We start from the raw sequence: 112,353 nt of genomic DNA, 5'->3' as shown, positions 1-112,353 counted from the left end.
AACTATCTGGAAAAGCACCTGCGCAGTGTGATCGCAGAGATCGAAAACAGATCTCCGGTCGAGTTGATCGCAATCGGTATCGGCCACGATGTGACCCGCTACTACAAACGTGCAGTGACAATCGTGGACGCCGAGGAACTGGCTGGTGCCATGACAGATCAGCTTGCTGATTTGTTTGACGAAAACAGCGGTCAGGATCCCGGCAAACATCGCGGACGCCGATGAAGTTAACACGACGCAATTTGCTAACAGGAGGAGCAGCGGTAGCAGCAACAACTGCAGTCGCTGCTTCTTTGCCTTTTAGCGAAAGCGAAGCGCAGCAGAGCGGCTTCCAGCCAATGAGCGTGCGTTCCAAACAGATTGACCACTTCAAATTCTCCAGCGCCCAATCAGAGCAATACGGCCCTCTCCTGTTTCTGGGTGGCCTTGAGCTGAGCAGCTCGAGCCGTCAGTTCGGCGGCTACTCAGGTCTGTTGACACTCAACAGCGGCACGAACATCATTGCGGTCTCCGATCGCGGCCGATGGCTGCGGGGCAAGCTCTCACAATCAAGCCGTGGAAAGCCTCTAAAGCTGCTGGAGACTGAAACAGCTCCACTACTGGGCAGCAATGGCAAAACACTCAAACGCACGTCCAAAGCCGACACAGAAGCTTTGAGCATAGGCGACACAACCAGCGGCCCGCGCATCTTCGTCAGTCACGAAGGAAAAGGCGGCATCATGACGTATCCGCTTCCTCTGGCAACAGGCGAAGAGCGTGCAAAACACCTCCTGATCCCCAAAGAGATCAGAGGTTTGGCAACGAACAAAAGTCTTGAATCCGTCGCAGTTGCACCGCCCGGCTCCCCTCTTTCTGGCGCAATCATAACAATTGCCGAACGCGGGCAGTCACTGGACCACAACAGACCAGCATGGATCATTGGCGGCCCCAAGGCAGGCAAGTTCTGGATTAAGAGGCAAGGCAACTTCGACATCACGGACGCTGCCTTCCTGCCCAATGGCGACCTTTTGATACTGGAGCGCTTGTTTAACCTCGCAGAAGGCCTTGGCATGCGCATCAGGCAGCTGGATGGCACAAACCTGAGACCAGACCACCTTCACACCGGAAAGACGCTCCTGACCGCTGACTTCAGCTATCAGATTGATAATATGGAAGCTCTGAGTGTGCACCAGAACGCATTTGGAGAAACCGTTCTCTCTCTCATGTCAGACAACAACCAGTCTTTCCTGCAACGCACCGTATTGTTGCGCTTTGTCCTGACAGATAACGATCCCTTCAGAGAGCCCTTTGTACGCGCTCCCAAAGAAGTAAAGCTCGTTCCCGCTCCCAAAGCAAAGCCCAAATAACCGAGCTTATTGCAGCAAACATTTCATTGGAAAGCAAAAAAGGCACCGAACCCAAGTCCGATGCCTTTCGAAAATTCTTATCAAGCAAACAGCTTATCCGCGCTGAGGAACAGGTACCGCGCCGATGACCCCCAAAGCGATGCGGTACGGCACAAGCATGCTCATCGCGACGATGATTTTAACACCGAAGTCACCCATTGCCCAGGAAACCCAACGAGGAACTTCCAAAGCAAACACGCCAAACAAAGGCGCAACCTCTACCGCAAACGCATCGTGATAACCCAAAAACGCGAACTGTGTTGCAAAAGCAAGGCTAAAGAACAGAGCGGTATCGAGCATGGTACCGAGCGTGGAAGAAACGACAGGCGCCTTCCACCAATGACCTTCACGAAGACGGTGGAACACAGTCACGTCAAGCAACTGGGCGATCAGGAATGCACTTCCTGAAGCAATTGCAATACGTGGTGTTGCCAGAACGATAGACAGAGCAACAGCAACAGCAAAACCAGCGTACACAACCTTGCGTGCAGCAGCAGGACCAAACTGTCGGTTAATCAAATCAGTTACAAGGAATGCCACCGGATAGGTGAATGCACCCCAAGTAAGCAGGTCTGCCAGATCAACAGCCCCGAGCATCCCCTGAACAGGAAATTGAACGAGGTAATTCGATGCCACGACCACTGCGGTCATTGCCATAATGGCAAAAGCCAATGGTCGGGCAGTATTCGACTTATTCACGCTCAATCCCTTTCAAGAAAGATGTGATTAAGCAGCTGCCTGGCGACGCTTGATTTCGGTGCGCAGCAGGCGTGCTTTTGGAGAAAGCTCAGCTTCTACTGCTTTCAACAAGAATGCATCCAGACCACCACGGTGCTCAACAGAGCGCAGTGCGTGTGCGGAGATACGCAGTTTGTAGGTTTCGCCGAGAGTATCGCTCAACAGGGAAACGTTGCAGAGGTTTGGCAAGAACCGACGACGGCTCCTGTTTTTTGCGTGAGACACGTTGTTGCCGGTCATCACGTCTTTACCGGTAAGTTCGCAGCGGCGTGCCATGAGGGTCACCCTTTATAATTTGTAGGCGCCCTCATTTCCGGGCGCATTCTGTTTAAACCGGCAGGTCGCGGACGCCATAGTCACGCGGAACCACCTCCGGCCTGTACGGAAAAGTTGGCTTGCTATAATTAGTACAGCAGAATTCGTCAAGGCTTTGCTGCCTATTTGCTTGTTCGAAGCCCATATTTCAATCAAAACTTCAACAAACTCACATCTCTTAACCACCGTGTTACCTTGTTTCAGTAGTTTCATATTTCAACGAGTTTGATTTTTTGTTCAGTTTCCTGAGTTCTCAGGCTGGCAGGCGCCAAGGTCTGCGGCTGCGGAGGTACAGTATCGTGCGAGTAACTTTTTCAAAGATTTGCAATTCCCTCGGCAAATCATGTGTAATGGCCATCGCAGCGCTCTCATTTGGCACACTATCCACAGCTGCACTGGGGAAAACAGAACGCCTCGGCGGCATCTACAATATTTCTTATGCGGGCTTCACCGTGGGAAAGGGATCGTTCTCTCTCATCCTGCGTGACAATGCTTATTCCGCAAAAGTCGGCATGGAACCTGCGGGCATTGGCACCCTCTTCTCCACAGGCAAGGGCGGCGCGCAGGCAACCGGGTGGATGAAGGGAACGAAAGTTCTGCCAAGCACCTACACCATGGCCTCTCGCGCCTCCAACCGCAACTTCTACGTCAGCCTCGGTCAGGGCTCCGGCCACGTCCGCACCACTCAGGTCACCCCGAAGTACAAGCCCTCCAAGACCCGCATCAAGGTGACAGGCGAACACAAACTCAACGCGATGGATCCGTTAAGTGCAGCAATTGTCAGCGCACCGTCCAGCGCCAAAGTTCTTGACCCGTCAGTCTGTGATCGCAAGCTGCCAATCTACGATGGCTGGGCACGCTTCAACATCAATATGAAGTTCAAGGAAGTACGCGAAGTGTCCAGCAACGGATACAATGGCCCGGTCATTGTTTGCTCGGCACGCTGGGAGCCAATTGCCGGGCACCGTCCTGAAAGAAGGGCTGTCCAGTATCTGGCCAAAAACGCGAAGATTGAAACCTGGCTGGCACCAATCGGTGACACGAACCTACTCATTCCATACAAGGTATCAATTCCCACAGCGACTGGCACACTTGTTCTGAAAGCCCAACAGCTCAACTTGCCGCAAACGTCAGCTTCACCCAAGAAAACGGCTTCTCGGTAGGATTTGCACTTCTAATCCCAAGTCTTCTTGTTTCAAGGGGGGCTGACGCCCACATTTGTGATGCAAAGCCTTGACAGATGCCCCAGCTGTCGCCAGTGTCGCGCCAAAATTATAGCGCGGTTCAACGCCTTTTTAATCGGCGGCTCAAGCCCGCTGATCGTTACGAGTGAATATCCAATATGCGCAGTTACCTCGAATTCGAAAAACCAGTTGCTGACCTTGAAGGAAAAGTACAGGAATTGAAGATCCTGGCTGAAGGTGGGGAAGCGGTTGATGTGGAAGACGAGATTGCCCGTCTTCAGGAAAAAGCCGATCAGGCACTCAGCGACGTCTATTCTCGCTTAACGCCGTGGCAAAAAACTCTGGTCGCCCGCCACCCTGACCGTCCACATGCACTAGACTACATCAATACTCTGGTTACAGATTTCACCCCACTTGCAGGTGATCGCAAATTCTCCGAGGATCACGCGATTATTGCAGGCTTTGGTCGTTTCCGTGGGCAGTCTGTTGCCATCCTGGGTCAGGAAAAAGGCAACGACACCGAAAGCCGCCTGAAGCACAACTTCGGCATGGCCCGTCCGGAAGGTTACCGCAAGGCCGTCCGCATCATGGAATTGGCAGACCGCTTCAACATTCCTGTTGTCTCCTTCGTAGACACTGCAGGTGCATATCCTGGCATCGGCGCTGAAGAGCGCGGTCAGGCAGAAGCAATCGCCCGTTCCACTGACATGTGCCTCGGCCTTGGCGTTCCAAACATCTCCATCATCATTGGTGAAGGCGGCTCCGGTGGTGCAATCGCCATTGCCACCACAAACCACGTGGCCATGCTGGAACACTCCATCTATTCTGTGATCTCTCCGGAAGCAGGCGCATCCATTCTGTGGCGCGACAGCACCCGCGCACAGGATGCGGCGACCAACATGAAGATTACGGCTGAAGATCTCTCCGGCTTCCGCGTCATTGATGAGATCATCAAAGAACCAATCGGCGGCGCACACCGTGCAAAAGAGATCGTGATTGACCGCGCTGGAACCAGCATTGAAAACGCTTTGGGCAAGTTTGCTGGCCAGTCTGCGGACGACCTCAAAAAGCAGCGCCGCGAGAAGTTCCTACGCATAGGTCGTGAACTTTCCTGATTCGACCTACGATTTGTTGTGGGTATCTACTAAACTTTTTATAAAAGGCATCAGATATACGTCTGGTGCCTTTTTTGTTTGAACCAATCAAACATGGGAGAAAGTGCACCTTGGGGAATATGCCTCAATCTCAAAATCTATGATCTGTGGTAAGATTCGGTCAACCTTAACCCAGATAGTCTAAGTGTAGAGTCGAGATTGGGGTTCGGGCAAACTAGCCCCAGCAGGGTAGGTCACACACATGATTAAAGTGTTTCAGGGAGAGACAGGCAAAAACGTAAAGCGCGCTGCCGCGCTCGCGCTGGCATTAACGCTAGCTGCTTGTCAGGGAACAGAGTTTGGCTCTGAGAAACACCAGAAACCCGTCAGCAAAAGCCTGACCAACCGGATGAAGGCCAAAGATATGGAGCTCAAGTCTCCAATCATGGTCCGCCTATTCAAGCAGGAGTCCGAATTGGAAGTCTGGAAGCAGACCCAATCCGGCGAATACGCACTGCTGGAAACCTATGATATCTGTAAATGGTCTGGCAAACTCGGTCCAAAGATCAAAGAGGGCGATCGACAGGCCCCTGAAGGCTTTTACGAAGTCACACCGGGCCTGATGAACCCGTTCTCCTCCTACTACCTGTCATTCAACCTCGGCTTCCCGAACAAGTTTGACCGTGCCCACGACCGTACTGGCTCAAACCTGATGGTTCACGGCGCGTGTTCTTCTGCCGGCTGCTACGCCATGACGGACAAACAGATTGCAGACATCTACGCCCTTGGCCGCGACAGCTTCCTCGGCGGCCAGAGAAAGTTCCAGGTCCAGGCCTTCCCGTTCCGCATGACTGCAAGAAACATGGCGATCAACGCAAACTCAGAACATTATGAATTCTGGCGCATGCTGAAGCGTGGCTACGACCACTTTGAAGTCACCAAACGTCCGCCATCCATTGAAGTTTGCGAAAAAGAATATGTCTTCAACGCAAAGGCAGACAAAAAAGGTGCCAAATTCAACGCACGCGGCGCTTGTCCGGCATATTCAGTGCCCAAGCACATCGCTGTCGCAGTGGCAAACAAACAAGCCAGAGATGAGCAGGAAACCGCTAAAATCCAGATCGCCATGGAAACCAGCAAACGCCGCAAGGAAAAGATCGCATCCTTCTTTGGCGGCACCTCCACAACTGAAGTTGCAAACGCAACGGCTGTAAACGTAGAGGCTGCGAAAACGCTTGCACTAGCAGCGGAAAAACCTGCTCCTGCCAAGAAAAAGGCATCAGAGACGGACCGCGCATTCGGCTACTTTACCTCTCTGTTCTCCAACAACCGCGTTGGCGATGAACCAAAGGTCGTCGCAGAGGTAACAGATCCGTATCCGGCAGCCCCTGCCCCACGCATCAAACCGCAATAAGCGCTTCAGAACTTCGCCTGACTTAGCAGATCGATTTACATGAGGATCGGCAAGTCAGGCTAGGCCCAGATTGCCATGCGCAGCCCGCGTTCATCGCGTCCATAATCTGAAGGGAATGGCTTCGCTTGCCCGTGGAACAACCGCTCCGCAATCACCGCATTCACAGCCGCGTCCATCAGATCATCCCGAGCAGCGCCCTTGGGCGGCTTCTGGTCCAGAAAGCTCTTCGCATAATCAAACTGCACAAGCAGGTCCCGCCGTGCATCTAGTCCTGGCGGATAGCTGGCCCCTTTAACTTTCTTCGGAACTGCAATGGGTTCCTGCCCGTTCAAACGCCAGAACGCGACCTCAGGGTGAACCTCAAACACCCGCTCTTCCAGCTCAGGTGTCATGAGCTGATCAATCTCACGAATTTTCGGGAAGATGTGAAACGCCTGCTTGGAGACTTTCTTCGCTGGCGTCGAATGGGCCAGCGCAGCAGAGCAAGCCTCGCGGTAATCCTCGCAATAAATCGCTGCACGAGCGGGAATGGAAAACACCGTAGATTGCCGCATACCCAGAAGTGGCCGCACTGCCTTCTCTGGCCCGCGACCTGCCTGACCAATGTGCTCAGGCAACCCAATAGGCATATCGACAGCAATCTTGCTGGGCACATGCTTAGAGTCCAACAGATCTGCAAAACGAGAGAAGATCTGTACTTCAGATGCCCGTTCTGAGCCGATCCAGCGGAAGACAGCAATCCAACCTGCCCGACAGCCATCAACACCAGCAACACAAACTGGTGTCGTTGTAGCTGTCTCATGCACGCTCGGGCGCCTCAACCACGCGGCGGGTATTCACAAGCGCCATAGGTTGGATCAGTGAATCCTGATGTTCCGCATAAAGCAGGTCGTCAGAGCCGACTTTGACAGAACGCGCCACCAGCTCAAACGTTGAAGCCGTTGCTTTTTTCAGCGCATCCTCATCACTCTGCCCGCTAAGGCAACGAGCCAGATACAACGCTGACAACAGATCACCAGTGCCATGTGGCGCGCCCTGAACCTCGGCGTGCTCAATAGCAAGACTGCCACGAGGACCAACTAGCAGATTGGAGATCGAATTACGCCGGATCGCAGGCGACGACGTCACAATCGTGCGCTCCACTCCAAGCGTACGAGCCGCCGCAACAGCTTCATTTTCCATATCCGTTCCAAAACCACTCAGCCACGCCAGCTCAAAACGGTTTGGCGTACTTACATCAGCAAGCGGCAGCAACTGGTCACGAATAGCTTCCGCAATCGGTTCGGCAACGTAAAGGCCGCCCTTGTCACCAATCACTGGGTCACAAAGATAAACAGCATCCTTATTGCGGGATTTTACGGCTTCAACGATCTTCACCACATCAGAGATCTGAGCCACATTCGCCATATAGCCAGACAGAACACCCTTCACATTGCTCAGGCCGTCACTGGCACAGATCTGCTCAACGATATGCTTGAAGGCTTCGTCATTGGCGGAGATGCGCTCACCACGGCCCTGCCCCGGATGCCATGGCAAAAGGATCGTGGGCAGCATCCAGACATTGAAGCCCATGCGTTCCAGCGCAAACACCATGCTGCGCATACCAACGCACCCACTGACGACTTGTGATGAAATCACCAGAACCGAAGGCTTTTCCTTCGGTGCATTATCTCTGATTTTGTGTTCAACTTTTTTGACAAAACGCTCCAGCGACATCTACGAAATCTCGTGTTCAGAAGAAACACCCGTACCATAGCGCTTCTCAATATAATCAAGAACCATTGCCTTAAATTCATCTGCAATGTTCGGCCCGCGCAGCGTAACAGTTTTCTCCCCATCAACAAACACAGGAGCAGCCGGCGTTTCGCCCGTACCCGGCAAAGAAATACCAATATCAGCGTGCTTGGACTCACCTGGCCCATTCACAATACAGCCCATAACCGCCACGTTGAGCTCTTCAACACCCGGATACTGTTCCCGCCACTTTGGCATACTCTCACGAATATGCTCTTGAATATCCTGTGCCAATTCCTGAAAGACCGTAGAGGTCGTACGTCCGCAACCCGGACATGCCGCCACAATCGGCACAAAACTACGGAAACCCATGGTCTGCAACAGCTCCTGAGAAACCTGAACCTCGCGGGTTCGATCTCCGCCCGGCTCTGGCGTCAGCGAGATACGAATTGTATCGCCGATGCCCTGCTGCAGCAAAATACCCATGGAAGCAGAAGAGGCCACAATACCCTTTGTGCCCATGCCAGCTTCAGTCAGACCGAGGTGAAGTGCATAATCACAACGCTGTGCAAGATCCGTGTAAACGGAAATCAGATCCTGAACCTGAGAGACTTTCGCAGACAGAATAATCTTGTCGCGGCCAAGGCCCAGCTCTTCAGCACGCTGCGCAGACAGCAAACCAGACTGGCAGATTGCTTCGCGCATCACTTCTTGAGCTGTCAGCGGCGAGCCTTCCTGCTGGTTTTTGTCCATTAAATGAGTCAGCAACTCCTGATCAAGTGAACCCCAGTTCACCCCAATGCGTACAGGCTTGTCGTACTTCATGGCCATTTCAATGATCTGGCCGAACTGCTTGTCTTTCTTGGTCTTGAAGCCAACATTGCCCGGATTGATCCGGTACTTATCAAGGGCTTCAGCGCAGGCAGGATGATCCGCCAGCAGCTTATGCCCGATGTAGTGAAAGTCACCCACCAACGGAACATTGACACCAATACGTGACAGACGCTCTTTGATGCGCGGAACAGCTGCAGCAGCCTCATCGCGATCAACAGTGATACGCACCAGCTCTGACCCGGCACGCGCCAGAGCAGAAACCTGCGCAACCGTAGAATCCACGTCAGCGGTATCAGTATTCGTCATGGACTGGACAACAACAGGCGCTTGACCGCCAACAACAACCCCACCAACATCTACAGCCACAGAACGACGGCGCGGAAACGGGGAAGAAATATAGGTTTGGTTCTTGTCTGTCATGATCATTCCACTGGGATAAATCTTTAGCCAAGCAAGTGCAGCATGCAGCCCGCCCTGTCAACTTTTTTGGAGCAAATTCAATTCAGTTTGATGTCATCCTTAGCACCATCATCCCCCCAAGATTTCACAGTAAACGTCTCTGCCGAATGATGCTAGGTCCACATCCTTGTCAGGAATCCAAGAAAGCCGGAGAGCTCCGCCGCGGCGCACCCATTTCTAACCTTCTATTAAGGACAAAAGACAGATTCGCAGTCACTTCTTACCTTTTTGCACTGCACGCTAAACAACTATGCTTTTTGCTAATGCAACCAGACTAAAAAGTGGCGCAAGCTCTTATCAGCTCATTTTCTATACACATGGTCAGGAGACTCGAAATGCTCGCAGGTAAAACCGCCGTAATCACTGGCTCCACATCAGGCATCGGCCTGGGCTACGCGCGCGCGTTGGCCGAGCAAGGTGCCAACATCATGATCAACGGGTTCGGCGATGCGGATGCCATTGAAAAAGAGCGCAAAGGAATCGAGACCGATTTTGGCGTAAAATGCATTTACTCTCCTGCCGACATGACCAAGCCCGACGAAATCCACGCCATGATCCATACTGCGGCAAACACCTTTGGCTCGGTCGATATTCTTGTCAACAACGCAGGTATTCAACACGTTGAAGCCATTGAGCACTTCCCGGTCGAAAAATGGGATGCCATCATCGCCATCAACCTGTCTTCCGCATTCCATACAATCCGCACCGCCGTGCCTTACATGCGCAAAGCAGGCTGGGGCCGCATTATCAACACCGCATCCGCGCACGCACTGGTCGCTTCTCCATTCAAGGCTGCCTACGTATCCGCAAAACACGGCATCGCAGGCCTGACCAAAACCGTGGCTCTGGAAACGGCTGAAAACAACATCACCGTGAACGCGATATGCCCAGGCTACGTCTGGACACCTCTCGTTGAAAAGCAAATCCCGGACACCATGAAAGCCCGTAATATGACCGAGGAGCAGGTGAAAAAGGACGTGCTTCTTGAAGCCCAGCCCACCAAAGAGTTTGTGACCATCGAGCAGGTTGCTGGCCTCGCCGTCTTCCTGTGCACCGATACTGCAGCCTCAATCACAGGCAGCTTGCTGCCAATGGATGGCGGCTGGACAGCTCAATAACCAATCCACGATTTCCCAGTAGTTCTAATCTGGCGACCCATGGAGGTCCATATGGCAACGCCCCGGAAGACTGCAAAGAAAGAACGAAAGAAAATCAATCTTGCCCTACAGGGAGGCGGAGCACATGGCGCCTTCACCTGGGGCGTTCTGGACTGGATGCTGGAGAACGAAGAATGGGAGATCGTCGGTATCTCAGGCACCAGCGCTGGCGCGATGAATGCCGTTGTTATGGCTGACGGCCTCGTTGAAGGCGGTCAGGAAGGCGCCCGCAAAGCGCTGGCCCGTTTCTGGAAATCAGTCAGCGCAGCTGGGGAGACCAGCCCCTTCCAACGTAATCCACTCGATGTATTCATGGGCAACTGGAGCCTTGATAACTCCCCCATGTACCTGGCATGGGATCTCGCCTCGCGCATTGTCTCGCCCTATCAGCTCAACCCAATGAACTATAACCCCTTGCGTGATCTGGTTGATCAGCAGATCGATTTCGAGCGCGTGCGCAGCTGTAAGCAAATGGATGTCTACGTTGCTGCTACCAATGTGCGCACAGGCAAAATCAAGGTCTTTTCAAACGAAGAACTCAGTCTGGATGCCATAATGGCTTCATCCTGCCTGCCACACATGTATCAAGCGGTCGAAATTGGCGACGAAGCGTATTGGGACGGCGGCTTTATGGGAAATCCACCCCTATTTCCGCTCTTCAGCAGCGGCGGTCACACCGATGTCCTGCTTATTCAGGTCAATCCAGTAGAAAGAAACGAGCTGCCTCATACTGCCCAGGAAATCTCGGAACGGCTGAACGAGATAACCTTCAACTCCACCCTACTTCGAGAACTCCGCGCGATCGACTTCGTCACCCGCCTCATTCAGGAAGGCCGGCTCGATTCTGACAGATACACACGCGTTTACATGCACCGGATCGAAGCAACAAAAGACCTTTCACCATTTGGAGCATCCTCAAAACTAAATCCACAATGGGAGTTTATTGAACTGCTCCACGACATCGGTAGGCAAGCGGCCAAGAAGTGGGCCACCGAAAACTACGAGAGTATCGGAAAACGCAGCACTCTCGACCTCGGCCACGAATTTAACTAAGCGTGAAGGCGAGGATTAACACTCTCAAACCGCATTGCAAATTGCGACGCAGCACAAGTAAGCAGCCTGTTAAGTTAACCCGCATTTCGCCAGGAGACGCTGCAGCCATACCAGATGTTGTGCTCTGATTTTTCGAGAAAACTGGCACACCTTTTGCTTTTAAATAAGCAGCTGATATCAAGGTAGTGCGTAATCAGCTTTCGAGGATATAGAGGGTTTTTGAGCGTTCTTTCAAAGCCCTCTTTTTCTTTGCGCTATGCATGCAGCTCGCAAGGCCCCCACTCAGAAAGAAATTCTGTTTTATCCCTAAAAATCTCTTCCGAAAAAATCAGCGTGCCAACCTTTTGGCAAGATTTTAGCGTTAGGAAAGACACGCTGATTGTTGAGTTATGCGTATTCAGCGCTACAGCGGAAGAGGCAGGCGTTTGCGACCCGACTTGCTTCTTCCGCTCACAAGCCTTCAAACACATCTCATAGCCCTTGATTTAGTTTGGCCCCCTGCACTCGCAAGGGTACCGGGCCTTATACGACCCGTATCACACCACGTTCAGATTTACACATAAGGCGTGTTCACTATTTAACAATTACAATCTTTGCGTTCGACGGTCCATTTGCCTGAATCAAACTGAACAATCTCTTGGCATTCTTCGGGTGCAGTCGCACACACCCATGGGAGGCAGGCGCTCCCAAACGCTTGATCGCATCCGTTCCATGAATGGCATAGCCCTTATAGAAAAATACGGAGTAAGGCATCGGTGCGCCGTTGTATTTCCTAGAGAAATACCGCTTATGCATCCGCGTCGGGCGAAAGCTCCCCACAGGCGTCCTGTAACCTTTTCGGGCAGTAGAAACGGACCACGAATGGCGTACCTTGCCGTTTACGAAAATGTGCATGGTCTGTTCTGAAAGATCAATCTTGGCCAACACCTTAGTGGAGTGCGCCTTGGCCGGAACCATGAGCAACAAGAAAATAAAAATAAGTCCTGATATAGTAATTACTGTACGCATACTGACCCCCTCACATAACGCAGTACGTCCTGTGAACTATCACGGGCCTTACCTTTAGTCTGTCACCTAGTTATTCTAAGGACATTATTAACAATCACATAGAGGTGATACTTAAAGAATCAGGTAACACATCTCTCAATACGAGCTCAGGAAACACAAATTATTTACAAAAACACGCACAGAACTTCACTTCAAACGTTGCTTTACATATCTCTTTCTTATTGAAAACGCGTAGCTCTCTCAGACATCAAAAAAAAGCCCGGAAACCAACCCGGGCTTTGTTCACCAAAATTGTCAGCAGATTTGGCTGCCCTAAAACATATCCCAAGAGAACCGATAGGTCGCACCAACACCGAAAGACCACATATTGTCGTTCTGTGTGACAGGGCTGTCTTCTGCATCACCAACCAATCGGTCATACCCACCTTGCAGATGCAAACCAATCGTGTCGGTGAGCCCATAACTCACCCGCGCGATCGCACCAACGCTCTTGAAGCCTGCTTGTGCCTTGAATGGCCCTGTTGGCGTACCGGCAGGAATACTGAAATACGTATTCATGTAAGAACTATCTGCTGCATCAACACGCGGCCCAAACACAAATACCAGACGATCGGTAACCTCGGTGATCACGTCAACCCCTGCTCGGCCGACGATTCCATGGTGTCCGTGAAAGCCATGACGAGCTTCAATAAATGCACGGAACCAATCCCGACGGAAACCGGCGCCGGCCCCAATCTCCCCCGCCCATGGCACGCGGCGCGTATCCGCAAGTGATCTCCCATCCGTGGGCTTACGCTCGCCTATAAAACCAAAAGACGGAAAGACGTAGAAACCTTGCGTCGCCCCCTCCTTTGTCTGCCCAATACCCGGAACATAGAAACGTGAGAAAGCGACCAACGGCAACGGGTAGATAATGTATCTAGACGCACCGTCGTATCTGGGATTTACGAATCCCGCCACGCCAAGATCAACAACGTACCTCTTACCCTGCTGATCTTCGGTCAGGTCAATAGGCGTAAAGGAGTCTTCTGCCAGTGCGTGACTGGAGACAGAGGCAAGCGCTAAGCCTGCAAGGATACGAAGAGAGGCGGTCATATAGGTGCAGCCCTAATCGGAATAAGCGAGTTGCTACCTATGATATACGTTTTCGCACCATTTGCAGACCTGTAGTTTCAAGAGTTTTCTACAAACTGTTGCCTATTGGCACCATAAAATTGAAGAAGCAATCGCCTTTGCATCCCAATTCACACGGCAAAACTCTTATTGATCCATCAGCGCCACGCGGAACCACAGCGTTTATGTCAATCTTTTCAGCAGACAGCGGCGAAAATCTTTAAGGCTCTACGGGCACGCTCTCAAGTCAGTTGAACACTGCCGCATCAAAACAATTGTATCTTTAATTAAGATTATTGGGAAAAATAATCCTCTTGGTTTAAGAGCCTATGACGATTATTCCTTGAAAATTCAGTGATAGTGGCTGTCTCTCTATCCAACACGAAACAAGAATACCGCCCCCAGCCCTCTGAAAGGTGCCTAACATATGTTCCTCAGCGTCTTTGAAATGTTCAAGATCGGAATAGGTCCATCATCTTCCCATACGATGGGACCGATGACCGCTGCCGCGCGTTTTCTGGATGAGTTGAGAGACGGCAGACGCATATGGCCCGGCGCAGGCGCCCCCAAGCGACTGCGCTGCACACTGCACGGCTCACTGGCGTGGACCGGCAAAGGGCACGCAACCGACAGAGCAGTGGTTCTTGGACTGGCAGGCTTCACCCCGGAAACACTGGATCCGGATGAAGCCGAGGCTCTGGAACAAAAGATCGCCAAAGAAAAGAAGCTCCACCTGCACGGCCTGCCAGAACTGGAATTTGATCCTGAGCGAGACATCATTTTCGACTTCGAGAAAAATCTACCCGGCCACGCCAATGGAATGGTGATCGAAGCCTACGATGCGCAAGACCGCCTTCACCTGCAGGAAACCTTCTACTCCATCGGTGGCGGCTTTGTTCTGACTGAAGAGGAACTCGAGCGCCAAAAGGCTGCGGAAGCTTCTGGCAAACAAGCTGCTGATGAAGCCAAAGCAATGCCCTACCCGTTTGCGACCGCAACTGAAATGCTGGAAATGGGTCAGAAGTCCGGCAAAACCATCGCCCAGATGAAGCGTGCCAACGAAATCACCTCCCTTGACCCACTAGAGCTGGACACAAGGATCTGGCAAATCTGGGAGGTCATGAACGCATGTATGGAGCGCGGCCTCAACACCGAGGGCGAACTGCCGGGTGGCCTCACTGTTAAGCGCCGCGCCGCTGCGATCAAGCGCCAGCTGGAAGACGAGCGCGGCAACAACATGAGTATGCCACACGTCGTCAACGACTGGCTTTCTGTATACGCCATGGCCGTGAATGAAGAAAACGCAGCTGGCGGCAAAGTTGTCACCGCGCCAACCAACGGCGCAGCTGGCGTTATTCCTGCTACCATCGAGTACTACCGCGAACATTGCCCCGGCAGCAACGACGAAGGCATCAAAACCTTCCTGCTCACCGCAGCAGCCGTTGGTGGCATCATCAAACACAACGCCTCTATTTCTGGCGCAGAAGTTGGCTGCCAGGGTGAAGTTGGCTCCGCCGCAGCCATGGCAGCAGCAGGCCTGTGTGCGGCCCTTGGCGGCACCAACGAGCAGATTGAAAACGCAGCCGAAATCGCACTAGAGCACCATCTTGGCATGACGTGTGATCCGGTTGGCGGACTTGTTCAGGTCCCATGCATTGAGCGCAATGGCCTCGGCGCCATCAAGGCCGTCTCAGCTGCCTCACTGGCACTGCGCGGCGATGGCTCCCACTATATGCCGCTGGACAACTGCGTCGAAGCAATGCGCCAGACTGGCGTTGAAATGAGCGACAAGTACAAAGAAACCAGCAAGGGTGGCTTGGCAGTCAACCTGCCAGAGTGCTGATTGATCAGGTTTCGGTGGCGGCAGTCTTCTGCCCCACCATCATCTGGCGTTTTCTGCCATACCCTTTGATGCGCTCAACCTCAAAGCCAGCTTCCTGCAAATTACGCCGCACCCACCCGGCAGCCGTATAAGTCGCGAAGGACCCGCTGGCCGCCGTTTTCTCTCCAACTGCCTGCATCAGTTCCTTGCCCCACAGCTCCGGGTTCCCCGCAGGGTTGAAGCCATCAAGGAACCAGGCATCCACAGGTTCTGAAAAAGTCGGCAACATCTCACGCGCATCGCCAATACCGACCAGCAGTCGCACACCATCAATGGTGATCGTGTTCCAACCCGGCTGAGGCTCCCAGGCGGCGACCAGCTTGTCAGTCAGCTCTTTCAGCTCTGGCCATTGGGAAAGAGCTTTCTCCATCTCCGATGCATCCATCGGATAAAGCTCAAACGAAACATAAGTCAGCTGGGTCCGCTGCGCCTCAGGTAAACTCAACAGCAACTCCAGCGTGGCAAGAAAATTGAGTCCGGTTCCAAACCCAAGCTCGGCAATCGTGAAAGACTGTATATTGACCCAGCGCTCAGGGAGACGATTTCCCAGCAGAAATACGTAACGCGTTTCGCCTAATCCACCCGCTTTGGAGTAATAAGTATCCCCAAACTGCGACGCATACGGCACATTCGCGTCATCCCATTCCAATTTTGGGCGCTCTGTCATATGTCTAAGCCAAATCTCTAACGTAAAAATCGGTTCGGGCTTATACCCCAACCTGGGAAATAAAAAAACATGACCTACGATATTGTTGTTGTTGGTGGGGGAATCTTCGGACTCAGCGTCGCCAAGGCCGCACTCGGAAAAGGCTTGAAAGTCGCTCTGCTGGAAAAAAATACGATTGCTTCAGGCGCAAGCGCTGGCCTCGTTGGCGCTTTGATGCCTCATGTTCCAAGCCAGTGGAACGAAAAAAAGCAATTCCAGCTGGACGCCCTGATGGAACTCTCCGATATCGTAGCTGAGCTGGAAGAAGCCACCGGCCTATCCGTTGGCTACAGCCGCGCAGGTCGTCTGATCCCGCTCTATACAGAACACAAACTTGAGCACTCCCTCGCCCGCGTTGAAGAAGCTAAACAACGCTGGCGAAGTGATGAAACAGGATTCACCTTCAATGTCGTAAAAGAAACACCATTTAGCGATTGGCTGACACCAGAAGCAGCGCCCCTCGGCATCATCTGGGATACCCTGGCCGCCCGCGCCAACCCACGCCTTGTCTCAGCTGGCCTCAAAGCCTTTCTGGAGCCGCACATCCCTATCATGGAACACACAGAGTTTCTCGGGTTCGATGAAACCACGGGCACAGTTTCCCTTGGCAACGGCGAAACGCTGAGTGCTGACCGCATTGTGTTGTCAGCAGGCTATGAAGGATTTGGGCCTCTCAGCGCAATCGCTGGCAAAACCATCGGCATGGGCGTTAAAGGACAATCCCTCCTGCTAGAGTACAAAACAGAAAAGCCGCTCCCGGTGATCTACGATGACGGTATTTATGTTGTCTCCCACGCCAACGGCACGGTCGCTATTGGCTCCACCTCAGAGCAGGAGTGGACCAGCAAAGAGCCCGTCGAAGACGATATCCAAAAGATGCTCGCCAAGGCAATCGCATTCTGCCCATCACTAAAAGGCGCGCCAATCACTGCCCGTTGGGCTGGAATACGCCCGAAATGCAAAAAGCGTGATCCATTGGTCGGCCTCGTACCGGGCAAGGATAAGACTTGGGTGGCAACCGGCGGCTTCAAAATCTCCTACGCCATCTCCCACCGCATCGCTGCTTGCCTGATGCAGGAAATGTTCCCGGAACAGGGAAAACCAATCCACCTCCCAGAAAGCTTCAAGCCCCCTCACCACTTTGGCTAAAGCCTGAAATTAGGACGCAAAAACAGCGCGATACTTCCGCTTGATAGCCCGCTGTTTCTATGAACTGGCCTTTTTTCAAGGCCTGACGGAGAAAATTAGCTCTAAATATAGAAAAATGAGGCATGCTGGATCTTGCAGCTGCCTCAGTTCAAAGTTACATGAGGAATAACTCGGTTTCCTCAGCTCTGTCCTAGAGGAAGCAATACAGTTAGTTCATCTCCGCAAACTTGGAGTTCAACCAGTCCATGCGCGCTATTCTTGATGTCGTTTTCATCATCTTAAATCTTTACACGTGGGTCATCATTGCAAACGTGATCTTCTCGTGGCTCTACGCGTTCAACGTGGTGAACTCGAGCAATCAGTTCATCGCCATGATCGGCCAGACGCTTTATAACCTGACCGAACCGCTGCTGCGCCCAATCCGCCGGTTCCTGCCACCAATGGGTGGACTGGATCTGTCACCGATTGTGTTGCTCCTCGGGATCTTCCTTCTTGAGCGTATCATTGGCCTCTACGTCTACCCCTACGTATTCTAGAGCATTCGCCAGAAAACGGGCTCTAAGTCGTGGCTAAACACGAATGCCCATGGAAGCTGCAGGCTGACGGAGTTCTCATTACCGTCCGCCTCACACTCAGATCCTCCAAAGATCAGGTTGAAAAGATTGGCGAGCAGTCGGATGGCCGGCCGCTCGTTTTGGCTCGCGTACGCGCAGCGCCAGAAAAAGGCGCAGCAGACAAAGCCATTGCAGCTCTCTTTGCAAAAGCACTCGCAGTCTTAAAATTATCAGTGGGAGTCATTCCAGGCTCTAGCGCCCGCATAAAAACACTGCGTGTTCTGTGTGAACCGCAGCAACTGGTAAAAAGGCTAGAAGATCCTCTCTCCTAGCCTCCATACTATTAATCTTCGAGCTTGCGTGCTTCTTCTTCCAGCATAATCGGAATTCCATTCCGAATTGGATAAGCCAGCTTCGCTGCGCGAGAAATCAACTCCTGGTTTTCGGCGTTGTACTCAAGCGTTGTCTTCGTCACCGGGCAAACCAACAGCTCAAGAAGACGTCGGTCCAGCTGTGGCGCTTCAAATTCGCTCATAGAGCCCTCATTCATCTTTTATCTTAACCTGCGTCACTGGAGAGTGCTGCCAGTACCACCATTGCCGCGTGCGAGCTCGACCTCAGCCAACGCAACAAGCGTATCCGCACGCACTTTCAGGTTCTCCGTTTCCAAGAGAGCCTGCTTCTCTTTTGGTCCATAAGGACTCATCATGCACAACGCATTGACCAATATCTCGGTAGATGCGGAATTGACGCTATCCCAATCCGCTTCCAGCTCATTCACGCTCAGATATGCCTTCAGCGTTGCAAGCAGCTGGTCCCGGTCAACCTCATCTTCGCCAAAGCCTGTCTTCAGATCACTGGCGAAACGGGTTGGGTCAACATGTCCACGACGGAACGGCGCGCGCTCTTCCAGCTCACCACGCAGTTCAAAGCGGGAAACACCAGAAAGCGTAATCAGATAGCGCCCGTCACCACTCTCCTGAAAACCGGTAATACGCCCCATACAGCCCACAGTGCAAAGCTTTGGCCGTCCGGCCAACTCTTCGTCAGTCGTATCAAACTGCGGCTGAATTACCCCAATCATGCGATCCGTGCGCAAGGCATTGTCAATCATCGCGGTATAGCGCGGCTCAAATACATTGAGAGGCATATGGGAGCGCGGGAGCAAGATAGCCCCCGGCAAAACAAACAACGGCACAACCTGCGGCAGGTCATCCAGACCTGCGTAGGTCGCATTTCCAACAGTCATCGAGGCCACTTAAGTGCTCTCCGCTCTTATTATCAGGCCAAGATTACGAGAATAGAATTGAGGAGAGTTTACGGCGACCGTAAACAGCACCTGAATCTTTGAAGCCCCAAGCTTCAAAAAACTGCAGCAATTGCTTGCGTGCACCATCTTCATTCCACTCGCGATCACGGCGAATAATCTCGATCAACTCATCAACAGCCCCGTTCTTGTCACCTTTGCCGCTAAGCGCCACTGCAAGATCAAAACGCGCCTGATGGTCGTCAGCGTTTGCGTCTACGCGCTGGCGCAATTCGGCAAGGTCATCAAGACCTTCTGCCTGCTCGGCAAGCTCTAGCGCCGCTTTCGCAGCAACAAAATGCTGAGAGTCGCGTTTGTCTTCAGGAACCATATCCAGCATTTGCTTTGCATGATCTTTCTCTGCAAGCGCCAGATAGCACATCGCAAGGCCACACAGCGCATGCACATTGCCAGCGTCGATAGAAAGCGCACCACCGTAAAGCTGCGCGGCTTCCGGATACCCTTCAGCATCCCGAAGCTCATCAGCTTTTTCCAGCATAACTTCCAGATCGCTTGGCCCAATCTGCACGCCGATACGGTCGAGAAACTTCTTAATCTCGCCTTCGGTCTGCGCACCCATGAACCCGTCAACAGGCTGGCCACCTTTAAACGCAAAAACAGCCGGGATCGACTGAACACCCATCTGACCCGCAACTTCCGGGTAGTCTTCGATGTTCATCTTCACCAGCTTAAGCGCGCCATTGGCTTCCTTAACGACTTTCTCAAGCGTCGGGGTAAGCTGCTTACACGGACCACACCACGGTGCCCAGAAGTCAACGAGAACAACCTGATTACGGGAGCCCTCAATAACATCCTGCACAAAAGTCTGAGTGGTTGTATCAACAATCAAGTCAGCAGCATTGGCTGCCGGTGCTGCGGATGGAGAAGCTGCGCCAGCCTGTGTGTTGGTCTGGTACCCGCCGCCATATCCACCGCCGCCTAGGGAGCCACCAAAGCTACCACCTACGGAATATCCGGATCCACTCATTATCTTGACCCTTTACCTGAATTGGGAGCTGCTTACGTCAGCGCTCCTCATATCAAAAATCTCTAACTGCTGCCTAAAATGGTCGTAGAAGAGACCAATTACAATTGGCGAACGCTCAGTTTTTATAGATCTTCAGTGACTTTCTGCGCTTCTTCAGAGACCGCAAGTACTCTTGCATCATGCCCGCACGCTTTGGCAAACGCCATCAGACCTTCCGCCGAAATCGCGGTGGAAGCGTTGTTCAGCAGCGGATGGAAGTTCAGAGTTTCCTGCTCCATCATATTTGCATCAAACACCACAGACACCCGCTGCACGTCCCGGTCATTAATCAGCGAGAACGGCGTAACCGATCCCGGAGTAACGCCCAGCACCTCTTCAAGCAGGTCTGCCTTACCAAAGGAAACACGACCGGACGCGCCAATAACCGCAGAAATCTTCTTCAAATCGATCGTCGCATCATGGAGCGCAACCACCAAAAAGAGGTTCCCCTTTTTATCCTTGAGAAACAGGTTCTTGGTGTGGCCTCCCGGAATACGATCATGCAGATCAGCAGACTCGGCAACCGTAAAAACCGGCTCGTGATCAACAGTAGAAACCGGAATGTTCAAGTCCTCGAAAAAGGACATCAGTTGCGGACGGCTTGCTGGCATGTAGAAGAACCTCCTCCAAGTCTCTGAAATAACCCAAGTGTTTGCCACATAAATGCTGCTCCGTTTTAAGCTACAAACAAAAAAAGGCAAGTAATCCCTGCAATCTGTCTGCCTCAGAGATATGCTAATCCGCAAATGGCGCCGACCTTCTCCAAGCTACAAAACATGATCTGCCCCCCAGAAAACTGAAAGTTTGCCGGCATCAGGATGTGACAGTCTCATGGACCTCAAAAATTTCCTGATCCCATTGAGATATATGACGGAACCGGTTTCTTAGCTCAAAGCCTCAACCAGCGTTTTCAGAGAAACGCACATACGTCATTTTACTCAAGTGCGATTATTTCCACAGCACTAAAACACCCCGTATTATCGTCATATCTATTTGATAGATATAAACTTTATCAACAACACCCTCAGTTTAAACGTCCACATACCGCTGGAAATCCCACAATGAATTTCAAATTCCTTGTTGCAATCACCCCGAGCTTTTGTCATATAGCTCCCACCTCACCGACGGGGCCGCCACAAACGGTCCTAGCGAAACAGAATGCGGGCGTAGCTCAGGGGTAGAGCATAACCTTGCCAAGGTTAGGGTCGTGAGTTCGAATCTCATCGCCCGCTCCAGTTTCTCTAAGAAGCTGAGTTTTCGCGAAGTTGGATTTTTTTGGATATGCGGGCGTAGCTCAGGGGTAGAGCATAACCTTGCCAAGGTTAGGGTCGGGCGTTCGAATCGCCTCGCCCGCTCCAAAAAAACAAAAGAACCGCCGCAAGGCGGTTTTTTGTTATCTGGACCTCGGTCTCAATCAAATCTCGCTTGAGTTATCCTCTTTCAGCCAAGGCGGAAACGGCGTGTTCTCGGCTGACATCATCCTCATAAACCGCGCCTTAAAGTAGTCAGTACGCCCGAACACTGGCAAAAACTTCTGCCTGAAGAGACGGATAGCTGTGCTATTTGAGGCGAAGAACCGCGTTCCGGAGTCGACAACTTTGATAACCTCTGCCGCAACAGGGCGACGATCCAGCATATATTGATGCGTATGCCCGGTAGAGACCTGCCAAGCCAACCAGGCCGCATCCTCAATTCCCAAATTCATGCCTCTCCCACCAAACGGTGAGTGCACATGAGCCGCATCTCCAACCAGAAAAACACGACCTTTTTGATAGAGGCTCGCCAGGCGGTGCGAGATCCGGAAGGTCGATTTCCAATGAACTTTGGTCACTTTCAGGATTGGCGGCAAAATTTCTAGCGGCTCAAGGTGGTCAGACACAATCCTCGCGCGCGTCGCTGAAATCGGTATGACACCGAAGATATACGGTGAGCGATCGAACATGGTCGGCCCATCCATAGAGATCGTCGGCTCCAACTCCACATCCGCAAGGCCCCAATCCTGAGGATAGGAACTGCCGGTAAAGCTCATCCCCATCTGGGTGCGGACAAGAGAATGCGCTCCATCTGCGCCGATCACCATAGACGGATGCAGGACCTCCTCGTCACCACTGCTCATCTGTATGGTAGCCGATACTGTATCATCTTGCTGATCGATCCGTATCAGTTCACATTCTCTCTCAACCTGCACGCCCTGCTCAGTCAGATGCCGCTCCAAAATAGTCTCGGTCTTATACTGCGGAAGGGACAGCATAAAATTGTAGGGGCCCCCAAGATCCGAGAGATCAACCTCCATCAACTCGTTATTTGGCCCACGAAAATGAACGTGGTTCAGCTTCCACGCTTTCTCCAGCAACTTCTCAGTCACGCCGGATGGTTTCAGGATCTGGAGAGTTCTCGGATTAATAGCAAGTGCCCGTGATTGAACGTGTGGGCGGTCGCTCTTATCAATGATGCGAGGGGCAAACCCACGTCGCTTCAGCTCTATTGCCGCAGTCAACCCGCTGGGGCCTGCACCAACAATCAGAATGGACCCTTTTTGCATTGCTATCCTACCGTGCAGAAAACTTATTCCTACAATCCTATAAAAAAGACACTGTCGGAGGATTGAACCAGTCACACGAACTTTAATGACTCTTGGAGCAGCTTGTTTGTCCTTCTTGACCTGACCCGGAAAGTGCCGTTTAGCTTCGCCTTAAAATTCTGACCGCACATGCTGCATGAAATTCTAAAGGATGGTGATCGATGACAACGCCCTGCCCATGTCAATCAGGAAAAGACTTCGAAGCCTGCTGTCAGCCTTTTCTGCAAGGTAAGGCCCTGCCTGAAACAGCAGAGCAGCTCATGCGCTCCCGCTACAGCGCCTACGCAACAAAGAACATCGAATACCTGAAAGACACCCTGTGGCCCCGCTACCAGAAAACCTTCAACCCAATTGAAGTCGCTGAATACGCAGCACAAACTCAGTGGGTCGGACTGGACATTCTCGCAACCGAAATGGGTCAGGCAGGAGACGCCAAAGGCAGCGTCCTCTTTTGTGCGAAATACCTTGCCCACGGCCAATTCGGAGAGCAGCGAGAACTCAGCCTCTTCAAAAAACGAAAGGGGCGTTGGTACTACGTCAAACCTCTTGAAGAAGGCGCCCGCCTCTAGAAAGGGGTCACCCTATTTCTGTCCAACGGAACTGTCTTAAGCGTATCAGAAAGAGCAGCCGGTCCCCGCTTAGTTTGGGCGGAAGCAGGGACCGGAAAAAGCTGCATGCATGAGAGGAGGCGTCCCTCTAGTACTGCCGGGCGGTAGCGCAGCTCTGCAATTTGCGATGTTTTCACCTTTAAGGCAGTCTTGGCAAAACTTCACTTTGTTCACTATATGTTCTAACATTGAATCCGTCAAATCGAACTCGAGTCAATCTACAAAAACCATTGGGATTTCGGTCCCAAATAATTCCGTCTTCACCACTCCATCTAAGCCTCTGTTTTAGCTCAGCAACTAGCTGCATCAGTAAACATGCCCCAGACATTCTGAAAATGTTAATTTTAATACTAGTAATAATATACCAGTAATAATTAGGGCATACCGCGTGCAAGAACTCCTCCTCAAATGGGCAGTCGTGCTTCTCCCCCGCCGCACTCAGGCGAAGCTGCTGCCGATTCTGGAAAAGATACTCAGCACCCTCTTCGGTCAAGGGGACGCAGGCGGAGCACAGCGCTCTGCGCTGATCGTCTTTGCACTACGTGTCGCAAGTGCCGCCCTCGCCTATATCATGCAGGTCTTTCTCGCACGCTGGATGGGAGCCACTGAATACGGTGTCTTCATCGTTGTCTGGACGGTCATCGTCATTCTGACCGTCTTCTCCGGCCTCGGCTTCTCTGTTTCACTGCTCCGTTTCATTCCGGAATATCTGGAGAAGAAGCAATACGAGCTCCTCAACGGCCTGCTCTTCAGCGCCCGCTTTCTTGTCTTACTCAGCTCCACCACCATCGCAGTGTTTGGCGTCTCCATCGCCTGGCTGTTCTCTGATTTTATCAGTAACGCTTACATCCTGCCGCTCTACCTAATCGCAGTCTGCCTGCCCATGCACACCTACACAGGCATGCTGGAGGGTGTCGCCCGCGCACAGGACTGGCAACTCAAGGCAATGATACCGGACTTCATTGGCCGACCGCTGCTGGTGCTCATATATATGCTGGTTGCTCTGGCGCTGGATTATCCCCCCACAGCAGTCACAGCCTGCATCGTAACCATCGCAGCCGTCTGGACCATCACGGTCCTCCAGACCATCATGATGGAAGTATCCCTGCGCAAAGTGCACCACCCTGCCCCGCGCAAGCTGCAAATAAAGTCATGGCTGCTGGTCTCTGTGCCTATGCTGGCGGTAGACGGCTTCTTTCAGCTCATCACCAGCTCGGACGTCATCCTGATCGGTCTCTGGCTTCCTCCGGATCAGGTCGGCATCTACTTCGCCGCCTCACGCACACTGGCACTAATGCATTTTGTTTATTACGCCGTACGCGCCGCCAGCGCACCGCGCATGGCCAGACTCTATCATTCCAACGATGAGGAAGGCCTCAAGGACTTCGTCCGCAACACCGCGCAAATGACTTTCTGGCCAACCTTACTCATGGCTGGATTCATCATGGCAGTCGGCCCATTCCTGCTCTCCTTGTTTGGTGAGAATTTCACGCAAGGCACACCAATCCTCTACATCCTCATCATAGGCGTGCTCGCCCGCGCATCTGTTGGGCCGGTTGATGCACTGCTAACGCTGTCAGGCCACCAGAACACCTGCGCAAAAATCTACGCCACCGTCTTTGTGGTGAACCTTATTCTCAACACCATCTTCATTCCAATACTCGGCCTTTATGGAGCTGCACTGGCAACCACACTGGTCATCATTTTCGAAGCATGCATTCTTTACCGCAGTGCCTCCAAACACCTTGGCCTGCACACATTCATTTTGCCATTGAAGAGACGGGAAACTGCAATCAATGAGGCAGGATAGCGCGACAATCAAACTGCTCACACCCGGCGAGGATGAGACCGTAGACCACCTATGGCAACAGCTGTCCCAGAACGCCATGGAGCCCAATCCGTTCTTCTCCAGCAGCTTCGTGAGCGCCTTCAACACACACAAAACAAACAGCTCAATCAAACTGATATTGGCACTGGACCCTTCCGGCACAAAAGCTCTCGCTGCCCTGCCCATCGTGAAGAAAAGGCGTGGCCTGCTCTTCAAGCTCCCCAGCGCAGTAGCTGGCGATTATGGACCCCTCGGAACGCTTTTACTCTCTGAAGAAGCGACACCCGAAGCACTGAACAAGCTGCTTGAGACCGCCTGTAATCTGAGCTGGGCCAAAATCCTGCTGCTCCCGTTCCATGGAACAGACGGCCCCGTTTACAAGCGCCTGCAAGACGCCCTGAAGACCAACGGTTGGCTGCAACGGGTGTCAGGTCAGGAGGATCGCGCTTTCCAGATGCCCGGCACAGAGGGACAGGCGAATTTCAAAGCTCTAAAGAAACGCTCCTCATGGAAAGGCGCCTTCAAAAATCAGCGGCGCCTAGAGAAACAAGGCACCCTCACATTCTCCATGCTGGAAAATCCAAGTGACATACAGACAGCGCTTGGAGACTTCCTGAGATTGGAGGCAGACGGGTGGAAAGGCGAACAAGGCACCGCACTTCTTTCCAGAGAACCTGACGCAGCCTTCACCAGAGAGATGGTCTCAAAACAAGCCCAAGCAGGAAATATCCGTATCGGACAATTACGACTAGACGGAAAGCTGATCGCAACCAACCTTCTGCTCCGCGAGAAAGGTCGCATATTTGGCTGGAAGACAACCTTCAACGAGAGCCTTGCCAAGTTCTCACCCGGCCAATTACTCATCTACTACACCACGCAAACACTCTTGGAAGACCCAGAATTTTCCGGTGCAGATTCCCTTTCATCCCCTGACAATCAGATGGCAAACAAAGCCTGGACAGCAAGGTTTGCATACACCACCCTGCTGATCGGAAAAGGTCCGATAGCACGTTTTGCAATGTGGGAGGCGGACGCCGGAGCACGCGCGAAGCAGACTCTAAAGGGAAACATCAAGAAGGTGCTAGGCCGCAAATAACACCTAACCTTCAACCAGATCAGCTTCTTCCTGCGCCCTGCTCCGTAAGATCCGGCGAATAACCTTTCCGCTGGTCGTCAGCGGCATCTCGGAGACAAACTCAATCTCCCGCGGATATTCATGAGCGGAAAGCCGCACGCGCACGTATTGGCGAATGTCCTCAACCAAAGCATCGCCCTGCTCAAACCCATCCTTCAGAACAATATACGCCTTCACAATCTCCGTGCGCACCGGATCAGGCTTGCCGACAACAGCAGCCAGCCCAACCGCGTCATGCTTGATCAGGCAATCTTCAATTTCGGTAGGTCCAATACGGTAACCAGCAGACGTGATCACATCATCATTGCGGCCCACAAAGTGGATGTAACCATCTGCATCAACCACCCCCTGATCCCCAGTCAGCATCCAATCACCAAGGAACTTGCCCTCATCTGCATCAGGTCGCTTCCAATACCCCAGGAACATAACCGGCGTACCGCGTCGAACCGCAATCTCCCCCTGCTCTTCCAGCTCACAAACCGAGCCATCCGGGCGAATAACAGCAACATCATGCCCCGGCACAGGTTTGCCAATTGCACCCGCACGCGAAACACCGACTCCCGCACCGGAGCCAAGCACCAAATTACATTCGGTCTGCCCGTACATCTCGTTGGGAGCAACGCCAAGTGCCTCTGAGCACCATGCAAACGCCTCACACCCCAACGCTTCCCCAGCAGAGCAAACAGAACGTAGCTGAAGCTTTTCCTTGTATGGGCGATGATCGACACTCCGCATCATCTTAAGCGCAGTCGGCGGAATAAACGCATTGCGAACGCCATGGCGCACCATCAAATCAAACGCACCTTCAGGATCAAACTTGTCGATCCGCGCAGTCAACACAGGCACACCAAACTTCAGTGATGGCAGCAACGCATTCAGGAGCCCGCCAGCCCACGCCCAATCAGCAGGGGTCCAAAACAAGTCTCCAGTCTGCGGCAGAAATTCATGCGCCATCTGAATACCCGGCAAATGCCCGAGCAACACCCGATGGGCAAGCAGCGCCCCTTTGGGCTGCCCTGTCGTGCCAGAAGTATAGATCATCAACGCCGGATCATCTGGGCCGGTGGCACAGCTATCAAAACTGTCAGAGCTGCGCTCAAGCAGGCTATGGAAGCCAATCGCTCCCTCTCTTGCCCCATCAACGCAGATGACATGCTCAAGAAACGGCAGATGCTCACGCAGCGCATGAAGCTTCTCAAGTCCGGCCTCGTTAGTGATCACCACCTTCGCGCCAGCATTCTCCAGCCGGTATTGCAAGGCTTCAGGCCCAAACAAAGCCGCCAGCGGCACAGCAATCGCCCCAAGCCGGTAAATCGCAAAATGAGAGATGGCAGTTTCGGGCGCTTGAGGCAGCAGCAACGCTACACGGTCGCGTGGAGCTACCCCTAAAGACTGCAACGCATTGGCAAGTTGGCAGGAGTGCGCTTTGAGCTGACCATAGCTCCACGCTTCAACATCACCACAATCCAGCACATGCAGCAAAGCCGTGCGCATTGGCTCAACGTCGGCCCAACGATCACACGCATCAGACGCGATATTGTAGCTCGCCGGAATCGTCCAGCGAAACTGAGCGCGCAAGTCCTCGTATGTCGTCACTGGTGGCAGCACACCAGACCTCCCCCTAACCCGGATTTGAAAATCAAGGAGAGTTTATCGCTGCACCACCCAATGAGATACTGGCCTTTGGTCGCCCCTTAATCCAAGGAGAGCTGAGATTTAGCGCGGCCCAGCAACCACAAGGCTCCAGAAAACCTTGTACTTCGATCCCGGCGCATAAGCCGTCGCAATCCCGATGCGGGTTCCCTCCGCATCCAACATCACCGCATTATGCTTTGGCGAGTCACGCCAGCCAGAAAAGGCCTCCGCCCATCTGCGATAACCCGCGCTTAGGTTATTGACCGCAGGCACATCACCCTGCCCTACCTCATTCATCAAAACAGAAAGCCGAAGGTTCCCTTTGCGCGCAGCATTCACATCCTCGGCACGGGCCATCCCGTCAGCCTGAGCCTGCGCAATCCGTGTCAGAGTAGGATCGATGGAAACCGGAGGGCGATCTTTTTGCGCGCGGTAGCTGGAAATCATTGAAGCCACAACGTTTCCGTCGATCTGCGCAGAGTGACTCTCCAGATTTTGGTAATAGCTTGGTGTTTCATCAGTGTTCACACACCCAACAAGCGCCAGTCCAACAGCAAGAACCAGGGCAATACCGCCACCGCGAAACTTCTTCATACAATACCACTTTTCAGCAAATCTAGAATCTCCGTGCCACCCTATCGGCAAATTCCGGCAAGCCAAGCCCAAACTCGCAGCAAACACACAAGTGAACGTGATACAATCAAAAAAGGCCGGTCTTACCCGGCCTTCCTAACGTCCTGACAAAGTATTCAGGATGCTTCTTTTAACACATCAGCTTTGGCTGGTTCACCGCTCGCATCTTTGTTAGCTGCGTCTTCAGTCTCACCATTCTCAAGCTCGTCAGGAGGCGTCAGCGCGCTGCCCATCTCTTCAGAGCTCAAGACGCCCATGAGCCTTCCGTCCTCACAAACGACGGGAACCGGATAATCCGCCTCCAATGTGGCTGGAAGAGCTTCTTCCAAAGTGTTTTCCAGCTCCACAACACTGCTATCATCAGCAAACGCGTAAAGCGAAGGCGTTTCACCCTGTTTCGCGACTTCCTCAGCCAGAGCTTCCTGAGTGACAACACCGCGGAACTCTTTATCCTCAACCACATAGCCGAAGTCTTCGTCATTACGACGCATGTCAGCCAGTGCTTTTTCCATATTGTCATGGGTAATACGCAATGCTGGTGGTTGCATCACAGTACCAACGGTGAGCACCCGAGCGCGGTTCACATCACGAACAAACGCCCGCACATAGTCGTCAGCTGGTTCAAGAAGGATCTCCGGTGGTGTACCCACCTGTGACAGAACACCATCTTTCAGGATGGCAATCTTGTCGCCAATACGCAAAGCTTCATCCAGATCGTGCGTGATGAACACAATGGTCTTGTGTAGCTTCTCATGCAGTTCAACCAACTGATCCTGCATTTGCGAGCGGATTAACGGATCAAGCGCAGAAAATGCTTCATCCATCAGAATGATGTCCGAATCCGTTGCCAGCGCACGCGCAAGTCCAACACGCTGCTGCATGCCACCGGAAAGCTGGCTTGGGTACTGGTCTTCAAAACCAGCAAGACCAACGGTCTCAATCCATTTGCGTGCTGTTGCTTCACGCTCAGCCCTTGCAATGCCCTGTACTTCAAGACCGTACGCAACATTCTTAAGAACGGTACGATGCGGCATCAGGCCGAAGCGTTGGAAAACCATGGACATACGATGGCGGCGGAAGTCTTCCAACTCCTTGTTGGAAAGCCCCATAACATCCATGCCATCAACTAAGATGTGTCCGTCGGTAGGATCAATCAAACGGTTGAAGTGGCGGATAAGTGTAGACTTACCAGAACCGGAAAGGCCCATGATCACGAAGATCTCGCCTTTCTCAATGCTAAGAGAAACATCGTTCAAACCAAGGGTATGGCCGGTTTCAGCGAGCAGCTGCTCCTTGCCCATACCATTCTTGACCTTTGCGAGCTCTTTTTTAGGCGCACTACCAAAAATCTTGGTTATGTTTTGTACTTCGATTAGTGCCATCTCAGCGCCTTACCCTGTTACCTTGCGATGCGCCTGCATCCGTTGTCCGGCTGATTGTGTGATACGGTCAAACACAACCGCGAGCGCAACAATCGCTAGGCCGCCAAGCAATCCTTGCCCAGCATCATTTCGCTGCAATCCCAGTAGAACGGTTTCCCCGACACCACGTGCACCAATCATGGACGCAATAACCACCATAGCCAAGGCCATCATCATGGTCTGGTTAATACCTTGCATGATGGATGGAAGCGCGAGCGGAATCTGAACACCCTTAAGGATTTGCCAGCGCGTCGCGCCAAAGGCACGGCTCGCCTCAACAACTTCCTCATCAACATACCGAATACCAAGGTCTGTCAGACGGATAAGCGGAGGAGCGGCATAGATAATTGTCGCCAGAATAGCCGGAACCTTACCCAGGCCAAACAGCATGGCTGCCGGAATAAGGTAAACAAAGCTCGGGATCGTTTGCATCAAGTCCAGTACTGGATTCAGCAAAGATCTGAACCGATTAGAACGCGCAGAGATAATACCGAGCGGAACACCGATCACCACAGAGATCAGCACTGCAACGAGCAAGATTGCCACGGTCTGCATCGCTTGTTCCCAAAGGCCAAGCGCACCAATGAACCACATTGCAGCGACCATCGCCACGCTAAGGCCCCAACGTCGACTCGCCGCAAAGGTGATCAACCCGACGCAGACCAAGATAACGACAGGGTCGGCACTGCGCAGAACTCGCTCTAGTCGTACAAGCAAAAACAGGATGGAGTTGGAAAAGGCTTCAAATCCATCGCCGTAATTCACGACGAGAAAGTCAACCAGCTCATTTGTGGAAGTTCGGATAGGTTTCCCAATATCGGGAAACACGTCGAAAGCCATGTGATCCTCTTATTCTTAGCAAGGATCACGGAAACAGGTCCCGTGATCGCTTCTTATTCGAAGATTTTCAAAAACAGTGAGATGCCTGTAAGATTACAGAGCAGATTTCACTCGTTCTGCCACATCAGCTGGAACCCAGTTTGTCCAGAGTTCCTCGTTGGTCTTCAGGAACTCAACCGCAGCATCATCGGTGGTTCCACCTGTGTCCTGCATGAAGGCAAGAGCCTTGGAAACATCGTTACTGGTGGTCTCATAAGCAGTCAGGAATTCAACCAGCTTAGGTGCTGTTTCGTGGAATTCTGTGTTGACGTAAACGTGTGTCGCAGAAAGCGGGTATGCCACGGCTCTGGTCACCTTAGACGGATCAGTCTCATCGGACAGCTCATCCCAGATTTCCTTGTTGTATGCAGGTTCTTCCAGCTGAACCAGATCGTCAATAACCTTACCCATTACCCAGGTTGGACCCCAGTAATAGAACAAGATTGGCTTCTTGCGGCGGAGGTTGGACTCAATCGCCGCAGCCAACGCAGCGCCGGTACCTGGACGGAAGTTTACGTAAGTTTCGTTCAGCTTGTAGGCGTTCAGCTTCTTGGAGTTGATAACCTCACAGCCCCAACCAGCGATACAATTATAGAAACGACCCTTGCCTGGCTCTTCTGGATCAGCAAACACGTCTTTGTATTTTGGCAGGTCAGCAACAGACTTCAGGCCTTTCGCTGGTGCGTCATCACCTTCTACCAGATACTTCGGCACAAACCAAGCCTGCGTCGCATCTGGGAAGTTTACGCCAAGGTCAACAAACTGCTTTCTCTCCTGACCTTCAGCAAGCGCTTCAGTCACGTTGTCAGGCCAGATTTCCATGGTCACATCGATATCACCGCGTGCCATACCGTTCAGGAGCGGAATAGTGGAGCCAGGAATAACATCTGTCTCACAGCCATACCCTTTTTCAGCAATGAACTGAGCAACCGAGTTGTGGAATGCGTTGGAATCCCAATCCAAACCAGCAAATACAATCGGGCGATCAATCTCACAAACAGGATCTGCTGCTTCTGCTGAGGACACAGCAAAAGGCAATGCAACCACGCACGCAGCGAGAGCAGACTTAAAATTCAACACATAGGCCTCCAAACAACCAAAACACAATTTGGGCCGGTCAGAGAGAAAAGCTGACAAGGACAGCTTGTCGTTCTGGCCGCGACACCAAGTCAAAAACTCATTAAACACAGGACACACTATGATCAGTGTATCAACTGCATAGCTAAAAATAGATATATTAAAGTGCCTGTCAACTTAGATATATCCTCAGGATGCCCTCAAAAAATAGATCCATCAGAATTTACTTTATAATTACATTAAATATGAAGTTATAACACTTGAAAATCGCCTTACTACGATCGGCAAAAACACAAATTAAGAGAAAAAAAATTTACCGAAGCAAAACAACTATTTTAGACTTTCTTCAGCACAAATTCACCCATCTAAATTCAAGTAATTTATAAGTAAAACTAAATATAAAAATAAACACCAATGGGACTGAACAATCGTACAGATGAAAACATTTAACGCAGAGAAAAGGATCTTACTATTCTTCTATATTGAATAGTCGTTCAATAAAAAATCAGAACGCAAAAACTATAAAAAAAAGGAAGTTGGCCGCAGAAACGTACCAACTTCCTTTACTAAACCTGATTAAGCCCGATTAGCTTTCAATGGCTTCCATAACATCCTCAAGGGAACGCAGACCGGTCTTCGGTGCACACACCAGAACCGACATATTTCCAGGTGCATGCTGGTTCTTCCACATCTTCATATGAGCCTGCGGAATCTGCTCCCATGAGAACACTTCACTCATGCAAGGGTCGATACGGCGATCGATCACAAACTTGTTCGCTTCACTGGCCTGCTTCAGGTGCGCAAAGTGAGACCCCTGAATGCGCTTCTGACGCATCCACACATAACGCGCATCAAAGGTGATGTTAAAGCCGGTCGTCCCCGCACAGAACACCACCATGCCACCACGCTTCACAACAAGGCTGGAAACCGGGAACGTTGACTCGCCAGGGTGTTCAAACACCATGTCCACGTCATTGCCCTTACCGGTAATGTTCCAGATCGCCTTACCGAACTTACGCGCTTCCTTGAGCCAATTGTCATACTCAGGTGAATTCACCGTCGGCAGCTGGCCCCAGCAATCAAAGTCTTTCCGGTTGATGACAGCCTTTGCGCCCAACGACATCACGTATTCGCGCTTGCTCTCATCGGAAATCACCCCGATTGCGTTCGCCCCTGCCGCGGCAATCAGCTGCACAGCGAACACGCCCAGTCCGCCGGAAGCACCCCAGACCAACACATTCTGGCCCGGCTTCAGCTCATGCGGCGCATGGCCAAACAACATGCGGAAAGCCGTTGCCAGCGTCAGCGTATAACAAGCGCTCTCTTCCCAAGTCAGATGCTTAGGACGGTGCATCAACTGCTGCGACTGCACACGTGCAAACTGCCCAAACGATCCATCCGGCGTCTCATAGCCCCAGATCCGCTGGGAGCTGGAGAACATTGGGTCACCGCCATTACATTCTTCGTCGTCACCATCGTCCTGATTACAGTGCACGACAACTTCATCGCCAACTTTCCAGCGGGTCACTTTGGAACCCACGGCCCAAACGATACCGGAAGCATCAGATCCAGCGATATGGTACGGCATTTTATGCACGTTCAACGGAGAAATCGGCTCACCAAGGGCCGCCCAGACGCCATTGTAGTTCACGCCTGCTGCCATCACCAGAACGAGCACTTCGTGGCTGTCCAACTCCCAAGTCGGCACCACTTCTTTGACCATCGCTGTGTCTGGGGAACCATGACGCTCTTGGCGAATGGTCCACGCCCACATGTTCTTCGGAACATGTCCCAGCGGTGGGATTTCACCAATCTCATAAAGGTCCTTGAACTCAGAGCCTCCCTCTGACCCAGCTTCGATAACCCGTGCAACGGAACTCATGATATTCTCCTCCAAGTTTGCGTTGCGCCCTTCCCTCATGAGAGTGAAAGCAAGATCACTGCTAACGCTTCCAATCCACTATTTGCTGCAACGCAAAACAATACAACCTGTCAATATCGGCCATCTCAGAATTATCATTACAAAAAACTCGCAAAATATATACAACTATTGCTTAACTTGTGAGGAATACTTCCCCTAATGTTGCATTGCACCAACTAGCAGAACCTATGCAAAGGTGTGGGCAGAATTGAGATCTTGCCCCATATAAAATGCAGGCAGGATCAGGGAGGCAAGAGAAGATGAGTACCGGTTCACCTAATGACGCAACAAAAGACCGTCCATGGATGTTCCGCACATACGCAGGACATTCAAACGCTGCAGACAGTAACCGGCTCTACCGCACGAACCTTGCAAAGGGTCAAACGGGCCTTTCTGTTGCATTCGACCTTCCAACACAGACAGGCTATGACCCCGACCATCCACTTTCGCGCGGTGAGGTCGGCAAGGTGGGTGTCCCCGTCTCCCATCTGGGTGATATGCGCACGCTCTTCAACGAGATTCCGCTGGAGCGCATGAACACCTCCATGACGATCAACGCCACAGCACCATGGCTGCTGGCGCTGTACGTGGCTGCCGCCGATGAACAGGGCGCCGCCCGCTCTCTTCTTTCAGGCACCACACAGAATGACCTGATCAAGGAGTACCTCTCCCGCGGAACCTATGTGTTCCCGCCAGCTCCATCCATGCGTCTCACAACTGATGTGATTTCATGGACTTACACGAATATGCCCAAATGGAACCCCATGAATGTGTGTTCCTACCATTTGCAGGAAGCCGGAGCGACGCCCGTACAGGAACTCTCCTTTGCGCTCGCAACGGCCATCGCAATTCTGGACAATGTACGTGCCTCTGGTGTCATCTCAGAAAGTGATTTTCCAAAACTCGTTGGCCGCATCTCATTCTTTGTGAATGCCGGCATGCGCTTCATCACCGAGATGTGCAAGATGCGCGCGTTCACAGAGCTCTGGGACGAAATCTGCCGTGAGCGCTACGGCGTTGAAGAAGAGCGTTACCGCCGCTTCCGTTATGGCGTACAGGTCAACTCATTGGGCCTGACAGAACAGCAGCCCGAAAACAACGTCTACCGTATTCTTGTCGAGATGCTAGCCGTCGTTCTGTCCAAAAACGCCCGCGCCCGCGCTGTACAGCTTCCTGCATGGAACGAAGCACTCGGCCTGCCGCGTCCGTTTGACCAGCAATGGTCCCTGCGCATGCAGCAGATCATGGCCTACGAGACCGACCTGCTGGAATACGCAGACATCTTCGACGGTTCAAAAGAAATTGAAGCGAAAGTTGAAGTCCTGAAAGAACAGGCAAGAGAAGAGCTGGCTCGCATCTCAGAAATGGGCGGCGCAGTTGCAGCCGTTGAATCCAGCTACATGAAGCAAAAGCTCGTTGAGTCCAATTCCAAACGTCTGGCAGGCATCGAATCTGGCGAACAGATCGTGGTTGGCGTCAACAAGTGGACCGAAACCGAGCCATCTCCGCTGGCTTCTGACGAAGACGGCGGCATTCTTACCGTGCCCGAGTATGTGGAAGAAGAAGCTATCCAACGCATTCAGGCATGGCGTGCCGAGCGTGATGACAACGCCGTTCAGGCCGCGCTTCAGGACCTGCGAGCAGCAGCTTCCTCCGACAACAACATCATGGAAGCATCCATCAAAGCAGCTCAAGCCGGCGCAACCACCGGAGAATGGGGCGCCGCCCTGCGAGAAGTCTTCGGCGAGTACCGCGCCCCAACTGGCGTGGGCAAAGCAGCGCCTGACGACAACGAAAACCTCGCCGACGTTCAGCAGAAAGTCGCAGACCTCTCAAAGAAGCTGGGCCGCCGCCTCAAATTCCTCGTCGGCAAACCGGGCCTGGACGGTCACTCCAACGGCGCTGAACAGATCGCCGTGCGCGCGCGTGATTGCGGCATGGAAGTTGTTTACGAAGGCATCCGCCTCACACCAGCACAGATCGTCAATGCGGCACTGGAAGAAGGCGTGCACGTCATCGGCCTGTCCATCTTGTCCGGCTCCCATCTGGCACTGGTTCAGGATGTAATTGAAAAGATGAAGGAAAACGGCCTGGAGGATATCCCGATCATCCTTGGCGGCATCATTCCGACAGAAGATGCGGATGAGCTGAAGAAGGCAGGTGTCGCAGCGGTTTACACGCCAAAGGACTTCCACCTAACAGACATCATGTCAGACATTGTCCGCATCGTGGACGAGCGGATCAATGAGACGGTTTGAGCCGAAAGGCACATATTTGAGCTGCAAGTGATCAAACAGGTTGGGCAAGCTGACCCGGTTTTTGCCCAACCAGGCGGATGCCATGCGCACCTCGGAATCGCTCCAGCATCGCCTCAATAAAAATCTCAGCCTTCCGCGTCATCGCTTCGCGGGAGGGGTAAACAAGATAGACCGGCTTCTCCTCACACTCATAGTCAGGAAGCAGGCGCTGCAGTTGACCAGTTTTCACGTAGTCGCGCATCATAAAGAGGGGCATCCGGGTAAAGCCGATGGAGTTCAGCAAGGCTTGCACCATCACCTGCGGATGCCCAGCGGCAAATTCAGAGTACACGCCGACCTCATGCTTTTTTCCATCGCGGAAAAGCTGAAGAGAATTCACCGGTTTCTCATTGCGGTATTGAATGTACTTGAGATCAGAAAGGTCTTCCGGAACCTGCGGAACGCCATGTTTTGAAACGTAGTCAGCGCTTGCCACCAAGCAGGTCTCAGAAATCGCCACTTTCCGCGTGATGCCTGAGGTATCACCTGTCACGCCAGTACGTATCGCCAGATCAATATCGTCTCGTACAACATCAATCAAATCGTCTTCCATCCTGATAGAGATCGACAGATCCGGATATTGCCTCCGAAGATCAAAGATAAGCGGAGTGATGATGTCACTGCCCATTGGCTGGGAAACTGAGACGACAAACGAACCGCTCTCCGCCGCCGCCTGCTCCTGAACTTCCTCAAACATCTGAGCACTCTGGCGAAGCATCTTCTGCGCATGGTCGTAAACAATCTTACCTGCGGCAGTCGGCTTAACGCCCTTGTTCGTGCGGAAGACAAGTTCACGCCCCACCTGCGCTTCCAACAGATGCAACTGCTGACTCATGGCTGGCTGGCTGATATGGCGTTGGCGCGCACCACCACTGAGCGACCCATGGTCGATGACGCGAACAAAACTCTCCAGCAAATTCAGAAGATCCATAACCACCCCATAAGCATTGCTTATAGCCAAGATAAGACTTGGGCCTCTGCACTTCCAGTAGGAAGCCAACAATATTGCTCCCATCGCTTGTAAACGAGGAGCCTACAATGACAATTTCACGCCGATCCTTTTTATCCGCAACTGCATCCATTGCAAGCGCTGGCGCACTTGCAGCGACCCTATCCTCTCTCGCCCTTGCAGCAGCGCCCAAATTTGGAACACAAGTTCCAGGCCTCTATCGCTTCTCGGTGGGGGACATAGAAGTAACGGCCATTCTGGACGGGCATTTAGGGCTAAACCCGTCATTGGTTGTAGGGTTTGACCAGCAAGTTGCACAAGAAACTCTAAGGCAGAACTTCCAAAGCCCCAACACAGAGGACATGTCTATCTCTGTAAACGGGTATCTCATCAACACCGGTAACAAACTAGTGGTCGTCGATACCGGCACCGCCGATCTAATGGGGCCAACGTTGGGCCGCTTCCATCAGAACCTGAAGGCGGCGGGCTATAACGCAGCAGATGTGGACGCCGTCGTTCTGACGCATCTGCATATCGACCATGTCGGAGGATTGGTCTCCAAAGCAGGAGAGAGGCTCTTTCCGAACGCAGAATTCATCGTCAACGAGGACGAATACAACTTCTGGCACAACGATGGCACACGCTCACGGTTCCCCAAAGAACTCCAGCATTTCGTTGATCTCGCCCAGACGGTCTCAAAGCCCTATGAAAACCGCAGGACACTCATCAGCAAAGACGGCGAATTCATCAAGGGGCTGGATGCAGTCGCGCTCCCCGGTCATACACCCGGACACATGGGTATCCGCATTCATTCCAACAATGAGGAGGTATTGATCTGGGGCGATACGATCAATTCCTCAGCCCTTCAGTTCGCTAACCCGGACTGGACGATTGTATACGACATCGATCAGGAAATGGCGCGCCAAACACGGCGTAATATTTTGGATCGCGTCTCAGCAGACAGAACACCAGTGATTGGCATCCACCATGACTTCCCCGGCCTCGGGCATGTGCGCAAGATTGGCGACGCCTACGCCTATCATGAAGCCAGTTGGCAACATACGCTTTAAAGAAATTGAGCTCACGAGGTACCTCGTGAGCTCTTTTGTTTCCTGCCGGAGCTCTGGGAGCTGTCGGCAAATTCGGCGTGCAATCAAATGCAGGCTGGTATCAGCGGCCTCGGTGACCACCGCCACCGCCGTGACCACCGCCACCGCCACGGGGACCACCGCCACCGCCGCCGCCACGAGGACCGCCACCACCGCGACCCATACTAGGCCTGCCGCCGCCGCCGCCGCCCACACTCGGCGGTCGACCGCCGCCGCCACGACCCACACTAGGCCGACCGCCGCCACCAAGACCGATGCTTGGGCGACCACCGCCGGGACGAGGGCCTGCACCAGGACCGCCGGGACCACCAGGGCGAGGTCCGATATTAGGGCGACCGCCACCGGGACGTCCAGGGCCAGCGCCAGGACCACCGGGACCACCAGGGCGAGGTCCGATATTAGGGCGACCGCCACCGGGACGTCCAGGGCCAGCGCCAGGACCGCCGGGACCACCAGGGCGAGGTCCGATATTAGGGCGACCGCCACCGGGACGTCCAGGGCCAGCGCCAGGACCGCCGGGACCACCAGGACCGGCACCTGGACCACCCGGACCAGGACCACCTGGACCACCAGGGCCTCCAGGACCAGGACCACCCGGACCACCTGGGCCATCGGGACCACCAGGACCGCCAGGACCGCCAGGGCCACCGGGACCGCCAGGGCCACCGGGACCGCCAGGACGACCGGGACGACCGCCACCAGGACGACCAGGACCAGGACGACCAGGATGGAAACCTGGACGACCGGGACGAGAACCGAAGCCAGGGCGACCGGGACGGTGACCATGGAAGAATTCAGGTCTTCGGAACCGGTGGAATCGCGGGAACGGATAGATCGGATAACTCCGGAAGATAAACGGAAGCCCAATCAGAGGCGCCACATAAGGGATTGGCTGGGAATAATATTGTCCTTCTCCAGCGTATGAAAGATAGCTGGCTGAGACCCACCCCGGAACACCGTCATACGTCAAATCACACCAAGACCCGCTTTGGGTACAGGATTCGATATAAACAGGAGCACCTGCAGGAACGACTGTGATGACTTGATAGCTTGTGCCAGGACCCGTCCTCATATTTACGTCGGTAGTCGCATAGGCCTCATAGTTATATTGTGCCAGAGCAGAAGTTGAATAAAGAAGCGCTGCTGGGATAAACAATCCTGCAACCATGCGACCGAATGTTTTTATGCCGGCTCTTTTCCGCCGCTTAGAAGTATTATCTGCCATAAGAAGGCCCTCCATGGGATGGTCTGCCAAATCTTGATGCAGCCGGTGGGCTGCCTACGGGCGGAAGACCGGTAATTGCAGGTGCTTGTTGTAATGGGCCTGTAGGGTCAGGGACTGGTGGAGGTAAAGATCCCGCGCGCGCGGATCCCGGAGGATAAGCCCCAGGCGGTGGATTGAATCGAGGCCTGTTTGCATCATGCGGCACCGGCAAATATGGCTGCGCTTGTCCCGGTCGCAAACTGTCTCCCGGCTCAACTGGACGATCCAAAGGCTTTATTGGAGGAATAATATTAGAGCGTTCATTAAACTGGACCTCTCGGAACCCCGGAAGATCACCAGATCCAGAACGCATTAAAAGACCATTTGCACTCGCGGTTTGGGCGACAACACCCGCCCCGAGACAACAGCCTATAAACACTGCGTATTTCATCTGACCCTAGTCCTAATTCATGTGCTGACCAAAACGTTTTAGGCAGCGCAAACAAGAAAAGGGTGACAGCAAGTACCTAACAACATTTCTCCGCAAAACGTCGGGTTTTACGAAGAATTTACCTCTTGCTCTGGGAATATAACGTGAACAAAGTCGTTGCTCATATCAGTTTTTATAGCCATCAACTCACCTGAGCTTTAGGTTTGAGGCGTGATTCTCCAAAGCAGGTAAAAACGCCCCAATGACGAACCGCCTCAAAATCGTAACGTGGAACATTAACTCCGTTCGCCTCCGTCTTCCGATCGTCGAGAAAATGTTACTTGACCATGCCCCAGACGTCTTGTGCCTGCAGGAAACCAAATGCCCCGATGGCAGCTTTCCGACTGCAGCAATCAACAAGCTGGGCTACCGCCACGTAGAGGTACACGGCCAAAAAGGCTACCACGGCGTTGCGCTTCTCTCCCGCGTGCCACTGGAGAATGTCGAGCGCAAAGAGTTCTGCCAGATGGGCGACACCCGCCATATCGCAGCCGATGTTGCCTTCAACGGTAGCAAGGTGCGCATCCATAATTTCTACGTCCCGGCAGGCGGCGATGTGCCGGACCCTAAAGTCAACGACAAGTTCGCCCACAAACTCCAGTTCCTCGACGAAATGGAAAGCTGGTTCAAAGGCTTCGACGATCAGTCAATCGTTGTTGGCGACCTGAACATCGCCCCTTACGAGAATGACGTTTGGTCTCATAAACAGCTTATCAAAGTCGTATCTCACACACCGCTGGAATGTCAGCGCCTTGAAGAAGTACGTGAGGCTGGCAACTACGTTGACACAATGCGCAAGCATATGCCTCTGGACCAGAAGATTTATACCTGGTGGAGCTACCGCGCCAAGGATTGGTCTGCCTCCGACAAAGGCCGCCGTCTCGACCATGTCTGGATGACACCGGAAACAGCACAGCATACCAAGGACGTTCACATTTTGCGTGATGCACGGGGCTGGGAAAAGCCATCTGACCACGCACCGGTCATGGCAATTCTGGAATCCTAACCTCTCAAAACAGGGCCTCAAACAGATCCAAAAAAGCGGGAGTCACCTCCCGCTTTTTTCGTCTCAGGGGATAAGCAGCACCTTACCCTTGGCTCTGCGACTGGAGATATCCTCCAGCCCCTTCGCAATCTCTTCCAGCGGATATTCCGCATGGATATACGGCTTCAACTTTTCGTTAGCGACCCATTTAAATAACTGCTCGCAGTCTTTGTGATGCTCTTCTGGCTCCCGCCTCACAGCCTCGCCCCAAAACACACCAAGAATGTCACAGCCTTTCAGCAAGGCAAGGTTCGCCGGAATCCGCTGAATAGTCCCCGAGGCAAAGCCAACAACCAGATACCGCCCGCGCCAACCAGTTGCCCGCAGCGCATCCTCTGAATAGTCGCCACCAATGACATCATAAACAACGTCGAGCCCTTTGCCGCCTGTCAGGTCTTTCAGCTTTTGCTTCAGCTCACCCTCTGAGTAATTCACCAGCTCATCCGCACCACACTCGCGCGCATGCACCAGCTTGTCTTCCGAAGACGCACAAGCAATCACACGGGCCCCCATCAGCTTTGCAACTTCAACGGCGGCCTGACCCGCTCCACCCGAAGCGCCCAATACAGCAACCGTCTCACCCGGCTGCAAATGCGCCCGGCTGCGCAAGCCATGCATCGCTGTACCGAAGGTAATGAACAAACCTGCTGCCTGCTTGAGCGAGACCGTCTCCGGAACGAGCACCAACTCATCTTCATGAGCTACATATAACTCCCTTGCGGCGCCCCACCTTGCATAGGCCGCTACCCGGTCCCCCACTTTAAAGCGCGAGACGCCCTCTCCAACGGCCTCGACAATACCGGCCATCTCGCCGGCAGGTGAAAAGGGTAGCTCTGGCTTGAACTGATACTTGCCCTGAATGATCAGGGTGTCGAAGTAATTAAGTGCTGCTGCCTTCACGCGGACCAACACTTCCCCGGTTCCCGCACTCGGATCTTCCAGCTCCCGAATAACCAGATCCTCCGGTCCCCCGAGTTTTTTGCAGATAACAGCTTTCATGAATTGCGGTCCTCTCTCTTCTCCCCCAAAATTACACAGGGCCTGCTGAAAGCTCAAAACCGCCATTGGTGTTAGTTTGCGATTAAAGCCCACATATGGCGCCGTCCCCTTGCGAGGACACTGCAGTTGGAGGTATGAAGCCCACAACTTCAACGATGAGAACAACTGGGCATGCGCGGTTATTTTTCTATTGGCTCTGAAGGCCTTTCCAAATCCATGAATGTTGGCACCCTGATGCGGACTGGCCATGCATTCGGAGCAAGTTACTTTTTTACAGTCGACGCGCACATTAAAGGTCTTGGTCATGCCATGAAGGCAGACACCTCCAAGAGCCCCGACCACCTGCCTTACTTTGCCTGGAATTCAGTTGACGACATGCAGTTTCCACGCGGTTGCAAACTAGTGGGTGTTGAGCTCACAGACGACGCAATCGAGTTACCAAGCTTCGGCCACCCACTTCAGGCCGCTTATATACTAGGCCCGGAACGCGGCTCCCTTTCCCAGCAGATGCAGGAGCGTTGCGACTACATCGTCAAAATCCCAACCAAATTTTGTTTGAATGTTGGTGTCGCTGCCGCCTTGGTTTTGTATGATCGCTACATGGCACACGGAAAGTACGCCGAACGCTCTTTGACTGCAGGCGCACCGAAGGACCCGCTCCTAGAGCATGTCCACGGCGCCCCAATTTTCCGCAGCGGTCGAGAAATTCCCGGATTTAAAGACAAGTCTTGAATGATTCGAAGCGGGAGTGCCAATTCAGGGCGAAAACCTCAAACGGCACCCCTCATTCCGGCTCATGGCAAATTCATTACCTAAATTTTTATGATAATTTACTCTTCCGCAAGTGAACCCACCACATGGCAAAATTGTAGTTCCCCCTGCCCACACACCGAGCATTTTAACTCAATCTGTGCACACTATGTGGAAAGATACCCATATTTTTTTATTAAAAATTTGCTGTATCCCTCTTGAAAAAAGCCTCAAAAAATCTGGCTCATTAAAGGCGATTACCTCTTATTTACTAGTGCGTTAAATACATTTCTCAATCATCTTGCACATCTACTGCCTCTTACCAATTAAAGCGAAAAACCACTTATGGCTTTGCGCTTGATATTATAGCTGTGCGTGCCACACTCCCGCCAGATTTTTAGTGCCAGCATTCATGGCGCGGTCCAAAGGCATAAAAAAAATTGCCTCCGTAAAAGCAGGGTATCAACCCTTTTGTAACCATCTTTAAAGTAACCCTAACATTAAGTTTTATGGGTTTTCGCACAGAATCTCAGATTTTGTCGTACGCAACGCGGTTTGGAGAAGATGCAAGCACGTATCCTGATAACTGCCTTAATGGCTCTTGGTATCTCGGGCGCGACTGCAAGTGCGCAGTCTCCTGCCCTCCTAAAAGAAAATGGTAAGTGGGCAACTTACACCTTTAACACCCAGAACGGTGGTAAGGTGTGTTACGCGATTTCCGCACCAGAACAGTCACTGCCGACTGATAGAAACCACGGCGAAGTTTTCTTCTTCGTGTCTACCCGTCCAAGTGAAGGCGTTACCGATGAGCCAAGCTTTATAGTGGGTTATCCATTTAAAGAAGGCTCCCTCGTAACGACCGATGTGGATGGTCAGCAGTTCACCATGTTCACCAAAGGTGACGGCGCATGGGTACAGAACGCTGCCGAAGAAAAGCGCTTGGTCGACGCCATGAAAGCAGGCAACAACATGTCTATTTCTGGCGAGTCCGCTCGTGGCACACAAACATCCTACAAGTTCTCTTTGAGCGGCATCACCGCTTCTGTAAGAGACGCAACCAGCGCCTGTCAGTAAGGCTTTGGCACATAAAATTGTTTGAATTTGCGAAGATCTCTTGCTGACGCCAGCTTGCCGTCATGCAATTTGAGATCTGGGATTTTCAAACTCGGCGATTTCGGCTATAAGCGTGCCGAATACGTAGGCGGTTGCTACTGGCGACCGCCTCTCGCATTTTGGGGCAGCGGGCAACAGGTCATCACGACCTGCCATTTTCACTGCTATATCGTATTGTCGGAGAGTGAGGCTCATTCTCCGAAGCTAAATACGCAATGAACATAAGCTTAAAGCCGAGCATCTAAAAACAACTGGTGAATGACCATGGCGGTATCGTTAGACATCGCGCACAAATCCGCTGATCCGGCGGCGACCAGCGCAGCAAAACCCTCTCCTGCAACTATTCCTGTGCAGGAAGAAAAACCGTCTCTGATCGGCTTGAACCGTGAAGAACTCGGCAATGCCCTTGCTGCAGTCGGTGTCCCTGAACGTCAGATCCGCATGCGCGTCAACCAGCTGTGGCACTGGCTCTACGTTCGCGGCATTTCTGACTTTGGCAAGATGAGCAACGTCTCCAAAGACCTGCGCGAAAAGCTGGGAGTCGTCTTCACAATTGCACGCCCGGAGATCGTAACAGAACAGGTTTCCGTAGATGGCACCCGCAAATGGCTGTTTCGCTTCCCGTCTCGCGGGGCTGGCAAGCCAGTTGAAGTGGAAACCGTCTACATTCCGGAAGAAGATCGCGGCACGCTCTGCATCTCCTCTCAGGTTGGCTGTACCCTCACCTGCACCTTCTGCCACACCGGCACGCAGAAAATGGTCCGCAACCTGACAGCCGAAGAGATCCTGGCGCAGCTCATGCTCGCAAAAGATCGTCTCAACGACTTCCCTGATGCAGACGCCCCCGAAGGCGGGCTGGACGCAACCACATCCAACCGTCGCCGCATCACCAACATCGTGATGATGGGCATGGGCGAGCCTCTTTACAACTTCGAAAACGTCAAAAAAGCACTGCTGATCGCCTCCGACGGTGATGGCCTGTCCCTTTCCAAGCGCCGCATCACCCTGTCAACGTCTGGTGTTACGCCAGAAATCGCACGCACAGGCGATGAAATCGGCTGTATGCTGGCCATCTCCCTGCACGCGGTCAACGACGAGTTGCGCAACGAGCTTGTGCCAATCAACAAGAAGTACAACCTGGAAACGCTGCTGCAGGCGTGCCGCGACTATCCGGGCCTGTCCAACGCAAAACGCATCACGTTCGAATACGTCATGCTCAAAGGCGTCAACGATAGTCTGGATGATGCAAAACAGCTCGTACAGCTGCTCAAAGGCATTCCGGCAAAGATCAACTTGCTGCCGTTCAACCCGTGGCCGGGCTCTCCCTATGAGTGCTCTGACTGGGAACAGATCGAAGAGTTCGCAGACGTTGTAAACCGCGCTGGCTACGCATCGCCGATCCGCACACCACGCGGCCGCGATATCTTCGCCGCCTGCGGTCAGCTGAAGTCAGCTTCCGAGCGCCTCCGCAAGTCAGAACGCGAAGCTCTGGAGAAAGCGCAAGCCCAGGGCAACGCCTAACCGATCTACAACAAGAATTAAGCAAGAAGGCCGGTGCTTTTGAGGAGTGCCGGCCTTTTTTATGCCGTTCATCTCCTGTGCAGAGAGTTAGGTTACCGTAACGTCAGCACAGACGTTGAACCGGACCTCGACACCATGATCAAAAAGACAACGCCCACCCAGAAAAAAGCAACCGTGATTGGAATGAAAGCCGGTGGATTTTATAATGAGAACTCCGCTCCACAAGGAGCTACGATTGCCTATGTTTATCCATGGCTGCATGAGGCAGTTGCGGGTCTGGATGTGCCGGTTTCAACCAGCGCCCTGCGCTTTGTCGATTTTGGATGTTCGGAAGGTGCAAATTCCATACAGATCATGAACCAGCTGGTCGGGGCGGCGCACAAGCACTCCAAAAGATCTGTCGAAGCCATCCATTGTGACCTGCCAAGCAACAATTACACCACTTTGCTGCATGTAATAGGTAACCGCGAGCAGTCTCCATATACAGATCCCTCTGTTTTTGGAGGCATTGTTGCTGGATCAATCTACAACCAACTTCTCCCAACCAACTCTGTGCATGTGGCGACATCTTTTAATACCGTCGGCTTCTTTTCAGAGCTTCCGATAGACCGTCTTCCCGGTTGCATTTTGCCAAACGGCCCCAGTGGCCAGGCAACACGCAGTACAATCGCGGCGCACGAAAAGAAGATCTTTGAGGAGCAAGCACAGCGAGATCTGAAAAACTTCCTTGAGGTTCGGGCAAATGAACTCGTGACAGGGGGCAAGCTCCTGCTTCAGCAATTTGCGCGGAATGACCAGGTCTCAACCGCAGACGGGACCATTGATGCTCTTGATAATGCCTTGAGAGACCATGTCGAGACACGCGAAGTTTCACAGGATGCCTACGAACGCTACATCCATCCAGTCTACCTACGTAATCTCGATGAACTTATGGAACCGGTAAAACCAGACAGTGGCGTCCTGTCCAATCTCTTTACCTTAGACAAAACAGAATGCTACGAAGTCCCCATTCCCTTCGTTGAGCAGTTCAAACAAGACTACGATGCTGCTGCCTACGCCAAGCAACTGGTCAACTTCTTCAGAGCCTTCTCCGAAACCGCTCTACAACATGCTCTGGTAGACACGCCGAACACCGCCTCTCTCCTTGACAGCATCTACACCCGCGCCGAAGACCTCATCCGCGAAGCACCTCACCTCTATCAGTTCCACTTCATCAGCGTCGCAATGCTGTTGACGAGAACGGAGAGAAACTAGGAAGGCTTTTCTTGTTCAGTTTCCAGAAATTACTGAGACAACGCAAACTCTCGCCTTAGTTGCGACTGAAGCTATGCGGCGTTTCCATATCGCATAGGTTTTAAGTATGTTTATTGCTCACCTGCCTGCTGGCTATCTGTTCGGAAAGGCCGCAACCAGATTATCTGGACTAAAAACCAAGCAACTCGTTGTATGGACATCAATCGGCGGTATCCTACCTGACGCGGACCTGCTCTACTTCTATCTTGTTGATAATCAAAGCACCCATCACAGGTACTACCCATCTCACTGGCCAATCACGTGGCTCATACTCCTTGTTATCTCGCTGCTTCTGTTCCGTCTCAGGCCCCGTATTGCTCTCGCGTTCGCTGGCCTCAGCATTGGTAGCTTGGTCCATATGGTCCTTGATAGCGTTGCTGCGCCTGTCCTCTGGCTTGCACCATTCTCAAACCTAAAAGTTGAACTGGTACAGATCCCAGCTATCTACGAGAATTACATCTGGAGCTTCGTGCTGCACTGGACATTTGCAATTGAGATTGCCATCTGCTCAATAGCTCTTGGTACATTCTTGGCAAACCATGCACGGACGCGCCAAAGGCAGACATAAAGGACTGAATAATGATCGACGGAACCAAGCTCTTCATCCAGTTGCTCAGAATTGCTCTTGGTTTCTCACTCGCGATCATTGCTGCGGGCCTGTTCTTGTCGTGGGGCTTTGTCAGAACTCTGAGCGTACAAAGCGGGCCGGAGACTGACATCATTCAGCTGATAGCAATCACGTGGAGCACCATCATCTCCGCAAGCATCATTGGCGCGCTCTCACTCATCCCAAGCGGTTTCGCAATCGGCTTTGCAGAGCTGATGAGATGGCGCGGCGTTGTCTACCATGTCTCCGCAGGTGGCATCATTGCGCTGGTTCTGTGGGGCGTCGGAGGAGCCCTTCCTGCCGACCTGTTCTACACATCAAACGAAGCAGGCAGCATCCTCACATATTCTGTTCCAGCAACGCCAACACCGCCCTCTGAAGGCCTGCGCCCCGGCTCAACAGTTGCAGCCTCAGCAGGGTTCATCGCCGGTTTCGTCTACTGGCTCATCGCCGGAAGTGCGTCGGGCGGCTGGTACATCGACAAACAACCACCCCGGACCCCAGCATCCTGAAGCCTATCACAAGCGCTCCACGTAAGATCAGAATCCAAAAGCCGAGGCGGAAACCTCGGCTTTTCCTTTTGTTATTCCCCGCGATCCTTCAGCAATCTCAGCGCGTTGGTCACTACAATCAGCGTCGCCCCAACATCTCCTAGGATCGCCGCCCAAAGGCTGGCAAAGCCAATCGCGGTCAGCACCACCAAAATACCCTTCACGATAAACGCAAATGCGATGTTCTGATGAATAATCTTGAGCGTCCGTTTTGAATGCTGAATAAGCCATGGCAACCGAGACAGATCATCCTTCATCAAGGCGATATCGGCAGTTTCAATGGCCGCATCTGACCCGATAGCACCCATAGCAACACCAAAGCTGGCCCGTGCCATTGCAGGTGCATCGTTCACCCCGTCACCAATCATCGCGACTGTCTCATACTCATGAGCCAGCTGCTCAACCGCCAGAACCTTGTCTTCCGGCAGCAGCTCAGCACGCACCTCATCAATGCCAACGGATGCCGCAACGCGCTCGGCAGTCGCCTTATTGTCACCGGTCAGCATAACCAGCCTCTCAACACCAGCGTTGTGCAACTGAGAGACCAACTCTTCAGCCGTATCACGAACCGTATCAGCCAGCGCAATCAGGCCGCAGACATGCGCATTCGTGCCAACCGCAACGACGGTCTTACCCTCTGCTTCCAGCTCACGCGCCTTGGCATCGGCTTCGCCAATATCGAAGTCTTTCTCGTTCAGGAACCGGCGAGAACCCAGCCAGTAACTCTTGCCATTGCGCAGACCAGAGAGACCACGCCCCGGCAGCAACTCAACGTTCTCAGCTGGTTGATACTCAACACTGTCTTCTTTTGCACGTGTCAGAATAGCTTCAGCCAGTGGGTGAGAACTACGCGCCTCCAAAGACGCTGCGCGCCTGAGAAGGTCTTCAACGCTGTGACCAGACAATGGATAGACGTCCGTTACAGTCGGCAAACCGTTCGTGATGGTCCCGGTCTTATCAAAGGCCAGCGCTTTCAAGCGAGCAGGCAGCTCAAGGAAAACACCACCCTTAATCAACACACCATTTCGCGCCGCAGAGGTCAAACCAGCTACGATGGAGACAGGCGTAGAAATCACCAGCGCACACGGGCACGCAATAACCAGCAGAACAAGCGCACGATAGAACCAGTCCATCCAAGCCGCACCAAACACCAGCGGAGGAACAACCGCCAACAAGATCGCCAGAACCATCACCGATGGCGTATAAACACGGGCAAACTTTTCAACCCACTGTTCAGCAGCCGCCCGCCGCGCCTGCGCTTCGCTCACCATGCGAATGATGCGGGCAAGCATGGTGTCGTCAGCCCCCTTGGTGGCCTCTACCTCAAAGCTGCCCTCGCCATTGATGGTGCCTGCATAAACACCATCGCCAGCCTCTTTCATCACAGGCATACTTTCACCTGTGATAGGCGCCTGATCGACACTGCCAACGCCTTTGAGCACGACGCCATCTAGTGGAATACGGTCACCGCCACGGACAATAAAGACCGCGCCCGGTTTTACACTGTTCACGGAAACTTCTTCATCACTGCCATCGGGTTTGAGCAAACGCACAACGGTTGGTGCAATGTCCATAAGCGCTGCAACAGCTTTGCGGGCGCGCCCAACACTCCAGCTTTCCAGGTAGAGCGAAAGAGAAAACAGGAAGGCAACCGTAGCACCCTCAAACCACTCACCAATTCCAATCGCACCAGCAACCGCAACCAGCATCAGCAGGTTCATGTCAGGCCGCAAGGTCTTCAGCGCATACCATCCCTTGGGCGCCACCAACCGCAGGCCAGCCACGATGGCAAGCATATACAAAACTTCAACCGGCCCTGATGGAACAGCCTGAAACACGCTGAACACATTTGTAGAATGCGTACTGGAAAAAAACAGAACCACCTGAAGCGTAAGCGCAGCTGCCCAGAACAAACCACTGGCAATCGTAAACGTGCCAAGACGACGATGCTGCTTGGCCCGTGCGTCTGCTGCTTCCTGCTCAATAAACAGGGCGGCTTTCATGCCTGTCGTGTTCACAGCCTTAACGATCAGATCATCAGCAACATCACGGGCAACAGGAGAAACAATCATCTTCCCGTTCAGCACGTCAAAGGCAAGATACTCAGGATCACCAACAACAGGGCCAACAACACGGCGCAGAATGCTCATCTCTTCAGCACAGCACAGGCCTTCAACACGGAACGAGCGGGCGCCCTTCCAGTTGGTCACATCCGGAATCGCCACTTCACTCTCGCTGGAACAGCCACACCCCGTGTGCGTATGAGAGTGTTCGTGTGCGTGTTCATGCGGTTTCGCAGAGCCACAGCAATCATCCCCAGATGTCTCAGGGCTTACTGAGCAGCAATCCCCTGTAGCCTTGCCAGTTTCCCCAGCCGTGTTGGAACAGCAGCTTTCGTTGGTAGACTCGTCTATCTCATCGCGAAAATCTTTTTGACCTCGCTCTTCCGCATTGGACATAATCCGCTCCATGCAATTTCTTCATTGCATGACAAGATAAGACCTCCAGTCGCTATAGCTTCAAGAGCTAAAATGCAATTCCTATGAATTTTCTTTGCGGAGGTACCGGCTGTTTTGACGAGAATGCGAGTATCTTATTTAGATATCAGCGTTTTTTGGATTTTCCCTCAACGCTGTCAAGCATCCGCTCCAGCATCGGAAACAGCTGTTCCTGCTCTGTTTCGGACAAATCTGCAAGCAAAACCCCATTCACGTGCTTGTACATGTCAGCCAGATGAGACAGTCCCTGCCCCTTCTCCGTAAGGTGGATCTTCACCGACCGCTTGTCATCCTCAACCGCTGCACGGCGAACCAGCTCCTTGTCCTCCAACCGGTCCAGTAAGCGTGAGAGCGCGGCAGTTTTCTTACCCGAATACTCCGAAAGCTCAGAAACGCTTAGCCCGTCGCGGCGCCACAACGCCGAAAGTACAACCCACTGCGCCAGAGAAATCTCATAGGGCCGCAAATAATCCTCTGCCAAACCGCAAGCAGCTTCAGACAGCATGGTGAGCAATCGGCCCATCGAGCGTGGGTATGGGAGTGTTGTCATCGCATTCCTGAATTATTAGAGTTCATTATATTATTGACATCTAATTTACATGTAAACTAAAATCATTTTATTCCGGTCATCAGAGGTCAATCCTATGTCATCGCCACACAAGTATAGCCGCCCGACAATTATCCTACATTGGCTCTTTGCCGTCACCATAATTGCCGTTTTCATTTTGGGAAAAGTCCTCGCAGGAACTGCAATCTCACCTGACAAACTCAATATCTTCATGGCTCATGCAGGTCTGGGAGGCCTCACAGGGCTCTTCCTGATTTATCGCATCGTCCTGCTATTCAAACATGCGCGGCCACAGCCGGACCCGGATTGGGGCGTTGTAATGATCAACCTCTCAAAACTGGTTCACCTGCTGCTTTACCTCGCACCATTGGCACTGGTGATCTCCGGCATGAGCATGTCTTTATTTGCAGGACTAATGGAACTTGCAATCGCAGGCAATTGGCAGGCGTGGCCAGAAAACATCACCATTGCGCCTGCAGCAATCCACGGGCTCGCCGCGCCTGTGCTGCTCGCCTCTGTTGCGCTGCATGTCATCGCAGCGCTCTATCATCAGTTTGTTCTGAAAGACAATCTGGTCGCCAGGATGAAAACCACCTGACAAGCAACAAGGCATCTACAGCTTGTAGATGCCTTCTTTTTCTGGGCAAGTCTCCAGCGCTTCTTCCGCTGTGCGCCCATCAAGCAACGGCGCATCCGGCCAAATCTCCGTGAGTGGGATCAGCACAAACGCTCGCTCCCCCATACGGGGATGCGGCACCTGAAGCCCCTCTTCAGCAACGCTCTCATGATCATAAATGAGAAGGTCGATATCAATCGTTCGGGGGCCCCAGCGCACATCGCGCACACGGCCAAGATGTTGCTCCACATCAAGACCCGCATTCAAAAGCGCACGCGGAGAAAGCACCGTCTCTACAGTAATGCAGCAGTTGCGATAATCATCCTGCGGCACAGGCCCCCATGGCGGAGTCCGGTAATCAGATGATTTCTGGAGAACGGTTATGCCCTCGACAGCATTCAAGGCCGCGACCGCATTGTCGATGTTTGCTTTGGTATCGCCAAGATTGGAGCCCAAACCAAGAGCTGCAACGATTTTTTCTTGTGTCATTATTGGCTGCTGCCTAGTTCTTTCATCGCCTGGAAGATCCGTACCGCATCCACGTGCGGCTTTACATCATGCACTCGCAGTATCTGCGCTCCACTTTGCAGAGCAAGCATGTGAATTGCAAGCGACCCAGCCATACGCTCTGATGCTTCATTATTCAATATATGTCCAACCATCCGCTTTCGAGAAGCGCCTGCAAGAATGGGGCGTCCATATTTATGAAGATCAGAAAACCTCTTCAGAATCTGATAGTTCTGCTCTAGCGTCTTGCCGAATCCGAACCCTGGATCAAGAATCTGAAGCTCCTCCGGAATGCCCGCATCTGATGCCAGCTTCAAAGACTTCTCGAAGTAACGGTCGATATCCTCAAGGATATCAAGCGTAGCATCAACCTCGGTACGGTTGTGCATCATGATCACTGGCACACCCGCATCTGCCACGACACCCGCCATCTCAGGGTCTTTCTGCAAGCCCCAGACATCATTCACGATGTGCGCACCGATCTTACAGGCCGCTTCAGCAACCTTTGCCTTATAGGTATCAATGGAGATCAGGGCTGGCAGGTCCTTGATCAGCTCGAGAACTGGCAGTACCCGATCCAACTCATCCTGCTCTTCAACAAAGGTAGCTCCGGGCCGCGTGCTTTCACCACCGACATCGATGATGTCCGCACCTTCCGCGATCATCTCTTTCGCATACGCCAAAGCCACCGCAGGCGCATCAAACTGGCCGCCATCGGAGAAGCTATCCGGAGTTACATTCAAGATGCCCATGACGAGCGGACGCTGAGAACTCTCCAGCAATCCACGATCAAACTCTGCCATAAGGGGTTCCCTCCCAATTTCAGGACCCTCATAGCCGCCCAACGCCGAGGATTCCAGCAAAATCAGGTGATCTTTTCGACGAGCTCCACCGTGTGCGCCCAATTTACTGCAAGACGCCTTTATCTGGGCGGCTTACCAGAGTGTGTGACGGCCTCGTCTTCCATCGCCCGCTTCTTGAACGGCAGCAGATGGAGGAACAACGCACCCAAAGCCATGCCCGGCATGACCACGCCAAGTGCAACCACCGGATCAGGCACAATAACCGCAGCAACCAGACTGCCAAGGAAACCGCAGGCCATCTGCATAAAGCCCATCAAGGCAGAAGCAGACCCGGCAATCCCGGGGAACGGATCCAGCCCCTGCATCGAAAGTGCAGGCATGGCCATCGCCGCGCCAAAGGCGAAGAGACCAACCGGAATCATGATGCCAACAAAACTCAGCTGCCCAAAGTGTGTAACACCAAACAAAGCCAGCCCACCAAGGCCGCATAGGAATAGCGCAGGGTTAAGCAGGACTTTGGTGGTGAACTTGATCAAAAGAAAGCGGGTCGCCAACGCACCGGCAAAGAACGAGCCCGACTGAAGCAGCATGCCCAGACCAAACTGCAAGGGCGAAAGGCCCAGCTGGTCAATGAGGACAAACGGCAAAATCGTAGACATCGTATAGATGACACCGATAGTGAGCCCGAGGATTAAAGAGGGTCGCAAAAACTCAAACGATTTCAGAAGCGTCCAGTAGGAGGAAAGAATGTACCGGGGCTGAATGAGCTTGGCATCCCGATAAAGATTTGTCTCCGGCAAAACAGTCAGCGTGAGCACCAGAATGCAAGCCGCGTAGACCACCATCAGAAGAAAAACCGCCTGCAACCCGAAGGCCCCAAGTACCAAAGCACCAATCGTCGGAGAAAAAGCAGGCGCAATCCCCAGCATCAAAGCAAGTAGATTCATGATCCGCGCCCCAGCCTCGCCAGAAAACTGGTCCCGCACGATCGCCCGCGCCACAGCAACACCGCTGGATGCACCAATTCCCTGTATCAGTCGGCTGAGCAGCAGCGTCTCGATATTTGGCGCAAACCAGGCCATCAGACTGCCGACCAGATAGAGACTGAAGAAACCGAGAATAATGGGCCGACGCCCGTAGGCATCGGAAAGCGGCCCGCAGATCAGCTGCGCCACCGTGAAACCGGCGAAATACACCGTCAGAGTAAGCTTGGCGACAGCACTTGTTGTCTGAAACACATCCGTCAGGGTCGGCAAAGCTGGCGTATAGAGCGCCATGGAGAGCGGACCAATCGTAACCAGCAATGCCCCGAAAGCCGCAGTGCGCCCAGCTGAAAGCCAGGGCCCTGGGTGCGTACCTTGTGCCTTTGTCATTCTAAAATCAAACCTCAAGGCAAGGCACTTAGTAAACCCGAATGCACATTACCAGTTATAATTATTATTAGGTTCTGAACGACTTACTTTAGGCTGCGTGCACCATACACACAATGGAAAACACAGACTGCGGCAATCAACTTATGCGTTACCTCACGCCATGACACGGAATTTCGCAGCTTCCTGCGTTGGCGAGCTGCCAAAGAACCTCTTGAACTCACGACTGAACTGGGACGGACTTGCATAGCCAACCCGATAGGCTGCCTGGCTGGCACTCATATTCTGACTCAGCATCATCGAGCGCGCCTTATGCAGACGGATCGACTTCACATACTGCAACGGAGAGAGCCCGGTCGCAGCCTTAAAGCCAGCATGAAACGCCGAAATGCTCATGCACGCCATCTTCGCCATCTGGTCAACGCTGAGGTTGGTTGAGAAATCTTCGTGTAACACTTGAAGAACTCGCGCAATACCTTGAGATTTTTCACTGTTTTGGAACAGGACTCTCAGACTCGCACCGTATTCAGACTTGAGGATGTGGTACAGGAACTCCCGATAATAGCCATCAGCGAGAATTTTCGTTTGTTCTTCGCTATTTAGCGTCTGCAACAGACGACAAACAGAGAACAACGCCTCCTCGGACAAATGCGCTGGTCGACCAAGCGTTTCGCCGTACTCAAACTCGAGAGGCTCCTGCTCAATCAAGAGCATCAGCTCTGCCAAAACATTGATATCAATAGCTAAATTAGCTACGAAAAGCGGCTTTTCAGGTGACGCTTCAACGATTTCGATCTCAAGCGGGATTGGCGAAACAAGCGCGACATAGCTCTGCTGGGAATAGAGGAAGCTTTGGCTACCCAAATGACCTCTGACCAGGCCCTGAAAAACGACTCGAATGCTTGGCGAGTACATAACCGCACGAGGTTTCATCGCGGTTGTCACTCGAATCACTTCTACACATTCATGCCGGGTTGCACTCGTTCCCTCGCTTGGGGCGAGAGGGGCAAACCATTCTTCTAACCACTGTTGGGTTGCAAATTGCATTGATTTTCCAACAACTTTTGGGATTACGCGCACAGAGGGTATTTTATTATTTTATAATCACCCACCACGAATAAATCGGTATTAGTATTGGGTATTGCAATACCCAATATTGCGATATTGAATAGTATTTAGATTGCCATATTCCTTTTTGTAGTCAAGTGACTGTCCCTCGGATGGTACTGAGCATTTTTTAACAGTTTGCCGAAGATCGAATTTACAGGAGCACTGCTTGCTTTCAGTTGAACTGTCTCAATTTGAACAACAGAAACAGGAGCTGCAAGCAAGCTTTCGCGAGCGGGGCTACGCATTTCACCATCAAATCGACGCGCCCGGTCGCATCTGGAGAAACTTGTATGCAGAGGCCGAAGAGATTTTCGTCGCACTGACCTCTGGAATGTCTATAGGGATCAATGGCAGGATTTTCAATCTTGAACCCTTCAAAGAATTTTACATCCCCGCAGGCCAGAGCTACGACATTGTTGGCCGCTGCCCGGATGAGTGCCAATGGATGCATGCCTATGACCTTGCCGAAATCAGCGTCCGTTCACGCCTGATGCGCAAGTCCGGCCTGCTTACGGTCGATGACTATAACTTCCTCAATGAAGAGTAAGCGCCCTACCCGCCAGAAACCGCGCCCAGCCGCATTTTTCTTTAGCCACGCGATCAGGTTTCAGCTAAACAAACGCTGAATTGCGTTCTTTTTCCGACAAATTCTATCCATCAAGACAGACTAATCTAGAAAAAAACGTGCCGCACTAAATACTTAGCAGTTTTTTAGCAAGATGGTTTGAAATGACTCAAAAATAGGATAGAAGAGCGCATCTTTCATTTGAGAAAAACTAGATTGAAGGAATGGCGTGGATCGGGCACCTCATGATCCTCCCACACGTCACGACTTCCCATGGCCAGACGGAGCCTCCATGAAACTTCGCAATATTGCGATCATCGCCCACGTTGACCACGGCAAAACGACCCTGATCGACGTCCTGTTGAAGCAGTCCGGCGTCTTCCGTGACAATCAGCGCACCGAAGAACGCATGATGGACTCCAACGACATCGAGCGTGAGCGCGGCATCACCATTCTCGCGAAAAACACTTCGCTTGTTTGGAAAGACACCCGCATCAACATCGTTGACACACCAGGTCACGCTGACTTCGGCGGCGAAGTAGAGCGCATCCTGCACATGGTTGATGGCGTTGTACTGCTCGTAGACGCTGCTGAAGGCCCAATGCCACAGACCAAGTTCGTACTTGGTAAAGCGCTGAAGCTTGGCCTGAAGCCTATCGTAGCGATCAACAAAATCGACAAACCTGAGCAGCGCGCTGACGAAGTTCTGGATGAAGTCTTCGACCTCTTCGCATCTTTGGATGCAAACGAAGAGCAGCTCGACTTCCCTGTCGTCTACGGTTCTGCAAAGCAGGAATGGATGGCTCTTGAGCCAGCAGGTCCTCAGGACTCCATGGCTCCTTTGTTCGACATGATCCTCGACAAAGTCGCTGAGCCTCAGGCTGAAGAAGGTGAATTCCGCCTTCTGGCAACCACCATTGAATCCGACCCGTTCCTCGGTCGCATTCTGACAGGCCGCATCGCATCTGGCGTTGCAGTGCCAAACATGCCAATCAAAGCACTGACACGTGACGGTGAAGTGGTCGAAACTGGCCGCATCTCCAAGGTTCTCGCGTTCCGTGGTCTTGAGCGTCAGGCAATTGAAGAAGGCGAAGCAGGCGACATCGTTTCCATCGCTGGTCTGACCAAGGCAACCGTGGCAGACACAATTGTTGCACCTCAGGTGAGCGAACCAATTCAGGCACAGCCAATCGATCCGCCAACCCTGTCCATGATGTTCCGTGTGAACGACGGTCCTTTGGCCGGTCAGGAAGGCTCCAAAGTTCAGTCCCGCGTTATCCGCGAGCGTCTGATGAAGGAAGCGGAAGGTAACGTTGCGCTCAAGATCGAAGAAACTGCAGAAGCAGATTCCTTCATCGTATCTGGTCGCGGCGAACTCCTGCTGGCGATCCTGATTGAAAACATGCGCCGCGAAGGCTTCGAGCTTTGCGTAGGTCGTCCGCGCGTTGTTTATCAGGAAGACGAAGCTGGCAAACGCCTTGAGCCGATCGAAGAAGTTATCATCGACGTTGATGATGAGTTCCAGGGTGCTGTTGTTAAGAAGATCACCGAGCGTAAAGGTGAACTTCTTGAAATGCGCCCATCAGGCGGCGGTCGTTCCCGTTTGGTATTCCATGCTCCAACGCGTGGCCTCATTGGTTACCAGGCAGAGCTGATGTCAGACACTCGCGGTTCTGCAATCTTCAACCGTGTGTTCCATGAATACGCACCTTACAAAGGCGCAATTCAGGGCCGTAACACCGGCGTTCTGCTGTCCAACGGTCAGGGCGATGCTGTTCCTTATGCATTGTTCAACCTGGAAGACCGTGGCCCAATGATGATTGAGCCGGGTACAAAAGTGTACCAGGGCATGATCATCGGTGAGCACACACGCGGCAACGACCTTGAAGTGAACGTTCTGAAGGGCAAGCAGCTGACCAACATCCGTTCTTCCGGTAAGGACGATGCTGTTAAGCTGACCACCCCAATCAAGCTGAGCCTTGAAGGCGCACTGTCTTACATCGCAGAAGATGAGCTGGTGGAAGTCACCCCAGAATCCATCCGCCTGCGTAAAGCTCTGTTGTGCCCACATGATCGCAAGCGCGCTGAGCGTGCATCAGCTAAGGCTTCCTAAGTCCTTACATATAAACGCAAAAGGGAGAGCATTTGCTCTCCCTTTTTTTGTGTCTGCTTTAGAACACTCACACAGCTGCTCCATCGCGCCTATGCAAAAATGAAGTCATCCGCAGAGAAGCTATCTAAGATCAGCCAGCCAGCATCGACAACGATCGTCTCATCTGCGTATTGGATTTCGACTGGATCCCAAAACCAGTCCTGCGTGATCTTAAGTTCAGAGAATGAGGTGACACCAGCAGCGCTCAAGTCAATGACATCACACCCGAGCTCGAAATCATCAATATAGTCTTTCCTACCATCATTGGAAAAACGGAATGTATCGTCTCCATCCCCGCCTACAAGATGATCTGATCCAGACCCGTCAATCAGGATGTCATTGCCATTCCCGCCCTTTAGAGTGTCGTTGCCGCTACCGCCATCAAGTATGTCGTCATTCGCGCCGCCCTTAAGCGTATCACTGCCACTTCCGCCTATGAGAGTATCCTCTCCGGAACCGCCAGAAAGAGTGTCTTTGCCGCTCCCGCCCTTAAGTGTATCGCCACCATTACCGCCTATGAGCGTGTCGGCACCGCTTCCTCCTTCAAGGACGTCACGACCATTGCCCCCCTCAAGAGTGTCATTTCCAGCACCGCCCCTAAGCGTATCATTGAGTTCACTGCCTATGAAAGTATTGGCCTCGTCCCCACCCTCTAGAGTGATGCCACTATCAGGGTCGTAAACAACGTCTTCTCCCATTATCTCTGCGAGCAGTTCATCGGCCGACATAGGCGTCCAGCACTCTGCTGGCGGAATATTATTCTGTTCTTCGTGGAGTTTGACGAGCCCAAGAAAGAGGCCGAAAGTGAAATCGCAATAAGCCTTCTCCGCTGTGTCGAGTTCTCCGTTATTCCAATCGGACTCTGGGTCGAATTTAAGAATGTCGATATCATCTAAGAACTGCCTGTTTGCGATGTAGGCTAGGTCCGCGTCCTCGTGACTATAGAGAATATCATGTTGTCTGTAGGCTTCATCCAAATCATCTTTGGCAGGGACAGAAGTGTCCGTTCCTCCGTACTCACCTCCCGTATAGAAGGGGCCTCCGTAATTTCCATAAGTTAAGATTGGCCAATTGATATTTCCCATTTTGTCCCCCCAAAACAGCATGAAATATGCTGGTAGAATTCAGAATTGAGCTGAGTGCCAGTGGTACGTAAGCACGCATAATGACTGCATATTGCGATAGGAAAACCCCTCATATGCACAGCCCCTATTTCCTCCGATTGCGCATATGCTGCTGCTCTGCAAACTAGGCAGATTCCATTTTCCTGATTTACAAAAGGACTTCGCAGGACAGCAGCAACGGCTATGCATTCCGTTACGCTTCAACAGCCTTGGTGCTCTGTTCCGCCTCGGATTGCTCCAAGGCTTCCTGCTGAGCTTTTAGGCGCTCCTGTTTCCGCCTCCAATTGGCCTTCGCCTTTTTGGTTGTCAGACGAGAGCCGTCCGGTGTCCATCCCGGGGTACGGAATATGTAACCGAAAACATCGCGCAATGAACGCGCAGTCCTCAGGTCCTTTACCATGGCAATCCATTCATGAAGCACCACAATCAGTATGTTGTTGGTGTCAAGGTTCTTGCCAATACCGTACCGCGGTGGATCCTCTGCCACTTCAGTACTAAAAGTTCCGAACATTCTATCCCAGATGATCAGGACGCCGGCGTAGTTGGAATCCAGATAACGTGGATTCGTTGCATGATGCACCCGGTGGTGGCTCGGTGTATTAAAGATCCACTCAATCGGTCCCAAGCGGTCTACCAGCTCAGTGTGAAGCCAGAACTGATAAAGCTGGTTCAACGCGGCAACGAAGAAAACCATCTCCGGCGGAAAACCGAGTAGCGAAAGCGGCATCCCGAAAATGAAAGCAAACGCGATTGTACCTGTCCATGTCTGGCGCAAAGCCGTCGACAGGTTGTAATGCTGCGAGGAATGGTGATTTACATGGCTCGCCCAGAATAAGCGATATTCGTGCCCGAACCTATGCTTCCAATAGAACGCAAAGTCGTAGAGAAACAAGCAGGCCGCGATAGTCCAGAAGTTGACCGGAATACTCTCCACAAGCCGATAGCCGTAGATCCAGCTCTGTGCTGTATAGGCGACGAAAGTACCAAAAAGAACTTCGACAACGAGGCTCCCAATCCCCAGTGAGAGACTGAAAAATGTGTCTTTGGCTCCATAACCACCAAAACCGCGCAGCTTCAAGGCCACGCCTTCGACAATCATGAAGATAACAAAAAACGGTATCGCGTACGCTACCGGATCAAAAAATTCCATTGAGACGGCCCTCCCAAACCAAACTCAAATGCCCGTGCAAATCCAGAGCCACGAAGCAGTGACGTTTACGGTAGCACACTAATGTATACGTCAGCAAATAACATTTTATCTATATATTACAATGAGTTATATACAATTGTCGTCCCTAAAGGAGTTGCAGAGCAAATCAAACTGCACCTCCCGAACTCCCACAGAAGAAGATCTCCCGGAAAACTTATTCCCCTCTCCCGAAACTGTCCTAGGCTTATTTTGTGCCCACGTATTGGGCTGTCGGCGGACCGTCCGCCGGTGGTCGTGGGTGGGGTTGGGCTACCGGCATGAGGTAACGTATCGTGTCGGGAGGTCCGGTGAAGCGTCCCCTTTTGAGACCGCAGTGGTATAGGGGAAATGAGATCGTTCCGAAGGGCGTCCGGCGGTGGCAGGAAACTGCCAATGGCATAGCAATGTGTCAGTCACGTCTGTTCGAGAAGGAACCCGCGCGTTCATGATAAAAGACCCGGGCGAGGCGAGCAGCCAATGCCGAAGAAACTAACTTAACAAGTAGCGCAGGCAGAGCCTGCCCGCCTTGCTCCACCCGTTCTAGCGGGAACCCTTAGTTTCAACACTGCATGGAACACCATGCAGTGCCAAACCTACTCGCCATAACTGGAAGGCTCTTCTGGGTAACTCTGAAACGCGTCTGCATTCTGATCAACCGGCACAATCACCCCGCATGCAATACGGCCACCGGCATTACCAGTCGGCTGACTGTGATAGTCATCCGGATCCGCGTGAACAATCAACGCCCTGCCCGGACCACCAATCAAACTATGCTCATCATCGGGGCTCAGATCCAAGACATCGGAAAAATATTCAACAATAAGCTTCCCGTTCTCAGGAATATGAAGGTTGGGCAGATCGCCAGCATGTGGTCCATCCGCAACCTCAATACCATGCTCATGTCCATCCGGCGCAAAGTGACCACCGGCAGCATCAAAGTTTGGCTCACAAAGACCGGTTTCATGAACATGGAACCCATGCACACCAGCAGGAAGTCCGTCAAAGGACGCGGAGATGTGCAAGGTCTGGCTCAAAGTCTCCACCATCACCACACGGCCAACCTGATTGCCATCAACATCGTGCATGACAGCCACCGCAATTGGACGAGCAGGAACCTGATCTTCCTCTGCAGTCACCGCCGCAAAACTCACAACAGCAAATCCAGCTGCAGCAACAGCAGCCAACCCACTTGGTTTCATCATAAGAAACTCCTGAAAGCATGCTTTGTCACCTCTCAGGATATGCAGCGTTCAGGAAGATACAATGCATCCCTTGCCAGCGCAGTAAACCAATGGCCCCTACCCGTTTTGCAAGTTGATTGGTCTTGGTTACAACTCCAAAAGAAAACCCGGATCAGAACAAATCTGACCCGGGTGAAATTCTCTCAAAATGCAACCAAGCTTACTCTGCCGGTTCGCCCTTTTCGTTTTCGCGACCAAAGTTCGGAGCTGCAGATTCCTGACCAGCTTCAACTAGTTGCTGGCGGATACCCTTGGTACGGGCAAAGAGCTTGAACAACGCATCGCCATCACTCCAGCGGATCGCCCGCTGCAAAGCAGACAGATCCTCAGAGAACCGCGAAAGCATCTCCAAAATGGCATCTTTGTTGTTGAGGCAAACATCACGCCACATCGTCGGATCAGAAGCCGCCAGACGTGTGAAGTCACGGAAACCGGAAGCGGAGTACTTGATCACTTCAGACTTGGTCACCGTCTCCAGATCATCGGCTGTGCCAACAATGTTGTAAGCAATGATATGCGGAAGGTGAGACACGACAGCAAGCACCAGATCATGATGCTCGGCGTCCATAACCTCAACTTCAGAGCCACAAGCCTCCCAGAAAGCCGAAAGGCGCTTCACCGCATCCTGATCCGCGTCCTGATCCGGCGTGAGAATGCACCAGCGATTCTCAAAGAGCGATGCAAAACCGGCATCCGGGCCGGAATATTCCGTACCCGCAATCGGGTGCCCCGCCACAAAATGCACGTTCTCTGGAATATGCGGCTTCATCGCAGAAACGACGGAGGCCTTAACAGACCCCACATCAGTCACGATTGCGCCCTCTGCCAGATGCGGGCCAATGGCTTCTGTCACTGCGCCACAGGCACCAACTGGCACACAAACGATGACCAGATCTGCCCCTTTAACGGCATCAGCTGCGTCCAGATAATATCGGTCCCCAAGCCTCAGCTCTTCCGCACGCTTCAGAGTAACTTCTGAGCGTGTAGAGACAACAATTTCACCCGCCAGCTTTTCGCGGCGCATGACATGCGAAAGAGAGGAGCCGATCAGACCGATACCAATCAGTGCGACCCGGCTAAACAAGGGTTCAGACATGGAGACCTTCTATTAGGACTACTTCAGAAATTCAGTGAGAGCTGCAACAACATCTTTGTTGGCTTCCTCACTACCGATTGACATGCGTAGGGCATTGTCAAATCCATAAGCTTTCACCTGCCGCAACACACACCCGCGTTCCAGCAGGAAGGCATCCGCATCAACAGCGCGTTTGCCCGCTTCCTCAGGAAAATGGATCAGAATGAAATTGCCGACACTTGGCGTTACGTCAAGACCTAGTTTGGTGAGTTCGTTAACTACCCACGGCAACCACTCGTTATTGTGACCAACCGCCTGCTCAATAAACGCCTGATCACGCACAGCGGCGGCACCCGCTGCAATTGCAGCAGCATTCATATTGAACGGCCCGCGAATACGGTTCAACGCATCAATGATGTGCTCAGGACCATAACCCCATCCAAGGCGCAGCGCTGGCAGGCCATAAGCCTTGGAGAACGTGCGTGTCATCACAACGTTCTCGGAGTTGTCCACCAGCTCGATACCCGCGTTATAATCGTCTCTGGTCACATATTCAGCATAGGCCGCATCCAGCACCAGAATACAGGACTTCGGCAATCCAGCATGCAAACGCTTGACTTCGTCAAATGGAATATACGTACCGGTCGGATTGTTCGGGTTCGCAACAAAAACCATTTTGGTTTTCTCGGTCACACGCTCCAGAATAGCATCGACGTCCGTGGTCAGATTTTTCTCGGGCGCAATAACCGGTTTTGCACCGGCAGCGTGGATCGCAATCTTGTAAACAAGGAAGCCGTGAGTGGTATAGATAGCTTCATCACCTTCGCCAAGGTAGGCATAGGCAAGCAAGCTCAGCACCTCGTCAGAACCACATCCGCAGATAATATGGTCTGGGTTCAGACCGTACACTTCTCCAATCGCGGTACGCAGTTCTGTGGCACTGCCATCAGGGTATTGTTGAAGCTCGGAAATGCTGCGATACGCTTCAAGTGCCTTCGGGCTCGCTCCCATAGGAGATTCATTGGAAGAGAGCTTATGCAGTTTATGGCCGCCCTTTGCCTTAGCCTTACCAGGCACATAAGGGTCAATCGCCAAGACACCGGCACGCGGGACAGGACGTACTACCTGCTCTTCCATCACGTCATTCCTTCATTCAAAAAACGCGTAGTTTCAAATACTGCGTCTGCTTCACTATCAAATTCATCATCTAGGTCAAGCGGTGCAAGCTATACACTGACGCAACTAAGCTAATCCGGCGCCACTTCCGCAAATTCAAAAAACTTTGCGAGCATCTGCCCGGATCTAAGCCTACACAACAGCTAATAGCGCATTTACGCCTTCAAAACTGCGATAAAAACTCAACACTTCTATACCTTTGTGCGTCAAAAATCATAGCGCACCCCATCAACTTCATTCAGTTTTTCTCGGACAAGAGGCAAACTCATCTGTGTATCTGCAACTGGGAACATCAGGAACATCGTGCTTACCCTCTCGAAATATTGAACAGAACCTGACCAAAATCTCAGGAAACAACGAGGATGAAACCAAAAGAAAACGTTGACACACTGCCAATAGGCACCTAGCAAAAACCCTCCTGAAAGCCTTCAGAGGAACACCCAATTCGCCTTCACAACCTCTCGGAAGAAAATATGACTGAGACTGCCAGCGCAAAACCGGAGGAAACTCCGAAAATCTCGCCCTCAACACAAGCCAGTGTTGCAGCGGAGCAGATGGACATGCCTGCCAGCAAGCTCATGCGATTTGGTCCCGATAACCCTCTTCGGCTTGACGAAGGCACCGAGATTGCGCCCTGGCAGATCGCCTACGAAACCTATGGGGAACTGAATGCAGACAAGACCAACGCCATATTGGTTTGTCATGCCCTCACAGGTGATCAATACGCGGCCTCCGAGAACCCTGTGACCGGAAAGCCGGGCTGGTGGTCAGTAATGGTTGGCCCCGGACGCCCCGTGGACACCGACAAGTACTTTGTCATTTGCGCAAACGTGCTGGGTGGCTGCCTTGGCACCACCGGGCCTGCCTCAACCAACCCGGAAACCAACGAGGTCTACGGGCTGGATCTTCCGGTCGTAACAATCGGCGACATGGTGCGCTCCCAGGCAAAACTGGTTGAAGCCCTTGGCATCGACACACTGTTTGCCGTGGTCGGCGGCTCCATGGGCGGCATGCAGGTGCTACAATGGGCCTCCGCGTACCCGGATAAGGTATTCGCAGCTGTCCCAATCGCTACGGGCCCACGCCACTCCAGTCAGAATATTGCCTTCCACGAGGTTGGCCGTCAGGCTGTGATGGCGGACCCGGACTGGTGTCACGGCCAATACGCAAAATACGGAAAGCGCCCGACCAAAGGCCTGTCCGTCGCACGCATGGCAGCCCACATCACTTATATGTCAGATGAGAGCCTTCATAGTAAGTTTGGCCGCAACCTTCAGGACCGCTCTGCCATCACATTTGGCTTTGACGCGGACTTTCAGATCGAAAGCTACCTGCGTCATCAGGGTATGACCTTTGTGGATCGTTTCGACGCCAATTCATACCTCTACGTGACCCGCGCGATGGATTATTTCGACCTCGCGGCAGCCCATGGTGGCAAACTGGCCAACGCGTTCCTGCACACCAAAACCCGCTTCTGCGTCATGTCCTTTACAACTGATTGGCTTTTCCCAACCTCGGAAAGCAAGGACGTTGTACGGGCTCTCAACGCAGCTGGAGCAAACGTCTCCTTTGTCGAGATCGAGAGCTCTCGCGGACACGATGCATTCCTTCTTGATGAAGCTGAACTACTCAAAACCATGCGCGGTTTCCTGACCGGAGCATCCAGAGCCAGAGGCATTCCGGCTCCCGGAGATGGAAACGAACCGCAACGTTGAACAGTTAGCTTTATCAGAAAGCAGAATTCATTATGACAAAAGATGATTTGAGGAATGTACGCGGCGATCACCGGATTCTCTGCGATTTTGTTACACCGGGCGCGCGGGTTCTGGACATTGGATGTGGCAAAGGTGAACTACTTGAGTTGCTGATCAAAACGCGGAACGTGGATGGCCGAGGTTTCGACACCTCACAAAAGGGCGTGAACGAAGCTGTGGCCCGCGGGCTGTCAGTTGTTCAGGGCGATGCGGACAATGATCTTTCCGCCTACCCCGATGATGCTTTTGACTATGCAATCCTGAGCCATACCCTGCAGGCAACCATGGACCCCAAACAGGTCCTTGAGCAGCTGCTGCGCATCGGCAAGAAAGTCGTTGTGTCCTTCCCCAACTTCGGCCACTGGCGCAACCGCATACAGCTACTCACGAAAGGCCGGATGCCGGTCACCGACTACCTGCCATACCAGTGGTATGACACACCAAACATTCACTTCTGTACCATCCGTGATTTTGTAGAACTTTCAGAGGAAGTGCATGCAAGGGTCATAAAGGCAGAAGCCTTAGACGCCAAAGGCCGTCGCATTGCTTTCAATGCACCTTGGTGGGTGTGGAATCTGATTGGCGACCAGGCGGTATTCCTGTTAGAACGCAAGAATTGATTACGTTATACGACTCGAATTTCAGATATCCCTTTTCGAGGTTTCATATGTTGCAGTTCATCACTGGCGCACCCGTCTGGGTGTGGCCACTATTCGCGCTTCTGGTTTATTTAGGCATTCATTCTTCAAAAGAGCGGAGTTCCTCCGTTAAGTCCGCCTATTTATTACCTCTTCTGGGCCTCACCACCATCAACGGCATCATTGCACTGCCTAACCAATCCCTCAGCTGGACCGCGTTCCTGTTATTCTACGCAATCTTTAGCTTAGCCACCTACCGCTTGCAGGAGCGTTGGATTGTATCAAGAGATGGTAGCCGCGTTACGCTCGCAGGCGAATGGTTCACCTTCGGCGTCTTGATGACCCAATTCGTAGCCAATTACGCAGCAGGCGTAACAAAGGCCGTTAACCCAGATCTCTACACTAACCCCGCCTTTTCGGTGGTATTCGCCTCAGTGATTGGTGCGGCCTCGGGCACATTTTTAGGCCGCGCGCTACGCATCATTCGTATCTAGTTCGCACCTGAGCACCCGCTGTTTTCCCTTCTGGCAAAAACACGGGACGCAACACCCGCGCCACTCTGCTGGCTTTCAATGGAATGCCTCGATACACCTGCTTTTCAGCCTCAGTCACCAACAACCCGGCAAAAGCAGGCCAAGCAACCGCTCCAAGGTTCTCGAAGCTGCGTGCATTCTTCAGCACCAGCTTGGAGTTCGTCGGCGGAACAAACAGCGCTTCTTCTCGTGACACCACCGATAAGTGATGATTACTGAGGAAATTATCCAACTGCGGACGAGAATAGGGCCTGCCATATCCAAACGGCGACACTTCAGACCGCGCCCATGCGCCGCGACGGTTCGGAACAATTACAATTACCCGTCCCCCCGGCGACAACACGCGATATACTTCATCCAGCAACTCACCTGGCTGCCCAGCCATCTCCAGCGAATGCACAAGCAGGATACGGTCAATACAGGAATCAGGAAACGGCAACTGGCCATTTTCCATCAGGAACGCCTTGTTAGGAATCTCCACCTCACGCGGCCACTTCACAACACCTTGTGCAGCGGGCATTCCGGCAAAAACACGATTAGTCTTCTTCAAATAAGGCCGCAGGTACGGCGCCGCATAGCCAACACCCAGCAAGCTTCGCCCCCGCATTTCGGGCCAAAGCATGTTCACGCGACTTCCAACCAACACCCGGAGCATCCGTCCAAGTGGCAGGTCGTAGAACTCTTTTAAGTGAGCAACATCAAGATACAACTGGTTCTCCGCGCGTCGTCTTCACATATCATGAAGTGTCCGGTGCGCAGAGGCAACGCTTCTTGCAGACGATTTGCAAGCATAAATCAACCACACGCGGAGTTTTCTGAGTTTGCAGTTGAATTTGGCTGCGCGTCCTCTCATGATCTCGCAAGGATTTATTATCAGCTTGGGAGCTGTTTGATGATTGAAGTTGAAGTTCGTCAATTTGTTTGTCTGAAAGATAATTTCGGCGTTCTCATTCACCACCCAGACAGCGGTCATACAATAGCGATCGATGTGCCGGAAGCAGCGCCCTACCTGCAGGTGCTGGAAGAAACCGGCTGGAACCTGACCGACATCCTGATCACCCACCACCACTGGGATCATGTGGGCGGCATGACAGAACTCGTCGAGCAAACTGGCGCCACTGTCACGGGACCAGAACGTTCTCGCCAACACCTCACAGGCATGAATCACTTTGTTGAAGATGGCGACGATATCCTTGTTGGTCCAATCGCAGTAAAGGCCATCGGCACACCGGGGCACACACTCGATCATATCTCCTGGTGGTTCCAGGACGCTGGCATCGCCCACACCGGAGACACCCTCTTCGCCCTAGGTTGCGGACGCGTTTTTGAAGGCGATGCAGAGATGATGTGGGCCTCCCTCAGCCATCTGGCCAACACGCTCCCACCAGAAACCACCATCTATTGCGGTCATGAGTACACGCTGTCGAACGCCAAATTCGCACTCACCATTGACCCAACCAATCAGGCGCTGCAAGAGCGCACAAAACGCATTGAGGCCCTTCGCGAGGTTGGCCGCCCTACCCTGCCAACGTCCATGGCCGCTGAGCTATCAACCAACCCATTCCTGCGCGTTCGAGATCCGGAGATCCAAAAAAACCTCAATATGGTCAACGCCGACCCAGCCGACATCTTCGCAGAAATCCGTCGTCGCAAGGATAATTTCTAATGTCAGTGGAGCAAACGGTAAAGTCCACAACCGCCGAAGAGATTATCGCCGAACTGCAAATGAAAGAGCATCCGGAAGGCGGCTATTACGTTGAAACCTTCCGCGATACAGAAGGACCAGATGGGCGTGGCTACTCAACGGCTATCTACTACCTCCTCAAAAAGGGCCAGAAATCCCACTGGCATCGGGTCGATGCGATCGAGACCTGGCACTACTACGGCGGCGCTCCACTTCGCCTGTTAATCAGCACTCAGGAAGGTGAGCACAGCGACATCACACTTGGTATGAACATGAAAGACGGCCAACGCCCACAGGGCATCGTACCACGCCATGCATGGCAGTCTGCACAAAGCCTTGGCGATTGGACTCTGGTAGGTTGCACCGTTGCGCCAGGCTTCTCGTTTGAAGGCTTTGAGTTGGCGCCACCCGGCTGGAATCCTTGAGCCAAAATCATCAAATTAAGCCCCCAAAACACTCACATGCTTGATCTGAACTCAAACAAGTTCTCGCTCAAAATTAGACGAAAGACGTATAAGCACCGCCTAAAAAATCGCGTAAATACAGGTACTTGTCGTTACTGGGCAGACTCCGATAAAATTTTCTGCGCATAAACTCTACTGTTTTTTCGACGCTATACTTGAGAGATAATACAGTTTAGCAATCCTTATTCCGCACCCAAAAAGTGCAATTTCTTAAAAAATCGGTATCAACCTCATATCAATTATCGTTGCGTTTTCAGCATCTTACTTACATAAAAATTGAAATTAATAATGTCTTTCACCTATCCGGTCGCAACGGATATCTGTGAGCACCTCAACTATCCCGATTAATAACTCAGCGCTCAATCCCCAATCTCTACTTGCGTTACTGGCTCTGCTCGGTAGATTGCCCCTCGTAGGCGCACAATGCGCCCGAAAACACATTTGGAAACTAATCTATGGCCCAAGGCGACATCAAAAAAGTTGTGCTTGCCTATTCTGGCGGGCTCGACACCTCGATTATTCTCAAGTGGTTGCAGGCGGAATACGGCTGCGAAGTTGTGACTTTCACTGCTGACTTAGGTCAGGGTGAAGAGTTGGAGCCAGCGCGACGAAAAGCTGAACTGCTTGGTATTCGGGAAATCTACATTGATGATCTCCGTGAGGAATTCATTCGGGACTTCGTATTCCCAATGTTCCGGGCCAACGCAGTTTACGAAGGCGTTTATCTTCTCGGCACCTCTATCGCACGTCCGCTCATTTCCAAGCGTCTCATCGAGATCGCAGAGGAAACCGGCGCTGACGCCGTTGCGCATGGCGCGACCGGTAAAGGCAACGACCAGGTACGCTTTGAGCTGGCTTGCTACGCACTGAACCCGGACATCAAGGTGATCGCACCTTGGCGTGACTGGACCCTCAAGTCCCGGACCGATCTGCTCGAGTTCGCAGAACAGCATCAGATCCCGGTACCAAAGGACAAGCGTGGCGAAGCTCCGTTCTCCGTTGACGCAAACATGCTGCATTCCTCTTCCGAAGGTAAAGTTCTGGAAGATCCGAATGAAGAAGCACCAGACTACGTCTTCCAGCGGACAGTTGACCCGCTCAACGCGCCGGACGAAGCAACCGAAATCGAAATCGGCTTTGAAAAAGGCGATGCATGCTCCATCAATGGCGTGCATATGTCTCCGGCAACCCTGTTTGCCAAACTGAACGATTACGGTCGCGAGAACGGCATTGGCCGTCTCGATCTGGTAGAAAACCGCTTCGTTGGCATGAAGTCCCGGGGCATCTACGAAACGCCAGGCGGAACCATCCTCCTGTCAGCTCACCGTGCGATGGAATCCATCACACTGGACCGTGACGCAGCTCACCTCAAAGACGAGTTGATGCCACGTTACGCAAAGCTGATCTACAACGGCTTCTGGTTCTCTCCTGAGCGTGAAATGCTGCAGGCGATGATCGACAAGTCGCAGGAGCATGTGACCGGTACGGTTAAGCTGAAGCTCTACAAAGGCAACGTCATCGTTGTTGGTCGTGCGTCCCCTTACTCTCTCTACTCAGAAGAGCTGGTGACCTTCGAAGACGACCACGGCGCTTACGACCAGAAAGACGCTGCAGGCTTCATCCGGCTCAACGCCCTGCGTCTGCGGACGCTGGCAAAGCGAAACCAGATGACCAAGACAAGAGAACTGGTAGACGCTTAAGCTCGTAAGAACCAACAAGTTCTGACAGAACGCATAGAACCTGCAGTGGAAACACTGTGGGTTTTATTTTTTTGGCGCGGCGTCACTTCCTTCTGAAGCCTCGTATCAGCCATAGCGTATTTTTCGCTGACAGGTTCGAATCATCAAAATCACCATCGAGTTTACGATGGGAGGGGGAGTAACTCCTTCGCGTTCCCCTCACAGCCCTGCCATCAATGTGATCAGAATAACCACCAGCATGAAGATGGTTGGATAGAACGTCAGTGCAAAGCCGGTTCCCCGAAAGGGCGCACCCTTGTCATAGCTGGCGAAAAACAGAACCCGCCCAAGCGCAAATAGAAGTGCGGCCAACAGCGGCACAGACATTGTGCTACCCGGCATAACAGCCACCCAGGCCAGATAAACGAAACCGGCAAGCACAGCCTGCTCAAGCGTGTTCTGCAAAATGCTCTGCAGCTTCTTCGCTTCCTCACTCCCGTGGGTCAGCCCGCCGCCATCAATGTCATCAGCATGGTAAAACCGACGCATTGCCAGACGACCGATCGAGACCATCAGCAGCACGGCAGGTGACGTCAGCGAGACCGCCCCAACCCAAAGCCGCTCAGAGGCATCCCAGTCACTAGCAAAACCAAACGGATTGAGGAGTGCCCCGAACAACAACACGATCGCGGTCACCAAAGCACCGACAATCATCCGCTGAAACACCCCCCGCTGTTTTTCTGCAAAGTCCAATGCAACCTCCATCCAGAGAACATAATAGGAACAAACCCACAGTTATCTGCTGCGAGCTGCTTGCGGCAAGGCGCTGCCTCTCCTAGCCTAACCACATCTGGCGAAGCAGGAGACTTTGATGACTATGGAAGCGCAGTTAGTTTTAAAAGTTGATAACGCCGCTGCGCGCCGCTTGTTTCTGCACAAACACGCCCTTCTGGAGACACCAACCGGCCCCTCAAAAGGGGAGGATCTGCTCAATCTCATCCATCGCATTGGCTTTGTTCAAGTTGATAGCATCAATACTGTCGAGCGCGCCCACCACATGATCTTATGGTCCCGCCGCCAGAGCTACCGCCCCAAACACCTCCAAAAGCTGCTGGAGAGCGACAGAACCCTCTTTGAGCATTGGACCCACGACGCCTCCATCATTCCAACCGAGTTCTTCCCCTACTGGCACTACCGCTTCCAGAAGAGCGCTGAGAGCTTGCAGTCTCGCTGGAAAGTCTGGCGCGGGGCCGAGTACCAGGAAAAGCTCAACCTCATCCTCCGGCACATTGAAGCGAACGGCCCAGCTGGCACTTCCGATGTGGGCAAGGATGAGAAACGCAGCAAAGGTGGTTGGTGGGAATGGAACCCATCAAAGACTGCCCTCGAGTATCTTTGGCGCACTGGACAGATCTCCGTCTCCCGCCGTGAGAACTTCCAGAAACTCTATGACCTGACCGAGCGGGTTATCCCTGCTGCGCACCTCACTGCAAAGCCAAGCCACGAAGAAACAATCGCGTGGGTCTGTAACTCCGCAATAGACCGCCTCGGCTTCGCAACGCCCAGCGAAATTGCAGCATATTGGGACAAGCTCGACCTTGCAGATGTTAAGGCCTGGTGCGAGCAGGCATTACGTCGACAGGAACTCATCACAGTCGAGATCCAGCCTGCACAAGACGCGAAACCCAAACTCTGCCTCGCACGCCCACACATTGAAGATGACCTACAATCCCTCGATGCCCCCTCACAACGCATCCGCATCCTCAGCCCGTTCGACCCGGCCCTGCGAGACCGCAAGCGCGCTGAGTTCCTCTTCAACTTCAATTATCGCATTGAAATCTTCGTGCCGGAAGCAAAGCGCCAATATGGCTATTATGTCTTCCCGGTTATGGAGGGGGACAAACTGATTGGCCGCATTGATATAAAGCGCGACAAAGCTTCCAACGCACTGGCCGTCAGACGTTTCTGGCCCGAACCCGGTATCCGCATGGGCAAAGGCCGCCAGCAACGCCTTGAAGCCGAACTGGAGCGCTGCACCCAGTTCGCAGGCTGCTCAGACCTGCAATTCCAGCCAGGTTGGCAAGGATAGCCCGCTGGATGGCAGGGCTATCAGCAGATACCTAAACGAGCTCACATCCACCAAACACCGTTTGACAGAACACGTGCGCCGCCTCCTCAGCATCCATAATGGCACGCGCGGTTTTCCGTAAAACACACTCCAAATCAGCCCGTTGGCGCCCCAAACACCCCGAAGCGTTACCCCTTCCGGTTTCAGGGCATCACAGACACCCCGGAAAATGTTAATATTTTCCGACAGGATACCGCTTCCAGCTCTGCCGGGGACAACCAAATGAGGACTTTTCCACTCACGCTCATTCCATTTGTGCTCTACAACGCCGTGGCATTTCGATGGTTCGAAGACTTGGAACCAGTACTCGATCAAGGCTACAACGTCACACCATGGGCGGCCATTGTCTTTCAGATCCCGCTGCCATCCGGGCTACTCGTCCCGCTTGACGTCGCCACCCTTCTGCTAGCTGGCTCACTGGTCCTGCTCTTTATCGAAATCATCAAAGCCACCAGAACCAGCACCGTCTCATTGGTCGACCACAGCCTTTCCTTGATTATTCTAGTTGCCTACCTGATCGAGTTCCTATCGGTCCACGAGGCCGCTACCCCACTCTTCCTGCTCCTCATGACCATCACCTTTCTGGATGTCATTGCAGGTTTCATCATCACCCTGTCCGGTTCTCGCCGGGATGTAGAGGTCACCTCGCCTAGCAGCTAACACTGCATCAGGCAGAGACAGAAGCAAAAAGGGCACCCAATAGGATGCCCTCTTCAAAATCACGATGCGCCCGCCGCTTAAATCTTTGCCAGCGCCTGTGCCACGTCTTCCAGCAAATCAGAGGGATCTTCCAGACCAATAGAAAGACGCAGTGTCTTGTCTGTGATTCCCAACTCCAGACGCGCCTCTTCCGCAACACTCTGGTGCGTTGTTGTCGCCGGATGGGTGATCAGGCTCTTAGCATCGCCCAGATTGTTGGAAAGGCTGACAATGTCCAGCGCGTTCGAGAATTTGAACGCCGCTTCCTTGCCACCTTCCAGATCAAACGCCAGCATAGTAGACCCGCCACGCATCTGCTTGGCCACAATGTCCGCCTGCGGGTGATCTGCACGGCCAGGATAGAGCAATCGAGACACAGCAGAATGATCCGCAAGGAAATCTGCGATCTGCGCTGCTGTCTGACTTTGACGCTCCACGCGCAAATTCAACGTCTCCAGCCCTTTGAGCAGAACCCACGCATTGAACGGGCTCATTGCAGGACCGGTATGTTTAAACGGGTCATGGAACTCTTCGACGATCCACTTTTCGTCAGAGAGCACGATACCGCCCAGACAGCGTCCCTGCCCGTCAATATGCTTGGTGGCAGAATAGATCACCACATCCGCACCCAATGCCAGTGGGCTCTGCCAGATCGGCGTTGCAAACACGTTGTCTACAATAAGCCGTCCGCCAGCCTCGTGAATAATATCCGCCACTGCAGGAATATCGATCACTTCAAGCGTCGGGTTGGTAGGGCTTTCAAGGAAGGCTGCTGTGGTGTTCGGGCGAACCGCCGCTTTCCACTGCTCAAGGTCAGTGCCATCAATCAACGTGGATTCCACACCAAAGCGCGGCAGAAGTTGTTCGATGATGTAGCGGCAGGAGCCAAACAGCGCCTTTGGTGCGACCACATGATCACCCGCCTTGACGCAAGCCATGATCGCAGAATTGACAGCCGCCATACCGGAAGCCGTGCCACGCGCGGCCTCGGCGCCTTCCAACTGGCACATTCGCTGCTCAAACATTCCTACGGTCGGGTTTGCATACCGGGAATAGATGTAACCCGGGTTCTCGCCTAGAAAACGTGCTTCTGCCGCTTCTGAGCTGTCGTATACATACCCTTGTGTGAGGAAGATAGCTTCGGATGTTTCACCAAAGCTGGAGCGCGTGGTGCCTCCATGAACAAGCCGAGTTGCTGGCTTCCAGTTCTTTGCTTCTGTCATCGCTCATTCCTGTTTGAAGGGAGATTGCTCGATCCCCTCATTTAAAAACCCCGGCGGCGGGCCGAGGTCTGAACAAGAACCCGACCCTTTAGCTATTTATTTTACGTGGTTGCAAGCCGGTCGACCAAATCCCCACGGAATAGGCAGCGGTTTTACCTCGAAAATACAGTAGGGTCAATCAATCAGCGTAGGTTGCAGACTTGGCGAGAGATCAAACTTACGTTAATCAGTGTCAGAACGAATTACCTACGAGTGGGGCGGGACCAACAATGACAGGCATTCTTCCGGCAAAAGCGATTGAAGCCATGTTTGCCAGCGGTGCAATTGTAGCAGACAGAGCGCCTGACGAGGACCAGATTCAACCAGCCAGCCTGGACCTGCGACTGGGCGCTAAAGCATGGCGTGTCCGCGCGTCCTTCCTGCCGGGCCCGGACGCTAAGCTCGAAGACAAGCTGGAAAAGCTGATCCTGCACGAGATCGACCTCTCCAAGGGCGCTGTGCTGGAGACCAACTGCGTTTACATCGTCCGCCTTCAGGAAGCGCTGAACCTGCCGGAAGAGCTCTCCGCAACAGCAAACCCGAAAAGCTCCACGGGCCGCATCGACGTTTTCACCCGCGTCATCACAGATCAGGGCCGCGCATTCGACCGTGTTGAAGCTGGCTACAATGGTCCGCTCTACGCTGAGATCTCGCCAAAAACCTTCCCGGTTCTGGTCCGCGAAGGCTCCCGCCTTTCCCAGATCCGGTTCCGCAATGGCGAAACCCTCATCAATGATGAAGACCTGACCGAAGTGCACAACCAGCACACGCTGGTCTCTGGCGGCAATGACGATGACGCCATCAACAACGGCGTACAGGTCTCCATTGACCTCAAGGGCGACGGCAAAGGTAGCCTCATCGGCTACCGCGCCAAGCGCCACACTGGCGTCATTGATGTGGACCGCAAAGGCGCGCAAGACGCAGAGGACTTCTGGGAACCGCTTTACAATCGCGGCGATGCAACCCTCATCCTCGACCCCAACGAGTTCTACATTCTGGTCTCTCAGGAAGCCGTCCACGTTCCACCGCAATATGCTGCCGAGATGGTTCCGTTCGATCCGCTCGTTGGCGAGTTCCGCGTCCACTACGCTGGCTTCTTCGATCCCGGCTTTGGCCACGGCACCGTTGGCGGCACAGGCTCCAGAGCCGTTCTTGAAGTCCGCTCCCACGATGTGCCATTCATCGTAGAACACGGCCAGACAGTTGGCCGTCTCGTCTACGAGCACATGCAGGAAGCGCCAGAGACCCTTTACGGCGAAGGCATTGGCTCCAACTATCAGGGGCAGGCTCTCAAGCTTTCCAAGCACTTCAGGAGCAAAGAACCAGTAGGAGCGTGATCTGATGCCTCTCTTCACCGTTGAGCAGGAATACTATGCAGAGCTGGAAGAAAAGAAGTCACGCTTTCTGGCCTTTCTGGTTCCCCATATAGACTTTGCTTCACGGCTCACAGAGCTTCGGGACGAGCATAAAAAAGCCAACCACCACGTCACCGCATTCCGCAGAATGCTCCCGGAAGGGCGCATTGAGGAAGGTGGCAAAGACGATGGCGAACCCGCTGGCACCTCCGGCATGCCCACGCTCAAAACGCTCATCGGGGCAGACCTAGTTGATGTGGGCGTCATCATCGTACGTTACTTTGGCGGCACAAAGCTGGGCACTGGCGGTCTGGCACGGGCTTATTCCGGCGCCGCCAACCTTGCCATTCGCGAAGCGGAACTTGTGCCGTGGCTGCGCATCAAGACCCGCACTGTCTCCGCCAGCTTCGCCAGCAGTGCCGAACTGGAACGCCAGATCATTCTGCTACAACTGGAAATCCTCGAACGCACCTTCACTGAAGACGGCGTCACCCTGCTTGTCAGCGGCCCTGAAGGTCAGATCGACAAGCTGTAACTCTCTGTATCAGTTTATCTTTCCTGTTCTGCCAAAGCAGTTCCCCCGCAGAACCAGTTCAAATCCTAACAAAACCCTAAGCATTGGCACGCGCCTTGCGATGTGAATCCCAGGAAACGGCATCAGTCTCATTTTGAGACAGTCGGGGGAGTGAAGTCATGCGTGTCACCCGCACTGGAAAAGCGATTAACACTGGAACGGACGCTGATCGCCGCTATCGCGACATCGGGTCCCGCCGTCGCGCCAAGATCACAGAACAACGCGCAGAGGCTGTTTCAAGACGAAACACCTATGGCCAGACAGGCAAAGACCTGCAAACCACCGAAGATACCGCCACTGCGCAGGTCCATCAGGACACTGATGCACGCCACTACGACCTGCCAAAGCGCATCCACATCTTCCGCTGCAACTCTGCCTTCCTCGCCCACCTTATCGGCATTAAGGAAAACCCGACCAACCCACACGACCGCCACCATGTAGCCCCCCAAGAAGGCGCCACCAGCTACCTCACCACCGAAAAAGCCCCCCGCCTCATCGGTGAAGGCCGTATCATCGAATACAACGCATAAGCTCATTTTACTTACAAACACCAACGGCACCACATGGCATCCCATGCAGTGTTGAAGACAGAGTTCCCTAAGAACGGGATGAGCAAGGCGAGCAGGCAATACCTGCGCTACTTGTTAATATAGTTTCTTCGGCATTGGCTGTTCGCCTTGCCCGGACGTTTTTGTAGGAGGCTATGGCCAAGCTCCAAAAGACGCTTTGAGAAGGTACTCCTGTTACAGAATATCTCCCAGTGCTGACGCCCTCTGGTTTAGCCGCGCATCCTCCCGCCTCAACACTCATGGCGTTTGGGCAACCTCCACGGACCTGCTGCGAAATACGTTACCTCTCACAGTAGCCCCGCCCAGCCCACGACCAACTGACGGACGGTCCACCAGCAGCCCGTTACGTAGGCATGGGAGTAAGTATGACGGCACCTTTGAGTGAGGGGGATAAGTTATTTTGACACCGCTCGCCACCCACACCGCCGTCATCCCGGCCCCCGAGCCGGGACCCATGAGGCAGCGACTGTACGCTGTGAGTGTCGTGTTTGCCGAAAGGCAGTCATGGATCCCGGGTCTTCGCTGCGCTGCGCCCGGGATGACAGTGGGAGGGCAACGCGCGCCCTGCCGTCATTCCGCACTTGAGCGGGATCTAGAGCCACACGCTCTAACTCCAGAGCGACAACGCACAGAATGAGCGGCGTTGCACTCTGAAGCCCCATCACAAGCCGCAGTTTTAATACCCCAGCGCGCACCCGTCTTTTCGTGGGTCGGAGCCACCGATTAGTCCGTTGTTGATGCGGTCGAACATGATTGCCTGACCGCCGCCGATTGGAGTGGGCACAATAGACACCTCATGGCCCAGTGCCTTGAGAGCCTCGACCGTTTCAAAGGGAACGCCGGTCTCTGCCTGAAGAGACAAGGACTTCTCATTGATAAACATACGTGGGCAGTCAATGGCCTCTTGCACGTTCATGCCGTAGTCCAAATGGTTGGAAAGCACATGGGCATGACCGCAGGGCTGATACCCACCGCCCATCACACCAAAGCTCATGTAAGGCAGCCCATCCTTCAATGCCATTGCCGGAATGATGGTGTGCATTGGCCGCTTGCCACCTGCGATCTGGTTTGGATGGCCCTCTTCCAACGTGAAACAGGCACCGCGGTTTTGCAGCAAGATGCCGGATTTTGGCGTTGCAATACCGGAGCCGAAACCATGATAGAGGGAGTTGATCAAAGAAACGGCCAGACCATCCTTGTCAACCACAGTCAGATAAACCGTATCCGACTTTGGCGAGAGAACCTCCTCCGGCTGACGCGGCAAGACTGCATCTGTGTTGATGAGCTTGGCAAGCCGGTCAATATAGCTGCTGCTGAGGAAGTCCTTCGGGTCAAACTCCATCATCTCTGGATCAGCAAGGAACCGGTCACGCCCAGCATAGGCGAGCTTTGCAATTTCCATTTCCAGATGGAACCGCTCTGGTCCTGTCGGGTCAAGATCAGCCCAGTCAAACCGCTTCATCAGCTCCAGCATCACAAGCGCAATGATGCCCTGCCCATTTGGCGGCAACTCCGCAACGGTGATACCGCGATAATCAGTGGTAACAGGGGTCACATCTACAGCTTCATGCGCTGCAAGATCTTCCACAGTCAGATACCCGCCTTTGGATTGCACAACCGCTGCAATCTCTTCAGCGACCGCACCCAGATAAAACGCGTCGGCCCCACCGTTTGCGACAGCCTCCAACGTGCGGGCCAGCTGAGGATTACGCATCACCTCGCCGTCCACTGGAGCACGCCCCTCTTTCAGGAACATCTCTGATGCTGCCTCATCACGCTTCAGGTGATCAACCGCATGCTTCCAGTCAAAAGCAACACGCGGCAAGACGGCATACCCGTCACGGGCATACCCAATCGCTCGCTTGAGCACCTTGTCAAACGAGAAGCGGCCATGATCTTTCAGCAACTTTTCCCAACCACGCAACGCACCGGGAACAGTCACCGCGTGAATGGAATCGGGAGTGATATCAAGTAGACCATCTGCGATGAGCTTGTCCGCGCTCACATTTTTGGCGGCGCGTCCGGAAGAGTTCATGCCCGCGAGGGTTCCATCCGGCTGTGCTACAAGGGCAAAACAATCGCCGCCAATGCCTGTCATGTGTGGCTCAACCACAGAGTGGACCGCCATGGCAGCCACAGCGGCATCAACAGCTGTGCCTCCCTCCCGCAAGATTTCAAGTGCTGCATTGGTAGCCAATGGGTGCGAAGTCGCTGCCATCACATGTGGTGCGTAAACAGCAGAACGACCTGGAGCATGAAAGTCTCTAAACACGAAAAATCCCTCTTTGTTGCTTGGCAGTGAAACCCACGTCCCCCAACGATGATTTCCCCGCATGCTCATCCTCTGATAAAACAGGATGAATCAACAAAATCTAACAGGAAATACTTATGGTGCAATTCAATCTTGAGCACGCCCAGACAATCATCTCCGCCGCGCAGAAAAAAGGGGCCGAGCTTGACCTCAAGCCACTCACCGTCGCTGTACTGGATGCGGGTGGCCACCTTGTTGCGCTCCAACGCCAAGATGGATCATCAATTTTGCGCCCGCAAATCGCAATGGGTAAAGCCTATGGCGCAGTCGCAGTTGGTGCAGGATCCCGCTGGCTCAACGAAAATGCGCAAACCCGCCCCCACTTCGTGCAGGCCTTGAACGGCGTCGCAGGCGGTTCAATCGTACCCGTACCTGGTGGCGTGCTGGTGCGCAGCGCTGACGGCGAAATCCTTGGCGCAGTCGGCATCACGGGCGACACTTCGGAGAACGACGAAGCCGCAGCGATTGCAGGTATTGAGGCAGCAGGCTTCACCGCCGACCCGGGCTGATAATGCCACACCGCAGTTGCTGGGACTGATTTCACCCAGCAACTCCGCAACACCACCCTCATTTCATCTCAGGTTCTTTCCCATGCCCATCCGCTTTGTAATTTTCGACATGGACAATGTTCTTTACGACTACGACCATCCCTACCGCCTGAACGTCCTCTCAAAGATGACAGGCAAGCCCACGCACGAGATTGACGCTATCGTCTTCGACGGACCAGAGGAGAACGCTGCGGAAGCAGGCACACCAGCAACTCCGGAAGAATATCTTACGCAATATCAGGAGCTTCTGGGCCATCCTATTTCACGTGAAACGTGGGTGAAAATCCGTAGAGACATGATGACCGAGTGGCCCGATATGCTCGCTCATGTGGAAGCCATCAAGCAAAACCACGAGGTCGCGCTGCTGACCAACAACGGTATGATGCTGAAAGATGCGCTCTACGAAGTCGCTCCCGCATTGGAACCAATCTTCGGAGATCGCGGCCACGCCTCTGCAGAATTCGGCACCCGCAAACCAGACCCGAACATCTACCTGACTGTCTGCGAGAAATACGGCTTCCAGCCAGAAGAAAGCCTGTTCGTGGATGACCGCCTCGACAACGTGGAAGGCGCCCGCGAAGCTGGCCTAACCGCATATCAGTTCACCACAGAACCAGCCTTCGCCTGCTACATTCGTACTCTAGGTTTGATCAATTAGAGATATCTCGATAACCGCGCATTCAGCAGCCCATCAATCTAATCGACTAAATAGCAATCTCTCTTCATAACGTCGTGCGACAACAACCACTACAAACCAAAGTGGAGAGAGAACTGTATCTGCGTCTGACCATAAACTCAGCAGTGCTGGCTATCTTCGTCGCGCTCGCCATTATGCCCCCAATCGCCATTGCCGGGTCTTCTTTGTCCTGGCCCCGTGGCTGGATCATTGTGGCACTGGTTTACTTTTCGCAACTCGGCATAGGTTTGTGGCTGGCCCGGATAAACCCTTGGCTGTTCAAGCAACAAACCACGTTCCCTCCCAGTAGCTTGGGCGAAAACAAGCGGGCAACAGGCATTATCTTCGGAGTGGTCTTTGTCTACTTCTTGCTGGCCGCACTGGATGCCCATGTCTGGCAGGTATTGCCAGAGTCCGAAGAGGTAACCGCCATCGTACGGGGCTTGTTCCTTTTTCTGTGCGGGATCGGACTCATCGTTTGGAGCTTCAGTCGAAGCCCGTTTGCCAACCCAACACCGCAGATCGAGATCGGCGAGACGCAAATCGTTGAAAACTGCGGCCCCTACGCACTGGTCCGCCACCCCATGTATCTCGGCCTCATGTTCTGCATCGCAGGCCTCTCCATGATACTGGGTTCCATCCTCTTCGCTATTCTCGCAGTCCCCCTCATAATCCTCGGGTTCCTGCCGCTGATGAAATCAGAAGAGCAAACTCTGACAGACCGTTGCGATGGCTACGCGACCTACGCAGACAAAGTCCGCTGTCGCCTGTTCCCATGGATCTACTAGAAAGCCAGAGGCTTCCCCCTGGCTCTTTAAGCTCAGCTACAATGTGAAGAGTATCAGGCGTCTTTCTTCGCGTCTGCAAGCGCTGCGATTTGCTTCTGCATTTCAGCTAGTTGCTCTTTCAGCTCAGAGATGTCACCACTACTCGCCTGCTTTTCCGCTGGCTTAGGTGCATCTTGCTGTTCAGGCGCCTTCTTTTCGTCCTGCGCTTCAGCAGGATTCGCACCATCAAACGGCAGGAACATCTTCATCGCGCGGTCAAACATATCCGCGTTGCGCTTCACCTGCTCTTCCAGCACCTCAAAGGCAGAGCTGCCAAAGGACTGGTTCATCTGGCTCCGCAGCTTCTCTTGCTCTCGTGTGAGAGAAGACATGGAAAATTCCAGATAACTTGGCACAAGGTTTTGCATGCTGTCGCCATAAAACCGGATCAGCTGCCGCAAGAACGTAATTGGAAGCAGGTTCTGGCCCTTGCTTTCCTGCTCGAAGATAATTTGCGTCAGAACAGACCGGGTGATGTCATCACCCGACTTTGCATCAATAACGACGAAGTCCTCTTCATCCTTCACCATCACCGCCAGATCCTCGAGAGTCACATAGGTGCTGGTTCCAGTATTGTAGAGCCGCCGGTTGGCGTACTTCTTAATGATAGTGGCTTCGCTTGTCTTAGCCATCAGATTTGAGTACCTCAGTGCGCATTACGGCTGATCAGGAACACTATCTCAAATTGCTCCGTCCAGCTCCCCCCTTATCCCATATTTTTCCAGATGGGATTAACCAGTAAATTGCAGACTAAGCCAAATCCCACCTTTCGCGCTAGCGGTTTCATTGGTCAACTATGGTCTTAATTGGATTTCTCGAATTCATCTGGCCTTCCCCCCTACAAATTGAATAGTCTGCCATTAGGTATTCTACGAATGCGTTTGACGTCTTATGCTGCAATGCACCAGCTCGGCTCTCCGTTCTGGTGATTTGCGGGAGAACAAGAAGTCCCGCATTGCACAAATATTGGAGAATGGCACATGACTTCGCCTAATGATGTTGTAATTGTAAGCGCTACACGTACCCCTATCGGGTCCTTCAACGGCTCCTTCGCCAACACTCCTGCGCAAGATCTTGGGACGGCAGTAATCAAGTCAGCACTGGAACAGGCAAAAGTAGAGACAGACGAGGTCAACGAAGTCATCTTCGGCCACGTGCTCTCCGCTGGTCTGGGTCAGAACCCTGCCCGCCAAGCCGCAATCAACGCAGGCCTCAAAGACGATTCAACCGCTATTGTCATCAACCAGGTTTGTGGGTCAGGCCTGCGCGCAGTCGCAATGGGCATGCAGCAAATCCAGTCCGGCGATGCTGACGTCATCGTCGCAGGCGGTCAGGAAAACATGACGCTGGCCCCGCACTGCCAGAACCTGCGTGCCGGCGTGAAGATGGGCGACTACACCATGACCGACACCATGCTCAAAGACGGTCTGATCGACTCATTCCACGGTTACCACATGGGCATCACTGCAGAAAACATTGCAGAAAAGTACCAGATCTCCCGCGAAGCACAGGACATGTTCGCGGTTTCCTCTCAGAACAAAGCAGAGGCAGCACAGAAGTCCGGCAAGTTCAAAGACGAGATCACACCAATCACCGTCAAAGAGCGCAAAAGTGAGCGCGTGGTGGAAGATGATGAGTTCATCCGCTTTGGCGCCAACATCGAATCCATGCAGAAACTGCGTCCAGCCTTCAAAAAAGACGGCACAGTAACCGCAGCAAACGCCTCTGGCATCAACGACGGTGCAGCAGCACTGGTGCTTATGAGCGCAGATGCAGCTGAAAAACGCGGCCTCGCCCCACTGGCAACCATCAAGTCTTGGGCAACCGCAGGCGTTGATCCTGCCTACATGGGTCTTGGCCCAATCCCGGCCTCCAAGAAGGCACTCGACAAAGCTGGCTGGTCCATCGACGACCTTGACCTCATCGAAGCAAACGAAGCCTTCGCAGCACAGGCCCTGGCAGTTGGTCAGGAGCTCGGCATCGACTCAGACAAGCTGAACGTCAATGGCGGCGCGATCGCACTTGGCCACCCAATCGGTGCCTCCGGCGCTCGTGTACTTGTAACACTCCTGCATGAAATGAAGCGCGAAGAGAAGAAAAAAGGACTCGCCACGCTTTGCATCGGCGGTGGCATGGGTATCGCGCTTTGTGTTGAGAGAAAATAACCTCAACATTGGTAGTATTGCTATCAAATTGTAATAATTGAGCTTTACGGTCCCTGCGTAAAGTTAAAGTCAAGCCTCTAACTAATGGCGGAGTTGTATTTGCTCCGCCATTATTATTACCTGTAACAGTGGGTTCAAATATTTTATTCCTAAGGTGCGGAGTATTTCGATGAGCAGGGTAGCAATTGTAACCGGAGGAACGCGCGGTATCGGCGCAGCAATCTCTAAGGGTCTAAACGATGCAGGATACACAGTTGCAGCAATCTATGCAGGCAACACGGAAGCCGCGGAGAAATTCAAAGCAGAAACCGGCATCAATGTTTACAAGTGGGATGTAGCAGATCCTAAAGCCTGTGAAGAGGGAATTGCTCAGGTACAAGAAGAACTCGGCCCGGTTGAAGTTCTTGTAAACAATGCAGGCATCACGCGTGATGGCTGGTTCCACAAAATGGACTATGACCAGTGGACCGCTGTAATCAAAACCAACCTCGATTCCATGTTCACGATGAGCCGTCCGGTTCTGGAGGGCATGCGTGAGCGCGGCGCAGGCCGCATCATCAATATCTCATCCATCAATGGACAGAAGGGCCAGATCGGCCAGACCAACTACTCCGCAGCAAAAGCAGGCGTGATCGGCTTCACCAAAGCACTGGCGCAGGAAACAGCGCGCAAGGGTATCACCGTGAACTGCATCTGTCCGGGCTACATCGATACTGACATGGTGGCCGCTGTTCCTGAAAAGGTTCTGGAAGGCATCATCGGTCAGATTCCTGTCGGGCGCCTTGGGAAAGCAGAAGAGATCGCAGGCATGGTCTGCTACCTCTCCTCAGCCGCCGCAGGCTTCGTCACCGGCTCTGTCATGACCATCAACGGCGCCCAATACGTCGCTAACGGCTAAGGCACAGTGGTGAGGCAACTCCCACACTGACCTGCAAACAACCAAACAATCAAAACCGCCTCTCTTCGGGGCGGTTTTTTATTGCCTTGCATTTGATGACCTCAATTGATAATGAATATTCATTATCAATTAGAGAAAAGCCATGCCCCGTCTGACCAAGCAAGCCACGCGAGCAAAAATTCGCGAAGCTGTCGTTGCCGAAGCAACCGAAAATGGCATCAGCGCCACCTCAGTGGGCGGCGTTGTTCAACGTGCAAACATCTCTGCTGGCACCATCTATGTCCACTTCGACAACAAAGAGGACATGCTTCAGAAGATCTATCTGGAGATCAAAACCGAGTTCCACGAATTGATGATGCATGCAGCAAAGCAAACTGACGATTCAGAGATGATCCGCGAGATGTGGTTCTCACTGTTTCAGTTTGTATCCGACCACCCAAAAGACTTTCTCTTTGTTGAGTACGCAGGTGCAGCAAAAATCCTCACCGAAGAGCAAGGCAAGCAAGTCTTGAAAATGCAACAGGAAATTAGTGGCCTTTTGGAACGTGCCAAAGCAAGTGGCAGCGTTGCCGACCTGCCGACCAATGTCATCTCGGTTCTGCTAATTGCACCTGCCATGCAACTGGCCCGCTCAGCTGTTCTTAAAGACACACCCGTCCCGCAAGAGACTGTCGAACTCACATTCGACCGAGTGTGGCTCTCCATTTCAGGCAATACAGCCCTCACCCCATAGCAAGAAGTTCTCCAAATGACATTTAAGCCCTTCCGCTCGCTCATCACAGCGGCGTCAATCTCTCTTATTCTCGGAAACGAAGCCATGTCGAAGCCACTGCCAAGTGAAACAGAAGTCCGTCAAAGTTATCAGGCACACGCGGCAGCCACCCAACTGCTCCGCTGGTATCAGTTCTACGAAAACACAGAGGCTTCTTTTGAGAACCAGCTCGACATTCTGCAGGACGATGTCACGATCACTTCAACAACCGGAACTGCAAACGGCCATGACGAGTACAAAGATCGTGTTGCCCAGATCCCCTCTTCCTGGAAAAACAGCCATAATCTGACCGACTTCAATCCAACGATCGATGAAGACGGCAACATCCAGATCAACGCCTCGATCATCTATCAAAACATTGGAATGGCAGAGGATGGAGCAACAGTCGCCTACAATATCGCTTACACAACAAAACTGACGCCATCAGACGAGCTTCTACCCAAATTCTCCGAAATCACCCTCACTCTCGGCGACCCTGCCGATGCTGGCACGTTCACCAATCTTTATCCAAAGAATCGCCTGCTCAGCCTCGCCCACTATTGGATGACTTTGGTGGAAGACCCACAGCGCAACGCTGAGCCGTTTCGTGAGATCCTCGCAGCGGACTTCAATATCGATTTTGGCCGCGGTGCGATCACCACGTTTGACGGGTTCGCAGAATGGATCGCAGGACCAGCTTCCTCCGTCTCCGCCAGCCGTCACGAGCTGCAAAACTTCAGCTACAAGGAGCTAGGCGACAACCGCTATGAACTCACGGTAGATCTGGACTGGACCGGCATTCTCCCAAATGATGCATGGATGACCGCCAAGACCCGCCACACGTGGACCGTCTCCGACAACCCACAGGAGCGCTTCGCCCGCATCGAAAAGATCAACGTAGAGGTGCTGGAACCTTTCTCTCCCGTTGAAAACTAGCAGCTCTGCTTCCAGGAACGCAAAAAAGCCCGGTCTCGTTGCAGGGCTTTTTTCTTGTCGCACACAAAAAAAGACCGTCCAAAAGGACGGTCTCTTTTAATCAACTCGCGCTGATCACTTCAGTCTTAGACGTCGTCTTTAGCCTGAAGGATCTGACGACCCCGGTACATACCAGTTTTCAGGTCAACATGGTGCGGGCGACGCAGTTCGCCAGAATCCTTGTCTTCCACGTATGTTGGTTGTGCCAGAGCGTCAGCAGAACGGCGGAAGCCGCGCTTCATACGCGTAACCTTTTTCTTAGGAACAGCCATCGTAGCTCTCTCTCTCGTCACATACGCACGCGCCACTCAAGCGCGGCGTTAACGTGCGAAATACACAATCTGTCAGAATGGCGGGGGTTATACAGGCAAACCGAAGGATTTGCCAGTCATTAAACGAAAATAATTTCGCACTACCTGTCCGTCGCCGAAATACAGCTAAGTACATCGCCGGCCACCTGAGCTCGGCTACGGTTTATACTGGCGAGCCTGCGATGTCCAGCGCTAGGTTTTGCTGGATTTCTGGCAATTGGATTAGGAAGCGCCGTCGCCAGCAAAGAAGCCTGAGTCGTGGAAAGATTCGCCGCACTTTTCCCAAAGAAAGTTTCTGAAGCAGCTTCCGCACCGTAAATCCCCGGCCCCCATTCTACAACGTTCAGGTAGATCTCCAGAACCCGGTCCTTCGACATCACCAAATCCATAAACATCGCCAGAGGAATCTCCACCACCTTGCGCACATAATCGCGGTCGTTCCAGAGAAACAGGTTCTTCGCCAGCTGCATGGTGATCGTGCTGGCCCCACGCGGTCGCTTACCTTCCAGCAGGTTACCCACCTGCCCGCGCACAGCTGGCCAGTCAACACCATCATGCACACAGAACCCGCCATCTTCCGAAACAACTACAGCGCGTTGTAAATTAACGGAAATTTCGTCCAATGGCACCCATTCACGCCACACAGGCTGGCCAGTCACAACCCGGGCCAGCATAAGACTGGAATAAGGAGGTACCACTGTATACAGCAGCGTCAGCACCACCGGCAAAGCCACAATCACGCCAAGTGCACGCAGCACCCACCGCTTGATTTTCGGCTTTATTGGCTCGGTTTTCTCCTTTGTACGCGCTTTCTTCAAGCACTCTTCTCCAATACATATCGAGGAAGCGGGACGCTTCTTTGAGTTTCAACCATAAAGCGTTCCAGCGCCTTACAAAGTAGCTTTGCATTTCCTTCAAAAGAGGATTTACGCCTCCAGACCATTCCGATGGTCCGGTACGCTCCCTTGTCGGCAATCCTGATCAGCTTCAAAGAGGTCCCGCGGTCGATATCTGCATCTACTGCAATACGTGGCACAAGCGTGACGCCGATACCGTTATCCACCATTTGCACAAGTGTTGATAAAGATGTGGCTTGTACATCTTCATTGGCCGCCACCATCCGTCCGTCCGCTGCAGCAAGCACATGGTTTCTCAAACAGTGCCCATCTTCCAACAACAGCAACACCTCGTTGGCAAGTTCTTCCATCATCACTTCACGCGCGCCGGCCAGCGGGTGCGAACGCGGCACAGCCAGATAAAAAGCATCGCTCCCAATCTCGGCAGATTCAAAGCCAGTTGTGTCATAGGGCAGCGCCATTAGAGCCGCATCAATACGCCCCTCCCGTAAAGCCAGCATCAAATTGCGCGACAGGTCCTCACGCAGAAACAATTGCAGCTCAGGATAAAGCTCTCTGAGCTGAGGCAAAAAACGGGGCAGCAGAAACGGCGCAACAGAGGGAATCACCCCCAGCCGGAACCGCCCACACAACGGCCTGTTCTGCGCCTGCACCCCATGAACCAGATCCTCCGCGTCACGCAAAAGCAGCGACGCCTTCTCCAGCACATTCTCCCCCGCCTCGGTCAACACCAGCGTCCGACCTGAACGGTCCAAAAGCTCGCATCCCAGAATACCTTCCAGCTGCTTGATCGAGGCAGAAAGCGTTGATTGCGTAATGAAACAAGCCTCCGCCGCCTTCGAAAAAGACAGCAGTTTTGCCAGCGTTTTGAAGTACTGAAGCTGTTTTAATGTGGGTAACATCGTGCGACCGGATGACACAGATCAAAGCCCCTAGATTAGAATTTCTCTAAATTTCAGCGGAATTCGGCCAATCCCGCGATAACTTAACATGCCATTCGAAAAAATCGATAGGCTTCTTCGTTATTATCGTTTTGACCGATTTAGTTAAGAGTTGCATAACGCTCTCAACGAAGGCCGAACCTTGCAGGCTTTCATCAGAATCATTCATCGACGCTGCTCACGCGTCAGTCCATATTTAGGAGAGTACCATGGTCGGAATCGGCGAAAAACTTCCAGAGTTTGAAGTAGTTGGCGTAAAGCCTGGTTTCAACAACCACGAAGAAAACGGCGAAAGCGCATTTGAAGCAATCACTGAAAAAAGCTTCGAAGGAAAGTGGAAGGTAATCTTCTTCTACCCAAAAGACTTCACTTTCGTTTGCCCAACCGAAATCGCTGAATTCGCTCGCCTCGCTGGTGAGTTCGAAGACCGCGACGCAGTTGTTCTCGGCGGTTCCTCCGACAACGAATTCGTAAAGCTGGCATGGCGCCGCGATCACCCAGATCTCGACAAGCTGCCAATCTGGGCATTTGCTGACACCAACGGTTCCCTGATCGACGGCCTCGGCGTTCGCTCTCCAGACGGCGTTGCATACCGCTACACCTTCATCGTCGACAACGAGAACACCATCCAGCACATTTACGCAACCAACCTGAACGTTGGCCGTAACCCGAAAGACACCCTGCGTGTTCTCGACGCTCTGCAGACCGACGAACTCTGCCCATGTAACCGTGAAGTAGGCGGCGACGTACTCGCAGCTTAAGTCCGGCACTTTTTAGGGCCGGAGCACAATAGCAGAAAACTGCAGGGCTCCGGTCTCTTAAGCGTATTCCCGAAAAGCGCACCCCGATTTTCGGGAATACGCCTCCAAAACAAAATATAAAAAATCACTTTTCCACGCAGCCCCACGCCGAAAATTACCAGGAGAAACAGAATGTCCATCGATACCTTGAAATCCCGACTTGGCGACTTCGCCAAAGACGTCCGTTTGAATCTTGGTTCCATGGCAACTGATGAATCCCTGACCGCTCAGCAGAAATACGGCCTGATCGTTGCTTGCGCCATCGCGACCCGCAACGACACAGTCAAAAACGCCCTGATCGCAGAAGCTGCTCCGCACCTGACCCCGGAAGCGATGAGCGCCGCGAAAGCTGCTGTTTCCATCATGAGCATGAACAACGTCTACTACCGCTTCGTACACCTCTCCTCCAACGAGCAGTACGGAACCATGCCTGCGAAACTGCGCATGAACGTGATTGGCAAGCCTGGCGTAGACAAAGTGGACTTTGAGCTGTGGTCGCTCGCTGTCTCCGCCATCAACGGCTGTGGCATGTGCATTGATAGCCACGAAGCGATCCTGCGCAAAGCCGGAGTAACCGCCGAGATGGTGCAAACCGCCGTTCGTTTTGCGTCAATCATCCAGTCCGCTGCTGTCGCCCTTGAAGCATCGGAGCTGGAACTGGAAGCAGCAGAATAAACAAGAATTACTCCTCAGCAGGCCTCGTCCGGTTTGATCCCATCCCTGGATTATTCGTGCCCCGAATTGCGGACGAGACCAACGCTTGCTGTCAAAGCAAAAAGCCGAAGCCCCCAGCTTCGGCTTTTTCTTTATCTGGCCCTTACTCTGGTGCGTTCACACTGTCGGAGGTAGCAAAGACGCCGATAAGGATGACCAGAAGATCCACAATAGCCCAGGCCGACACCACCATTCCAAACCCCAAAGCACCACTGACAACAGCCAGCATCCCGTTCGGGTCCATCGTTTCCATTTTGCTCAAGCCATTGAAAACCAACGCGAGCGTGACCAAAGAAAGCAAAAGCATCACAGCACCGCTCAGCGGCTTACCCAGATAGAACCGGTGAAAACCAAAGCCCCCCAGAAAGAACGAGAGGATCAACGTCACCACAGGAGATTTTCGCGGATGCTTGAGGTGGAAAAAACCTCTTTTCATTGGAGAAACTGCGGATTGATCGCTCATGGCTACGGTCTCCGGCGTGCTTTAATCACCCCAGAAGCATTCATCGCATTTACGATCAATACATCTCTCTATACTTCTTGGCTGCTTTTCAGGATTGGGAAATATCTCCAGCATAAAGCAAAAGAATCAGCCATTTCCGCAGCTAAAACCTACCCTTATCAAAGCCCTTTTCCTTAAAAAGAGCTCCCCGATAAGCGCCCCAATCCACGCAAACAGACCGAAAAGCCGCGATCAGGTTCTCTCAGACCGCAAGGCCACTTTCCTCCCGTATACCAATCAAGATGACGGTTTGAAGCTTCGAAACCTCTGTCCCCCAGAGGAAACGAAACTTGCTAAAAAAGCCCGCAAAATTAAGCCTCTGATGCACTTTTGCATTATTACGACGGCAAAGAAAAAACCAATACGCAGCAAAGCGACACGAGCAAAAGCACAGATATACCCCAGCGGCCCCTGGCCTCGCCCGGCTCCAGAAAACGGGTAATGCAGCACACAGCCTGTGCCGCGAAGCGCGCGTATACCCAAACATGGCACACACCGTCCATCCCTGCATTCTATCCATGCAGAAAGTCGCTAATGATATGCTCTGGGGTGAATTTTCCAACGCAAAGGCCCCGGAAAGAACTCCGGGGCCATCTTGTTACAGCAACGCGCTTTACGCCGTTTTTCTGCGATCATTGCGATGAGAAAGCATCGCCTGTTCGTTATGACCGATGAAGTCCCGAATAATTGGAACTGCATCCCGCTCCTTCGACAAGATCAGCTGGAACACCATCATCCGTCCATGCAGAAAGTTCATTTCACAGCCAGAAAGATAGAATTCCCACATCTTGCAGAAACGCTCGTCATACAGCTCTTTGATTTTGTCCCGATTTCGCTCGAAGTTCAGGCGCCAGTCTCGCAAAGTATAGTAGTAGTGCAACCGCAAAATCTCGTTGTCACACACCCACATCCCGGTCTTTTCAATGTCCGCAAACGTTTCGGAAAGCGCAGGGCAGTACCCGCCGGGGAAAATGTACTTCGTCAGGAAAGGCCCGGTCACACCCGGAGGTCCACAGCGACCGATGGAGTGAATGACTGCATAGCCATCCTGCTTCAGACAATCACGAACCTTAGTGAAGTAAGCACCCAGATTTCCAATGCCCACATGCTCCATCATGCCAACAGAAACAATACGGTCAAACTCGCCTTCAAACTCGTTGTAATCCAGACAAACGAATTCAACCTTGTCCTCAAGACCAGCAGCTTTCACCCGCTCCTCGGCAATCTTGATCTGCTCGGTGGAGACGTTCAGGGAGGTCACCTGAGCACCCGCTTGCGCCATACGAATGGCTAGAGAACCCCAACCACCGCCAATTTCCAGCACAGACATGCCGGGCTTCAGGTCCAGCTTGGCAACAATATGGTCCAGCTTGGCCTGCTGTGCTTCTTCCAGCGTATCCTCGGGCGACCGGTAATACGCACAGCTGTAATTAAGCCCGTCATCAAGAAATAGCCGATACAGCTCTGTCGACAGATCATAGTGATGGCGGACCTGAGCTTTGTTTTTCTTCAGGTTCAGGCCCAGGCGCCGGCGTGTATGCCCGTCTTTCATAAAGGTCAGAATGCGTTGAATGGGATGTTCTGTCAGCAGGCCTTCATTAGCCATGAACACTGCAATCAAATCATTCAGAGTGTACCCTGGCTCGACAGTGATCTGACCATCCATATAGGCTTCAGCAGCCTTCAACTCCGGGTCAATCAGAAGCGTATATGGAAGCTTCCAACTGTGAAAACGCAGGGCAGCGGAGGGTCCGCTGTCTTCACTGCCAAAGACATACTTCCGGTCTTTGGCGTCAAAAATTGTAAGTTGTCCTTTCTGGACAAAATCTGACAACATCTTCGAGAGTGCACGCATTCTATTCCCCTATCATCTCTTATAGCTGACTTATTAGGGCGCCTTGTTGCTTGGCTCTTATTACATGACCGTAGGTAACTTTAGATTTAACCTAATAAAGAAAGCCGACTCAAAGCAACTCCGCAGGAAATCTCACCCGAATATTTAAGGGGTCAAAATGCGCTGAATCAAAATGAAAAAACCCATTTTGCTTGACCTTGAGGGGTTTTCAGGACAAACGATCAATTTGCTGTCAATCGATTGGTAAGCACTTTTCATTCTGTTGTACTCAATTTGCTCTGTTGGGATGGGGTTCTGTGTCTGTTGCTTTGAAGTCGGTCATCACCGAAACCGCTCAGTCTCTTGAAGAAAAACTCACCTCTCTCTTGGGAGAGACCGTTCGTTCTGAAGAGCTGGCCCGTCCTGAACGCCTTCTGGAAGCAATGAATTATGCGGCCCTGTCCGGCGGCAAACGCTTGCGTCCGATTCTGATGGTCGAAGCAGCCCGCCTGTTTGGGCACGAGAACGAGGGCACACTGGTTGCCGCTTCCGCGCTGGAATGCATTCACTGCTATTCACTCGTTCATGACGATCTTCCGGCAATGGATGATGACCACGTACGTCGTGGTCGCCCAACAACGCACAAAGCGTTTGACGAAGCCACCGCAATCCTTGCAGGTGACGCGCTTCTCACAATCGCCTTCGATCTTATCGCTGATGAACAGGTCCACCCTGATCCGGCCATCCGCCTGCGCCTGTCTCAGGAACTAGCTCGCGCATCCGGCATTGGTGGCATGGCAGGCGGGCAGATGCTCGACCTCGCCTCCGAGCACCATGACAGAACAGAAACCGAGATCCGCCAGCTTCAGGCCATGAAAACCGGCGCACTCATCCGATATGCGTGTCGTGCTGGTGCAATTCTCGCAGATGCTTCTGAAGATGACATCGCGCGCCTCACCCGCTTTGGCGAGATCATCGGTCTTGCCTTCCAGCTGGCAGACGACCTGCTTGACCTGACCGGCGATGCAGAAGTGGTGGGCAAGGCAACCGGTAAAGACGCAGAAGCTGGCAAGGCAACGCTCGTCAGCCTACTCGGTGAAGAACAGACCCGTCAGGAACTCGCACAGCTTATCAGCGAAGCAGATGAACTGCTGGTTCCCTACGGCGCAAAGGCCAACACCCTGAAGACGTTGGCCCGCTACATCGCCGATCGTGAGAGCTAAACCGGCTCAACCTGCATAAACTCCACTTCAGCTTCCGGCAAAACTGCAATGCTGCCGTCATAGCCACCCAGATAAACCAGTGTGTTGTTGTGATGCTCTCTGATGAGCTGACTACTCGCGTGGTCCTTATCATGCGTGGTGTGTGCATCACTCACCAGACGCAGATTATAGCCAAGCGAAGCCGCCCGCCGGAACGTGGTATCCACGCAGAATTCAGAGGCAAACCCGCATACCGTCAAATCTGTAACACCGCGCTCATCCAGCAACTCCTTCAGGTTGGTTTTGAAGAACGAATCCGGTGCCGTCTTGCGCACCTTCACATCGCTCTCAGTCACAACCAAATCATCCGGCAGCTCCCATCCCTCAGCACCATAAGCCAGCGGATGGTTCTCCCGCTCATGCTGTATCACGATAACCGGAATGCCCGCACGGCGTGCCTTTGCACTTAAGCTGTTGATCCGAGCGATGGTCTCATCCCGCTCAAATGGCTGAGGTTCCACATCAAACAACAATTTCTGGACATCAATAATAACCAGCGCAGTACTCATCTTTCCCCCTATGGTCAGAAGATAGCCTCCCTCCGACTCCCTAAAAATACGCCCGCAAATTGATCATAAGCATTTGTAATCAATGATTATTTTCTTTGATTTTTCCTCTCTTCAATCGGATAGTCAACCCGGAAACAGAGAGAGAGGTACTCCTATGATGGATCAACAAATGATGATGGAAAGCTTTGCACTTTGGCAGCTTGCAGTCATGATCCTCTGGATAATCATTGTCGTGATTCCGGTCAGCAAGATCTTGCACCGGATCGGTTTCTCAAGGATCTGGGCTATTTTGGCGTTCATTCCACTCATCAATCTGGTCTTTTTGTGGATCCTCGCCTACATCGAATGGCCGGTTGACGATAAAGCGTAAACGCTACTTCACGCAGACAACCTGATGATCACCCACAATGTCCGGGAGGTTTCCGGGCATCATGAACACTGCGTTCGGTGTTCCGGCCGCAGCCCACACTTCGTCGTAGGTCAAAAGGTCTTCATCCACGTACACCGTCAGCTGCTGCTTATGGCCCAGCGGCGGAATACCGCCGATTGAGAACCCGGTGACATTTTTGACGAACTTCGCATCAGGCCGTCCGATTGGGCCGCCCACAACGGCCGAAATCGCCTCTTCGTTGACGCGGTTGGTTCCGCTCGCCAATACCAAAATTGCTTCCTCGGTGTCCAGCTTCTGGAAAACAAGAGATTTGACGATCTGCTCCTGAGCACAGCCCAGCGCCTGTGCAGCTTCGGCAGCCGAGCGGGAGGAATCCGGCAACTCGACCACCTTCAGGCCCAGCCCACGATCATCCAGAAAACTCTGAAACTGCTTTGCCCGCTTACTTTGCAACATCTCACCCCTCCTCCGAATGCAACCAACATAATACGCGTGAAAATAAAAACTTAGAGCTTGCTGCGTAAACAAACAGCACCGCAACACACCCTACATGGTGGTTGGCGTAGAAATTCCAAACCGCTCTTTCAGGAACTTCAACGCCAATGTCTGCGCCTCACCATTGATGGAATGATCGAGACCCACCAGACGGTGTGTTTCCACAGTAAAGCCGGCACGTGCCAACGTATCTTCTGCAGCCCCTAGATTAGCCACTGGCACCACATCATCCTCAGAGCCATGCAGCAACATCACCGGAGGCCGGACCATCATCTGATCGAGCAGATGCTCCGGTCCACCCAGAACACCCGAGAAACTCAGCAATCCAGCCGCTTCCGAAACCCGTCGCGGCCCCACGTGCAGCGCCACCATGGCCCCCTGAGAGAAGCCTCCCAGAACCATATCCCGCTCCAGCAGGCCATAATGCTCCAGCTCCGCATCCAGCACACGGTTTAGCAACGGTGCCGCAGCCTGCACGCCCAACCAGACGTCCCGCGCATCAAACTCAGACGCAGCAAACCACTGACGCCCTTCCACCCAGTGCGCGCAGGGCTCCGGCCCATTCACGCAAACAATCGCCGTCTCCGGCAGTGCATCCCGCAAAACACGCGCCGTCGGCTCCATATCACCGGCATCACCACCATACCCATGTAGCAACACCACCAGCTTGCGCACCGGCGCATGGCTCGGCTCCAGCCGGATGCACTCAAGTTCGTGCCCAATCATTCAGCTTTTTTCCGTCGTCATATGGCTGCCAAGGTCCGCAAGCAAATCACCCTCCAAAAGAGCCTTCATCGCCTCACCATCATAGTAGCGCTCCTCAATGATCTTATCGCCATCCCAGCGCTGCAGGCTTAGCCCGTCAATCTGATGCACTTTCCCTTCATCGTCCACAAAGCTACTCAGATTGCGAAACGCGCATAACCCGCGCACCTCGTCAATCACCACATCTTCAATCTTGCCCGTAATAGATTGAGCCGCAGCGATGAACGGTTCCTGCTTAGCCCGCCCTGCGATAGCCCCATTCGCAAACAGCACATCATTGGCAAACATCTTCACTGAAGGATCGAAAAAACGATCAAACGCTTCCAGCGGTTTTCCATCGCGAAGCAGTTCAATCTGCTCGTCTACAGCTTTCACAAAACCTTTGGATCCCATCAAGCAGCTCCCCCTATCTGGATTGGTTCAGAACCATTCACACCGGCAGTGTCTCACGCCCTTCTTTCATCACACGGTAGTAAGACCAGAACAACCGCGCCGCAGTTCCCCGATGAGGAGACCACGCCTCGGCAATTTCGGCAAGCTCCTTTCCTTTGGGACGTCCCTCCAGACCAAGCGCATGCTGCACCGCCGCCTGCAGCGCCACATCACCAACCGGAAACACATCCGGATGTCCGGCGCAAAACAGCAAAAAGATATCCGCTGACCACGGACCAATGCCTTTAATTTCACAAAGCCGCTTATGCGCCACCTCACCCGGCCACTCCACCGCTTCGCTCAGGCACAACCCCGCATTCAGCTCTTCGGCAATAGCCTTCAACGTGCGTAGTTTGGCATTGGAAAGACCAACACCCAACAGCTCCTCATCACTCTTGGAAAGCAGCACATCCGGCTCAAACGGCACCACAAGCGCCTCAAGCCGCGCCCAAATGCTTGCAGCAGCAGCCACAGAGAGGAGCTGCGCCACCACAATATTGCAAAGCCCGGCAAAATCCGCAGACCGCCTGCGCAAAGGCACCTGCCCTGCAACATCAGCCACACGAAGGAGCCGCTCATCCAGCAGCACAAGGGACGCTAACTCCCGCTCAATATCCTCAAGCGTATCTATGGGTTTCAACGCCCCCTCCTCAAGCAGGCAAAGATGCTCTAATAACAAAGCTGTCCATATTCCAAGTAGAACCATTTCGCAAATGAACGTGCCTGTCTATCGCTTTGCTCCGTCCCCCAATGGCCACCTCCACCTTGGCCACGCCTATTCAGCTATCCTCAACTATGAGGCTGCAAGACAAAGCGGCGGAAGGTTCTTGTTGCGCATTGAGGACATCGACACGGTCCGCTGTACTCCACAGCTTCAGCAAGACATGTTGGAGGATCTGAGCTGGCTCGGACTGCAATGGGAGTTACCAGTGCGCAAGCAGTCAGAGCATTTCGGAGACTACACCAAGGCACTGCAAAAACTGGAGGCGTTGGGGGTAGTCTACAAGGCCTACCTCACCCGCGCCCAGATCAAACGCTTCGTTGCCAAACAAGATGCCTCAGACACACCATGGCCTCGGGATCCAGACGGAGCCCCGCTCTACCCCGGCGACAACGGCGTCCTGACAAAGCAAGAGCAGCAAACTCTCCATAACTCCGAGGCTCCCTACGCCCTGCGCCTGAACATGACCAAAGCCATCAAGCTCGCGGGCGACCCTCTCAGCTGGACCGAAGCCCAGCACGGACTAATGCAGGCCAATCCGGCTGCCTGGGGCGATGTGGTCCTTGCCCGCAAAGACACCCCGACCAGCTATCACCTCTCGGTAGTGGTCGACGACGCCCTACAAGGCATCACATACATCCTGCGCGGCAAAGACCTCTATCACGCCACCAGCGTCCACCGCCTGCTGCAAACCCTTTTGGAGCTGCCAGAACCGCTCTACGAACACCACGACCTCATCCTCGACGAAACCGGCCGCAAACTCGCCAAATCCGCCAAGGACACCGCCCTCCGCGAACTCAGAGCAAGCGGCATAACCCCAGCCCAAATCAGAGCCAGACTGGGCCTGTAGGATTAAACCCTCTCGCCCACGGCAAAACTAGTCAGCAGACGCTCGGGAAGCTCACTGTAGGAATCGAAAGTCGCTGTGCCGATTTCAGGATCAGCCCCTTCGCAGAACTTTAAGACGTTCATCCCTGCACTTTTTGCAGCGCGAACCCCCACCTCACTATCCTCAATAACGGTGCACCGCTCAGGTGAGACCCGCATTTCACGTGCGGCGTGAAGAAACAATCCCGGATCAGGTTTCCAGATACCTACGTCATACGAGCTAAATATTCTGGGGCCAAAAAAGCGCTTCAGATCTGTTTTCTCCAGCGCCGATTCAATCTTTGCTCGAGGGCCACTTGAAGCAATACACATCGGTAATGAGATCTCGCAGAGCGCTTCTGAAACCTCGGGAAACGCTACTAACTCTGTATTGAATAGATGCTCTACCTGAGCGCGATAGTCAGCTTCAAAACCAACAGGCAAACGCCGCCCGATAATACCTTCAAGATCATCCAGAATACAGGAGAGTTTGCGTCCCCGAAAGCGCCTCATAAGATCAACGAGTGGTAGTTCAATCTCAGGCAACAAATCCAGAAAAGCCTGCGAACACAGTGGCTCGCTATCCACCAGCGTTCCATCCAGATCAAAAATCAAACAGCCATCCATTTCTCACTCGCCCCTATTTGATCTGGAAAATTCTGCCTATATTCCTGCTCTTGAGCTAATAGATGCAGCAAGTGCTCTTAGTAGCCCAGAAATTCCAAGACCCAGATCCAGAAGCTCATTGTGATGATTGAGAAAATGGTTGTCAGGCTGATGGAGTTTGCGCTCATGGCGTGGCCAGTTCCAAATTGGCTGGCGTAAAGGTAGGCCACAACACCGGTTGGGCACGCCGCTACCAATGTCGCCACCGCGACCCATAGTGGCGAAAGCGGAAACACATAAATTCCCAGAACCAGCACGATCGCAGGCATCAGCAGGATTTTCAGGAGACTGAGCACTCCGCCAATCGCGATATTTCCGCGAACACCATAGTTCAGCAGGGTCATCCCGACAGAAAACAACGCCACAGGGCTTGCAGCACTCGCCAGCGGAAGCAAAATCCCGTCCAGCAGCGCAGGCAGCTCAAATCCGGAAAGGTTCCACCCTACACCCAGCAGAACAGCAACCACCAGTGGGCTCGTGATCAGCGTCTTGAAAAGCGACTGCATCACATGTCTCAAAGGCCGCGCTTCCCAATAACCATCCACAACTACAGCCCGCTCCATGGCTAAAACAAACACCAGCGTCACAGAAGGGGCATGAATGGAGATGATTAATGACAGCGGAATCAGCGCTTCCGGCCCGAAAGCCGAGGTAATCAGTGGAATGCCGATTAAGGAGGTATTGGAGAACGATGCAGAGAAACCGCCAATGCAGGCCGCCCGTGCTTCACGCCCAAACACCTTGCGCACCATGTATCCGCCCAGAACAGCAGTGACCATCAGCGCAGTATAATAGGTGCCCCAGAGCGCCCATGGGCTCAGCCCGCCAAGATCAGAAGTCGCCAACGTTCGGAAAATAAGAACAGGAATGAGAACCGTGATACAGAAGGTACTGAGAGTATCGCCAACGTGTTTGTTGAGCAGTCCGATATAACCGAACCCGTAGCCCACGCCCACAGTCGCAAATATGGGAAAAACCACCTGTAGTGTACTAAACAGCATTGTGTGTTCGCTCTCTTTCCACCCTACAGCACTCTTCCAACGCACGCGCAAACGCACTTGTAAACGTCACAACAAAATCTCGGTGGATGCTTGCCAGAACAGGGCGAACTTTAACTGCAAGTCTTTTAGACTCTTTCAAGAAGAATGATCAAGGAGGAATCTCATGCCCTCTTCAAAACCGGCTTCCCGGCAGGATATCGCGAGACTGGTGCATGACTTGAAGACACCACTGTCCGCCATGAGAACCGCTTCTGAGCTGATCGCGCAAGAGCCCCTCAGCGATCAGCAGCAACACCATCTGAACACACTGCAATCCTCCATCAGTTCTCTGGAAGAGCTGACCGGCACCATCCTTCACAAGTACGCAAGGTCTCAATCACACAACGCCAGCGCGGAACCGGTTGACCCGAAATCTAAACCAATTCTGGAGCAGCTCAAATATATCGTTGACCTGTTCTCACCTCAGGCTGAAAGATCCGGCCACGCTCTGGACTATCGCTGGTCTCACGAGGCCATGTCAGCCTATCAGACACGTTCAGATGAACTGCAACGCATTCTGGCTGTACTGGTCGATAACGCCATTTTGTACAGCAATGCGGGCACAATCACTCTGAGCGCCCACATCAAGTTCTCCAACCACCAGCCTAACATTGTGGTGACACTCAAGGATGCAGGCCCCGGCCTGACACCTGAACAGGTCTCTTACCTTGATGCGCCACGCACACCCAAGCGTGGGTCGGACAACCATGGCCTTGGATTGTGGAGCGCGCGTCACCTCGCCCGCAACCACAACGGAGACCTGCACCTGATCACAAACGCAAAGCATGAAGCCTGCTTTGAGTTACTCCTGCCAATTCAGGAAATCCCGCAAACCGACAAATCGTCGCCGACCTCACGCATCAGCCCACGCTCCGCGCTCTCAGGCTCCGTGCTGATCGTTGACGACAATAAGCCCAGCCGCGAGCTGCTTGGAGCAATCTTCTCCTCGTTCGGCCTCAAAGTACGTTCCACAGACAGTGGCAAACAGGCCCTCTCCCTACAAGAAGAAACACCCTCTGACCTGGTCTTTCTCGATCTGCACATGCCGGAAATGAGTGGCCATGAGACGCTTCATCAGATGAAGACCAATGCACAGGACAACGCAAAGGCCTATTTTGCCATCACAGCAAGCATCGCACCGGATGAACGCCCAATATTACTCAACCAAGGCTTTACGCAAATTCTGGAAAAGCCAGTCACCCCATCCGCGCTCTACAGCCTCGTGGAAAGCACGCTGCAGAATTCGAGCTAGCCAATCCGCAGAAAAGCAGCATCCAGCGCTTCATCAAGCCGGTCATTGCCCCAGTAAAGCTCGCCCTTTTCTGTGATCATGCTCGGCGCACCAAACACACCAAGCGCCTCAGCCTCAGCAACAGCTGCGCGCAGGCCGATCTTCACTTCGGTGGTTTCGACCTGCTTCATAACCTTGTCCGCATCAAGCTCCAGCTCCTCAAGCAAAGCTACCATCAGCTCAGGCTTTGAGATGTCTTCATCCAGCGCAAACGCCATATGAAACACAGCACGGCTAAACGCGCCGATCCAAGGCTCGCTGCGTCCTGCAAAAGCAATGCGGGAGGCAAGCAGACTGTGCAGAGGGAAAATACTTGGCTTCTGCCACGGCAAACCAAGATTGGCAGCAGTACGCGCCACATCACGCCACATATAAGCGCCCTTCTTCGGGTTCTCGACAAACGGCGAGCTCTCCAGCCCCTGCCGCCGAAAGATCGGCCCCAGCAGAATAGGTCGCCATTCAACATCGACCCCCCTATCCTTCGCCAGCTGCTCAATTCGCGCTGCAGTCAGGTAGGAGTACGGGCTGGCAAATTCATAATAAAACGCGAGCCGAGGCATTCTTTCACTTTCTGGTCCGTTGGACCAATAATCCGCTGCCTATGTTTTCACACCTACGAAAACGGGAAATGGAAACAATTTGTATTTATCTCTCAGTCCCCTATATGGGGGATGACAATGTGTGACTTAATCTTGCTGAGCATCAATGGAATTTCAAGGCAGCACATTGGCGCAAAGCTTAAAAACCAGTATACCGCCTTGTAACCCCCAAAAGAGCGAACTCAGGAATTCCCGTGGTACAAGAAGGCCCAAAGACCTCAATCCTAAAGAAAACAATCAATTTCTGCAGCGAACGCCCGTTCACAGCAGTAATTAGCTATATTCTTGTCGTCTCCGTGATTTTTCTGATTTTCCCGGGACTGGACATCTGGGCCTCCAATATCTTCTACGATGGTAATGGCAACTTCCCGGTTTCAAGAGACCCGTTCTGGTACAATGTCCGGTACTTCGGTGTCTACATCTTCAAATGGGTTGCTGCGCTGGCATTGCTTGTAATGCTCTTCAAACTCGCCTTACCCAAACTAAAGGCGGTGATGGACCTTCGGCACCCGATCTTTGTCATCTCATCGCTCGCTCTGGGTTCGGGCCTCGTCGTTAACACGTTCTTCAAAAACATGTGGGGCCGTCCACGTCCACGCTCAACAGACATCTTCGGCGGCGACTCGCCCTTCATCGGCGTTTGGCACCCTACTAACTACTGTGATAGTAACTGCTCGTTTGTTTCCGGCGAAGCATCGGCAGCTATCTGGCTAATGACATTGGTCTTCATTGCCCCCAAAGCATGGCGCCTGCCGCTGGGAATACCAATCGGACTGCTCGTCTTCGTTCTTTCGGCCAACCGTGTGGCATATGGCGGACACTATCTTTCAGACACATTGCTCTCATGGGGCATCACCATGCTGGTGATCATTGCTATCTACCACTACCTATACCAGCGCACCCCTGCATGGGCACAGCCAGACAATCTGGACGCCTCCTTCACCAAGGCCGGCATCTGGCTGCATGTAAAAATCGGCACCGCTGCCTGCTGGTGCATAAGAAATATCAAAGGCTTCATTCACAGATTTAGATAATCTGAGCAAGAACCAAAAAAGCTCCGCAACATCTGCGGAGCTTCCATTTAATTCTCTGTGATAAGCCTAGATTTCGGTCGGCTCCATCTCCTCGCGGATTTCCTGCAGAAGATTGTAGGTACCGTTCCGCAACAGTTTATAGACCTCATCAAACCCTTCATTGGCACCGTAATACGGATCCGGGACGTCTTTCTGCTCATCCTGAAGCAGCAGCCGCACGTTGGCCGTATGCAGGTACGGCGCTTCAGCATGAATATTGACCAGATTGCTCGAATCCATCGCTACGATGTAATGGAACTTCTCAAAGTCCTCTTCTGCAAGCTGACGCGCTTCCTGATTGGAAATATCAATGCCATGCTTTTGCGCAGTCTGGATGCTGCGGATATCCGGCTGCTTGCCACGATGCCAATTGGCGGTGCCTGCGGAGTCCACGTAGATCTGCTCTTCCAGCCCGGCTTGCTTCACATGGTGGCGGAAGACCCCTTCTGCCAACGGGCTGCGACAGATGTTTCCAAGGCATACAAACAGTACACGACGCTGCAACAAGACCACTGCTTCCTCCCAATCTGACTGCCTGAGTATCTATCCCCTCTGAAACCTATGCTCCAAAATTTCATAAGGGTCTACTCGAATATCCATGGATTTTGCGAGTCAGAAAAACCTACTAAATCTGATATAACCCTTGCAACAAAACTAAAGGTGGTCTTGTGCCCGAGCTATTGTCCTCAACCGCAAAAGAATTCGCCCTCGCAGAACTACCACACTGGAGCTTGTCTGAAGATGGCAACGCGATAGAGCGCACATTCACCTTCCGCTCGTTTGCCCGCGCCTTTGGCTTCATGTCCAGCGCTGCAATTGTTGCGGAAAAAATGAACCATCATCCTACATGGACGAACACCTACAACAAAGTGGAGGTGTTACTTACCACTCATGATGCTGGTGGGCTGACAGAGATGGATTTCAAGTTTGCCCGCAGGCTGGACAAGCTGTTTGACGCCTAGGTCTAAAGAGACGAGTGCAATCAGCATTCAATCTTGAACTGGCGCACGTCATCAACCATCTTACTCTCGATCAGCACGTGACCGTCTTCCTGGCACATATGTGGAATATCGATAGCAGACATAGGGTCAGTGGCTTTCACCACAAGCTGCATTCCCTTCGCCATACGCTTGAGGTGCTTGCGCGTCTTCATAACCGGCAATGGGCAGTTAAGACCTCTCAGGTCCAAAATATCTGTATCTTCCACCAATGTTCCACCAGGTACTCGAATGTGTCACTGTGCCTAATATTGGGCTAACGAAACTTTGCACAAGAGTAAAGAAAATATTGGGGGAGCGAACCATGGCAACAATGGAACTTGATGGAAAAGCGGAGACCAGCAAAGCACTCGAAATTCTGGATTTCTGGTGGACCGCCGGGGGCGAAAAGTGGTTCAAGGGCGGCGAGAAATTCGATAAGGAAATTCGCGAGAAGTTCGAAGCAGACGTAGAAGCAGCCGGACGTGGCGACTACGACGACTGGACCGCCACCCCACACGGCACCCTCGCCCTGCTCCTCTTGTTGGACCAGTTTCCACGCAACATCTATCGCGGCACCCCAAAAGCATTTTCTTCTGATGCCAAAGCCGTAAAGATCGCTCTGGCTTCGCTCAACAAGAACTTCCACACGGCATACCCCAAAGGATATCGCATATTCTTCTTCATGCCATTCGAGCATTCAGAAGAGATCGAGATGCAGGACCTGAGTGTAGATCTGTTCAGAGGCCTTGATGATCAGGACACCTACCATTACGCGCTGATCCACATGGATGTTATCCGCCGGTTTGGACGCTTCCCCCATCGCAATGAGGTTTTGGGCCGCACCTCCACACCTGATGAGATCGAGTTCCTCGCCTCTGGTGGTTTCAAGGCATAAGTAAAGTGATTAAAAATTAATCACAGCATCACAATGATTATAAAATAGGCAGATCTAAATCCAGACTCTGCCTATTTTTTTGACAGGTGCTCTCTGCCCTCATTCGCGATACTCAACACCCAGCTAAAAAAAACGGTTCACGCAAACCTCTGAAACTTCGATATTTTCCCCTAAGCCGTCCTCTAAAATTCTACGTAAAATCATGTATTCCCCAAAACTGGCACGCTCCTTGAAAGAGAAGAGGCAAGCGTGCCGGCCGGGCATTCTTACAAAGACCAGATAACTGGCATGTCCCCCGGTCTCATCAAAGAGGTCCCAGAGCTCTTTGCGGCACAGTCCATGAATGAGGGGAACGGGAACCTGACATGAAAATCATTATGGCAATCATCAAGCCCTTTAAGTTGGATGAAGTGCGCGACGCACTCACCACATTGGGGATCCAGGGGCTTACAGTCACCGAAGTCAAAGGCTATGGCCGCCAAAAGGGTCACACCGAGATTTACCGCGGCACAGAATACGCCGTCACCTTCCTCCCAAAACTAAAGGTCGAAGTCGCCGTCGCATCGGACATGGCAGACAAAGTTGTCGAAGCCATCCATAGCGCAGCGCAGACGGGTCAAATCGGTGACGGCAAAATCTTCGTCTATTCCATTGATCAAGTTGTCCGCATTCGCACCGGCGAAGCTGACGCAGAAGCAATATAATCAGGTACAGGGGACACAGACTATGAAACGCGCCTCCACCCTCCTTACGGCAGGTTCACTCCTGGCCCTCTCCGCGGCCCCGGCACTGGCAGAAGAAAAGTATGCCCTTGCTGTCGACACCGCCTACATCTTTAACACCCTGCTCTTCCTGATCGGTGGCTTTCTGGTGATGTGGATGGCCGCAGGCTTCGCCATGCTGGAAGCTGGCCTCGTTCGCACCAAGAACGTTTCCATGCAGTGCCTCAAGAACATCGCGCTATACTCCATCGCTGGCCTGATGTTCTGGATCACCGGCTACAACCTCATGTACACCGGCGTTGATGGCGGCTTCATGGGATCCTTTGGCCCGTATTCCTTTGACCCTGTCGGCGGCAACGCACTCGACGCAGGCTACTCCACAGCCTCCGACTGGTTCTTCCAGATGGTCTTCTGCGCAACAACAGCGTCCATCGTCTCCGGCACGATGGCAGAGCGCATCAAGCTCTGGGCTTTCCTGATCTTCGTGGTCGTCCTCACAGGCGTTCTTTACCCAATCACCGGTTCCTGGCAGTGGGGCGCTGGCTGGCTTTCCGAAATGGGCTTTGCAGACTTCGCAGGCTCAAGCCTCGTCCACTCCGTTGGTGGCTGGGCCGCTCTTTCCGGCGCAATCATCCTCGGCGCGCGTAAAGGTAAGTACGGCAAGAACGGTCAAGTCTATGTAATGCCGGGCTCCTCTATGCCACTGGCAACTCTGGGCACCTTCATCCTGTGGCTCGGCTGGTTCGGCTTCAACGGCGCTTCCCAGCTCGCAATGGGCACCATCGGTGACGTGACAGACATCTCCCGCATCTTTGCAAACACCAACATGGCGGCAGCAGGCGGCGTGGTCGTTACAATCGGCCTGACACAGCTGCTCTACAAAAAAGTAGACGTCACCATGGCTCTGAACGGCGCACTGGCAGGCCTCGTATCCATCACCGCTGAACCACTGGCTCCAAGCGTGCTTCAGTCCGTCCTCATCGGCGGCGTAGGCGGTGCCATCGTGGTCTTTGCAGTCCCAATGCTCGACAAGTTGAAGATCGACGACGTGGTTGGCGCAATCCCGGTTCACCTGCTCGCTGGCATCTGGGGAACGCTCATCGTACCGCTGTCCAACTCTGACGCGTCTTACGTCACCCAGTTCATCGGCGTCGCAGCCATCGGTATCTTCACCTTCGTAGCCTCCACCATTGTCTGGTATGCAATCCAGTTGCTGGTTGGCCTGCGTGTCACCGAAGAGGACGAAGCCATGGGTCTCGACAAAGCCGAGATCGGTGTGGAAGCCTATCCGGAATTCGGCACCGGCTCCCAGCGCCTCTGATGGACTCGCCAAATCTGGGAGGACTAAAACCCCCTCCCAGAACCGCGCTATGAAAACACAAAGCCCGACAACACCCGTCGGGCTTTTTCTGTAGCAGCAATTGCCAGCCTATCAATTCCGCTTACCAGATAGCTTTGCGATCTAACCCTAAACACTACAAAAACAAAGCAACCCAAAAGCTTAGGAAAGTTGATACCCCAGCTTACTAGTCGGTTCAAATCCGCCCACCACATTTGAAAGACGGACTTCACCATTCATAGGTGGTACTTTCAGGAATGCGATACACGTCCATTTCTAATCAAGATTCGCTCTTCATCCTACGTCCAAACAAAGACGCGCAAGCGCCTAAGCTTTGGAGCCCATCGATGAACAGTGAACTGGAAGCAGCAGTCAGAGAAGCCAGCCAGCAGTGGCAGCGCGCGTTCAACGCGGGCGATGCTCAGGCCTGTGCTAACTGCTACGAGGCAAACGCCGTTATGGAGGCCAAGCCCTTTGGCACCTACCATGGCCGTGCCGAAATTCTCGAGTTCTGGCAAATGCTGATCCGGGAAGGCTTCTCAGATGTCCAATACATCAACCCTAAAATCGTCGCAGCTGGCGACCATGCTGCCATCCTGTCCTCTGACTGGAAGATGAATAAAGCACACGGCATCATCTCCAAGGAACTCTGGGTTCTACAATCAGATGGTACCGCACTTTTAAGAGAAGACTACTTCAGCGCCGCTGCATAGGAAACGCGTACCAGTCCCCGTCAATAACCACCGGCCACAGCCCCACGGAAAATCCCGTGAACCAAACCGGTGCAGCTCTCAAGCTCTGTAAATCCCTATAGGACCACAATACCAGAATGTTTGGCGTGATTTTCCGGTTCCACATGGATGGTCACCCGCGCACCCGGCATCTTTTCTCCAATGCCTTCCTCAATACGATCACAAATCGCATGGGCATCGAGCACGGTCATTTCCCCCGGCACAACCAGATGAAACTCCACAAACGTCACATGACCAGCATGGCGTGTTCTCAGGTCATGGGCTTCCAGCGCGCCCTCTCCAAACTTGGAAATAAGAACGCGTAGTTCCTCCTGCTCCTCTTCCGGAGCGGCCTCATCCATCAAGCCGCCAACGGACTCACGCATCAGCTTCCAGCCAGACCACATGATGTTGACCGCGACGATTGCTGCAAGCAGCGGATCAAATATCTGCCAACCGGTCACCCACACGGCAGCAATGCCAACAAGCACACCGCCGGATGTATAGACATCCGTCATGATATGCCGCGCATCGGCCTGCAAAGCCGGAGACCGGTGCTTTCTACCAACACGCATCAGGGCCATCGCCCAAATGCAATTGATGATAGAGGACAGTAGGTTCATCCCGATGCCCTGAAGATTGAACTCAAGCTCATAGGGCTCGGTCAAACCCATGTAAGCTTTTCTCAGAATCAGGACTGCCGCCAGAACAATCAAAACCCCTTCAAGAACAGCGGCGAAGTACTCCGCCTTGTAGTGTCCGAAAGGGTGGTTATGGTCAGCAGGTTTGCGCGCCAGATACAAAGCTCCGGCCGCAGCAATCGCACTCGCAATATTGATGGAGGTTTCCAGAGCGTCGGAATAGAACGCAATCGAGCCAGTCAACACAAAGGCAGCGTATTTGAGCGAAAATACCAATATGCCAATGATGATGCTGCCCAGCGCGAAGCGCATGCTCTGGTCCATATGCCACATCCACCCTAATTCAAACTCGATGACTACTTAGAAAGATACCGTCATCTATCAGGTTTCGGTGGCATATTAAATAATGGAACAGATTGAAATAGGCACTTTTTATGCTTAATTGCGCCTATACCCGCAATTGAGAACCAAGAGCAACTTTTCGCCCAACATTACTTATCGTAAAAAGCAGCCCCAATGATATCGCCCGGCATGTCACCCGAGTTCGTCTGGACCAGAACCGCCCAGTTTCGGGAGTCAAACATCTTCAGAGCGGTACGCGGCAAACGGAAAACTTCAGGCGAACCGGACCACATACCAATCGGCACAATACTGCGCACTACATTCTTATAGGTCTGCGTTGTGCCAGCATTTTCGCCGCGCTGGATATTCACAACGGTTTCTTTCTCAATACCAAGAAGATAAACGTCTGCCTTTTGGCCCTGCTCTGCTTGAGAACCGGAAAGTTCCACCGTCAGCACGTTATCATCCAGCATGGCATCCACCTGCACGCTCATGCCCGAGGATCTGCGGATTGCGTTCGTAATCGCAGGGCGATCACTGCCAACCATGTGCCCGCGGCCATTCACAACAACTTGCGGCGTATAAACCTGCGCATCACCACGGCTCTTGGCATAGTCTTTCTGGCGCTGTGTGAACACGGGAGAACCCAACGTGTCCTTCCAGCCAAAGTAGTCCCAGTAATCAACGTGATAGGAAAGGACGACCACATCGTCATCGCCAGAGGAAAGCTCATCCATAAGGCGGTCTGCGGGCGGGCAGGACGAACAGCCCTGGCTGGTAAACAGCTCAATCACGGCTTTGGGGGTTTCAGCCTGTGCGGAGAGAGTGGTCAGAAAACCAAACCCCACCGCGAGAAAAAACCCCTTCAATCTATTTGAAGATAACCACCGCATTTCGGCCCTTTGCAATTGTCTAAGTCACAGCTGTGCAGTGCTAACCTAAACAATAACCAGATAACAGTAGAATCACATCCCAGTGAGCCCCTGAAAATCTTAGGCAACAGAGGAATGAGACCTACTCGGAGTCGTTCAGAATCTTTTCAAGTTCCGGCAAGAACACATCGCGATAGCTGGCTTCGCTCAATGGACCGACAAACTTGTAACGGATCTGACCCTCTCCATCGACAATAAAGGTTTCCGGAACGCCATAAACGCCCCACTCAATGCCAGCACGACCAGTGTCAAAGCCAACACGGTCATAAGGATTGCCCAGCTCTTCAAGGAACCGGGTCGCCTGCACTTCAGTGTCTTTGTAGTTCAGGCCAGCAACCTCATACCGGTTATCTTCGGCAAGGTCCATCAGGAATCTGTGCTCCGCACGGCACGGCGCGCACCAGGATGCAAACACGTTCACAACAGTAACCTGACCAAGCAAATCATTGCGCGAGAAGCCCGGCACCTGCACGCCATCGCGCTCCAGCCCGGCAACAGGTTGAAGCTCGAATTCAGGCGCAGGCTTATTGATCAAGGCAGACGGCAGTTCCTTTGGATCGTGGCCGGAAAGCAGCCAGAACCCCATAAGAACAGCCAGTGCACCAAAAACCACCAGCGGAAGCAGAAAAAGCGGTGAAACGCCTGGCTTCTTTTCCTCATCCATTTCGCTTGCCATACCTGTTATTTCTCATTCTTTTTATTGGCTGGGACGGAGGTCGCCTGACTGACGGAAGGACCTGCCCGGCGTGTGGAGCGACGGCGAATACCGCTGGCTTCCAACGCCTGCAACTCTTTCTCCAGTCGGGTCTTGTCTGTACGCACCCAGATAATCAGGGCACCAATGACAACCGCGGCCATTGCATAAGCAGCAACAACATATTCTGCGTGACGACCAAACTCTGAAAAATCCATTGTCTTTACCTCGCACCAGCAGGAGCTGCTTTTGTGATCGTGCTGCTGGAGGCAGCCGGAGCAGCAGATGCTGCACGCATTCGCATTGCTCTGATCCGACGGCGCATAATCTCGTTACGCATGCTCATCAGATGCAATGTCACAAACAAAAGCACAAAAGCCAAAGCCATCAAACCAAGGGGAATAAGAATGGAGGAGTGGATAGCAGGCCCGCCGCTGCGAATGATGCTCGGCGGCTGGTGCAGTGTGTTCCACCACTCAACGGAAAACTTTATGATGACCACGTTGATCACACCAACCAGCGTGATGATCGCGTTCACTTTTGCAGCCTTGATAGGATCTTCAATCGCCTTCCACAGCGCGATAATGCCAAGATACATGATCAGCAGCACAAGGAAGGAAGTTAGTCTTGCGTCCCAAACCCAGAAAGTACCCCACATCGGCTTCCCCCAGACAGCGCCGGAAAACAGAGCCAGAAATGTGAAGGCAGCACCCAGCGGTGCAGCAGCTTTTGCGGAAACATCAGCCAGCGGGTGTTTCCAGACCAAAGAACCCACCGAAGACAGAGCCATCATCGCATAACACATCAATGCGAGCTGGGCAGAAGGCACGTGCACAAACATAATGCGCACTGTCTGGCCTTGCTGGTAATCTTCAGGCGCAACAAAAAACGCGAAGTATAAGCCAACTGCAAGTGCAGCGACCGTCGCAACGATAAGCCAGGGAAGCACAACTTTCACAAGCTTCAGGAACCGGGTTGGGTTTGCAAGATCGTATAAGGTCATAGAGCCGTTCTAAACTGAGAATGACGAAGCATCAATGTGTACAATGTGTCACGGGCACCCCATGATCATTGATTATACGCAATTTGACACTTCACAATTATGTAATTCACCCATTTTAGTCGATGTTACATAGACTTAACACTCAATGTATTTGCAGTTTCCTGCCACTTACACCAATCACTCGCCCGAAACACGAAGCGCAGCGGCGGCTGCAAGCGGCCCAACAACAAGACCAAAAAGTGTCAAAGCGCACAAAAACAGGAACGGAACGAGGAAGTTATTGGAGTCGATCGCTCCTGCCGTTGCTGCACTCACACCAAAGATAAGAATTGGAACAGCCAGCGGAATGACCAGAATGGAGAGCAACACCCCACCCCGGCGCATAGACACAGTAACACCAGCACCCACCGCACCAACAAGCGTTAGTGCAGGCGCGCCAACAAGCAAGGTCAGCGTCACCAGAACGATGCTCTGGAAGTCCAACCCCACGAACAAAGAAAGAACCGGCGTTGCCAACACCAGCGGAAGCCCGGTTGCCGCCCAGTGCGCCGCACATTTGATCAGCACAACAAGCTCCAGCGAGCGCCCGGACATCACCAAAAGCTCAAGACTGCCATCTTCACGGTCCGCCTGAAACAGCCGGTCCAGCCCGAGTAACGTCGCCAGCAGCGCGCCAATCCAGAGGATGGCTGCACCAATCCGCGACAGCAGGATCATATCCGGACCTACACCAAACGGGAAAATCGTCACCACTGCCAAGAAGAACAGCACGCCAATCAACGCACCACCACCAACGCGGTTCGCCAGTTGGTATTCACGAACAAAAAGACTCTTCATCCAACTCATGATCAGTCCTCGTCCTGCTCGGGTTCGTCGAAGTAATCGTCCAGATCATCCCCGGCAAACATATGTTCGCTTTCGGTCGTCACAGGGGACAGGTTCAAGAACTTGGTATTCGGCAGATTAAGCGGCAGGTGGGTCGCTGCAACCACAAGACCACCAGCGTGGATATGGTCAGCAATCAAGCCCAACAACACTTCTTCAGAGGCTTTATCGAGAGCAGACGTCGGCTCATCAAGCAGCCAGATCGGACGCGGCACCACTAGCAAGCGCGCCACCGAAAGGCGTCGGCGCTGTCCAGCACTCAAGTAGCCCGCTGGCAAGCTGGCTGTATGCGCGATACCCAAAGTATCCAGCGCTTCCAGCTCGCTCATGCTCTCACGCACTTTGCCATCGCCAAAATCAGCTGGCTCAAAGAAACTCCGCCAGAAACTCAGGTTCTCTAGGACAGTTTGCAGAGGTTTCAGCGCATCAAGGTGCCCGAAATAATGGGACTGCTCGGCAACAGAGCGCTCAGCCATCCCGCCTTCCAGCGTGATTGAGCCCTTCGCGGTTGCCACCAGCCCGGCGATCACACGCAGCAGACTGGACTTACCAACACCGTTGGGGCCCTGCACAATCAGAGCTTCGCCTGAGCCAACCTCAAGGTCGACGTGGTTCAAAACCCTGCGGCCACCGCGATCACATGCAACACCCTGACAGACTAACTTCAATTGGTTCATTGCGCCCGAAACCACCACAACAGCTCATGCTGCTTATCAAACTGATGGCGTATCCCGAAAAATGGACCCGGTTTCCGGATTAGATACGCTCCAACAAAGAATTAGAGCAGTTTGCATGATCCCGTCTTTGCGCAAACCACTCTATTCAGGAGGCTGTATCACATTAGGCAAACCCTTCGCTCCCATAAATACAGCCAGGA

At 52.9% G+C, this 112,353-nt stretch carries 118 protein-coding genes, 2 tRNA genes and 1 riboswitch (2 of these 121 only partly in view); of the genes, 59 read left to right on the top strand and 61 right to left on the bottom strand.

The window, feature by feature from the left end; all coding sequences use genetic code 11:
- Positions 1 to 225, top strand: partial view of a cobaltochelatase subunit CobT gene (gene cobT / locus IE076_RS08235; protein WP_189436264.1) — the 3' portion only. The gene continues 1,662 nt to the left of window position 1, outside the view; 225 of the gene's 1,887 nt are visible here — the last part of the coding sequence; its start codon lies off the left edge, out of view; it ends in the stop codon at positions 223 to 225.
- On the top strand, positions 222 to 1,346 hold the full coding sequence (locus tag IE076_RS08230) for an esterase-like activity of phytase family protein (RefSeq protein ID WP_189436263.1): 1,125 nt from the start codon (positions 222 to 224) through the stop codon (positions 1,344 to 1,346). Before cobT ends, IE076_RS08230 begins: the two co-directional genes overlap by 4 nt.
- 93 nt (positions 1,347 to 1,439) lie before the next feature.
- Here IE076_RS08230 and IE076_RS08225 read toward each other — a convergent pair whose 3' ends face one another.
- Positions 1,440 to 2,042: a queuosine precursor transporter gene (locus IE076_RS08225; RefSeq protein WP_189436379.1), complete on the bottom strand. Its 603-nt coding sequence runs from the start codon at positions 2,040 to 2,042 to the stop codon at positions 1,440 to 1,442.
- A gap of 69 nt (positions 2,043 to 2,111) precedes the next feature.
- On the bottom strand, positions 2,112 to 2,399 hold the full coding sequence (rpmB, locus tag IE076_RS08220) for a 50S ribosomal protein L28 (RefSeq protein WP_054662871.1): 288 nt from the start codon (positions 2,397 to 2,399) through the stop codon (positions 2,112 to 2,114).
- Between the two features lie 389 nt (positions 2,400 to 2,788).
- Here rpmB and IE076_RS08215 point away from each other — a divergent pair, with 389 nt between their 5' ends.
- From IE076_RS08215 to IE076_RS08205, 3 genes are all read left to right on the top strand, one after another.
- Positions 2,789 to 3,601 (top strand): DUF3108 domain-containing protein, encoded by an 813-nt coding sequence (locus tag IE076_RS08215; protein ID WP_189436262.1) that lies wholly within the window; start codon positions 2,789 to 2,791, stop codon positions 3,599 to 3,601.
- 179 nt (positions 3,602 to 3,780) lie between these two features.
- A complete protein-coding gene (locus tag IE076_RS08210) occupies positions 3,781 to 4,737 on the top strand; it encodes an acetyl-CoA carboxylase carboxyltransferase subunit alpha (RefSeq protein ID WP_189436261.1) in 957 nt (318 codons plus the stop codon).
- 241 nt (positions 4,738 to 4,978) lie between these two features.
- On the top strand, positions 4,979 to 6,130 hold the full coding sequence (locus IE076_RS08205) for a L,D-transpeptidase family protein (RefSeq protein WP_189436260.1): 1,152 nt from the start codon (positions 4,979 to 4,981) through the stop codon (positions 6,128 to 6,130).
- A gap of 59 nt (positions 6,131 to 6,189) precedes the next feature.
- On the opposite strand, the gene IE076_RS08200 is transcribed toward IE076_RS08205, so the two are convergent.
- From IE076_RS08200 to ispG, 3 genes are read right to left on the bottom strand one after another with little or no spacing between them, the layout of a single operon-like run.
- Positions 6,190 to 6,936, bottom strand: coding sequence for a DUF429 domain-containing protein (locus tag IE076_RS08200; protein WP_189436259.1), 747 nt, complete (start codon positions 6,934 to 6,936; stop codon positions 6,190 to 6,192).
- Positions 6,929 to 7,846: a pyridoxal kinase gene (gene pdxY, locus IE076_RS08195; RefSeq protein WP_189436258.1), complete on the bottom strand. Its 918-nt coding sequence runs from the start codon at positions 7,844 to 7,846 to the stop codon at positions 6,929 to 6,931. Before pdxY ends, IE076_RS08200 begins: the two co-directional genes overlap by 8 nt.
- On the bottom strand, positions 7,847 to 9,124 hold the full coding sequence (ispG, locus tag IE076_RS08190; RefSeq protein ID WP_371871473.1) for a flavodoxin-dependent (E)-4-hydroxy-3-methylbut-2-enyl-diphosphate synthase: 1,278 nt from the start codon (positions 9,122 to 9,124) through the stop codon (positions 7,847 to 7,849).
- A 368-nt stretch (positions 9,125 to 9,492) separates the two neighbouring features.
- Between ispG and IE076_RS08185 the strand changes: the two genes are divergently transcribed.
- Together IE076_RS08185 and IE076_RS08180 are read left to right on the top strand one after the other, a co-directional pair.
- Positions 9,493 to 10,275, top strand: coding sequence for a 3-hydroxybutyrate dehydrogenase (locus IE076_RS08185; protein WP_189436256.1), 783 nt, complete (start codon positions 9,493 to 9,495; stop codon positions 10,273 to 10,275).
- Positions 10,276 to 10,326: 51 nt separating this feature from the next.
- Entirely contained in the window at positions 10,327 to 11,367 is a 1,041-nt protein-coding gene (locus IE076_RS08180; RefSeq protein ID WP_189436255.1) for a patatin-like phospholipase family protein, read from the top strand.
- Between the two features lie 573 nt (positions 11,368 to 11,940).
- On the opposite strand, the gene IE076_RS08175 is transcribed toward IE076_RS08180, so the two are convergent.
- Both IE076_RS08175 and IE076_RS08170 read right to left on the bottom strand, forming a co-directional pair.
- The gene (locus IE076_RS08175; protein WP_189436254.1) at positions 11,941 to 12,375 is read right to left on the bottom strand and encodes a L,D-transpeptidase; all 435 of its coding nucleotides are present in this window, start codon (positions 12,373 to 12,375) and stop codon (positions 11,941 to 11,943) included.
- 312 nt (positions 12,376 to 12,687) lie between these two features.
- Positions 12,688 to 13,470, bottom strand: a complete 783-nt coding sequence (locus IE076_RS08170) for a MipA/OmpV family protein (RefSeq protein WP_189436253.1) — start codon at positions 13,468 to 13,470, stop codon at positions 12,688 to 12,690.
- Positions 13,471 to 13,915: 445 nt separating this feature from the next.
- On the opposite strand from IE076_RS08170, the gene IE076_RS08165 reads away from it, so the two are divergent.
- Complete coding sequence (locus IE076_RS08165; protein WP_189436252.1) at positions 13,916 to 15,331, top strand: L-serine ammonia-lyase; 1,416 nt, start codon at positions 13,916 to 13,918, stop codon at positions 15,329 to 15,331.
- 4 nt (positions 15,332 to 15,335) lie between these two features.
- Here the strand turns inward: IE076_RS08165 and mnmC2 are convergent, their stop codons facing one another.
- Positions 15,336 to 16,037 (bottom strand): tRNA (5-methylaminomethyl-2-thiouridine)(34)-methyltransferase MnmC2, encoded by a 702-nt coding sequence (mnmC2, locus tag IE076_RS08160; protein ID WP_189436251.1) that lies wholly within the window; start codon positions 16,035 to 16,037, stop codon positions 15,336 to 15,338.
- A gap of 69 nt (positions 16,038 to 16,106) precedes the next feature.
- Between mnmC2 and IE076_RS08155 the strand changes: the two genes are divergently transcribed.
- The 3 genes from IE076_RS08155 (at position 16,107) to IE076_RS08145 (ending at position 18,111) form a co-directional block, all read left to right on the top strand.
- Positions 16,107 to 17,225 carry an NAD(P)/FAD-dependent oxidoreductase gene (locus IE076_RS08155; RefSeq protein ID WP_189436250.1) on the top strand — a complete coding sequence of 373 codons (1,119 nt, stop codon included), beginning with the start codon at positions 16,107 to 16,109 and terminating at the stop codon, positions 17,223 to 17,225.
- A 245-nt stretch (positions 17,226 to 17,470) separates the two neighbouring features.
- Positions 17,471 to 17,761, top strand: a complete 291-nt coding sequence (locus tag IE076_RS08150; RefSeq protein ID WP_189436249.1) for a YggT family protein — start codon at positions 17,471 to 17,473, stop codon at positions 17,759 to 17,761.
- 29 nt (positions 17,762 to 17,790) lie between these two features.
- Entirely contained in the window at positions 17,791 to 18,111 is a 321-nt protein-coding gene (locus IE076_RS08145; RefSeq protein WP_189436248.1) for an ACR/YggU family protein, read from the top strand.
- Between the two features lie 11 nt (positions 18,112 to 18,122).
- On the opposite strand, the gene IE076_RS08140 is transcribed toward IE076_RS08145, so the two are convergent.
- From IE076_RS08140 to IE076_RS08125, 4 genes are all read right to left on the bottom strand, one after another.
- A complete protein-coding gene (locus IE076_RS08140) occupies positions 18,123 to 18,314 on the bottom strand; it encodes a Trm112 family protein (RefSeq protein WP_008550557.1) in 192 nt (63 codons plus the stop codon).
- 33 nt (positions 18,315 to 18,347) lie between these two features.
- Complete coding sequence (locus IE076_RS08135; RefSeq protein WP_189436247.1) at positions 18,348 to 19,028, bottom strand: LON peptidase substrate-binding domain-containing protein; 681 nt, start codon at positions 19,026 to 19,028, stop codon at positions 18,348 to 18,350.
- Between the two features lie 43 nt (positions 19,029 to 19,071).
- A complete protein-coding gene (gene trxA, locus IE076_RS08130) occupies positions 19,072 to 20,073 on the bottom strand; it encodes a thioredoxin (RefSeq protein ID WP_189436246.1) in 1,002 nt (333 codons plus the stop codon).
- Between the two features lie 122 nt (positions 20,074 to 20,195).
- Entirely contained in the window at positions 20,196 to 20,723 is a 528-nt protein-coding gene (locus IE076_RS08125; RefSeq protein ID WP_189436245.1) for a prolyl-tRNA synthetase associated domain-containing protein, read from the bottom strand.
- 549 nt (positions 20,724 to 21,272) lie between these two features.
- Between IE076_RS08125 and IE076_RS08120 the strand changes: the two genes are divergently transcribed.
- Both IE076_RS08120 and IE076_RS08115 read left to right on the top strand, forming a co-directional pair.
- A tRNA-Gly gene (locus tag IE076_RS08120) sits at positions 21,273 to 21,347 on the top strand.
- A 48-nt stretch (positions 21,348 to 21,395) separates the two neighbouring features.
- A tRNA-Gly gene (locus IE076_RS08115) sits at positions 21,396 to 21,470 on the top strand.
- A gap of 56 nt (positions 21,471 to 21,526) precedes the next feature.
- On the opposite strand, the gene IE076_RS08110 is transcribed toward IE076_RS08115, so the two are convergent.
- Entirely contained in the window at positions 21,527 to 22,654 is a 1,128-nt protein-coding gene (locus tag IE076_RS08110) for an FAD-dependent oxidoreductase (protein ID WP_189436244.1), read from the bottom strand.
- A gap of 200 nt (positions 22,655 to 22,854) precedes the next feature.
- Here IE076_RS08110 and IE076_RS08105 point away from each other — a divergent pair, with 200 nt between their 5' ends.
- The 3 genes from IE076_RS08105 to IE076_RS08095 all read left to right on the top strand — a co-directional run bounded on the left by IE076_RS08105 (position 22,855) and on the right by IE076_RS08095 (position 26,225).
- Positions 22,855 to 23,262, top strand: coding sequence for a YchJ family protein (locus IE076_RS08105; protein ID WP_189436243.1), 408 nt, complete (start codon positions 22,855 to 22,857; stop codon positions 23,260 to 23,262).
- Between the two features lie 427 nt (positions 23,263 to 23,689).
- A complete protein-coding gene (locus IE076_RS08100) occupies positions 23,690 to 25,111 on the top strand; it encodes a lipopolysaccharide biosynthesis protein (RefSeq protein WP_189436242.1) in 1,422 nt (473 codons plus the stop codon).
- Complete coding sequence (locus IE076_RS08095; RefSeq protein ID WP_189436241.1) at positions 25,098 to 26,225, top strand: GNAT family N-acetyltransferase; 1,128 nt, start codon at positions 25,098 to 25,100, stop codon at positions 26,223 to 26,225. Before IE076_RS08100 ends, IE076_RS08095 begins: the two co-directional genes overlap by 14 nt.
- A gap of 3 nt (positions 26,226 to 26,228) precedes the next feature.
- Here IE076_RS08095 and IE076_RS08090 read toward each other — a convergent pair whose 3' ends face one another.
- The 6 genes from IE076_RS08090 to ccrA form a co-directional block, all read right to left on the bottom strand.
- Entirely contained in the window at positions 26,229 to 27,872 is a 1,644-nt protein-coding gene (locus IE076_RS08090; RefSeq protein WP_189436240.1) for an AMP-binding protein, read from the bottom strand.
- A gap of 108 nt (positions 27,873 to 27,980) precedes the next feature.
- Complete coding sequence (locus IE076_RS08085; protein ID WP_189436239.1) at positions 27,981 to 28,493, bottom strand: CAP domain-containing protein; 513 nt, start codon at positions 28,491 to 28,493, stop codon at positions 27,981 to 27,983.
- A 155-nt stretch (positions 28,494 to 28,648) separates the two neighbouring features.
- Complete coding sequence (locus tag IE076_RS08080; RefSeq protein ID WP_189436238.1) at positions 28,649 to 29,914, bottom strand: quaternary amine ABC transporter ATP-binding protein; 1,266 nt, start codon at positions 29,912 to 29,914, stop codon at positions 28,649 to 28,651.
- A 9-nt stretch (positions 29,915 to 29,923) separates the two neighbouring features.
- Positions 29,924 to 30,781: an ABC transporter permease gene (locus IE076_RS08075; protein ID WP_209008977.1), complete on the bottom strand. Its 858-nt coding sequence runs from the start codon at positions 30,779 to 30,781 to the stop codon at positions 29,924 to 29,926.
- 105 nt (positions 30,782 to 30,886) lie between these two features.
- Complete coding sequence (locus IE076_RS08070; protein WP_189436236.1) at positions 30,887 to 31,912, bottom strand: ABC transporter substrate-binding protein; 1,026 nt, start codon at positions 31,910 to 31,912, stop codon at positions 30,887 to 30,889.
- A 583-nt stretch (positions 31,913 to 32,495) separates the two neighbouring features.
- Positions 32,496 to 33,791, bottom strand: a complete 1,296-nt coding sequence (ccrA, locus tag IE076_RS08065; RefSeq protein WP_189436235.1) for a crotonyl-CoA carboxylase/reductase — start codon at positions 33,789 to 33,791, stop codon at positions 32,496 to 32,498.
- Positions 33,792 to 34,090: 299 nt separating this feature from the next.
- Here ccrA and IE076_RS08060 point away from each other — a divergent pair, with 299 nt between their 5' ends.
- Positions 34,091 to 36,088 carry an ethylmalonyl-CoA mutase gene (locus tag IE076_RS08060; RefSeq protein WP_189436234.1) on the top strand — a complete coding sequence of 666 codons (1,998 nt, stop codon included), beginning with the start codon at positions 34,091 to 34,093 and terminating at the stop codon, positions 36,086 to 36,088.
- 31 nt (positions 36,089 to 36,119) lie between these two features.
- On the opposite strand, the gene IE076_RS08055 is transcribed toward IE076_RS08060, so the two are convergent.
- Entirely contained in the window at positions 36,120 to 37,058 is a 939-nt protein-coding gene (locus IE076_RS08055; protein WP_189436233.1) for a LysR family transcriptional regulator, read from the bottom strand.
- Between the two features lie 107 nt (positions 37,059 to 37,165).
- Here IE076_RS08055 and IE076_RS08050 point away from each other — a divergent pair, with 107 nt between their 5' ends.
- Positions 37,166 to 38,146, top strand: a complete 981-nt coding sequence (locus tag IE076_RS08050) for an MBL fold metallo-hydrolase (protein ID WP_189436232.1) — start codon at positions 37,166 to 37,168, stop codon at positions 38,144 to 38,146.
- 100 nt (positions 38,147 to 38,246) lie between these two features.
- Here the strand turns inward: IE076_RS08050 and IE076_RS08045 are convergent, their stop codons facing one another.
- Complete coding sequence (locus tag IE076_RS08045; RefSeq protein ID WP_189436231.1) at positions 38,247 to 39,410, bottom strand: SH3 domain-containing protein; 1,164 nt, start codon at positions 39,408 to 39,410, stop codon at positions 38,247 to 38,249.
- A gap of 671 nt (positions 39,411 to 40,081) precedes the next feature.
- Here IE076_RS08045 and xth point away from each other — a divergent pair.
- Complete coding sequence (xth, locus tag IE076_RS08040) at positions 40,082 to 40,885, top strand: exodeoxyribonuclease III (protein ID WP_189436230.1); 804 nt, start codon at positions 40,082 to 40,084, stop codon at positions 40,883 to 40,885.
- 63 nt (positions 40,886 to 40,948) lie between these two features.
- On the opposite strand, the gene IE076_RS08035 is transcribed toward xth, so the two are convergent.
- Entirely contained in the window at positions 40,949 to 41,923 is a 975-nt protein-coding gene (locus IE076_RS08035; protein WP_189436229.1) for an NADPH:quinone oxidoreductase family protein, read from the bottom strand.
- 171 nt (positions 41,924 to 42,094) lie between these two features.
- Between IE076_RS08035 and IE076_RS08030 the strand changes: the two genes are divergently transcribed.
- From IE076_RS08030 to IE076_RS08005, 6 genes are all read left to right on the top strand, one after another.
- On the top strand, positions 42,095 to 42,655 hold the full coding sequence (locus tag IE076_RS08030) for an RNA methyltransferase (RefSeq protein ID WP_189436228.1): 561 nt from the start codon (positions 42,095 to 42,097) through the stop codon (positions 42,653 to 42,655).
- Positions 42,656 to 43,267: 612 nt separating this feature from the next.
- Entirely contained in the window at positions 43,268 to 43,747 is a 480-nt protein-coding gene (locus IE076_RS08025; RefSeq protein WP_189436378.1) for an invasion associated locus B family protein, read from the top strand.
- Positions 43,748 to 44,044: 297 nt separating this feature from the next.
- Positions 44,045 to 45,307, top strand: coding sequence for a dual-specificity RNA methyltransferase RlmN (gene rlmN / locus IE076_RS08020; RefSeq protein ID WP_371871472.1), 1,263 nt, complete (start codon positions 44,045 to 44,047; stop codon positions 45,305 to 45,307).
- A gap of 135 nt (positions 45,308 to 45,442) precedes the next feature.
- Positions 45,443 to 46,561, top strand: a complete 1,119-nt coding sequence (locus tag IE076_RS08015) for a class I SAM-dependent methyltransferase (RefSeq protein ID WP_189436226.1) — start codon at positions 45,443 to 45,445, stop codon at positions 46,559 to 46,561.
- Between the two features lie 106 nt (positions 46,562 to 46,667).
- On the top strand, positions 46,668 to 47,168 hold the full coding sequence (locus IE076_RS08010; protein WP_189436225.1) for a metal-dependent hydrolase: 501 nt from the start codon (positions 46,668 to 46,670) through the stop codon (positions 47,166 to 47,168).
- Positions 47,169 to 47,179: 11 nt separating this feature from the next.
- A complete protein-coding gene (locus tag IE076_RS08005; protein ID WP_189436224.1) occupies positions 47,180 to 47,719 on the top strand; it encodes a translation initiation factor 3 in 540 nt (179 codons plus the stop codon).
- Positions 47,720 to 47,790: 71 nt separating this feature from the next.
- Here the strand turns inward: IE076_RS08005 and IE076_RS08000 are convergent, their stop codons facing one another.
- Positions 47,791 to 50,217 carry a heavy metal translocating P-type ATPase gene (locus IE076_RS08000; protein WP_209008938.1) on the bottom strand — a complete coding sequence of 809 codons (2,427 nt, stop codon included), beginning with the start codon at positions 50,215 to 50,217 and terminating at the stop codon, positions 47,791 to 47,793.
- A gap of 145 nt (positions 50,218 to 50,362) precedes the next feature.
- Entirely contained in the window at positions 50,363 to 50,806 is a 444-nt protein-coding gene (locus tag IE076_RS07995) for a MarR family winged helix-turn-helix transcriptional regulator (protein WP_189436222.1), read from the bottom strand.
- A gap of 94 nt (positions 50,807 to 50,900) precedes the next feature.
- Here IE076_RS07995 and IE076_RS07990 point away from each other — a divergent pair, with 94 nt between their 5' ends.
- Entirely contained in the window at positions 50,901 to 51,422 is a 522-nt protein-coding gene (locus tag IE076_RS07990) for a cytochrome b (RefSeq protein ID WP_189436221.1), read from the top strand.
- A gap of 15 nt (positions 51,423 to 51,437) precedes the next feature.
- On the opposite strand, the gene folK is transcribed toward IE076_RS07990, so the two are convergent.
- From folK to IE076_RS07970, 4 genes are all read right to left on the bottom strand, one after another.
- The gene (gene folK / locus IE076_RS07985) at positions 51,438 to 51,929 is read right to left on the bottom strand and encodes a 2-amino-4-hydroxy-6-hydroxymethyldihydropteridine diphosphokinase (RefSeq protein WP_189436220.1); all 492 of its coding nucleotides are present in this window, start codon (positions 51,927 to 51,929) and stop codon (positions 51,438 to 51,440) included.
- Positions 51,929 to 52,750: a dihydropteroate synthase gene (gene folP / locus IE076_RS07980; protein WP_189436219.1), complete on the bottom strand. Its 822-nt coding sequence runs from the start codon at positions 52,748 to 52,750 to the stop codon at positions 51,929 to 51,931. The genes folK and folP overlap by 1 nt, the downstream gene beginning before the upstream one ends.
- 119 nt (positions 52,751 to 52,869) lie before the next feature.
- Positions 52,870 to 54,123 (bottom strand): multidrug effflux MFS transporter, encoded by a 1,254-nt coding sequence (locus tag IE076_RS07975; RefSeq protein ID WP_189436218.1) that lies wholly within the window; start codon positions 54,121 to 54,123, stop codon positions 52,870 to 52,872.
- 153 nt (positions 54,124 to 54,276) lie between these two features.
- Positions 54,277 to 55,167, bottom strand: coding sequence for an AraC family transcriptional regulator (locus tag IE076_RS07970; RefSeq protein ID WP_209008937.1), 891 nt, complete (start codon positions 55,165 to 55,167; stop codon positions 54,277 to 54,279).
- 229 nt (positions 55,168 to 55,396) lie between these two features.
- Here IE076_RS07970 and IE076_RS07965 point away from each other — a divergent pair, with 229 nt between their 5' ends.
- The gene (locus IE076_RS07965; RefSeq protein WP_189436217.1) at positions 55,397 to 55,777 is read left to right on the top strand and encodes a hypothetical protein; all 381 of its coding nucleotides are present in this window, start codon (positions 55,397 to 55,399) and stop codon (positions 55,775 to 55,777) included.
- Between the two features lie 310 nt (positions 55,778 to 56,087).
- On the top strand, positions 56,088 to 57,908 hold the full coding sequence (gene typA, locus IE076_RS07960) for a translational GTPase TypA (protein ID WP_189436216.1): 1,821 nt from the start codon (positions 56,088 to 56,090) through the stop codon (positions 57,906 to 57,908).
- A gap of 89 nt (positions 57,909 to 57,997) precedes the next feature.
- Here typA and IE076_RS07955 read toward each other — a convergent pair whose 3' ends face one another.
- From IE076_RS07955 to hisC, 5 genes are all read right to left on the bottom strand, one after another.
- Positions 57,998 to 59,032 (bottom strand): calcium-binding protein, encoded by a 1,035-nt coding sequence (locus IE076_RS07955; protein WP_209008936.1) that lies wholly within the window; start codon positions 59,030 to 59,032, stop codon positions 57,998 to 58,000.
- A 232-nt stretch (positions 59,033 to 59,264) separates the two neighbouring features.
- A complete protein-coding gene (locus tag IE076_RS07950) occupies positions 59,265 to 60,221 on the bottom strand; it encodes a sterol desaturase family protein (RefSeq protein WP_189436214.1) in 957 nt (318 codons plus the stop codon).
- Positions 60,222 to 60,853: 632 nt separating this feature from the next.
- On the bottom strand, positions 60,854 to 61,462 hold the full coding sequence (locus IE076_RS07945; protein ID WP_209008935.1) for a superoxide dismutase family protein: 609 nt from the start codon (positions 61,460 to 61,462) through the stop codon (positions 60,854 to 60,856).
- A 199-nt stretch (positions 61,463 to 61,661) separates the two neighbouring features.
- Positions 61,662 to 62,597, bottom strand: coding sequence for a prephenate/arogenate dehydrogenase family protein (locus IE076_RS07940; RefSeq protein WP_189436213.1), 936 nt, complete (start codon positions 62,595 to 62,597; stop codon positions 61,662 to 61,664).
- An 18-nt stretch (positions 62,598 to 62,615) separates the two neighbouring features.
- Positions 62,616 to 63,713 (bottom strand): histidinol-phosphate transaminase, encoded by a 1,098-nt coding sequence (gene hisC / locus IE076_RS07935; protein WP_189436212.1) that lies wholly within the window; start codon positions 63,711 to 63,713, stop codon positions 62,616 to 62,618.
- Positions 63,714 to 64,306: 593 nt separating this feature from the next.
- Between hisC and metX the strand changes: the two genes are divergently transcribed.
- From metX to IE076_RS07920, 3 genes are read left to right on the top strand one after another with little or no spacing between them, the layout of a single operon-like run.
- Positions 64,307 to 65,467 carry a homoserine O-acetyltransferase MetX gene (gene metX / locus IE076_RS07930; protein WP_189436375.1) on the top strand — a complete coding sequence of 387 codons (1,161 nt, stop codon included), beginning with the start codon at positions 64,307 to 64,309 and terminating at the stop codon, positions 65,465 to 65,467.
- Between the two features lie 32 nt (positions 65,468 to 65,499).
- Positions 65,500 to 66,126 (top strand): methionine biosynthesis protein MetW, encoded by a 627-nt coding sequence (gene metW, locus IE076_RS07925; RefSeq protein WP_189436211.1) that lies wholly within the window; start codon positions 65,500 to 65,502, stop codon positions 66,124 to 66,126.
- Positions 66,127 to 66,173: 47 nt separating this feature from the next.
- Positions 66,174 to 66,638: a DUF6622 family protein gene (locus tag IE076_RS07920; RefSeq protein WP_189436210.1), complete on the top strand. Its 465-nt coding sequence runs from the start codon at positions 66,174 to 66,176 to the stop codon at positions 66,636 to 66,638.
- Here the strand turns inward: IE076_RS07920 and IE076_RS07915 are convergent.
- On the bottom strand, positions 66,625 to 67,386 hold the full coding sequence (locus IE076_RS07915; protein ID WP_189436209.1) for a class I SAM-dependent methyltransferase: 762 nt from the start codon (positions 67,384 to 67,386) through the stop codon (positions 66,625 to 66,627). The two genes, IE076_RS07920 and IE076_RS07915, sit on opposite strands and share 14 nt — an antisense overlap.
- 186 nt (positions 67,387 to 67,572) lie before the next feature.
- Here IE076_RS07915 and gloB point away from each other — a divergent pair, with 186 nt between their 5' ends.
- The 3 genes from gloB to IE076_RS07900 all read left to right on the top strand — a co-directional run bounded on the left by gloB (position 67,573) and on the right by IE076_RS07900 (position 70,525).
- Positions 67,573 to 68,343, top strand: a complete 771-nt coding sequence (gene gloB / locus IE076_RS07910) for a hydroxyacylglutathione hydrolase (protein WP_209008976.1) — start codon at positions 67,573 to 67,575, stop codon at positions 68,341 to 68,343.
- A complete protein-coding gene (locus IE076_RS07905; RefSeq protein ID WP_189436207.1) occupies positions 68,343 to 68,786 on the top strand; it encodes a cupin domain-containing protein in 444 nt (147 codons plus the stop codon). Before gloB ends, IE076_RS07905 begins: the two co-directional genes overlap by 1 nt.
- Before the next feature lie 494 nt (positions 68,787 to 69,280).
- Positions 69,281 to 70,525, top strand: coding sequence for an argininosuccinate synthase (locus IE076_RS07900; RefSeq protein ID WP_189436206.1), 1,245 nt, complete (start codon positions 69,281 to 69,283; stop codon positions 70,523 to 70,525).
- Positions 70,526 to 70,723: 198 nt separating this feature from the next.
- On the opposite strand, the gene IE076_RS07895 is transcribed toward IE076_RS07900, so the two are convergent.
- The gene (locus IE076_RS07895) at positions 70,724 to 71,257 is read right to left on the bottom strand and encodes an MAPEG family protein (RefSeq protein ID WP_209008934.1); all 534 of its coding nucleotides are present in this window, start codon (positions 71,255 to 71,257) and stop codon (positions 70,724 to 70,726) included.
- Positions 71,258 to 71,381: 124 nt separating this feature from the next.
- Between IE076_RS07895 and IE076_RS07890 the strand changes: the two genes are divergently transcribed.
- Positions 71,382 to 72,593 (top strand): winged helix-turn-helix domain-containing protein, encoded by a 1,212-nt coding sequence (locus tag IE076_RS07890; protein ID WP_189436374.1) that lies wholly within the window; start codon positions 71,382 to 71,384, stop codon positions 72,591 to 72,593.
- A 261-nt stretch (positions 72,594 to 72,854) separates the two neighbouring features.
- Positions 72,855 to 73,292: a hypothetical protein gene (locus IE076_RS07885; RefSeq protein ID WP_189436204.1), complete on the top strand. Its 438-nt coding sequence runs from the start codon at positions 72,855 to 72,857 to the stop codon at positions 73,290 to 73,292.
- A 77-nt stretch (positions 73,293 to 73,369) separates the two neighbouring features.
- Here the strand turns inward: IE076_RS07885 and IE076_RS07880 are convergent, their stop codons facing one another.
- Positions 73,370 to 74,554 carry an O-succinylhomoserine sulfhydrylase gene (locus IE076_RS07880; protein WP_189436203.1) on the bottom strand — a complete coding sequence of 395 codons (1,185 nt, stop codon included), beginning with the start codon at positions 74,552 to 74,554 and terminating at the stop codon, positions 73,370 to 73,372.
- 68 nt (positions 74,555 to 74,622) lie between these two features.
- Positions 74,623 to 74,700: riboswitch (SAM riboswitch) on the bottom strand.
- 123 nt (positions 74,701 to 74,823) lie between these two features.
- Here IE076_RS07880 and IE076_RS07875 point away from each other — a divergent pair.
- From IE076_RS07875 to IE076_RS07865, 3 genes are all read left to right on the top strand, one after another.
- Positions 74,824 to 75,930 (top strand): 2'-deoxycytidine 5'-triphosphate deaminase, encoded by a 1,107-nt coding sequence (locus IE076_RS07875; RefSeq protein WP_189436202.1) that lies wholly within the window; start codon positions 74,824 to 74,826, stop codon positions 75,928 to 75,930.
- Between the two features lie 4 nt (positions 75,931 to 75,934).
- Positions 75,935 to 76,483: an IMPACT family protein gene (locus IE076_RS07870; protein WP_189436201.1), complete on the top strand. Its 549-nt coding sequence runs from the start codon at positions 75,935 to 75,937 to the stop codon at positions 76,481 to 76,483.
- 158 nt (positions 76,484 to 76,641) lie between these two features.
- Complete coding sequence (locus IE076_RS07865; RefSeq protein ID WP_189436200.1) at positions 76,642 to 77,052, top strand: hypothetical protein; 411 nt, start codon at positions 76,642 to 76,644, stop codon at positions 77,050 to 77,052.
- A gap of 715 nt (positions 77,053 to 77,767) precedes the next feature.
- Here the strand turns inward: IE076_RS07865 and ggt are convergent.
- The gene (ggt, locus tag IE076_RS07860) at positions 77,768 to 79,426 is read right to left on the bottom strand and encodes a gamma-glutamyltransferase (protein ID WP_189436199.1); all 1,659 of its coding nucleotides are present in this window, start codon (positions 79,424 to 79,426) and stop codon (positions 77,768 to 77,770) included.
- Positions 79,427 to 79,479: 53 nt separating this feature from the next.
- Here ggt and IE076_RS07855 point away from each other — a divergent pair, with 53 nt between their 5' ends.
- The 3 genes from IE076_RS07855 (at position 79,480) to IE076_RS07845 (ending at position 81,414) form a co-directional block, all read left to right on the top strand.
- The gene (locus IE076_RS07855; RefSeq protein ID WP_189436198.1) at positions 79,480 to 79,911 is read left to right on the top strand and encodes a GlcG/HbpS family heme-binding protein; all 432 of its coding nucleotides are present in this window, start codon (positions 79,480 to 79,482) and stop codon (positions 79,909 to 79,911) included.
- Positions 79,912 to 79,993: 82 nt separating this feature from the next.
- Positions 79,994 to 80,608: an HAD family hydrolase gene (locus IE076_RS07850; RefSeq protein ID WP_189436197.1), complete on the top strand. Its 615-nt coding sequence runs from the start codon at positions 79,994 to 79,996 to the stop codon at positions 80,606 to 80,608.
- Between the two features lie 101 nt (positions 80,609 to 80,709).
- On the top strand, positions 80,710 to 81,414 hold the full coding sequence (locus IE076_RS07845) for a methyltransferase family protein (protein ID WP_209008933.1): 705 nt from the start codon (positions 80,710 to 80,712) through the stop codon (positions 81,412 to 81,414).
- A 53-nt stretch (positions 81,415 to 81,467) separates the two neighbouring features.
- Here the strand turns inward: IE076_RS07845 and phaR are convergent, their stop codons facing one another.
- Positions 81,468 to 82,085, bottom strand: a complete 618-nt coding sequence (phaR, locus tag IE076_RS07840; RefSeq protein ID WP_189436196.1) for a polyhydroxyalkanoate synthesis repressor PhaR — start codon at positions 82,083 to 82,085, stop codon at positions 81,468 to 81,470.
- Positions 82,086 to 82,433: 348 nt separating this feature from the next.
- Here phaR and IE076_RS07835 point away from each other — a divergent pair, with 348 nt between their 5' ends.
- From IE076_RS07835 to IE076_RS07820, 4 genes are all read left to right on the top strand, one after another.
- Complete coding sequence (locus tag IE076_RS07835) at positions 82,434 to 83,618, top strand: acetyl-CoA C-acetyltransferase (RefSeq protein WP_189436195.1); 1,185 nt, start codon at positions 82,434 to 82,436, stop codon at positions 83,616 to 83,618.
- A 169-nt stretch (positions 83,619 to 83,787) separates the two neighbouring features.
- Entirely contained in the window at positions 83,788 to 84,516 is a 729-nt protein-coding gene (gene phbB / locus IE076_RS07830; RefSeq protein WP_189436194.1) for an acetoacetyl-CoA reductase, read from the top strand.
- Positions 84,517 to 84,658: 142 nt separating this feature from the next.
- Positions 84,659 to 85,249: a TetR/AcrR family transcriptional regulator gene (locus tag IE076_RS07825; protein WP_189436193.1), complete on the top strand. Its 591-nt coding sequence runs from the start codon at positions 84,659 to 84,661 to the stop codon at positions 85,247 to 85,249.
- Positions 85,250 to 85,264: 15 nt separating this feature from the next.
- Positions 85,265 to 86,203, top strand: coding sequence for a hypothetical protein (locus IE076_RS07820; protein WP_189436192.1), 939 nt, complete (start codon positions 85,265 to 85,267; stop codon positions 86,201 to 86,203).
- Between the two features lie 125 nt (positions 86,204 to 86,328).
- Here the strand turns inward: IE076_RS07820 and rpmF are convergent, their stop codons facing one another.
- The 3 genes from rpmF to IE076_RS07805 form a co-directional block, all read right to left on the bottom strand.
- Entirely contained in the window at positions 86,329 to 86,514 is a 186-nt protein-coding gene (rpmF, locus tag IE076_RS07815; protein ID WP_008550278.1) for a 50S ribosomal protein L32, read from the bottom strand.
- A 140-nt stretch (positions 86,515 to 86,654) separates the two neighbouring features.
- Complete coding sequence (mtgA, locus tag IE076_RS07810) at positions 86,655 to 87,371, bottom strand: monofunctional biosynthetic peptidoglycan transglycosylase (RefSeq protein ID WP_189436191.1); 717 nt, start codon at positions 87,369 to 87,371, stop codon at positions 86,655 to 86,657.
- A complete protein-coding gene (locus IE076_RS07805) occupies positions 87,368 to 88,312 on the bottom strand; it encodes a hydrogen peroxide-inducible genes activator (RefSeq protein WP_189436190.1) in 945 nt (314 codons plus the stop codon). The genes mtgA and IE076_RS07805 overlap by 4 nt, the downstream gene beginning before the upstream one ends.
- A gap of 248 nt (positions 88,313 to 88,560) precedes the next feature.
- On the opposite strand from IE076_RS07805, the gene IE076_RS07800 reads away from it, so the two are divergent.
- On the top strand, positions 88,561 to 89,112 hold the full coding sequence (locus IE076_RS07800) for a peroxiredoxin (RefSeq protein WP_189436189.1): 552 nt from the start codon (positions 88,561 to 88,563) through the stop codon (positions 89,110 to 89,112).
- Between the two features lie 171 nt (positions 89,113 to 89,283).
- The gene (gene ahpD / locus IE076_RS07795) at positions 89,284 to 89,826 is read left to right on the top strand and encodes an alkylhydroperoxidase, AhpD family (protein WP_189436188.1); all 543 of its coding nucleotides are present in this window, start codon (positions 89,284 to 89,286) and stop codon (positions 89,824 to 89,826) included.
- A gap of 142 nt (positions 89,827 to 89,968) precedes the next feature.
- On the opposite strand, the gene IE076_RS07790 is transcribed toward ahpD, so the two are convergent.
- Positions 89,969 to 90,256, bottom strand: coding sequence for an NINE protein (locus IE076_RS07790; protein ID WP_209008932.1), 288 nt, complete (start codon positions 90,254 to 90,256; stop codon positions 89,969 to 89,971).
- A 15-nt stretch (positions 90,257 to 90,271) separates the two neighbouring features.
- Here IE076_RS07790 and IE076_RS22540 point away from each other — a divergent pair, with 15 nt between their 5' ends.
- The gene (locus tag IE076_RS22540) at positions 90,272 to 90,505 is read left to right on the top strand and encodes a hypothetical protein (protein ID WP_194539859.1); all 234 of its coding nucleotides are present in this window, start codon (positions 90,272 to 90,274) and stop codon (positions 90,503 to 90,505) included.
- A gap of 475 nt (positions 90,506 to 90,980) precedes the next feature.
- Here IE076_RS22540 and IE076_RS07785 read toward each other — a convergent pair whose 3' ends face one another.
- The gene (locus tag IE076_RS07785; protein ID WP_189436186.1) at positions 90,981 to 92,222 is read right to left on the bottom strand and encodes an SAM-dependent methyltransferase; all 1,242 of its coding nucleotides are present in this window, start codon (positions 92,220 to 92,222) and stop codon (positions 90,981 to 90,983) included.
- A gap of 296 nt (positions 92,223 to 92,518) precedes the next feature.
- Here IE076_RS07785 and IE076_RS07780 point away from each other — a divergent pair, with 296 nt between their 5' ends.
- The gene (locus IE076_RS07780) at positions 92,519 to 93,424 is read left to right on the top strand and encodes a polyprenyl synthetase family protein (protein ID WP_189436185.1); all 906 of its coding nucleotides are present in this window, start codon (positions 92,519 to 92,521) and stop codon (positions 93,422 to 93,424) included.
- Here the strand turns inward: IE076_RS07780 and IE076_RS07775 are convergent.
- The gene (locus IE076_RS07775; protein WP_189436184.1) at positions 93,421 to 93,972 is read right to left on the bottom strand and encodes a cysteine hydrolase family protein; all 552 of its coding nucleotides are present in this window, start codon (positions 93,970 to 93,972) and stop codon (positions 93,421 to 93,423) included. The two genes, IE076_RS07780 and IE076_RS07775, sit on opposite strands and share 4 nt — an antisense overlap.
- A 154-nt stretch (positions 93,973 to 94,126) precedes the next feature.
- On the opposite strand from IE076_RS07775, the gene IE076_RS07770 reads away from it, so the two are divergent.
- On the top strand, positions 94,127 to 94,342 hold the full coding sequence (locus tag IE076_RS07770) for a hypothetical protein (protein WP_244649630.1): 216 nt from the start codon (positions 94,127 to 94,129) through the stop codon (positions 94,340 to 94,342).
- A gap of 3 nt (positions 94,343 to 94,345) precedes the next feature.
- Here IE076_RS07770 and IE076_RS07765 read toward each other — a convergent pair whose 3' ends face one another.
- From IE076_RS07765 to IE076_RS07750, 4 genes are all read right to left on the bottom strand, one after another.
- Positions 94,346 to 94,819 (bottom strand): YbaK/EbsC family protein, encoded by a 474-nt coding sequence (locus IE076_RS07765; protein WP_189436183.1) that lies wholly within the window; start codon positions 94,817 to 94,819, stop codon positions 94,346 to 94,348.
- A 90-nt stretch (positions 94,820 to 94,909) separates the two neighbouring features.
- Positions 94,910 to 95,584, bottom strand: a complete 675-nt coding sequence (locus tag IE076_RS07760) for an alpha/beta hydrolase (protein WP_209008931.1) — start codon at positions 95,582 to 95,584, stop codon at positions 94,910 to 94,912.
- Positions 95,585 to 96,016, bottom strand: coding sequence for a hypothetical protein (locus IE076_RS07755; RefSeq protein ID WP_189436182.1), 432 nt, complete (start codon positions 96,014 to 96,016; stop codon positions 95,585 to 95,587).
- Positions 96,017 to 96,053: 37 nt separating this feature from the next.
- Complete coding sequence (locus IE076_RS07750) at positions 96,054 to 96,695, bottom strand: DNA-3-methyladenine glycosylase family protein (RefSeq protein WP_189436181.1); 642 nt, start codon at positions 96,693 to 96,695, stop codon at positions 96,054 to 96,056.
- Between the two features lie 73 nt (positions 96,696 to 96,768).
- Here IE076_RS07750 and gluQRS point away from each other — a divergent pair, with 73 nt between their 5' ends.
- Complete coding sequence (gluQRS, locus tag IE076_RS07745; protein WP_189436180.1) at positions 96,769 to 97,626, top strand: tRNA glutamyl-Q(34) synthetase GluQRS; 858 nt, start codon at positions 96,769 to 96,771, stop codon at positions 97,624 to 97,626.
- A 2-nt stretch (positions 97,627 to 97,628) separates the two neighbouring features.
- Here the strand turns inward: gluQRS and IE076_RS07740 are convergent, their stop codons facing one another.
- Both IE076_RS07740 and IE076_RS07735 read right to left on the bottom strand, forming a co-directional pair.
- A complete protein-coding gene (locus IE076_RS07740; RefSeq protein ID WP_189436179.1) occupies positions 97,629 to 98,270 on the bottom strand; it encodes an HAD-IA family hydrolase in 642 nt (213 codons plus the stop codon).
- A gap of 77 nt (positions 98,271 to 98,347) precedes the next feature.
- Positions 98,348 to 99,310: an AEC family transporter gene (locus IE076_RS07735; RefSeq protein ID WP_189436178.1), complete on the bottom strand. Its 963-nt coding sequence runs from the start codon at positions 99,308 to 99,310 to the stop codon at positions 98,348 to 98,350.
- A gap of 163 nt (positions 99,311 to 99,473) precedes the next feature.
- Between IE076_RS07735 and IE076_RS07730 the strand changes: the two genes are divergently transcribed.
- Positions 99,474 to 100,601, top strand: coding sequence for a hybrid sensor histidine kinase/response regulator (locus IE076_RS07730; RefSeq protein ID WP_189436177.1), 1,128 nt, complete (start codon positions 99,474 to 99,476; stop codon positions 100,599 to 100,601).
- Here the strand turns inward: IE076_RS07730 and IE076_RS07725 are convergent.
- Entirely contained in the window at positions 100,598 to 101,200 is a 603-nt protein-coding gene (locus tag IE076_RS07725; protein ID WP_189436176.1) for a 2-hydroxychromene-2-carboxylate isomerase, read from the bottom strand. The two genes, IE076_RS07730 and IE076_RS07725, sit on opposite strands and share 4 nt — an antisense overlap.
- A gap of 233 nt (positions 101,201 to 101,433) precedes the next feature.
- Between IE076_RS07725 and IE076_RS07720 the strand changes: the two genes are divergently transcribed.
- Positions 101,434 to 102,273 (top strand): phosphatase PAP2 family protein, encoded by an 840-nt coding sequence (locus tag IE076_RS07720; protein ID WP_189436175.1) that lies wholly within the window; start codon positions 101,434 to 101,436, stop codon positions 102,271 to 102,273.
- A 66-nt stretch (positions 102,274 to 102,339) separates the two neighbouring features.
- On the opposite strand, the gene IE076_RS07715 is transcribed toward IE076_RS07720, so the two are convergent.
- Positions 102,340 to 102,825 carry a low molecular weight protein-tyrosine-phosphatase gene (locus IE076_RS07715; RefSeq protein WP_189436174.1) on the bottom strand — a complete coding sequence of 162 codons (486 nt, stop codon included), beginning with the start codon at positions 102,823 to 102,825 and terminating at the stop codon, positions 102,340 to 102,342.
- Between the two features lie 155 nt (positions 102,826 to 102,980).
- Between IE076_RS07715 and IE076_RS07710 the strand changes: the two genes are divergently transcribed.
- Positions 102,981 to 103,274, top strand: coding sequence for a 4a-hydroxytetrahydrobiopterin dehydratase (locus IE076_RS07710; protein ID WP_189436173.1), 294 nt, complete (start codon positions 102,981 to 102,983; stop codon positions 103,272 to 103,274).
- Positions 103,275 to 103,294: 20 nt separating this feature from the next.
- Here the strand turns inward: IE076_RS07710 and IE076_RS07705 are convergent, their stop codons facing one another.
- Complete coding sequence (locus IE076_RS07705) at positions 103,295 to 103,519, bottom strand: sulfurtransferase TusA family protein (RefSeq protein WP_189436172.1); 225 nt, start codon at positions 103,517 to 103,519, stop codon at positions 103,295 to 103,297.
- 95 nt (positions 103,520 to 103,614) lie between these two features.
- On the opposite strand from IE076_RS07705, the gene IE076_RS07700 reads away from it, so the two are divergent.
- From IE076_RS07700 to IE076_RS07685, 4 genes are all read left to right on the top strand, one after another.
- Positions 103,615 to 104,187 (top strand): DUF924 family protein, encoded by a 573-nt coding sequence (locus IE076_RS07700; RefSeq protein WP_189436171.1) that lies wholly within the window; start codon positions 103,615 to 103,617, stop codon positions 104,185 to 104,187.
- A 365-nt stretch (positions 104,188 to 104,552) separates the two neighbouring features.
- Positions 104,553 to 104,891: a P-II family nitrogen regulator gene (locus IE076_RS07695; protein WP_189436170.1), complete on the top strand. Its 339-nt coding sequence runs from the start codon at positions 104,553 to 104,555 to the stop codon at positions 104,889 to 104,891.
- Between the two features lie 22 nt (positions 104,892 to 104,913).
- Positions 104,914 to 106,230, top strand: coding sequence for an ammonium transporter AmtB (locus IE076_RS07690; protein WP_189436169.1), 1,317 nt, complete (start codon positions 104,914 to 104,916; stop codon positions 106,228 to 106,230).
- Positions 106,231 to 106,595: 365 nt separating this feature from the next.
- The gene (locus IE076_RS07685; RefSeq protein ID WP_189436168.1) at positions 106,596 to 106,961 is read left to right on the top strand and encodes a YybH family protein; all 366 of its coding nucleotides are present in this window, start codon (positions 106,596 to 106,598) and stop codon (positions 106,959 to 106,961) included.
- Between the two features lie 95 nt (positions 106,962 to 107,056).
- Here IE076_RS07685 and IE076_RS07680 read toward each other — a convergent pair whose 3' ends face one another.
- The 8 genes from IE076_RS07680 to IE076_RS07645 all read right to left on the bottom strand — a co-directional run.
- Positions 107,057 to 107,944: a cation diffusion facilitator family transporter gene (locus IE076_RS07680; RefSeq protein ID WP_189436167.1), complete on the bottom strand. Its 888-nt coding sequence runs from the start codon at positions 107,942 to 107,944 to the stop codon at positions 107,057 to 107,059.
- Positions 107,945 to 108,111: 167 nt separating this feature from the next.
- Positions 108,112 to 108,810, bottom strand: a complete 699-nt coding sequence (locus IE076_RS07675; protein WP_209008930.1) for a DUF1223 domain-containing protein — start codon at positions 108,808 to 108,810, stop codon at positions 108,112 to 108,114.
- A gap of 166 nt (positions 108,811 to 108,976) precedes the next feature.
- On the bottom strand, positions 108,977 to 109,570 hold the full coding sequence (locus IE076_RS07670; RefSeq protein WP_189436165.1) for a DsbE family thiol:disulfide interchange protein: 594 nt from the start codon (positions 109,568 to 109,570) through the stop codon (positions 108,977 to 108,979).
- A gap of 5 nt (positions 109,571 to 109,575) precedes the next feature.
- Positions 109,576 to 109,806 (bottom strand): heme exporter protein CcmD, encoded by a 231-nt coding sequence (ccmD, locus tag IE076_RS07665; protein ID WP_189436164.1) that lies wholly within the window; start codon positions 109,804 to 109,806, stop codon positions 109,576 to 109,578.
- Between the two features lie 5 nt (positions 109,807 to 109,811).
- Positions 109,812 to 110,591: a heme ABC transporter permease gene (locus tag IE076_RS07660; protein WP_189436163.1), complete on the bottom strand. Its 780-nt coding sequence runs from the start codon at positions 110,589 to 110,591 to the stop codon at positions 109,812 to 109,814.
- A gap of 177 nt (positions 110,592 to 110,768) precedes the next feature.
- Positions 110,769 to 111,437: a heme exporter protein CcmB gene (ccmB, locus tag IE076_RS07655; RefSeq protein WP_189436162.1), complete on the bottom strand. Its 669-nt coding sequence runs from the start codon at positions 111,435 to 111,437 to the stop codon at positions 110,769 to 110,771.
- Positions 111,438 to 111,439: 2 nt separating this feature from the next.
- On the bottom strand, positions 111,440 to 112,144 hold the full coding sequence (gene ccmA, locus IE076_RS07650) for a heme ABC exporter ATP-binding protein CcmA (protein ID WP_209008968.1): 705 nt from the start codon (positions 112,142 to 112,144) through the stop codon (positions 111,440 to 111,442).
- A 150-nt stretch (positions 112,145 to 112,294) separates the two neighbouring features.
- Positions 112,295 to 112,353, bottom strand: the end of a protein-coding gene (locus IE076_RS07645; RefSeq protein ID WP_189436160.1) for a cupin domain-containing protein. Its footprint extends 382 nt past the window's final position; 59 of the gene's 441 nt are visible here — the last part of the coding sequence; its start codon lies off the right edge, out of view — the gene reads right to left on this strand; the stop codon is at positions 112,295 to 112,297.

The sequence above is a fragment of the Pseudovibrio japonicus genome (genome assembly GCF_014651595.1).
Classification (GTDB): Bacteria; Pseudomonadota; Alphaproteobacteria; order Rhizobiales; family Stappiaceae; genus Pseudovibrio; species Pseudovibrio japonicus.
This window is presented reverse-complemented; position numbering and strand designations above follow the sequence as displayed.

What these genes read in the sequence shown, in the direction of transcription:
- IE076_RS07865 (WP_189436200.1), top strand. Translation starts at nt 76,642, where the DNA reads ATGCGTGTCACCCGCACTGGAAAAGCGATTAACACTGGAACGGACGCT.
- IE076_RS22540 (WP_194539859.1), top strand. Translation starts at nt 90,272, where the DNA reads ATGCTTGAGGTGGAAAAAACCTCTTTTCATTGGAGAAACTGCGGATTG.
- IE076_RS07880 (WP_189436203.1), bottom strand. Translation starts at nt 74,554, where the DNA reads ATGACAGAAGCAAAGAACTGGAAGCCAGCAACTCGGCTTGTTCATGGA.
- IE076_RS07700 (WP_189436171.1), top strand. Translation starts at nt 103,615, where the DNA reads ATGGCAACAATGGAACTTGATGGAAAAGCGGAGACCAGCAAAGCACTC.
- IE076_RS08165 (WP_189436252.1), top strand. Translation starts at nt 13,916, where the DNA reads ATGTTCCTCAGCGTCTTTGAAATGTTCAAGATCGGAATAGGTCCATCA.
- IE076_RS07850 (WP_189436197.1), top strand. Translation starts at nt 79,994, where the DNA reads ATGCCCATCCGCTTTGTAATTTTCGACATGGACAATGTTCTTTACGAC.
- IE076_RS07735 (WP_189436178.1), bottom strand. Translation starts at nt 99,310, where the DNA reads ATGCTGTTTAGTACACTACAGGTGGTTTTTCCCATATTTGCGACTGTG.
- IE076_RS08030 (WP_189436228.1), top strand. Translation starts at nt 42,095, where the DNA reads ATGCGCGGTTATTTTTCTATTGGCTCTGAAGGCCTTTCCAAATCCATG.
- pdxY (WP_189436258.1), bottom strand. Translation starts at nt 7,846, where the DNA reads ATGTCGCTGGAGCGTTTTGTCAAAAAAGTTGAACACAAAATCAGAGAT.
- IE076_RS07820 (WP_189436192.1), top strand. Translation starts at nt 85,265, where the DNA reads ATGACATTTAAGCCCTTCCGCTCGCTCATCACAGCGGCGTCAATCTCT.
- IE076_RS08205 (WP_189436260.1), top strand. Translation starts at nt 4,979, where the DNA reads ATGATTAAAGTGTTTCAGGGAGAGACAGGCAAAAACGTAAAGCGCGCT.
- IE076_RS08055 (WP_189436233.1), bottom strand. Translation starts at nt 37,058, where the DNA reads ATGGATCTTCTGAATTTGCTGGAGAGTTTTGTTCGCGTCATCGACCAT.
- IE076_RS07900 (WP_189436206.1), top strand. Translation starts at nt 69,281, where the DNA reads ATGGCCCAAGGCGACATCAAAAAAGTTGTGCTTGCCTATTCTGGCGGG.
- ccmB (WP_189436162.1), bottom strand. Translation starts at nt 111,437, where the DNA reads ATGAGTTGGATGAAGAGTCTTTTTGTTCGTGAATACCAACTGGCGAAC.
- IE076_RS07945 (WP_209008935.1), bottom strand. Translation starts at nt 61,462, where the DNA reads ATGATGAAACCAAGTGGGTTGGCTGCTGTTGCTGCAGCTGGATTTGCT.
- ccmD (WP_189436164.1), bottom strand. Translation starts at nt 109,806, where the DNA reads ATGGATTTTTCAGAGTTTGGTCGTCACGCAGAATATGTTGTTGCTGCT.
- IE076_RS07785 (WP_189436186.1), bottom strand. Translation starts at nt 92,222, where the DNA reads ATGCGTGCACTCTCGAAGATGTTGTCAGATTTTGTCCAGAAAGGACAA.
- IE076_RS08095 (WP_189436241.1), top strand. Translation starts at nt 25,098, where the DNA reads ATGAGGCAGGATAGCGCGACAATCAAACTGCTCACACCCGGCGAGGAT.
- IE076_RS07835 (WP_189436195.1), top strand. Translation starts at nt 82,434, where the DNA reads ATGACTTCGCCTAATGATGTTGTAATTGTAAGCGCTACACGTACCCCT.
- metW (WP_189436211.1), top strand. Translation starts at nt 65,500, where the DNA reads ATGACAAAAGATGATTTGAGGAATGTACGCGGCGATCACCGGATTCTC.
- IE076_RS07995 (WP_189436222.1), bottom strand. Translation starts at nt 50,806, where the DNA reads ATGACAACACTCCCATACCCACGCTCGATGGGCCGATTGCTCACCATG.
- IE076_RS08170 (WP_189436253.1), bottom strand. Translation starts at nt 13,470, where the DNA reads ATGACCGCCTCTCTTCGTATCCTTGCAGGCTTAGCGCTTGCCTCTGTC.
- IE076_RS08210 (WP_189436261.1), top strand. Translation starts at nt 3,781, where the DNA reads ATGCGCAGTTACCTCGAATTCGAAAAACCAGTTGCTGACCTTGAAGGA.
- IE076_RS07730 (WP_189436177.1), top strand. Translation starts at nt 99,474, where the DNA reads ATGCCCTCTTCAAAACCGGCTTCCCGGCAGGATATCGCGAGACTGGTG.
- metX (WP_189436375.1), top strand. Translation starts at nt 64,307, where the DNA reads ATGGACATGCCTGCCAGCAAGCTCATGCGATTTGGTCCCGATAACCCT.
- folP (WP_189436219.1), bottom strand. Translation starts at nt 52,750, where the DNA reads ATGGCAGAGTTTGATCGTGGATTGCTGGAGAGTTCTCAGCGTCCGCTC.
- gluQRS (WP_189436180.1), top strand. Translation starts at nt 96,769, where the DNA reads ATGAACGTGCCTGTCTATCGCTTTGCTCCGTCCCCCAATGGCCACCTC.
- IE076_RS07725 (WP_189436176.1), bottom strand. Translation starts at nt 101,200, where the DNA reads ATGCCTCGGCTCGCGTTTTATTATGAATTTGCCAGCCCGTACTCCTAC.
- IE076_RS07680 (WP_189436167.1), bottom strand. Translation starts at nt 107,944, where the DNA reads ATGGACCAGAGCATGCGCTTCGCGCTGGGCAGCATCATCATTGGCATA.
- IE076_RS07920 (WP_189436210.1), top strand. Translation starts at nt 66,174, where the DNA reads ATGTTGCAGTTCATCACTGGCGCACCCGTCTGGGTGTGGCCACTATTC.
- IE076_RS08005 (WP_189436224.1), top strand. Translation starts at nt 47,180, where the DNA reads ATGATCGACGGAACCAAGCTCTTCATCCAGTTGCTCAGAATTGCTCTT.
- IE076_RS07740 (WP_189436179.1), bottom strand. Translation starts at nt 98,270, where the DNA reads ATGGATGGCTGTTTGATTTTTGATCTGGATGGAACGCTGGTGGATAGC.
- IE076_RS07755 (WP_189436182.1), bottom strand. Translation starts at nt 96,016, where the DNA reads ATGGGATCCAAAGGTTTTGTGAAAGCTGTAGACGAGCAGATTGAACTG.
- IE076_RS07875 (WP_189436202.1), top strand. Translation starts at nt 74,824, where the DNA reads ATGACAGGCATTCTTCCGGCAAAAGCGATTGAAGCCATGTTTGCCAGC.
- IE076_RS07765 (WP_189436183.1), bottom strand. Translation starts at nt 94,819, where the DNA reads ATGTTGCAAAGTAAGCGGGCAAAGCAGTTTCAGAGTTTTCTGGATGAT.
- ccrA (WP_189436235.1), bottom strand. Translation starts at nt 33,791, where the DNA reads ATGAGTTCCGTTGCACGGGTTATCGAAGCTGGGTCAGAGGGAGGCTCT.
- IE076_RS07800 (WP_189436189.1), top strand. Translation starts at nt 88,561, where the DNA reads ATGGTCGGAATCGGCGAAAAACTTCCAGAGTTTGAAGTAGTTGGCGTA.
- folK (WP_189436220.1), bottom strand. Translation starts at nt 51,929, where the DNA reads ATGACACAAGAAAAAATCGTTGCAGCTCTTGGTTTGGGCTCCAATCTT.
- IE076_RS07805 (WP_189436190.1), bottom strand. Translation starts at nt 88,312, where the DNA reads ATGTTACCCACATTAAAACAGCTTCAGTACTTCAAAACGCTGGCAAAA.
- IE076_RS08180 (WP_189436255.1), top strand. Translation starts at nt 10,327, where the DNA reads ATGGCAACGCCCCGGAAGACTGCAAAGAAAGAACGAAAGAAAATCAAT.
- ggt (WP_189436199.1), bottom strand. Translation starts at nt 79,426, where the DNA reads ATGCGGGGAAATCATCGTTGGGGGACGTGGGTTTCACTGCCAAGCAAC.
- IE076_RS08135 (WP_189436247.1), bottom strand. Translation starts at nt 19,028, where the DNA reads ATGACTGTTGGAAATGCGACCTACGCAGGTCTGGATGACCTGCCGCAG.
- trxA (WP_189436246.1), bottom strand. Translation starts at nt 20,073, where the DNA reads ATGAGTGGATCCGGATATTCCGTAGGTGGTAGCTTTGGTGGCTCCCTA.
- IE076_RS07670 (WP_189436165.1), bottom strand. Translation starts at nt 109,570, where the DNA reads ATGGCAAGCGAAATGGATGAGGAAAAGAAGCCAGGCGTTTCACCGCTT.
- IE076_RS07990 (WP_189436221.1), top strand. Translation starts at nt 50,901, where the DNA reads ATGTCATCGCCACACAAGTATAGCCGCCCGACAATTATCCTACATTGG.
- IE076_RS07660 (WP_189436163.1), bottom strand. Translation starts at nt 110,591, where the DNA reads ATGACCTTATACGATCTTGCAAACCCAACCCGGTTCCTGAAGCTTGTG.
- IE076_RS08175 (WP_189436254.1), bottom strand. Translation starts at nt 12,375, where the DNA reads ATGCGTACAGTAATTACTATATCAGGACTTATTTTTATTTTCTTGTTG.
- IE076_RS07775 (WP_189436184.1), bottom strand. Translation starts at nt 93,972, where the DNA reads ATGAGTACTGCGCTGGTTATTATTGATGTCCAGAAATTGTTGTTTGAT.
- IE076_RS07825 (WP_189436193.1), top strand. Translation starts at nt 84,659, where the DNA reads ATGCCCCGTCTGACCAAGCAAGCCACGCGAGCAAAAATTCGCGAAGCT.
- IE076_RS08110 (WP_189436244.1), bottom strand. Translation starts at nt 22,654, where the DNA reads ATGCAAAAAGGGTCCATTCTGATTGTTGGTGCAGGCCCCAGCGGGTTG.
- IE076_RS08150 (WP_189436249.1), top strand. Translation starts at nt 17,471, where the DNA reads ATGCGCGCTATTCTTGATGTCGTTTTCATCATCTTAAATCTTTACACG.
- typA (WP_189436216.1), top strand. Translation starts at nt 56,088, where the DNA reads ATGAAACTTCGCAATATTGCGATCATCGCCCACGTTGACCACGGCAAA.
- IE076_RS08125 (WP_189436245.1), bottom strand. Translation starts at nt 20,723, where the DNA reads ATGCCAGCAAGCCGTCCGCAACTGATGTCCTTTTTCGAGGACTTGAAC.
- IE076_RS08035 (WP_189436229.1), bottom strand. Translation starts at nt 41,923, where the DNA reads ATGAAAGCTGTTATCTGCAAAAAACTCGGGGGACCGGAGGATCTGGTT.
- IE076_RS07950 (WP_189436214.1), bottom strand. Translation starts at nt 60,221, where the DNA reads ATGGAATTTTTTGATCCGGTAGCGTACGCGATACCGTTTTTTGTTATC.
- IE076_RS07955 (WP_209008936.1), bottom strand. Translation starts at nt 59,032, where the DNA reads ATGGGAAATATCAATTGGCCAATCTTAACTTATGGAAATTACGGAGGC.
- IE076_RS07770 (WP_244649630.1), top strand. Translation starts at nt 94,127, where the DNA reads ATGATGGATCAACAAATGATGATGGAAAGCTTTGCACTTTGGCAGCTT.
- IE076_RS08015 (WP_189436226.1), top strand. Translation starts at nt 45,443, where the DNA reads ATGATCAAAAAGACAACGCCCACCCAGAAAAAAGCAACCGTGATTGGA.
- ahpD (WP_189436188.1), top strand. Translation starts at nt 89,284, where the DNA reads ATGTCCATCGATACCTTGAAATCCCGACTTGGCGACTTCGCCAAAGAC.
- IE076_RS07690 (WP_189436169.1), top strand. Translation starts at nt 104,914, where the DNA reads ATGAAACGCGCCTCCACCCTCCTTACGGCAGGTTCACTCCTGGCCCTC.
- IE076_RS08215 (WP_189436262.1), top strand. Translation starts at nt 2,789, where the DNA reads ATGGCCATCGCAGCGCTCTCATTTGGCACACTATCCACAGCTGCACTG.
- IE076_RS08105 (WP_189436243.1), top strand. Translation starts at nt 22,855, where the DNA reads ATGACAACGCCCTGCCCATGTCAATCAGGAAAAGACTTCGAAGCCTGC.
- phaR (WP_189436196.1), bottom strand. Translation starts at nt 82,085, where the DNA reads ATGGCTAAGACAAGCGAAGCCACTATCATTAAGAAGTACGCCAACCGG.
- IE076_RS07855 (WP_189436198.1), top strand. Translation starts at nt 79,480, where the DNA reads ATGGTGCAATTCAATCTTGAGCACGCCCAGACAATCATCTCCGCCGCG.
- ispG (WP_371871473.1), bottom strand. Translation starts at nt 9,124, where the DNA reads ATGATCATGACAGACAAGAACCAAACCTATATTTCTTCCCCGTTTCCG.
- IE076_RS07890 (WP_189436374.1), top strand. Translation starts at nt 71,382, where the DNA reads ATGGAAGCGCAGTTAGTTTTAAAAGTTGATAACGCCGCTGCGCGCCGC.
- IE076_RS07885 (WP_189436204.1), top strand. Translation starts at nt 72,855, where the DNA reads ATGAGGACTTTTCCACTCACGCTCATTCCATTTGTGCTCTACAACGCC.
- IE076_RS07940 (WP_189436213.1), bottom strand. Translation starts at nt 62,597, where the DNA reads ATGTCTGAACCCTTGTTTAGCCGGGTCGCACTGATTGGTATCGGTCTG.
- IE076_RS08140 (WP_008550557.1), bottom strand. Translation starts at nt 18,314, where the DNA reads ATGAGCGAATTTGAAGCGCCACAGCTGGACCGACGTCTTCTTGAGCTG.
- IE076_RS08230 (WP_189436263.1), top strand. Translation starts at nt 222, where the DNA reads ATGAAGTTAACACGACGCAATTTGCTAACAGGAGGAGCAGCGGTAGCA.
- IE076_RS07760 (WP_209008931.1), bottom strand. Translation starts at nt 95,584, where the DNA reads ATGATTGGGCACGAACTTGAGTGCATCCGGCTGGAGCCGAGCCATGCG.
- IE076_RS08185 (WP_189436256.1), top strand. Translation starts at nt 9,493, where the DNA reads ATGCTCGCAGGTAAAACCGCCGTAATCACTGGCTCCACATCAGGCATC.
- mnmC2 (WP_189436251.1), bottom strand. Translation starts at nt 16,037, where the DNA reads ATGACAGAGCGCCCAAAATTGGAATGGGATGACGCGAATGTGCCGTAT.
- IE076_RS08050 (WP_189436232.1), top strand. Translation starts at nt 37,166, where the DNA reads ATGACAATTTCACGCCGATCCTTTTTATCCGCAACTGCATCCATTGCA.
- IE076_RS08085 (WP_189436239.1), bottom strand. Translation starts at nt 28,493, where the DNA reads ATGAAGAAGTTTCGCGGTGGCGGTATTGCCCTGGTTCTTGCTGTTGGA.
- IE076_RS07685 (WP_189436168.1), top strand. Translation starts at nt 106,596, where the DNA reads ATGAACAGTGAACTGGAAGCAGCAGTCAGAGAAGCCAGCCAGCAGTGG.
- IE076_RS08080 (WP_189436238.1), bottom strand. Translation starts at nt 29,914, where the DNA reads ATGGCACTAATCGAAGTACAAAACATAACCAAGATTTTTGGTAGTGCG.
- IE076_RS07905 (WP_189436207.1), top strand. Translation starts at nt 68,343, where the DNA reads ATGTCAGTGGAGCAAACGGTAAAGTCCACAACCGCCGAAGAGATTATC.
- hisC (WP_189436212.1), bottom strand. Translation starts at nt 63,713, where the DNA reads ATGGAAGAGCAGGTAGTACGTCCTGTCCCGCGTGCCGGTGTCTTGGCG.
- phbB (WP_189436194.1), top strand. Translation starts at nt 83,788, where the DNA reads ATGAGCAGGGTAGCAATTGTAACCGGAGGAACGCGCGGTATCGGCGCA.
- rpmB (WP_054662871.1), bottom strand. Translation starts at nt 2,399, where the DNA reads ATGGCACGCCGCTGCGAACTTACCGGTAAAGACGTGATGACCGGCAAC.
- rpmF (WP_008550278.1), bottom strand. Translation starts at nt 86,514, where the DNA reads ATGGCTGTTCCTAAGAAAAAGGTTACGCGTATGAAGCGCGGCTTCCGC.
- IE076_RS08000 (WP_209008938.1), bottom strand. Translation starts at nt 50,217, where the DNA reads ATGTCCAATGCGGAAGAGCGAGGTCAAAAAGATTTTCGCGATGAGATA.
- rlmN (WP_371871472.1), top strand. Translation starts at nt 44,045, where the DNA reads ATGACCATGGCGGTATCGTTAGACATCGCGCACAAATCCGCTGATCCG.
- IE076_RS08025 (WP_189436378.1), top strand. Translation starts at nt 43,268, where the DNA reads ATGGCTCTTGGTATCTCGGGCGCGACTGCAAGTGCGCAGTCTCCTGCC.
- IE076_RS07975 (WP_189436218.1), bottom strand. Translation starts at nt 54,123, where the DNA reads ATGACAAAGGCACAAGGTACGCACCCAGGGCCCTGGCTTTCAGCTGGG.
- IE076_RS07970 (WP_209008937.1), bottom strand. Translation starts at nt 55,167, where the DNA reads ATGCAATTTGCAACCCAACAGTGGTTAGAAGAATGGTTTGCCCCTCTC.
- IE076_RS08155 (WP_189436250.1), top strand. Translation starts at nt 16,107, where the DNA reads ATGACCTACGATATTGTTGTTGTTGGTGGGGGAATCTTCGGACTCAGC.
- xth (WP_189436230.1), top strand. Translation starts at nt 40,082, where the DNA reads ATGACGAACCGCCTCAAAATCGTAACGTGGAACATTAACTCCGTTCGC.
- IE076_RS08010 (WP_189436225.1), top strand. Translation starts at nt 46,668, where the DNA reads ATGTTTATTGCTCACCTGCCTGCTGGCTATCTGTTCGGAAAGGCCGCA.
- IE076_RS08225 (WP_189436379.1), bottom strand. Translation starts at nt 2,042, where the DNA reads ATGGCAATGACCGCAGTGGTCGTGGCATCGAATTACCTCGTTCAATTT.
- IE076_RS08060 (WP_189436234.1), top strand. Translation starts at nt 34,091, where the DNA reads ATGAGTACCGGTTCACCTAATGACGCAACAAAAGACCGTCCATGGATG.
- IE076_RS07870 (WP_189436201.1), top strand. Translation starts at nt 75,935, where the DNA reads ATGCCTCTCTTCACCGTTGAGCAGGAATACTATGCAGAGCTGGAAGAA.
- IE076_RS07695 (WP_189436170.1), top strand. Translation starts at nt 104,553, where the DNA reads ATGAAAATCATTATGGCAATCATCAAGCCCTTTAAGTTGGATGAAGTG.
- IE076_RS08045 (WP_189436231.1), bottom strand. Translation starts at nt 39,410, where the DNA reads ATGGCAGATAATACTTCTAAGCGGCGGAAAAGAGCCGGCATAAAAACA.